This window comes from Streptomyces dioscori (assembly GCF_003024195.1).
GTDB classification, from domain to species: domain Bacteria; phylum Actinomycetota; class Actinomycetes; order Streptomycetales; family Streptomycetaceae; genus Streptomyces; species Streptomyces dioscori.
Window position 1 is genome coordinate 57,672 of the sequence record NZ_KZ679055.1, and the last position, 115,343, is coordinate 173,014.

Consider the following 115,343-nt stretch of genomic DNA (forward strand, 5'->3'; position numbering starts at 1 on the left):
AGAGCTGGTTCTCCGGGCCTCGGTAGCGGGCGTCCGGCTTGACCAGGCAGGGGTCCTCGTCGGCGTGTCCGGGGCGTTCGGCTCGGGCGGCCAGGCGGGACGAGGAGACGGCCCTCGCCCTGGCCCAGCGGGTGAAGGCCTCGCGGACCGTGTCCTTCGACGGTTCGGCGGCCTCGATGTCCAGGTCGGCGAGCGCCAGGGGCAGGACCTGCCAGACCACCTTGGCGCGGGCGGCGGTGTCCGGCATCGCCGCGCCGAGCGCCACCTCGCGCAGTGCCGGGTCCTCGGCCGCGGTGACCGCGCGCTCCCAGACCTGGAGGTAGGCGACGAAGGGCGCCTGGGCGGGCGAGGGCAGCCGGTCTCCGGGCTTCTCCGGGTCGCGGAAGCCGTCCGGCTGGTCCCAGTACGTCCAGTGCGGACTCGGGGTCGGCTGTGCCGTGTCCTGCCCTTCGGTGTCCTTGCCGTTCTTGCTGTCCTGGCCGCCCTTGTCGTCTTCGTCGTCCTCGTCCGGTACGGGGACTCCCGTGGCCGGGCGGTCCGCGTCGCACAGGATGCCGTCGACGTAGTAGCGGCCACCGTGGATGTGGAGGGTGTCGATGTCGTGCTTGCCGCCGACGTACTCGATCCGGAAGCCTGCCGCGTCGCGCGGTCCGCCGTGCGGGCCGATCAGGTCGGTGGCGAGCGCGCGGGCCTGATGGAGCTGGATCGCGGTCTGTTCGTTGGCGTCGGCGTCGAGCTGGACGCGGCCCTGCTGGACCAGCACCGCCGAGTAGTGCCGCTCCGGCCGGAAGGTGGAGCGGGAGAGGTCTGCGTGCATGAAGGGTGTCCCCCTGGTCGGGAAGGTGCGAGGTCGGAGAGTTGTGGGGCGGGCGGGCCGCCTCGGGCGCGGGCTACGTCACGAAGAAGATCCCGGCGTCCGTTCCCGCGGGCGTGTACTCCGCGAGCCGGGCCCGCAGGTTGTCCTCGCGCTGGGGCCGGTACAGGTCGTGGAAGGCGCCCAGTTCGGCCCCGTCCTCCGCGCCGCGCCGGATCTCCTCCGCGACCCGGTCGGCCAACAGGCCGTACCAGGGCGTCCCGTAGCGCGTGGACGTGAAGCGCGGCCGTACGCGGGAGGCCCGGTCGGGGCCCGCCTCACCTGCCAGGTCCGGAAGGCAGCGGTACCTGGGGGGTGTACGGGAGCCGGTGGGCACGTACGAGAAGCGCAGGCAGCCGATGCCCCGGCGGGCCACGTGGAGGCGGCCGGTGAAGAGCGAGTTCTCGGCGATGCGGACCGCGTGCGTGTGGATCTCGCCGATCACGGTGGTGCGGTGCAGGTGCAGGACGGCGTGGGCGTGCCGGCAGTCGGGGGCGGAGAGTGCCTCGCGGTCGTCGGCGGTGGCGTCCAGGACGCTGTCGCGCAGGTGGATGTCGAGGGGTTCCTCGGAGACCTCGTCGCCGATGACCTCGATGGTGCCGAGGATGCTGTGCTCGATCTGGAGGCACGCGGTGGTGCGTTCCAGGACGATGCTCGGTTCCTCCGGGGAGTGCGGGTCGCACTCCGGCTCCAGGGACCAGCCGGGCACGAGCGTGCAGTGGCGTACGACCACGGCGCCCATCGGGCCGGTGACGTTGATGCCGCGGCCGGTGACGAGGAGCCCGTCGAGCACGATCCGGGGCCGCTCGCCGGGCGCGCAGTCGTCGGAGACGGCACGGATGTTGAGGGCGTCGGGGCGGTTGCTGTACCAGTCGAGCAGCCGGATCACCGGGCGGGTGCCCTCGGCGGCCCGCAGTTCGAGCCGGTCGCCCGGGTCGAGGTCGAAGTCCAATTGCTCCTGGTAGGCGCCGCTGTGCGTGATCTCGATGATGCCCTCGGGGCCGCAGCGGCCCGCCCGGCGGTCGTGCTGCCAGGCCCGGTAGGCGTCCATGATCTGCCGGTGGGCCTGGCCGGGGCCGACCCGGAACACGGTGGCGTCCGGGCGCGGCTCGCGGTCGCGTACGTACTCGCCGCCGCCCAGGTCGGCGCCGGACGCGTGGTGGTAGTCGACCCAGACGCCCTTACGGGGCGCGGTCCGTGCGCCGAAGGCGATCCGGCCCAGCTCCGGGTCGACCGCGACCTGGCCGCGCTTCGGGCGGTAGCGCCAGTCCGACAGGTCCGCGACCACGAGGTCGGACGGCGGTACGGGCCGGTCCTCGCCGTCGCGCCGGATGACGAAGCTCTTGCCGGGCCCGTAGAGGTCGGCGAGCCGGTCGTGGAGTCGGCGGCGGCGGATGAAGGCGGGGACGTTGTCGATCTCCGCGATGTGGTGGGGCGAGGGCTCCGGGACGGGCTTGGTGACGAGTGGGGTGTCGTTGCCGAGGATGGAGAAGGTGTAGAGGTTGCGGGCGCGGTCGACGCAGTACGCGGGTGACGAGGTCAGCGAGTGCGCCTTGAGTCGCCAGACGTACAGTCCGACGCCCGCCGGGGTCCAACCCCCTTGCCGGTGGCGGGAGTCGGCCCTGCGGACATCGGCCGAACGGGCCACCTCACCGAAGGGGCCGCCCGCCAGGTCGAGCGCGGAGCCGTTCCGGAGGTCGGCGAGCCGTCCGCGTGTGCCGCGCCCCGCCGCATCGGTTCCCCCGGCTTCTCCGGTTCCGTACAGCTTCACGGGCTGCTGGTGGGAGAGGTGGCGGGAGAGTTCGACGGCGCGTGCGGGCCAGCCCGCCACGTTCGCGGAGAGTTCTTCGAGGAGGTGGAGGGTGCCCTTGCGGCGGCGGTTCGCGACCGTGGCGGCGACGTCGGCGCGGGGCGCGACGGCCTCGGTGAGCGCGGCCGAACTCCCGCCGCGCAGCCCGGTGGTGAGGACCCGCTCATATCCCGGCAGCGTGCGGTAGCCGACGAGGTCGCCGAGGTACGGCAGCACCCAGGGGGCCGCCGTCTCGACGAACAGGTCCTCGTAACCCTGCTCGACCCCTTCGCGTACGAGGTCGAGCTGTTCGGCCATGACGGCGAGCAGCGCGCGCAGGGGTTCGCCCTCCTGGGCGTCGCGCAGCCGGTGCCACTGGGGAAGCAGCTCGGCGAGTCCGTCCGGTTCCCTGGACATCAGTTGACCTCCGTCAGAATCAGGGTGTCCGCGGCCCTCGGTGACAGCAGGGCGAGCTGCGCGGGGCGGATGCCGCGGAAGACGTACACCGAGCGGCCCTTCGCCAGGTGGCGGGTGTCGGTGATGTCGGGGTTGAGGCGCAGGAGTCCGGCGAGCGGGACGCCGTACCGGGCGCAGATCTCCGACAGCGTCTCGCCGTCCTTCCTGCGGACGGTGTGGGTCTTCTCGTCGTATGTGGCTCCGCGCGCCGGGACCGACGACTTCGGCAGGCCGGGGTCGGCGAGGAGCCGCGTGAGTTCACCGGCGGTCGTGGAGGCCGCGACCCCCGTGAAGACGTCGACGTCCACGTAGTCGACGCCGGGGACCCGGTGGGCCGTGGCCAGGATGTCGGAGAGGCGGGCCGGCTGCCCCAACTCGCGCCCCTCGAAGCCGAGTTCGCGCAGAAGTGCCTGGCGCAGACGGGGTTCGACGAGCTGCCAGGAGTGGTCCGGTGACACCTTCACCTTCGCGGACACGAGGAGCGCGACGAGTTCGCGGGCGTCCACGCGGACCGGGAGGTTCGGGTCGCCGTACTCGGTGAGGGCGGCGCGCAGGGACCTCAGGAGCGGTGAGTCGCTGCCGTCGCCCGATCCGGCTCCGGCTCCGGCTCCGGCTCCGGCTCCGGGTCCTGCGATCGGCACGTCGTCCGTGCCGGCGACCGTCACGTGCAGCACGCGCCGCCGTCCGTCGAAGAGTTCACGTGCGGCGGCCCGGCCGACGCCGGCCCGGGAGCGGGCGAAGTCCTCGTAGTCGGCCTCCGACACCAGACGGTCGAGGGCCGAGACGGCGAGCGGGATCGTGCGGCGCGTCAGGGCGGGCCCGTCCGCGTCCGCCCCGCCGGTGGCCGGGCGTGGGTTGGTGACCGCGGAGACGCCCAGCGGCCGGGTGAGGGCCTGGGTGACGCGGCCCGCGGCGACGTTGGCGGCCCGGCCCGTGCCGAAGCGGTAACGGGCGTGGATGTTCTCGTGACCGCCGGGCAGCCGGGCGCCGTGCACGCCGTCGCCGAAGGTCACGGTGGTCCGGCCGTCGGCGGTGCTGCCGGTGATGTACACGCGGTCGCGCGGGCCGCGCCCCGCGAGGCTGTCGACCTCGTGCCAGAGCACGCCGTCGGCTCTGATCTCCAGGACGGGCGTGGCGCCGAGCGGGTTGTCGTCGGCGAGCCAGGTGAGGGGCGACTGCCAGAGCGCGAACGTCTGGTTGGCGCGGTCCGGGTCGCCGCTGCCGATCGCCTCGTCGCGGGACTCGCCGTGCGTCGCCTCGACCACGTTGCCGAGGACGCGCACAGTGTCCCGCCGGTAGCGGTACGCGAGGTCCGTGGTGAACGTCAGCTCGGTGTGGACGTGGTCGCCGGGCAGCCGCGGGTCGATCGCCGGTTCGGCGGCGGCGACGGTGACGACCTCGGTGGCCCGTACGGCGGTGGCGCCCGGCAGGTCGCTGCGCTCCCCGTCGACGATCAGGGTGCGACCGGGCCGCAACCCGTCGTACAGCTCGGCGAGTTCGATCTCGTTGCCGTGCACGTCCTCGCCGAGCGGTTCGTCGGCGAGGCGCAGCGGTTCGCCCTGCGCGTGCACGGTGGTGTCGCGGATGTGCGAGAGCAGGACGTCGAACTCGTCCAGCCACGGGTCGGCCAGCACGAGTTCGGTGCCCCGGCCGGTGATCCCGTAGTTGGTGTACGCGGCCGTCCGCGCCGACACGACCTTCGTGGTGACGTACGCGAGGGCCGGGTCGCCCGGGATGCCGCCCTCGGCCCCCTTGGTGGGGCGCTGGACCGCCACCCAGCTGCCGACCGTGATGCCGTCGCGCACCGAGTCCAGCTGGAGCAGACGACGGTTGGCGGGCGCGGGTTTCGAGGCGACGACCACCTCGACGTTCGGGGCGGCACTGCCCACGGTGTACGTGAGGCTCACCTCGTACTCGCCGTGCGTGAACTGCTCCGGGACGCCGGGCCTGAGGGTGACCTCTTCGGTGGTGCCGTTGTGGATGCCCACGCGGACCACGCCGTCGGCGTCGGGGCGCGACACGAACAGGGTGCGTTCGGGCAGGCCCGCGCGCAGGACCGCGGTGACGCCGGGCTCCTGGGAGTCGGTGGGCCGCCCGGTGGGCCGGTTCGGCTCCCGGTCCTGGCCCGCGGTGGTGGACAGGCCCACCTCGCCCGTGCCGAGGCGGAAGGTGACCGGCACGGCGAGGGGGAGGTTCTCCGCGCGCTGGTCGGAGCTGCTGCCCTCGACGTACTGGAACTCCGCCCGCACCGGGGCCTTGCCCGCCGTGTCGAACACGACGCGCATGCTGACCAGCGAGGCGCCGGTGAGGGGCCAGTCCGCGGTGCGGATGACCCGGCCCCGGTCGTCCTGGACGGGCTTGAGCGGGGCCATGGCACCGAAGGGCGCGGTGGTGAGGCGCAGGGCGAGCAGTTCGCGCAGGAGCGGTGGGGTGCCGGGGGCGGCGGCCGTGCGCCAGGCCGGGTAGAGGCCGGTCAGCCCCGGGTCGAGGACCGAGAGCAGGCGGGCGGTGTCCGCGCCGGGACGACGGGGGCGGGTCGCTCGCGCGGTGGGCGCCGGTGCCTTGCCTCGGAGCGCGGGCAGGACGGCGCCGAGGGCTTGGAGGGCGGCCTCGTGACGGCCCGCCGCCGACGCGGACGTCCGCGCGCTCAGGTTCACCGGCGCACTCCGGGCCGCCGACGCGCTCCGCGTCACTGCCGCCGTGGCGCCCTCCGGCTCGCCCTCCCCCGGAGGTACCGGCTGGGCGGGCGCCAACTCCATTGCCCGCTCGGCCAGTTCGGCGAGAACCGCTTCCAGCTGCTCGAACCAGGCCGCCACGTCCTCGTACGGGGTCGCGAGGACCTGGGCCTCGCCGAGGCGCGCGACGGGCTCGGCGAGGCGGGCCGCGAGGCTCTCCGGTGTGCCGATGCCGTCCAGGTCCGCGCGCAGCGGGGTGAGAACCTGGTCGTCGAGGTCGTCGATCAGCCGACTGACCGGGCGCGGGTTGGGCACCTCGGGTGTGGGCGGTTCGTCGCCGGGCTCACCGGGGGCCGCGGGCTCGGTGGTCCAGCGCCGTACCTCGTCGACGAGTTCCCGGAAGGTGGGCGGGGCCGAGACGGGCAGCCCGATCGCGGTGATCTCGTCGTCCCGGTCGACACGAACGCTCGCCACGGGCAGCAACAGCCTTTGCGCTCCCGCCTGTTCGCCGAAGACGAAGAGCAACGGGTCGCCGACGGCGAGGGAGTTTGCCGTGCCCTCGACGAACAGCGTGGAGCGGCGTTCCAGGTCCTCGGGGGTGACGAGGGAGGGTCGGCGGCGCCTGACCTTCAGCTCGTTCCAGTCCCAGCGGGCCGTCAGGTCGCGGCTCGTCTCGAAGGTCTGCGACTGTTCGTCGGCGGACGCGGGCACGCTGTGGCTGCGCGCGCCCCGCGGGATGACGACGGGCAGGGTCTCGGCGCGCGGGTCCCGTTCGAGGGTGTACGCGAGATGGGTGGCGGCGGCGACGCCCGGACGCGGCCGGTGGCCGACGAGGCGGCCGAGCAGCACCAGGGAACGGTGTTCGCCGGCGGTGCGCAGATAGGCCTCGTCGGCGATCCGCTCGGAGTGGAAGGTGAGCAGGTCGCCCAGGACGGCGGTGGCGTCGAGCAGGCCGATCGCCGGGTCGTCCGGGGTACGGACCGTCAGCCCCCGCAGCGCCGGATACGCGGGTGAGGCGAGCCGGTCGAGCAGGGCGGCCAGGAAGGAGCCGTGGTCGCCGACGCGGTAGGCGAGGGCGGTACGCCCGGGAGGGTTGTGGAGCGGGGCGGGGGCGAGGCGTTCGTCGTGGCCTGCGCAGGCGCCCCCGGCGCCGGACCCGGGTCCACCGCCGCACGCACCGCCGCAGGTGCAGTCGTCGTCGCTCATCGGGCACCTCCGAGGGATATCGTCAGCCGGCCGTTCTCCGGCCGGTCGGGGTCGTTGTCGCAGGTGGCGATCTCCAGCGGGCCGAGCCGCAGCACGCCGTCCTCCCTCTCTCCCCGGTCCTCGTGGAACTGCCTTCGCAGCCGGGTGACCTGGACGCTCTCCACGCCCGGCACCGCCGCCGCGACGGCGACCAGGCGGCTGAGCCGGACCGGTTCGCCGAAGGTGAGCGCGTCCGGGTGGAAGAAGCCGAGCCGCCCGCCGGGCAGACGGCCCCGGCCGAGTACGCGGTACAGCTCGGCCAGGATCTGCCCGTGCTGGTGGCCCGGGACGGCGCAGACCCGCAGCGCGATGTCGAGCGGCACGGGCCGGGCGGCGCCGACGACGAGGTCGTGGCCGATACGGCGGTACGCCTCCAGGGCCTGGGTCACCTCGGCGAGCAGCCTCGGTGAGGGGTCCCCGGTGCCGTACGCGTCCACGGCGATGTGGGCCTCCTGGCCGCTGCCGGTCCAGCGCAGCGTGGCGGCGGCCCGCTGGACGCCGGGGAGCGCGGCGGCGAGGGCCGCGTAGTCGTCCGCGGTGACGGCGCGCAGCCTGGTGCGGCGCAGGTCGAGCGGGGCCGACTGGCGTACCTGCTCGACGGGTTCGGGTTCCGTGCCGCCGGCGGCGGGCAGCGGGTTGCGTACGCCGGCCACGGGCGGGCGCTCGCAGTCGGCGGTGAGCACGAGGTGGTTGATGGCCTCGGCGCCCACGTTGCCGGCGGTGCCGCCGCCGAGCCGGTAGCGGAGTTCGAGGCGGGTGCCGGGGGTGGGCCGCGCGGCGTGCCGGCCGTCGCCGAAGCGGAGGGCGAGGCGTCCGTCGTCCTGCAACTCGCCGACGAAGTGGCGGTCGCGGGGGGTGCTGTCGAGGAGGTCGCGGCGGGGTTCCCAGATCACTTCGCCGTGGTGGCCGTCGTGGCCGTGGTCGCCGTCGTGGCCGGGATGGCCGGGATGGCCGTGATGGAAGTGATGGGCCTCGTGGAGTCGGACGGCGGGCAGGGCATGGCGTGGGTCGTGCCGGAGTGCCGCCGCGGCGGGGCCGCGCAGGGCCTGTTCACCCGGGTGCAGGCCCTCTGCATACGCGGGGCCCCAACTGTGCGCGATCTCCCAGGCGATGTGTTCGTCGAGGACCGTGCCCGCGCGGGCCCGCGCCGTGAGCACCTCGACGCGCCGGAGCTTGGCGTGGAGCAACCGGTCGCTGCGGAACAGGAGTTCACGCAGGGCGCGGACCGGGTGGCGGCGCAGTTCGAGGCGCTCCAGGACCTTCAGGCCGTAGAGCACGGTGAGTTCGGCGATCTCCTGTTCGCCGAGCCCGTCGCGGTCGCGCGCGCTGCGCCACAGCTCGGTGAGCCGCTGCTCGACACGTGCCGGGATGGCGGCGATCCGTTCGGCCTGGCCGCCGGCGACGGCCCCGGGGTCCGGGAACGGCACGGCCTGGGTCACGGGTGAGCGGCCGAGCACGGGCCGGAAGCGGGGTGCGATGCCCGGGTACACGGACTGGGCGAGCAGCGTCCGCAGCGCCGCGGCCTGGGCGTACGCCGTGCCAGGCACGACCCGCCCCTCGCTGCCCGTCCCCTTGCGGCCGGGGCGCCGCCCGGTGAGTTCCAGGCCGAGTCCGGCGCGTACGGTCGCGTCCTCGCCCACCACGGCGAACAGCTCGTGGAGGTCGGCGGCGGTCAGCGGCTCGCCGCGCTCCCCCTTGTCGGTGAGGGAGTTGACGAGCCGGGCGGGGGCGTTGCCCTCGTCGCGGTCGGCGCAGCCGAAGGCCGGTGTGCCGCAGGAGCCGACGACGGCGGGCCCCGGCGGTACGGTCACCGTCTCCGGGAGGCCTTCGCCGCGCGGGTTCAGCGAGCGGCCGTGGTCGACGAGGACGACGTTGCCGCGGGCGATCGTCACGTCCTCGACGGTCCCCCAGCCTCCGGCCGGGGGTACCCACGTCTCGCTTCGCTCGCAGCCTCGTCCGGCGTGTGTGGTGAGGCACAGCGGGAAGCGCAGCGCGTCCTCGGCGGACCAGGTGACCTCCAGGACCGGCTGGTCCTCGATCCGGTCGACGGCCGGGGTGACGGAGGTCAGCCGGACCACCTGCCGGTGGGTGGGGTCGGCGTCGCCGGGGGTGCCGGTGCGCGGCCCCTTCACCTCCTCCAGGACCAGCAAGTCCCCTGCCCGCAGCGCGAGTCGGCGTTCCTCGCAGGTCTCCGTGTCGCGCCACTCGTCGCGCAGGGTCGCGGCCGTGGCGCCCCTGGGGAGGGAGCGCACCTCACCGCCCCAGGTCCACAGCCGGATCGTGTTGTGGGCGGACCGCAGCTCCAGCGGGTCGGCGGCCACGACCGGTTCGAAGACCTCCACGGACCCGCGCTCGTCGAGGTCGGCGAGGTCCCCGTCACCGATGACCGTGCCGGGTGCCGGACGGTCGTGCGGGTCGAGGGAGCGTACGTCGACGGAGGCGAAGCGGTACGTGCCCGGCGGCAGCGTGTGGTCGCCGGCGCTCTGCACGGTGACGTGGGCGCGGGCGTTGCAGCCGTCGTGCATCGCGTAGTCGATGAGCCGCACGTGCCGGCGGACCGAGACGCGGCGGCGCGCGGTGTCGAGGTAGGCCTCCGTGGCGACCGCGTCCTGGTGATGGCTGATCTGGTCGCCGGTGTAAGCGAGCATCTCGACCAGCGTCGTACCGAGGTCGGCGGGGTTGCGCTCGATCCAGTCGGGCGTGGTGAGGGTGAGCCGGTCGAGGAGCAGCTTGCGGATGGTGTCGTAGTCGCGGGCGGTGTAGTCGACGACGGGCGCTTCGGGGAACGCCTGGATCGCCGCAGAAGGCTCGTACCCGTGCCCGTGCTCGTGATTGCAGTCGAAGGGGGTCGGGCGGTCGGGCCGGAAGGTGAAGGTGGCGCTGTGGTAGCGCTGGTCGAAGCCGCGGTACGGCTCGGTGCCGGGGCGCCCGTACGGGTCGGTCTCCACCAGGGAGAGCCGGTAGCGGGAGGAGTCGCCGGCCCGGTCGAGGGTGACGTACAGCCGGTCGTCGAGTTCGGGGTCCTCCTCGCGCTCGACGCCGATGTCGACGACGGTGATACCGGTGAGGCCGTCGACGCGCCGGCCGCCCTCGATGCGTACGTTCTCGGCGCACAGGCCGTGCGGGGCCTTGCCGAGGAAGGTGACGGTGAGGGTGAGCCCGTCGTCGCTCACCTCGACCGCGTCGACCCCGTTGAGCTGGGCGGCCCTCGCCTTCGCCCGCCGGGAGGTGGTCGTGCCGCGGGTCGTGCCGGAGGCCGTCATGCCGCGGCCCTCCCTTCGAAGACGTCGTCGCGGCGCGTCCCGGTGGAGCGCACGGCGTAGGAGAGGTGGACCCGGATCGTGTCGTCCTCGCCCACCACGTCCAGGGCCTCGATCTCGACGAGGTCGCCGAGCCAGCGCTGCAGGGAGGCCTGCACGGACAGTTCGAGGGTGCTGGTGAGTTCGGGGCTGCTGGGCGCGAACACCAGGTCGAGCAGTCCGCAGCCGAAGTCGGGGCGCATCACCCGTTCGCCGGGGCTGGTGAACAGCACCTGTTCGATCAGGTCGCGGACGTGCTCGTCGTGGCGCGCGTGCGCGGTACGGCCCCGGCGGTCGGCCCTGAAGGGGAACGCGATGTCGCTGCGGGAGCGGGTGCGTGGACTCATCGGACGGTCACCTTTCGCCGGTCGGCCTGGACGACGGGCGGCCCCTGCGGGACGAACGCGGCCGTGAAGCACTCGGCAGCGGAGATGTCGAGCAGGACGGGCGAGCCGCCGGCCGTGACCCCGGTGCTCCCGGCCGTCCAGCCGACGGAGACACACGGCTCGGGCACGCCGTCGACGGTGTGCGGGCAGCCGGTGACGACGTACGCGTGGGCGGCCGTGGCGACGGGTTGCCCGTCCATCAGCACGGTGGAGCCGGATGTGGTGGTGGTGGCGCGCCCGCCGTGCGGGCAGCTGATCAGGGCGCCTGCGCCGAGCAGGCCCCCGGACGCCCCTGTCGCTCTGGACACGTGATGGTTCCCCCGTCTTCCTATCGCTTCGAGAGCACGGTCAGCTGGCCCTCGTTGATCGTCACTTCCTTGCCGCGCAGAACGACCTCGGCGCCCGCGCCGGTCGCGATGACCACGGCGTCCTGGGTGATACGGATGTACGCGCCGCCCTGGGCCTGGAGCAGAATCCCCTGCTCGGCACCGGCGGTGTCGCTCATCACGAGCTTGTGCGCGAGAGGTGTCTGCACGACCACGGGCTTGTTCGGCGAGTTGGCCTGCAGCTCGCGGCGCGCGTCGGGCGGCAGTTCCTCGGCGGTCCCGTACCAGCACCCCGTCCAGATGGGGAAGCTGGGATCGCCCTGCTCGAACTCCACCCAGACGCCGGCGTCGGGCGGCGGCACCGTGAACTGTCCCGACTCAGGCCCGGTGAAGGGCAGGCAGGGCAGCGCCCAGGTCGACGGCTCGTCGCCCAGGACGTCAGGGACCTCGGCCCTGACGCGCCCGATCCGCAACGGGTCGTCGTTGTCCACCACCCGGCCGCGGAACTTGCCGAGGTAGCGATTGCCGGTTGCCGCCATGCTGAACTGCTCCTGCTCTGTCGGGTGTCGCGGGTCGCCTCGCGGTGGGTCAGGGCCTGACGTAGGCGCTGCGCGCCTCAAGCCCCTCCCGCGAGACGGTGAAGTTCTGCTGGTACGAGCCCGGTCGCAGGGTGTGCGTGACGGACTTGACGTAGTAGTCGCCGTCGTACGCCCGTCCCGCGCCGCGCACGCCGACCAGCTGACGGGGCTGGAGGATGTAGCCGTGCCGGTTGACGTCGAGCGACCCTGAGCCCGAGATGACGTCGGCGGACACGGCGGCCCTGGCGAGCAGTTCGGCCTCGGCCTGTTCGCGCTGCTGCTTGGCGGTGCCGGAGAGCGTTCTGCGTTTGAGGGCGGGGGTGGGGCGTTTGCCGAGCGGCGGGCGCAGGGGGCTGATGGGCGGCTGCGGCAGCAGGGTGGACACCCTGGTCCCCGGGTCCTGCCAGCGGGCCTGCGGCTCCTCGCGCGCGGTCCCGTCGTACGCGAACGTCAGCTGGTCGACGGTGGAGTTGTTGTCCATGTTGACGTTGAGGGCGTGCTGGCGGACGCCGAGGCGGATCTCGGGGCCCCAGCGGGCGGACGACTGCCCGGGGGTGGGGCCGGGTTCCAGGTAGAAGGTGTAGCCGTTGGCGCGGGCCAGCTCGGTGACGTACTGGAGGTCGGTGCCGGTCTGGTAGTGGACGCGCAGGTCCTGGTGCGGGGGCTGGCTCACCTTCTCCTTGTAGACGTCGGGCCGGATGCCGTAGTCGGAGTAGCGGCGCAGGATCGCGAGGACGCGGTCGGAGGGCGGGAGGTTGGGGTAGCGGTCGGTCCGTTCCTCCAGGTCCATCAGCAGCGACAGGTCCTCGCCGGTGACGGTGAGCGTGGAGTGGCCCGGCTGGTTGCTGGCGCCGACCTCCTGGCGCACGATCAGGCCGTCGAGGAGCACGTCGGAGGTGCCCTTGACGGTGACCGTGACGATGATCCGGGTCTTCGGGTCGAAGAAGCCCTCCGGGAGCAGGGCGCGGTTGATGATCCCGTTCTTGGTGAGGTCGAAGGCGAGCTGGAAGCCGCCGCGTTCGCCCGCGGTGGCGGTGATCTGCGCGGACAGCAGTGCTTCGGTGACCTCGGCGGGGACGGGGCGGGTGAGTTTCGGTCCCATGCGGAGGGTGATGTGTACGGGGCCCTGGCCCACGGGGACGTCAAACACGCCGCGCTCCCCCGCCGCCGGGGCCGCCGGGGAGCGGTATCCCGATGACCTTGCCTGCCTCGTCGGTCAGCTCCCGCGGGTCGAGCACCGGGTTGGCGTCGGCGATCCGCCACCACTGGGCGGGGTCGCCGAAGTAGCGCTGCCCGAGGAGGTCGGGGCGGTCGCCGCTGCCGACGGTGTGGTGCCGGCCCTCGTCGCCGGGCGGGTCGAGCTGATCGGCCTGGTCGAGCGGGGGCAGCAACCGGCGCTTGGTGTAACGGACTTCGGTGCCGTCGGGTCGGCGGTGGATGCCGATCTCGGCGTCGTGGTAGCGGCTGGAGCGGGGGTAGGGGTGGGCGCCGGGGATGGCGTCCAGGGCGTTCTCGTAGGGCTCGATGTCTGCCATGGCCGCTGCCTCAGCCCCTTCCGGTCAGGGTGACGCCGGTGCCGGTGCCGGTGCCGGTACCTGTGCCTGCGCCGGTGCTTGCACCCGTGGCGGCGCTCGTGAAGCCGAGTCCGCCGAGGCTGCCGAGTCCGCCCAGGTTGCCGCGGCGGGCTGCCGCGGCGAGGCGTTCCTTCTGGGCGAGGTGGGCCATGTAGAGGTCGGCGCCCTTGTGTCCGGCGGGCAGGTCGCTGACGGTGAGGACCTTCAGTCCGATGCTGAGCGAGGCGCGGATCGGGTTGAGGTTCACGTCGAACGCCGACTCGTTGATGGACAGTTCGGTGATCCGCACGGGCATGATGCGTTTGCTGCCCCAGGTGAAAAGGGTCAACGGCATTTCGATCGGGCTGATTTCGATGGCCCCCTTCTGCGAGAGGCGGGTCGCGTCGCGTATCTGCTGGGTCGTGGGCTGCACGAGCATTTCGAGCGTGGCGAGCTGGGGGTGGATGCCGTCGGGGGCGGCGACCTCGAACTGATCGGTCGCGTCGATCTCTGCGGTGAACTTCCAGGTCTCCTGGGCGGGCCCTTTGAGCCGCAGCGCCTCGTTCCGGTCCCCGGACCCGCTCCCCCCGCCGCCCGAGTCCCCACTGCCTCCGGCCGACTGGGGACTGAGGCTGCGCTCCAGGGTGTCGGGGTTGAACTGGAGCACGATGACGCGCTGGGGGGTGCCGCGGTCGGGGTCGAGGACGACTATTCCGGACCGGATGGGTTTGGGGATGTCGGCGTAGCGGGTCACAGGCGCTCCTGGAGTCGGGCCCGCAGGTCCGTGTAGTCGTGGTCGGGGAAGAGCGCGGGGAACGTCTCCAGCATTTCCTGGAGCCCCTTCACGAGAGGTACGAAGCCCATACCGCAGAGTTCCGGCCGGCAGTACAGGTACTGCCAGCCGATCACTCCCTTGGTGATGAGCAGCGTGTCCAGATATCCCGGGTAGTCCAGTTCCATCCGCATGACGCCGTCGCGCAGGTCGTAGAAGTAGATCTCCGGGTCCGTCGCGCCGGGTACCGCACGCAGGGCGGCCATACGGCCCGTTCCTGTGCGGGGTGTGTCGTCGAAGACCCGCAACTCGCCGTAGAGCGCACGCTGTGAGGCGTCGTCGCCGTCCCAGACGTCATCCATGTGGTTCTGTGTCACCGCGCGCATCACATGACACAACCTGAATTCGCCTACGATCTCGGAGTTCTCGTCCCGAGGGCGCCAGGAAGCCCAGATCTCCTTGTACCGAAAGTAGCGTTTCTGAAATTCTTCACCCAACGGCAGACCGTGGTTCTCGGCAAGCGTATCGAATATCGGACCCGGGTCCTGCATCAGCTTGGAGAGGCGACCGAACTCCGCTTTTCCCACATGGAGCCCTTCGGCTCCTTTCAGCTCCTGGAACACCGCGGCACAACGCTGCTCGTAGGGGAAGATGAATTCTGCATCCTGCTGAGTCATTCTAGAACTCCCAGGTCCAATTGATTTCTTCATGTTTGCTTCTGAGGCCGGCCAGCAGGGTATCGAGACCTGTGAGTCGCAGTGTTGGATGACTCAGCTTGTAGTTGCGCATCATCAATTCGACATCACCTACGTCGGAGAGGCTCTCCTCGCTCTTGTGCAGCTCGTTGCGCGCATCGACGAAGTGCCGTGCGAGCGCCTCATGAGAACCTCCGATGAGGCGCTTGTTGATGGACGGGCTGCCGGCACCGTTGATGGACAGTCCGATCCTGCCGTTCGGGTCCAGAGGGAGTGGAGAACGGTCGACCGTCATCCTCGGCGCCTCGTCCTCCTCCCAGTCCTTCGGGTCCTTCCCGGTTCCGCCGACCTTCTTGTAACCGCCGTACTCCGCGTAGATGTAGCTCGCGACATGGGAAGGGCCCCCGTGGAACGTGGCCCTCGTCCGGTACCAGATGATCGGCTCGGGCTCCGGAACGGCGTGATACGCCGGACCCTCCAGCTGGCGGTAGAAATCCTTGTTCGTCTCTCTGCGCGCCGGGACCAGGTTGTTCCCCTTCGCCTTGCCCCCGAGGCTTTCCGGAAGCAGGTGCATACGCACCCAGGCTCCCTTGGCACTGAACCCTCGATCCGAGATGTCATCCCACCCGGGAGGCTGGCCGTCCGCAGCTTTCCGGGCGTCCTGCCCGCCGCCGCCGAACAGCGTTTTGCTGGGATTGCCGATGAACTTGGACTTGTGCTCCTCGCTGCCGCGCGTGTCCTCATCGCCGACCGGGGAGACGTCGGCGAAGTCCTGCAGCTCCTCATGGGGAATGTCGAAGTAGACGCGATGGCGTGCCTCGTCGGCAAACCGCATCATCGCCCTCTTGAGGTCCCTTTCCTTGTCTCTTTTCTCCTTCGCCCGCTTTTCCTTGTCTGTTTCCTTCAGCGGACGGGCCTGCTCCGCCAGGACCTTCGTGAACTTGACGTGCGCCTGCTTGAGGAAGCCTTCCTGTTCCGACTTGTGCGGCTTGGCTTCCGGTCTGCCGAGGTCCTGCTTCCAACTGTCGAGGTACGCCGGGATCTCGGCCGGTGTGCTGTGGACGTACAGCGGTGCCCTGGCGCCCCGGCCATGGAAGGCGAGGGTGTGCTGCTCCCCGTCGTCGGCGTCGGCGTACCGCACCGTGGGCATGGTGATGTCGGAGGTGTCGCGCCTGCTTCGCTCCGACCGCTCCCTGTGACTCCTGCGGGATCGGGCGTCCCTCGTGCGGTCCCGGTTGCGGCGCCAGCGGTCCCGCAGTCGGCGCAGCCGGTCGTTCAGGCGGCTGCCGAGCTTGCGGCGGGCCTTGCCGTGGAGCCTGCGGGCGGCCCGACGCGCCCTGCCGGCCGCCGACTTGACGGTCTGGCGCGCACGACGGGCCCGACGGGGACGGTCCCCGGGACGACGCTTCCCGTCCCTGTCCGGGTCGGGACGCCGGTCGTCCTTTCGGTCGGGCTCCGTGCGGCGGTCGTCGGGGCGCCGCTCGCCGGGACGCGTGCTTGCGGGGTCGCGGCCGTCCGCACTGTCCGTGCCGGGGCGGCGGCGGTCGGGGCGGAGTGTGTCCCGGGCGGGGCCACGGCGTCCGGGGCCCGCGGTACGAGCGTCCCGCTCCTCGTCGCGTGTCCTCTTCTCCGCGTCCTTGGCTTTGCGCCTCGCCGCGTTGACGTCGCGTCCCTCCTCGCGGCGTTCGTCGTCGTCGCGACGCTTCTTCGGCCTGGTGGTGTGCGAGGGGCGCGGCTTCTTCTCCGGGGAGGACCGCTTCCCGGGGCGGGGGCCGGGCCGGGGCCGTGACGTCCTGTCCGGGGACGGCTTGCGCGGCGTCGGCCGGTCGGCGTCCTTGTCCGTTCCGGACGGCGCCTCGTCCTTCGGCTTCTCGTCCTTCGGCCTGCTGGGCGCGGCCGGCTGGTCGGGGGCGTCCGGCCCGCCCGGCTTGTCCTTCTTCCTCCGGAGGTTCTTCAGCATGTCGCCGAGCTTGTCGGCCACCTTGCCCATGAACCGGCCGACGCCCTCGATGAGGAAGGTGTAGACGAGCTCAAGCAGCGCGACGACACCGGCGGCGACCGCTTTCGCGAACGGCAGCGCGCCGTTTCCGCTCTTGACCGACTTCAGGAAGTCCATGAAGAGTCCGAACGCGGCGAGGATCTCGCTGAGCGCGCCCCAGGCGGTCTGCAGGGCGTCGATGACGGCCATGACCCAGCCGGCGCCGGGGATGAGTTTGGCGACGACCTTTTCGAGGACCAGCACACCGATGATGACGGGCAGTTGCGGCAGGGCCTCGTCCCAGGCCATCCGGCCCATCTGCTCCGCGGTGACCCCGCCGTCGAGCAGTTCCTGGAAGTCCTCCATCGGGATCCCGATGATTTCCTGGACCTTCTGGTTGAACCAGGCCTTGACCGCCGTCTTGATCTCGTCGAAGAGGTGGTCCCTGGCGCCCGTCTCGGCGGCGGCCCCGGCCTTGCTGATCCAGTCGCCGGGGTCGGACACGATGTCGTTGAAGATGGCCGCCCATTCACCGAGCCCCTGGACGACGGCCGCACCGAACTCCAGGGCGCCGACCGTGACGGTCTCGGCGATGTCGACGGCCGCGAGCAGACCGCCCTCCAGGAGGTCGAGCCCCGCCAGCAGCGCCCCGCACAGGCCGTCGAGCAGTTTGCCGGCGACCTCCTTGAGTGCGTCGGCGAACTCGTTGACCTTCTGCACGGCCCAGTCACGCGCACCGTCGATGGTGTTGCGCCACTTGTCACGCATCGCCGGGTAGTCGGCGAGGAGCTCGTCGCCGAGGGCGATCAGGGCGTCCGCGAAGGTGTTGATCTGTTCGACGACCCAGTTGCGGGCGTCGTCGATGAGCTTGAAGACCTGCTGCTTGAACGTGTCGATGAGATCGGTGACGACCTGACGGGCTTTCTCGAAGACGCTCTTGATGGCGTTCTTGAGGGTCTCGAAGAAGTCCTTCAGCTTCTCGATGGCCTCTTCGAGCCAGTTGTCGGCGTCGTCCTTGCCCTCGTTCTGCTTCCTCTCCGCCTCCTGCTCGGCGGTGGTCTGCTCCGTCTCGATCTTCTTGTTGTCGTCCTCGGTGCGCTTGTCGACGTCCTTGTCGGTGTCCTCCTCCTTCTTCTTGATGTCCTTGCGGACCGTGTCGTACTTCTTGCCCTTCTTGTCGTCGATCTCCGAGACCTTGTCGTCCTGCTCCTTGCGCCACCGGTCGCGGGAGTCGGCGATGTCGGAGCGACCCTTGTCACGGGCGTCGGCCTGCTTCTTGCCGCTGGCGTCCACCTCGCGTCCGAGGTCGTCGTCGTGCTGCTTGCGGTCGTCCGTCGCCTTCTTGTCCTTGTTCCGGCGTTCCTGGCCCATCTTCTGCCGGCCCTCGGAGAAGCCGGCCCGGATCTGCGGTCCCCGGTCGTGCTCGGCCACCGCGGACGCGGACTCGATGGGCACGCCCCCGGACACCGACCGTGGCCCGCTCGACTTCGCCCCGCCCTTCCCACCGGCCGCCTTGGCGGTCAGGGTCTCCTTGGGGACGTCCGGGTAGAGCTGGTCCTCGCCCATCGGCAGGGCGGCGTCCGCCCGGCCCGACCGGTGCAGCTCGGTCTTCCGCTCGTCGAGCTTGCCGCTCTGCTCGTCGGTGCGCCCCGGGTCGGAATCGTCCTCAAGCGGCAGTCGGGGGGCGTCGCCCACCCGGGCGTTCCGCATGCCCTCGTCATGGGTCGGGAGTCCCAGGATGGAGTCGATCAGGTCGTCGAGCGGGAGGATCTCCTTCAGCAGTTTGCCGAACAGCTGGGCGCCGATGGTGAGCGCGATGTCCCACCAGCTCGGCTCCGGCACGTCCGCGCCCGGCACCTCGCCCTGCGGCTTCTGCTCGCCGGTGATCTCGGCCGTCCTGCCCGCGGCGGCCTCCGTGCGGGCGACCTTGGCACCGGTGTAGGTGCCGGGGGCCGCGGGTGTCGGGCCGCCCGGGACCGTGCGCGGCGAGCCGGACGGCCGTCGCATGGTCGGCGGCGCCTTCCGCAGAGCCGAGCGTTCCTTGTCGACGGAGCGGCCCACGGCGCCGTCGACGCCCTTCAGGGTCTCCAGCGCCTGGTGCGGTTCGAGGGACCCGGCCGTCGCCAGGCCCGACTCGGGTGTGGCGTTGGAGACATCCGGAGCCGGCGCCTCCTTCTTGGGCTTCGATCCGCCGGCCGTGGCGGTACGACCGCCGCCGCCCCGGCCACCGGCCCGTACGGGCGCGGGCGCGGAAGCCGAACGGCCACCGCCCCCGCCGCTTCTGCGAGCGCTCTTCGCGGCCTGACGTGCCGCCTGCTTCCTGCTGCCCGTCGGCCGGGCACGCGAGCCCGCCGATCCGCCTGCCGAGCGTGCGGGTCCCGGTGCCTCGGTGACCTTGGGGGTGTTGTTCCCCGCCTGCGGTCCGGCGGACATGGGCGAGGGGCCGTTGCCCGGGGCGAGTTGCGGAGCGTCGACGGGCCCCGGGGTGGAGACCTTGTCGGGGCCTGTCACGGGGCCGGGAGACGTGGCGTCGCCCTTGCCCTCCGTCACGTCCTGCCCGCCGGGGCCGGGCGTGGCCGGTGCGGGTTCCGTACCGCCCTCGCCCTCACTCGTGCCACCGCCGTCCCGGTCCGCGACGCTCCCGGCCTGGTCGGTACCGCCGCCGGCCTGCCGGTCGGGCTCCTTTCCGGTGTCCGGGCCGGCCTCCGTGCCGTTCCGGTCCGCGGCGCCCGCCGCGCCTTGTCGGCCTGCCGCCGCACCGCCGGACCCGCCGTCCGACGCGCCCTGGGTTCCCGAGGGCGAGCCGGCGGACCGGGTACGGGCCTCTTCGTCCGCCTTGGCCAACCGGTCGGGCCCGGCCGCCTCACCGGAGGAAGGCACGACATCCCGTCCGGCACCGTCGGCGGCGCGTGCCTCCTCGTCGCGCCGGGCGGCCTCGGCGTCCTCCTGGCGTTCTGCCGCCCGCTCGTTGTCCGCGTCCTTACCCGTGACCGATATGGACGTCGCCGCCGCTCCGCCACCCGTCGACGCGGCGGACGTGCTGCCCGCGTCCGCCGTGGAGTCGTCGTCCGTGGTCAGGCCGTCCATCAGTTCCTGGACGGCCCGGTCCTCGGTGTCGTCCTCCTCGGTGTGCACCGCGGTGTCCCCGCCGCCTTCGGCCCCCGTCACGTCCTGGACCGCGTCCGCGGCCGGCGGTCCGTCGGAGAGCGAAAGGGCCGGCGCGCGGGGCGCTCCCCGCTTGCGTCGCTCGAACAGCCGCGGGTCGGTCACCGTGTCCCCGCCCGACGCGGTGTCGGCGGCGGGCGTGCCACGGCCCGCGTCGTCGTCGGCGTCCGGTTCGACATCGCCCTCGGCGGACTCCGCCTCCAGTCCCAACGGCTCGTCGTCGGCGTCCTGCTGATTGTCGGGATCGCCCATGGTGCGGGCCGCACGGATGTCGTCGCCGGTGCGCGACCTCTCACCGGGCTCAGCCCCGCTCCGGTCCACCGCCGCAGGAGCGGTCACCTGCCGGCCGGCGGCCTCGGCGACCGGGTCCTGCGACTGCCCCGGATCCTGTTCGCCCGCCTGCCGCTCAGGTTCCTGCGCGGCCTCGTCCTGCGCGCCCTGCTCCTCGTCCCGGGAGTCGCGTCGGTCCTGCTCCTTCTGCTCCTCCTGGGTGTTCCGCGCGTCCTTGTGTTCGTCCGAGGCGTCTCTCCGCGCGTCCTGTCCGGAGGACTGCCGGTCGTCCTGCCGCTCCTGGGACCGTTCCTGCTGCCGCCCGGCCGACTCCTCACCGTCCCTGGACCCGGTCCGCCCGCCGGACGCGCCGTCCTGCTGATCCTCGGAGTCGGGGGCACGCCCGTCCTGTCCGTCGCCCGGCGCGGACGGCCCGTCGTCCTCCTGCCGGTCCTCCCCCTCCCTGGGTGCCGCCGCGCTCTCTTCCTCCGCCCGCCGCTCCTCGGTGGAGGCCCGCTCACGTTCTTCCGCGATCTCCTCCGCCGCACCGGGCACAGCCGTCGGAGCCGTGGCGGCCCTCGGTGGCAGCGGCCAGGTCCGTTCCGCCTCCTCCACGGCCTCCAGCAGCCGGTCCAGGACCGGTGTGGGCAGTCTCTGTTCCAGGCGGTCGAGCACGGTCTCCTGCACCGTCGGTGCCATACGCGCCAATTGCAGCCGCACCCGGCCCGACCTGTCCTCCGGGTCGCCGCGCAGGGACCTCAGGACACCGTTCGCCAGGCGGTCGATCAGGGTCGCGGGGTCCAGCGCCTCCGTGCGACGCCGGTCGGCGTCCACCGTGGCGTACCGCAGCCACCCCGGCGTCGCCTGCCCCGGTGCCACCGCCGAGGCGGCCCCCTCCACGGCCTCCGCGGACTGCGCCGACTGTGCGGACTGTTCGGACTCTTCGGCGGTCGGGCGTACGAGGTTCTGGGCGGCCGATTCCGCCTCCCGCTCGATCGCCTGCTGCGGGAGGCTCACCGCGCCGAGGTCGCGGCCGGCCCGCAGGGCGCCGAGGCCGTGCGGGTTCTGCACGGTGTGCAGCAGCTCGTGGGCGAGCAGCCGCCTGCCGTCGGCCGTTCCGGGACGGTAGGCGCCCTCGCGGAAGAAGACGTCCTGGCCGACGGCGACGGCGTCCGCGCCGAGCAGTTCGGTCAGCTGTCCGGCGTCCCGCCCGGTGTGCAGCCGTACGCGGCCGAGGTCGTGCCCGAGCTGTTCCTCAAGCTCCCGCCGTACGCCGGCGTCGAGCGGCTGCCCGGCACCGCTGACGATGTCCTTCGGCTCGGGTGCGCGGGCCTTGGCCGCACGCTCCTTGCGCCTGCGGCGCCGCTGTTCGGCGGCCTGCTCCGAACCGGCGTCCTGGGTGGGTGAGCTGCCGCTCATGGGGCCTGCACCTCCCCCTGGCCGGAGAGTCCCGCGTGCACGGCCCGTGCCAGCTCCTGGCCGAGCCGTCGCGCGGACAGCCCGGCGGGCAGCGGCGGCAGTCCGGACAGCGCGTCCAGGGTCACCGCGCCCCGCCCGGTGGCCAGCGGCACGCCGTGTTCCCGTACCAGCCGGGTCAGTTCGTGTGAGAACGCGGTGGACACCCGGTCGGGGTCCACCGTGAAGCCGTCGAGGACGAGTTCGCCGATGTTCACCCGGATCGCGTCCGGCCGCCCGCCCGCGCCCTCGTTTACGCCGTTCACGCCGTTCAGACCCATCCGCGGACCTCCCCCGGTGTGAGCGAGCGCTCCAGCTTGAGGTACTCGGTGCGGGCCGCCGCGAGCATGTGCCGCATCTGCAGGCGGTCGCCCTCCTCGGCGGCGAGGAAGGCACCGGACAGGGCGATGTTGCGGATCGAGCCGCCCGCGACGGTCAGCTGGGCCAGCAGCTCCGGTTCGATGCCCTTCACCGGGGTCTGCGGCGGCAGCACGCGGCGCCAGATCTCGGCGCGCTCGTGCTCGGCCGGGAACGGGAAGTCGACGACGAACCGGATCCGCCGCAGGAACGCCGTGTCGAGGGCCTTCTTCATGTTGGTGGTGAGGATCGCGAGGCCGCGGTAGGCCTCCATGCGCATGAGCAGATAGCTGACTTCGAGGTTGGCGTACCGGTCGTGGCTGTCCTTGACCTCGCTGCGCTTGCCGAAGAGGGCGTCGGCCTCGTCGAACAGGAGGAGCGCGCCCCCGCGTTCGGCGGCGTCGAAGACACGGCGCAGGTTCTTCTCGGTCTCGCCGATGTACTTGCTGACCACCTGGGACAGGTCGATGACGAAGAGGTCCAGGCCCAGTTCCTTGGCCATCACCTCGGCCGCGAGGGTCTTGCCGGTGCCCGAGCCGCCCGCGAAGAGCGCGGTGACGCCGAGGCCCCGGCGCAGGGTCGCGGCGAAGCCCCACTCCTGGTGGACCGTCGCGCGCTGCCGCACATGCGCGACGATCTCCCGCAGCACGCTCGTCTGCCGCTCGTGCAGCACCAGGTCGCCCCAGCCCGCGTCCGGCTCGATACGGCGGCCCAGCTCGTCCATGCCGATCCGGGCCTCGTTCAGCCCGGCCCGCCAGGCGAGCAGCGCGGGCTCCGGCGGCGTGGGGTCCGGCGCGTCCTCGGCCGGCAGCTCACGGCGTACGGCGGCCGCGGCGGTCCGTACGACATGGGGCGGCAGCTGGAACTGCGCCACCAGCGACCGCAGTTCGCTCTCCCCGATGTCGACGACGCCGTCGAACGCGCCTGCCCACAGGGCCAGTTGTTCCTCGTCGTCCAGGCTCGGCACCGTCACCCGTTCGCCGCGCGCCCGGTCGGACCGGCGCGGGTCGGGGCTCGACACCACGACGGGGACGGCCGCCCCGGCGAGGAACGCGTCGGTCGCCGCGTGCTGGTCGCGGTCGAGTTCACCCGCCTCCACGAGCAGGGCGGCGGGCAGCAGGATCGCCTCGCGCTGCCACAGCCGGGCCAGCAGATCGCGGTCGGCGGGGGCGGTCGGGATGTCCTCGGCGTTCATCGCGTACAGGGCGAGCCCGGAGCGGGCCGCCGCGGCGGCGGCGAGGTCGGCCCGGCTGCGCAGGTCGCCGCCGACCACCTCGACGAGCAGCGGCGCGGCAGGCCGGGCAGGCGTGGTCCAGCCCTCGGCGATCCGGTCCGCGGCCGTCTCGTACGACGGCGGAAGCTCCTCCGGGACCGGCGCGCGGCGCAACTGGCCGTGCAGGCGCGCGTCCAGATAGGGCGAGCCGAGAAGAAAGTGCAGGACGCGTTCGTCGAGCCGCAGCCGGGACAGGGTGAGGGCCTGGGACTGCCGTGACTCGTCGGCCGGCTCGACGATCCGCCAGCGCCGCAGGGGCGCGACCGGCGTCAGCGCGCTCCAGTGCGGCTCGGCGAGCGCGGCCAGGGCGAGCGAGAACGTCGGGTACGCGCGCTCCGGGTCCCCACTCGCCGCGGCGCAGCGGGCGGCGGTGCTCGCGTCCAACTCGCAGGCGGCGGTGAGGAGTACGAGATCCCGCTCGAACGGGGTGAGCCCGAAGCAGCCGACCAGCGCGTCGAGGGGACCGGTCCCCGGACCCGCCGCACCGGTGGAACCGTCGGAGTCCGGGCCTGCGGAGGTGCCCTCAGAGGTGCCCGCCGACTCGCTCGTACGGGACGCGCGGGACGCGTGCGCGTCGACGCGGGCGAGTACGCGCCGGATCTCCGAGGTCAGCGTCGCGCCGCCGCCCCCTGTGTCCTCCCCGCCCGGTTCGTGTCCGCCCATGCCCTTGCTGCCTGCCCCCGTCGTCCGCATGCCGCCTCACCGCTCCGTGCGGTCGGGACCGCCGTCGGGGGTCGTGGAGTCCGTCGGGGCCCCGGGCTTCGGGGTCGCGGGCGCCGTGCCCTTGGCCGCGCCGCGCGGGGCCCTGCTCGCCTGGGCCGCCTTGCCGGGCTGCGCACCCTTATTGGTACGGGTACGGGCCGGTGTCTTGGCCGCGGCCTTCACCGGCGCCTTCGCCACCTTCGCGGAGGCCGTAGCGGTCGCCGTCCCGGCCGATGTCCCGGTCGACGCCTTGCCTGACGTCCCGGCCGACGCCATGGCCGACCTCCCGGCCGGTTCCTGCGCGGCGGCGGTTGCGACGGGCGCGCTGCCGTTCGGCGCCCCGAACGGCAGCGCCCGTACCGTCGACCGCTCCACCGGCTTGGCCGCCACCGGTGTCTCGCGGCCCTCGATCAGGACGAGCGCGGCCTGATAGACCACCGAGAGGGTGTACGGGGTCTGGTGGAGCATCCCCCACAGCTTCGAGGTCTCGTCGATGTCCATCACCGTGGGCGTGAACCGCACCCGCTGCGCCGCCCCGGCGAGGTCGCTGTCGGCCAAGTACGGCTTCTCCCCCGCCAGTTCGATGATGTCGAGCGGCAGGACGGGGATCTCGTGCAGCGTGCGCACGACGGAGCCGATCAGCCGCTGGCCGACCAGTTCCGTCTCGTCGCCGTACGCGCTGATGAGGAAGTGCAGGTCCAGTGCCGCCGCGGGGCGCTTCAGCAGCGTGCCGTCGGAGGCGCGGGTGGGCAGGTCTGCGCCGCGTTGCGAGGTGTTGGGGGTGACCTGGTAGAGGAAGACCGTGATCGTGGGGTCGGCGGGCGGGTCGGCCGACGGCTTGCGCGGCTCGACCTTGACGGCCATGTCGATGTCGGGCTGCAGGTTGGCCTCGATCAGCAGGGCGAGGGCCTGGGTGACGTGGGCGATGACAAGTGCGTTGCTCATGACGTCGGTTCCTCGGTCCGTCGTGCGCCGATCGGTCGGCAGCGGGCTTTCGGGTGTCTCACTCGCGCCCCCTCGCCAGGTAGTCCGCCAGACTCACGGTCGCCGCCGGTCGCCCGGGGGCGGCGGGCCGACGGCCGTCCCCGGCCGGGGCGGCGCCCGCCGCCGTCACTTCGAGGCGCCCGATCTGTACCTGGACCACCTGTTCGCCGCCGCGCCCCGACCGTCGGCCGGTGGCCTGCCGTGCGGCGTCGCGGGCCGCCGCCGTGTCCGCGGCACCGGGTCGCGGCGCGGCGGAGACGGCGGCGGGGGAAGCGACGCCCGCGCCCGAGGGGAGGGGCACGGACACCGCGCTCGGGGAGGAGGCCCGCTCCGGCTCGCCCCGCCCGGCGGAACGCCGCACGGAGTCGGGAACCGGCCGCAACGCCGGTAGGACGTCGGCGGCGGGCCGCAGCAACGGCACCTGGGGCAGCTCCCGCGGCACGGGCCGGGGCGCCGACTCGTCGGACACCGGCCGCCCGGCCTGTACCACGGTCCGCTCGCGCTCGGTACGGAGCTGGACCTCGCGCACGGTCGGCCCCGGCAAGTCCGTTGCCTGCAAGCCCTGTTGGGGTGCGGTCGGCCACAGAGGGCCCGCCGTGTCAGGCTCGGGCGCGGTGGCCCGTACCGCCTCGGCCCGTTCGAAGGGGCCGGCCAGTCGCGGTCGGAGCCGCACCACGTCCGCGGGCGGCAGGGCGGCCGGGGTGTGCCGGGCGAGCAGCCGGTCGAAGAAGTCGGGCGCCCGTGACGCCCGCTCCTGCTCGGGGCGTCCGCCCAGGGGGTCAGACATCGGCACACAGCTCCAGGTAGTAGCGGCGCCGCAGCGGGCTCAGCGCCAGGATCTCCGGCTCGCTCCATCCGTAGGCGGTGGCGAGCAGATGGACGTCGAGGAGCACGTCGCGCGCCCAGGCGTCCAGTTCGGTCCACAGATAGGAGGCGATGTCGAGTTCGGCGCGGGTGGCCGCTCCGCACTCGGGGCAGTTGACGTTGAGCGTGAGGTCGGCGCCCGGGTCGGCCTCCTGCGCCGCCTCGGCGAGCCGGCGCCGCACCGCTTCCGGCAGCGCGTCGGCGGGGACGTCCGCGCCATGGCGTACGGCCGAGACGACGCACCGTTCCAGCAGGGCCAGGCGAGGTTCCGGGTGCCGGGCCGCCGCCGTCAGGTCGGCGGCACTCGGCACCCGGAGTTCGATCTCCCAGCCGTCCTCGGCGACCCGCACCGAGGGCGGGGCGGGAGTACCCGTCGATTGGGCCAACTCCGCGGCGTCCAGGTCGAATTCCATGTCCTCGCCGCAGGCGGAGCAGCCGAGGCGGACCTGCATGCGCTCGCCGAACAGGGTCCGGCGCAACGCAAAGAGGTCCGCCTCCCGCTCGCCCACCGGCAGCGCGGACAGCGTCTCGGCCCCGGTGTCCGGGCGGGCCGCGCGGTGGAGCAGCAGGGCACGTCCGGACGGGGCCTGGACAAGCCCGGTCTCCCAGGTGGTGAGTAGTTCGGCCGCCCGAGTGATCGTCATGCCCTGCCCCCCGTTCCGTACCGGCCGTCTTGGCCGCCTTGGCGGTACTGGCCGTACTGGCCCCCGCTGGCCCCGCTGCCCCCGCAGCCCTTGCTGTCCCAGCCGTCCCAGCTGAGGTAGCTGTCTCAGCTGTCGTAGCTGTCCTGCGACCCCGTGCCGGTCAGGCGGGGTTCAGGAACGAGGGCTCCTCCGGCTCGGGCACCTCGTAGTCCCGCTCCCAGCCCTCGCATTCGAGCTTCAGCGACTGGATGGCCACCGCGTTGGCGTTGGCGTCCAGCTCACCGAGCACCTGGTACTCGCTCGGCCAGGTCCGGTAGAGCTTGTGCGAGACGGCCACCTGCCCGGCCTCGTTGAGGACCTGGATCACGATGTCCTTGCGGAAATCCGCTAGGGACACCTCGGAGCCGAGGCCCGCGCCGACCTGCCAGACCTTGTTGGCCCAGCGGTCGAACTCGGGATCGTGGGTGACCCCGCGCTCCAGCGTGATGCCCTCGAACTCGGAGCGCCCGGGCGACTTGCGCGGCGAGCTGGGATCGCCGCCGTGCCGGTGCTTGACGACCTCGGTGGTCCGCTTCAGCGGACTGATCTTGCTGATGCCCGCGACCGTACGACCGTCCCACAGCACAAGGAACTTGAAGTTCTTGTAGGGGTCGAAACGCTGGGCGTTGACAGTGAACTCAGCCATCGTTTTCCTTCACGTTCTCCCTCACCGGTACGTCGGTTCTAGAGCTCGAACTGCCCGGACGTCTGCTGGATCCTGACCACGACGAACTCGGCCGGCCTGACCGGTGCGATGCCGACCAGGACGTTGACGACACCGTTCGCGATGTCCTCGTCCGTCGTCGTGTCGCGGTCGCACTTGACGAAGTACGCCTCCCGCGGAGTGCCGCCCTTGAAGGCGCCCTGGCGGAACAGCGTGTGCAGGTACGAGGAGGCGCCGAGGCGGATCTGCTGCCACAGGTTCTCGTCGTTGGGCTCGAACACGACCCACTGCAGGCCGCGTTGCAGGCTCTCCTCGACATGCAGGGCGAGCCGTCGCACGGGCACGTACTTCCACTCGCTGTCGAGCGCGTCGGAGCCCTCCAGGGTGCGCGCGCCCCAGACGAGCGGGCCCACCAGTGGCAGGGTGCGCAGGCAGTTGACGCCCAGCGGGTTGAGCAGGCCGCTCTCGCGGTCGGTGAGGTCGACGGTCAGCGAGTGGACTCCCGCGAGCCGTGCCTCGGTGCCGGCCGGCGCCTTCCACACCCCGCGCTCGGAGTCGGTGCGCGCGATGACCCCCGCGACCGCGCCCGAGGGCGGGAAGGACCGCAGCCGTCCGGTGAGCGGGTCGGTGAGCTGCAGATGCGGGAAGTACAGGCCGGCGTGGTTGCCGCGGACGGCGTCGAAGGCGGCGAGTCCGGCGCGGGCGGTGTCCACGCTGCCCCAGGTGCCGGGCGCGTCGACGAGCAGGAAGATCCGCCGCTCCTCGCAGAGCCGCTGGGCCGCGGAGATGACGGTGAGCGCGTCGTCGGTCGACTCGTACGCCGCGAGTTCCGGCAGGACGAGCAGGTTGACGTCCGCGACCCCGCGCAGCGCCTGGAGGCCGGTCTTGCCCGCCTCGCTGCCGATGAGGTCGCGCGGGCCGGGGGCCTCGCCGTCCTCGCCGCCCTCCAGCGGGAAGACGGGCGGGTTGACGGAGGCCTCAAGGCCCAGGTCGTTGGCGCACTCGCCGACGAAGCGGACGACGTCCTCGGGGTCGGTGGAGCCCGCGACGACCTGGAGGCGCCGGCCGAAGGCGGTGACCTCGGCGCCCGCGAAGGCGTGCCGTCCCGGCGCGTCGGGCAGCGCCCGCAGCTTGCCTTCGAGCAGCAGGGCCAACTCGGCCACACCGGACGGGGATTCGCCGTCGCAGTCGGGGTCGTACAGCGTGAACTCGCGCTCGACGTCACCGATCTTGACGGTCAGGTCGACGGCGAGGTTCGGCAGGTCGTGCCCGAACGGCTTGGAGACGGTGCCGGACGGGTCGGGCCGGCCCTCGCCGACGGCCTCGACGCGGACGAGCCGCGACCCGGCGTTGATCACGGTCGGCGCGTACCGGCCGTGCGAGGCGTCCATGGACAGCCCGGTGAAGCTCTCCCGGGCCCGGCCCCTGGCGTCGTACACCCGCAGGTTGAAGGTCTCGTCGGGGCGGGGCGTGTCGTGGTCGACGGCGACGCGCAGGCCGTTGCCCCAGACGCCGAATTCCTTGGCGTGCACGTCGAGGACCGCGCTCCCGCTGTGGCCCTCGGTGGACTCCAGGGTGACGCGGGCGGCCTTCCCGCTGTTCGCTTTGGCGACGCGGACGATCACGGCGACCGTGCCGCCGTTGCCGAAGAACTGGTGCACCGCGTAGCCGACGGCGCTGCGTGAACTCAGGCCCCCGAAGCGGCGCTCGAACTCGGTGAAGCTCGTGACGCGCACCGGCTCGTTCAGCGGGCCGCGCCTGGTGTGCCCCACGAAGGCGGTCACCGAGGTGGTGACGGACGAGACGGTCCGTGCGCTGCTGGGAAGTTCTTCGACGTATACGCCGGGATACGTGGGCCTGGCAGTGTTCACCGCGTTCATCGGCATTCCCCCTCCTCATCGGATCTCGGGCACCGGATGACATGCACCAAGAGGCGGCAGAGGGGGTGGTTCGCATCCGGCGCACGCGGAGGTCTCCGGACGTGCGGAAGGCACGCCGGTCCACGACACCGCATCAGCTTCCCCCGTCAGTGCCCCGGCCGGACGGCCGTCCGGGGTCAAGCAGCACGCTTGTGACTCCTGATGCTCAAGTGCTCAATCCACCCTGTTGGCTGGGTAGTTGCGTATGCAAGGCGTGTTCACGCCACCCCGCAAGGAGATTCGATGGAGGGCACCACGCACAGCTCGCACACGATGTACTCGTGTCGCGGCGCCTGATTCACGGATCCGCCACAGGCCGTGGTGCAGCAGAATGGAGCGCATGTCCCGACGCACCCCGCGGTCCCGCAACCAGCGCCGTTCAGCTCCCGCGCACAACCCCCCATGTCCTTGCGGTCTTGCGGAGACGTACGAGGCGTGCTGTGGCCGGTTTCACCGGGGTGAGGGCGCGGCACCGACCGCCGAGGCACTGATGCGCTCGCGCTACTGCGCGTTCGTCAAGCGCGACGAGGCATACCTGCTGCGCACCTGGCATCCGCGCACCCGCCCGGCCCGCCTGGACCTGGACCCGTCGACACGCTGGACGGGCCTGGAGATCCTCGCCACAACGGAGGGCACGCCCTTCCACACGACAGGCACGGTGACATTCCGCGCGTCCTACACGGGCGGCTCACTCCACGAACGAAGCCGCTTCGAGCGGGAGAACGGCGCATGGGTATACGTGGACGGAGACGTGTCGTAGGCCCGCGCCCACACGCCCGGGGGCGCGGGGAACGGCGCAATCTTTGACCTTCCGACACACAGGAGGCGCACCCCCACCCACCCAGGGGCGCGGGGAACTGCGCAGTCTTTTGTCTTTGAAGGGGCGCAGCCCCCGAAGGGGCGCGGGGAACGGCGCGCCCAGCCACGACGCGCCGTCAGCCGACAGCAGGCAGCGGACCGGGACCTGTCACCCCTCCGGGCTGAGAATGTCCAACTCCTGCAGCGCACCAAGCACAACCTCCCGGGTCAACGCCTCCGCCCGCACGGCGTCACCCGCCCGCACCGCCTCGGCGACCTGCACATGCAACGTCACCGCCGCCGGATCGGGATCCTCGAACATCACCTGATGGTGCGTACGCCCCGCCAGCACCTCGGCCACCACATCCCCGAGCCGCGCGAACATCTCGTTGCCGGAGGCGTTCAGCACGATCCGGTGGAAGGCGATGTCATGGACGAGGTACCCCTCCAGCTTGTGGCCGCGTGAGTGCGCGACCATGCCGAGCGCGCACTCGGTCAGCTCGGCGCACTGCTCGGCCGTGGCGTGCTTCGCGGCCAGCCCCGCCGCGACCGGCTCGACGGCGCAGCGCAGCACGGTCAGCGAGCGCAGCTGGCGCGACCGGTCGGCGCCCGCCAGCCGCCACCGGATGACCTGGGGGTCGTAGACGTTCCACTCGTTCGCGGGACGGACGGTCACGCCGACCCGGCGGCGGGACTCCACGAGGTGCATGGACTCCAGGACGCGGACCGCTTCGCGCATCACCGAGCGTGACACCTCGAAACGCTGCGCCAGTTCGTCCGTGCGCAGAACGCTTCCCGGGGGGTACTCGCCCGCGGTGATCGAAGGACCGAGGCGTTCCAGTACATGGCCGTGCAGCCCCCGGCCCGGTGTGCTCATGGGTTCAGGGTACGAGGAACAGAGCGCGAACAAAAAGTCAGACTTATACGTCACAGACTCTTGAATTCATCTGACCTATGGGTTTCAGTGTCGTGACGGATGCGGCACCCGACATTCATCCGGCATCCGATGTCGAAGAAGACAGCGAGGCAGCTATGACTACCCCCCACGTCGTCGTGGTGATGGGCGTGGCAGGCACGGGCAAGACGACGATCGGGCCCCTGCTTGCGGACCGGCTCGGCGTTCCCTACGCCGAGGCCGACGACTTCCACCCCGAGGCCAACATCGCCAAGATGTCGGCCGGTACGCCGCTCACCGACGAGGACCGCCGGCCCTGGCTGGACGCCATCGGCGCCTGGGCCCACGGGCGGGCCGGACTCGGCGGCGTGGTCAGCTGCTCCGCGCTGAAGCGCGCCTACCGGGACCGGCTCAGGGCCGCCGCCCCGGACGTCGTCTTCGTGCACCTCACGGGTGACCGCGAGCTGATCGAGGACCGGATGGCGCACCGCCAGGGCCATTTCATGCCCACGGCGCTCCTCGACTCCCAGTTCGCCACCCTCCAGCCGCTCCAGGCGGACGAGACGGGTGTCGGGGTGGACGTCACCGGCAGCCCCGACGAGATCACCGACCGGGCCGTGACCGCGCTGGACGGCCTCGCCCGCTAAGCCCCCCCCGCCCCCTGCTCCCCCTGCGGGGCGCCCCTCCCCTCTCCCCTCCCATGCAAGGAAACGCACCGTGACCAGACTCAGCGTCGAGATACTGGCAGCGGATCCCGTCGAGCCGATCACCTCGGCGGGCCACGCTCAGCTGGGTATCGCCGTACTGGCGGGCATCGCCGTCATCGTCCTGCTCATCACCAAGTTCAAGCTCCACGCCTTCCTGGCGCTGACCATCGGTTCGCTGGCGCTGGGCGCCTTCGCCGGTGCGCCGCTCGACAAGGCGATCACCAGCTTCTCGGCCGGTCTCGGCTCGACCGTGGCCGGCGTGGGCGTGCTGATCGCGCTCGGGGCGATCCTCGGCAAGCTGCTCGCGGACTCGGGCGGCGCCGACCAGATCGTCGACACGATCCTCGCCAAGGCGGGCGGCCGCTCGATGCCCTGGGCGATGGTGCTGATCGCCTCGGTGATCGGGCTGCCGCTCTTCTTCGAGGTCGGCATCGTGCTGCTGATCCCGGTCGTCCTGATGGTGGCCAAGCGCGGCAACTACTCGCTGATGCGCATCGGCATCCCGGCGCTCGCCGGCCTGTCCGTGATGCACGGGCTGATCCCGCCGCACCCCGGTCCGCTGGTCGCGATCGACGCGGTCGGGGCGAACCTCGGTGTCACCCTCGCCCTCGGCATCCTCGTCGCCGTCCCGACCGTGATCATCGCGGGGCCGGTGTTCTCGAAGTACGCGGCCCGCTGGGTGGACGTCCCGGCGCCGGAGAAGATGATCCCCCAGCGTGCCTCCGAGGACCTGGAGAAGCGCCCCGGTTTCGGCGCCACCATCGCCACCGTCATGCTGCCGGTCGTGCTGATGCTGGCCAAGGCGCTGGTGGACATCGTCGTCGACGACCCGACGCACATGGTGCAGCGCGTCTTCGACGTGATCGGCTCCCCGCTGATCGCGCTGCTCGCGGCCGTGCTCGTCGCCATGTTCACGCTGGGCCGGGCGGCCGGGTTCACCAAGGGCCGGATGTCCTCGACCGTCGAGAAGTCGCTCGCCCCCATCGCGGGCATCCTGCTGATCGTCGGCGCGGGCGGCGGCTTCAAGCAGACGCTGATCGACTGCGGGGTGGGCCAGATGATCCTGGACATCTCCAAGGACTGGTCGATCCCCGCGCTGCTGCTGGCCTGGCTGATCGCGGTGGCGATCCGGCTCGCGACCGGCTCCGCGACCGTCGCCACCATCTCGGCGGCCGGCCTGGTGGCCCCGCTGGCGGCCGACATGTCGACGACGCACGCCGCGCTGCTCGTCCTGGCGATCGGCGCCGGTTCGCTGTTCTTCAGCCATGTGAACGACGCCGGGTTCTGGCTGGTCAAGGAGTACTTCGGCCTGAGTGTCGGCCAGACCATCAAGACCTGGTCGGTCATGGAGACCATCATCTCGGTGGTCGCCGGAGGCCTGGTGCTGCTGCTGTCGCTGGTGATCTAGCGATCCAGCTCGCAGGTACTCCACAAGTACCCCAGAAAGGTACGGCGATGACCCACCCCCTCTTCGACATCGGAGGCCGTACGGCGCTGGTCACCGGGTCCAGCCGGGGCATCGGCCTCGCGCTGGCCCGGGGTCTCGCGGAGGCCGGCTGCACGGTCGTGCTGAACGGCCGCGATCCGGACCGGCTCGCCGAGGCCGCGGCACGGCTGCCCGGCAAGGCGGTCCACACGGCCGCCTTCGACGTGACCGACGGCCCGTCGGTGGCCGCCGGGATCGCGGACGTCGAGGAGCGGGTGGGCCCGCTGGACATCCTCGTCAACAACGCCGGGATGCAACTGCGGTCCCCGCTCCTGGAGTTCACCGACTCCGACTGGCACCGCATCCTCGACACCAACCTGACCAGCGCGTTCCTGGTGGGCCGCGAGGCCGCCCGGGGCATGACCGCACGCGGCCACGGCAAGATCGTCAACATCTGCTCCCTGCAGAGCGAGGTGGCACGGCCCGGCATCGCCCCGTACGCGGCCACCAAGGGCGCGCTGAAGATGCTCACCAAGGGCATGTGTGCCGACTGGGGCCCGCACGGGGTGCAGGTGAACGGGCTCGGCCCCGGCTACATCGAGACAGAACTCACCCAACCCCTCGTGGACGAACCGGAGTTCAGCGCCTGGGTCCGCCGCCGGACCCCGGCAGGACGCTGGGGGCGTACGGAGGACCTGGTCGGCGGCGTGCTGTTCCTCGCCTCCCCGGCGGCGGACTTCGTCAGCGGTCAGATCCTCTACGTCGACGGCGGCATGACCAGCGTCCTCTGAGAGCCGCAAGAAGGGACCGCCCCCATGCTCGGTTGCGTGATCCACGGCCAGGGCGACCTGCGCGTGGACGAACTTCCCGCCCCCTCCCCCGGCCCCGGCGAGGCACTCGTCGCCGTGCGCTACGGCGGGGTGTGCGGATCCGATCTCCACTACTGGCGGCACGGCGGGGTGGGCGACTTCCGCCTCCGCGAGCCGATGGTCCTCGGGCACGAGATCGTGGGCACGGTCCTCGCGTACGGAGCCGGCGCCGACGCGGCCTTCGCCCCGGGTGCGGCCGTCGCGGTGCACCCCGCCACCCCGTGCGGGGTGTGCCCGGAGTGCACGGCCGGCCGCCGGAACGTGTGCCGGGACACCCGCTACCTCGGCAGCGCGGCCCGCACCCCGCACGTACAGGGCGGATTCGCGGCTCAAGTCGCCGTTCCCGCCGCCCAGTTGAGGTCACTGCCGCCGGATCTCCCGCTGCGCCGGGCAGCCCTGGCCGAACCCCTGTCGGTCGCCCTGCACGCGGTGCGCCGGGCCGGCGACGTGCGCGGGAAGCACGTCCTGGTGACCGGGGCCGGCCCCATCGGCTGCCTGGTCGTCGCGGCGGCGAAGGCGGCGGGGGCCGCGCACGTGACGGCGACCGACCTGCTGCCACGGGCACTGGAGTACGCGGTGGCCGCGGGCGCCGACTCCACCGTACGCGCGGACGAACCGGCCTCTGCCGCATGGCCGCCCGAGGTGGACGCGGCGGTCGAGGCGTCCGGGGTCGCGGCCGGCCTGGACACCTGCCTGCGCCTGGTGCGACGCGGCGGGGTCGTGGTCCAGCTCGGCATGCTCCCGCCGGGCCGGAGCGACTTCCCCGGCAACCTGCTGGTCAGCCGCGAGATCGACCTGCGGGGAGCGTTCCGCTTCGACGAGGAGTTCGACGACGCACTCACACTCCTGGCGAGGGAGCCACGCTTCGACGACTTGATCAGCGCGACGATCCCCCTGACCGAAGCAACATCAGCCTTCACCCTGGCAGCAGACAGAACAGAATCCTGCAAGGTCCTGCTGGACTTCAGCCCGTTCTAGGGGCGCGGGGAACGGCGCAATCTGTTGCCTTTCCCCCTTCCGGGCCACAGGGAACGACACAGCCCCCAGGGGCGCGGGGAACGGCGCAGTCTTGCCGCTTTTCAGGGGCGCGGGGAACTGCGCGACCAGCCACCCACAACGCGCCACTTCCCCACCCCCCAGGAACCACACGAGCCCCCCAGAAGTCTCCCTTCACGCAAGTGATCACGTCCGCAGCGGAAGAGAGAGCCACCTTGAACAGCTCACCCCTCCACCCCACCCGCCGAACCGCGCTGACCCTGAGCGCCGCCGTCGGCGCCGGCGCCGCGCTGGTCACGGGCGCGGCCCCGTCGGCCCACGCGGCAGCGAAGCCGACGCCGAAGCCGAACACGGCGGACCACGACACCGTCAGGGCGCTCGCAGAGCTGGAGCGCACCCACAACGCCCGCCTCGGCGTCTACGCCCACAACACCGCCACAGGCAAGACCGTGCGGTACCGCGCGGACGAGACCTTCCCGATGTGTTCGGTCTTCAAGACCCTCACCGCCGCGGCCGTCCTGCGGGACCTGGACCGGCGCGGCGAGTTCCTGGACCTGCTGATCCGGTACACCGAGCAGGACCTCAAGGACGCCGGCGGCTCCCCCGTGACGGGCCGCCCGGACAACCTCGCAGGCGGCATGACCGTCGCCGCCCTGTGCCACGCGGCCATGGCCCACAGCGACAACGCCGCGGCGAACCTGCTGCTGCGCGAACTGGGCGGCCCGACCGCGATCACCCGCTTCTGCCGCTCGATCGGGGACCCCACGACCCGCCTCGACCGCTGGGAGCCCGCGCTGAACTCGGCCGAGCCGTGGCGGACGACGGACATCACCAGCCCCGCCGCCGCCGGGCGGACGTACGCGAAGCTCGCCCTCGGGGACGCGCTCGTGCCCCGGGACAGGCGGCAGCTGACCGAGTGGCTGCTGGCCAACACCACCAGCACGAATCGTTTCCGCAAGGGCCTGCCCGCGGACTGGGCGCTCGGCGACAAGACGGGCACGGGCAAGTACGGCACGACCAACGACGTGGGCATCGCCTGGACGCCGGCCGGGGCACCGGTCGTGCTGTCGGTCCTGTCCACCAAGCCCGACCCGGACGCCCTGATGGACGAACCACTCGTCGCCAGGGCGGCCGAACTCCTGGCAGCGGCGCTGGGCTAGGAAGCCCACCCGCTGATCACGGCCGCCAGAGCGGATGTTCCCGCTCGGCCCACTCCCGGCTGACCGAGCCCGTCCGCAGTCCCCGCCGGGACTCCGGGCGGGCGAGGGCCATTCCGATGTGTCCCGCGAGAACGAGCCCGATGGTCAGCGCGAGCCAGTCGTGGACGAATGTCGCACTCGTGCGCCAGACCAGCGGCGCGAGGTGCGTGAACCACATCAGCAGCCCCGTGCCGACCATGACGAGCACGGCTCCGGCGATCCAGGCCGCGTACGTCTTCTGCCCGGCGTTGAACTTCCCGGCCGGCCGGGACTCCGGCCGGGCGTCGCGGCGCAGGGCGGAGCGCAGCCAGACCTTGTCGTGCGGCCCGAAGCGGTTGAGAAGCCGCAGGTCCGCCCGGAAGGCGCGCGAGACGAGCCCGGCGAGGACGGGCACGGGGAGCAGCAGCCCGGACCACTCGTGCAGCCGCACGACCAGCTCGCGGCGGCCGACGAGTTCGGCGAGCTGGGGCAGGTAGAGGCAGCCCGCGGTCAGTACGCACACTCCCATCAGGAGTGCTGTCGTGCGGTGCACCCAGCGTTCGGCGGGCGTGAAGCGGCGCACGCGCAGCGCCCCCGCGAGGCGTTCCCCGTCCTCCGACGCGGCGGCCGGTGCGACCGGTGCGACTGTGGGCGCCGCGTCCGGTGCCTTCGAGGCGTCGGTCCCGGGGGTCTCAGGTGGTCTCATCGTCACGTCCGTTCGACCGGCCGACCCACGCGTCCACGTCGTAACCCCGCTCTTCCCAGTAGCCGGGGCGGACGTCCGAGGTGACGGTGATGCCGGAGAGCCACTTCGCCGACTTGTAGAAGTACATGGGGGCCACGTAGAGGCGGACGGGGCCGCCGTGGGCGTGGTTGATGTCCTTGTCCTGCATGCGCAGGGCGACGAGCACGTCGGCGCGGCGGGCCTGGTCCAGCGTCAGGCTCTCCGAGTACGCCCCGTCGAAGCAGGTGAAGCGCACCGCCCCGGCCGAGGAGCGCACCCCCGCGGCGTCCAGCAGCCGGGACAGGCGTACCCCTTCGAAGGGGGTGTCGGGCACCCGCCAGCCGGTGACGCACTGGACGTCACGGACCATCCGCGTCTGCGGCAGGGCACGCAGGTCGGACAGGGTGTACGTGCCGGGGTGGTCGACCAGGCCGTCGATCTTCAGGCGGTACGAGTCCTCGTCCTTGTGCGGGACGGAGGACGTGACGGAGTAGTAGCGGAAGCCGCCGCCGTTGGGGAGCAGGCCGGTCAGACCGGTGGGGTCCTTGTCTGCGGCGCTGCCGAGGAAGGATTCCAGGCCACGCTGGAGGGTGGGCGCGGTGGCCACGCCGAGGGCGCCGAGTCCGAGCATCCCGAGCATGAGCCGGCGCCCCACCGGGGTGCCGCCCTCTTCGGGGCCGTCCGTGGCCGCTGACGAAAGTTCCGGGTTCACACATGGATTCGAGCACCCCCGGCCGCCAGAAGCCAGCGGTCGGGGGTGCCCGTCAGAGACACGTAATGACTTCTTATACGTTTCTCAGGGGCCGTGTCCGTCAGGCGCCGTGTCCGTCAGGGGCCGTGTCCGTCAGGAACGGGCGGTCGGGAGCGGGCGATCGGGAGCGGCGGTCACGCGTCGGACCCCGCCGCCTTGTCCAGCTGGAACGCCTCGTTGCCGAGCCCGATACCGGCGTACGCCTCGGGTTTGCGGGCGCGCAGGAACAGGCCCTGGGCGACGCCCGCGGCGGCGGCCAGCACGATGACGCCGGGCAGCAGCCGGCTCAGTGCGGAGCCGGGTCCCGCGCCCACCAGGACGTCGAAGTCCTTGACCGTGTAGACGGCGATGACGAGGAGCGCGAGGCCCGCGATCACCGAGCAGGCCAGCCGCCAGGCCTGGGCGCGCCCGGCGCCCCGGCGGACGAAGAAGACGACGACGGAGAGCGAGGCGGCGGCCATCAGCACGATGACGCCGAGCGCGCCGACGTTGCCCATCCAGGTGAAGAGGTGCAGTACGGGCGCGGTCGGGTCGCCGGCCGGCTTGTCGTCGGCGAGGGCGAACGCCACGACGGCCACCACGGCGACGGCGGACTGGAGCAGCGAGCCCGTGCCGGGGGCGCCGCTCGCGCCCGTGGTCCGGCCGAAGGCGGCGGGCAGCAGTCCTTCGCGGCCCATGGCGAAGGCGTACCGGGCGACGACGTTGTGGAAGCTGAGCATCGCGGCGAACATGCCGGTCACGAACAGCACGTGGAGCACGTCGGTGAACGTGTCGCCGAGCCGTGACTCGGTGAGGTGGAACAGCAGTCCGGCGCTCTGCTTCCGGGAGGCGCCCACGATCCCGGAGGGGCCCGCGGCGACGGTCAGTGCCCAGGAGCTGAGCGCGAAGAACACGGCGACGAAGCCGATCGCGAGGAACATCACGCGCGGGACCAGGATGTGCGGGCGGCTGGTCTCCTCCGCGTACACGGGGGCCTGTTCGAAGCCCAGGAACGCGGCGATGCAGAAGCACAGCGCGGTGCCGAGGCCCGCACCGCTCAGGGTGTCCGGGTTGAAGGCGTGCAGCGACAGGCCTTCCCTGGCGGGGTCGGCGACGGCCGCGATGTCGAAGATGACGACGAGGGCGACCTCGATGAGCAGCAGCACGCCGAGCACGCGCGCGTTCACGTCGATCTTCAGCCAGCCGAGGGCGCCGACGAGGACGGCGGCCAGCAACGCCGGTATCCACCAGGCGAGTTCGATGTCGAGGTAGGTGGCGAACAGGCCGGACACCTCGAAGCCGAAGATGCCGTAGATGCCGACCTGGAGCGCGTTGTAGGCGACGAGCGCGACCGCCGCGGCGCCCGAGCCGGCCAGGCCGCCGAGTCCTCGGGAGATGTACGCGTAGAAGGCGCCCGCGTTGTGGACGTGGCGGCTCATCTCGGCGTAGCCGACGCTGAAGAGGACGAGTACGACGCCGAGCAGGACGAAGAGCAGCGGCTGCCCGACGATGCCCATCACCGCGAATGTAGTGGGCATGACACCCGCGACCACCATGAGAGGGGCGGTCGCCGCGAGGACGGAGAGCAGCAGGCCCCCCGTACCCAGCCGGTCGGAACGCAGGGCCCGGTCCTGGCCCTTGAAGGTGCTGATGCCTTTGTCGGTGGCGGCCGGTCTGCTCGTGCCCGTCGTCATGGCGGGATCGTCCTTTCGACTGACAGGCTGCTGCCTGACTGGATGACTGGATGGCTGGCTGACTGGCTGGGCGGGCGGGCGGATTGCTGGATGGCTGGCCGGGGGTCGTTCAGACCGTGCCGAGCACGCTCTCGCGGGCGGCGCGGAAGGCCTGGTGCGGGTCCCGGCCGGGGTACGACCAGGGCACCGCGGTCGCGTGCGGTCCGATGCGGTGGAACAGGGCGGCGGCCTCGGCGCCCCGGCCCTCGCAGTACTTGGCGTGGACGAGGAAGTTGAGGTCGAGCCGGCTGCGCGGATGGTCGTCGCGCTCCCACTCCAGCCACCAGTCGAAGGCCGACTTCATCACCTGGCGCGCCCGGCGCCCGACCCAGTGTCCGGAGGCCACCGGGTCGGGCGATTCGCTGCCTGCCGCGGCCAGGACGCGATAGCGCTCGGCGTGCGCGACGACGGGCAGGATCGCGAGCGGCGAGTCGGCGGGCGCCTGTTCGGCGGACCAGGTCGCGAAGTCGTAGACCTCGTGCAGCGGGTCCTGCCCGGACTCGGGGCGCCGCTCGGCGAGCCGGGCCACCATCAGATGGTGGGCGTGGTGGTGGTCGGGGTAGCGGTGGCGGACCTCGTCGAAGAGCTGCACCACGTCCTGGTCGGCGCCGAGGACCCGCTCCAGCATCAGCAGGCCGAGCCAGGGCGTGGGGTCGGCGGGCAGCGCCTCGGCCGCCGTACGGCACGCCTCACGCGCCCTGGTCGGCTTCTCCTTGCCGTTCAGGGCGCGTTGGACGGTGGCGACGGCGAGCAACACGGCGGCGTCGGCCGACTCGGGTTCGGCGAGCTGCCAGTCGCGGGCCCAGGCGAGCGTGCCGCTCTCCTGGGCCAGGGTCGTGACGCGATGGCCCCGGCGGTCCCAGTCGTCACCGGTCGCGGCCAGCAGGGCGCGTACGGCGGTCCACCGCCCCTGGGCCAACGCGGCGCGGGCGGCGACGAGTTCGGTGTCGTCGAGTGCGGCGTCGAAGGGCTGGACCGCGCGCTTGCGGGCGCGGCCGAGGGGCGGCGGAGGTGGGGACACCGCGGAACTCCCTCGCACGACGCGGATATTCAGGTCTGGTGTGCAGGACCGGTGTGTGGCCGGTCGACCTTCACCGCTGACTGGTTCTGTCAGCGCGCGGTCACGCACAGCCAACCCCTCGTTACGGGTTCACGTCAAGGCCCACCCGATCGCTGACACGCGTCAACCCGGGCCCACACGACGTGAGTTGGGCCTCACCGTCAGTCCACGGCCTGCGCCGCGGCCCGCCCCGCCGTGCGCCCGGAGAACAGGCAGCCGCCCAGGAACGTCCCTTCGAGGGCCCGGTAGCCATGTACTCCCCCGCCCCCGAAACCGGCCGCCTCCCCTGCCGCGTACACCCCGGACAGCGGGTCGCCGCCCTCGGTCAGCACCTGCGAGGAGAGGTCGGTCTCCAGGCCGCCGAGTGTCTTGCGGGTGAGGATGTTGAGGCGGACGGCGACCAGCGGGCCGGCCTTGGGGTCGAGGATGCGGTGCGGGGTCGCCGTGCGGGTCAGCCGGTCGCCGAGGTAGGCGCGGGAGCCGCGGACGGCCGTCACCTGGAGGTCCTTGGTGAAGGGGTTGGCGATCTCGCGGTCGCGCGAGGTGATCACGCGGCGCAGCTCGGCCTCGTCGATGAGCGGCTCCTTGGTGAGCGCGTTCATGCCGCGGACGAGTGCGGCGAGGTCCTTCTCGACGACGAAGTCGACGCCCTTGTCCATGAACGCCTGCACCGGCCCCGGCACATCGGCGCGCGCCCGCTGGAAGACGCCCTTGACGGACTTGCCGGTGAAGTCGGGGTTCTGCTCGGAGCCGGAGAGCGCGAACTCCTTACCGATGATCTTCTGGTCGAGCACGAACCACGTGTAGTCGTAACCCGTTGTCATGATGTGTTCGAGCGTGCCCAGCGTGTCGAAGCCCGGGAACAGCGGTACGGGCAGCCGGTTGCCGCGGGCGTCCAGCCAGAGCGAGGACGGGCCGGGGAGGATACGGATGCCGTGCTTGTCCCAGATGGGATTCCAGTTCTGGATGCCCTCGGTGTAGTGCCACATGCGGTCGCGGTTGATGAAGTGCGCGCCCGCGTCCTCCGCGACCCCGAGCATCCGGCCGTCCACGTGCGCGGGCACCCCGGAGATCATCCGCTCGGGCGGGGCGCCGAGGCGCTCGGGCCAGTTGGCGCGTACGAGCTCGTGGTTGCCGCCGATGCCGCCCGAGGTGACGATCACCGCCTGGGCCCGCAGTTCGAAGGCGCCGGCGACCGTGCGGCCGCTGGCCCGGCCGCGCTCGACGTCCGACGGCTCCAGGATCTCGCCGCTCACCGTGTCGACCGCGCCCGCGCTGCGCGACAGACCCGTCACGCGGTGGCGGAACCTCAGCTGTACGAGGCCGCGCGCCACGCCCTCGCGGACCCGGCGCTCGAAGGGGGCGACGACACCGGGGCCCGTACCCCAGGTGATGTGGAAACGCGGCACGGAGTTGCCGTGGCCGTTCGCGTCGTAGCCGCCGCGCTCCGCCCAGCTGACCACCGGGAACCAGCGCACGCCCTGCTTGTGCAGCCAGCTGCGCTTCTCGCCGGCCGCGAAGTCGACGTACGCCTCGGCCCACTTGCGGGGCCAGTGGTCCTCCGGACGGTCGAAGGCCGCGGTGCCCATCCAGTCCTGGAGCGCCAGCGCGCGGCTGTCCTTGATCCGCATCCGGCGCTGTTCGGGCGAGTCCACGAAGAACAGGCCGCCGAACGACCAGTGCGCCTGACCGCCGATCGACTGCTCCGGCTCCTGGTCGAGGAGGATCACCTTGCGCCCCGCGTCGACGAGTTCCGCGGTCGCCGCGAGCCCGGCGAGCCCCGCTCCGATCACGATCACATCTGCGTCGTACGCCATGGGCGGGTCCTCCTGAGGCTTGTTACCGACCGGTCGTTACCGATCGGTCAGATCCTTGGGCACCGGAGTGACCCAGTCAACTGCCGGGTCGCGGGTACTCGGGCTACAGTCGATCGCAACCACACCCCGCCCCGTCACCGTCCGAAGTCTTGAGGTACGCAGCGTGTCGGTTCTGGTTCTCGTCCTCGCCGTCGGCGCGGCCTGCTGCCTGGGCGTCGGTTTCGTCCTCCAGCAGAACGCGGCGTCGCACGCACCCCTGGGCGACTTCCTCTCCCCCCGGCTGCTCCTCGACCTCGTGAAGGTGCCGCGCTGGCTGGGCGGCATCGCCTTCATGGTGGTCGGCATGGCGCTCGGCGCGATCGCGCTCGCGCACGGCGAGGTGTCCCTCGTCGAGCCGCTCCTCGCCACGAATCTGCTCTTCGCCCTCGTCCTCTCCCGGCGCCAGACGCGCCAGCCGCTCGGCCGGCAGGGCTGGGGCGGGCTCCTGCTGCTCGCAGGCGGCGTGACGGCCTTCATCGTGGCCGGGCAGCCGCGGGGCGGCGACGCGATCTCCGACCCGGTACGGCACTGGCTGATCATCGGCGTGATGGTGGGCCTCGCCCTGCTGCTCACCGCGTACGCCAAACGGTCCCGGCTCAGCTCCGGTCCCGCGCTCGGGGTGGCGGCGGGGCTGCTGTACGGGGTCCAGGACGCGCTCACACGGGTGAGCGGGACCCGCTTCTCCGACGGCGGCTGGGTCGCGCTCGCCACGAGCTGGCAGTCGTACGCGGTCGTCGCCCTCGGGATCACGGGGCTCGTGCTCGTCCAGAGCGCCTTCGAGACCGCGCCGCTGCGGATGTCACTGCCCGCGCTCACCGCCGCGCAGCCGATCGCCGGGATCGTGTGCGGGGTGGGTTTCCTCGGGGACCGGCTGCGGGCCGACACCGGGGCGCTGGCCTGGGAGGCCGCGGGACTCGCCGGGATCGTGGCGGGCGTCGTCCTGCTGGGACTGCACCCCGCGATGCCGAACGGGGTGGCGCTCAAGGAGCGGCTGCGGGACCTGCAGCCCCGCTGACCTCGCACCGGCCGGTTCGGCCCGCCGTGGGCCGCCGTGGGCCGCCGTGGGTCGCCGTGGGTCGCCGTGGGTCGCCGTGGGTCGCCGTGGGTCGCCGTGGGTCGCCGTGGGTCGCCGTGGGTCGCCGACAGGCTGCTTTGATGGGCGGATGAGTTCCGCTGACGAGATTCTCGACGTCGTCGACGAGCACGACGAGGTGGTGGGCCGGGCCCGGCGCGGGGACGTGTACGCGCGCGGGATGCGGCATCGATGCGCGTTCATCCAGGTCACCGATGCGCAGGGACGCCTGTTCGTGCACCGGCGCACGTCGACCAAGCTGGTGTTCCCCTCCCTGTACGACATGTTCGTCGGCGGAGTGGTGGGTGCGGGCGAGAGCTACGACGAGGCGGCTTTGCGGGAGGCCGAGGAGGAGCTGGGGGTGTCCGGGCTGGCCCGGCCGACCTTCCTGTTCAAGTTCCTGTACGAGGACGGGGCCGGGAAGAGCTGGTGGTCGGCCGTGTACGAGGTGCGGTGCGAGGTGGCGGTCTCTCCGCAGGTGGAGGAGGTGGCCTGGCATGCGTTCCTCTCCGAGGGGGAGGTGGAGGAGCGGCTGGGGGTGTGGGAGTTCGTGCCGGACGGGCTTGCGGCGTACTCGCGGCTGCGGGCGTTTCGGGAGGGGGCGGCGGGGGCGGGCTGAGGTGCGTTCAGCTGTGCGGGCCGGTGGGGGCTGGGCGCGCCGTTCCCCGCGCCCCTTAAAGACAAAAGACTGCGCCGTTCCCCGCGCCCCTCAAGGACATAAAGACTGCGCCGTTCCCCGCGCCCCTTGGAAGCGCGGGCCTGCGGCGCCATGACCGGGGGCCGGTAGGGTCGCTGGTGTGATCGAGTTTGTGCGGAACGTCCGGTTGTGGTTCGCGCCTGCGCGGATCGAGGAAGAAGGGGTCACCCCCGACTACCGGTTCTCGCTGGCGAACGAGCGGACGTTCCTGGCGTGGCTGCGGACCTCGCTCGCCCTGATCGGCGGCGGCTTCGCCGTGGACCAGTTCCTGCCGGATCTGCGCTGGGAGTGGCGGGCCGGACTGGCCCTCGGACTGCTGGCCGCGGGAGTCCTGTGCGCGCTGCGGTCGGTGAACCACTGGGTCCGCTGCGAACGCGCGATGCGCAGGGGCGAGGACCTGCCGGTGTCCCGCTTCCCTGCCCTGCTGAGCATCGGTGTAGCCCTGGTGGCCATCGCGATGGTGGTGGTCGTACTGGCGGGGTGGGAGTAGTGACGGCGGGCGCCGGCGGGCCCGGAGGCCGGGACCCGGGACTCCAGCCGGAACGCACCCGGCTGGCCTGGCGGCGGACGACCCTCGCGGCGACCGTGGCCGCCGTACTCGCCGGGAAGTCGGCACTGCGCGACGGACCGGGCGTGACCGCGCTGCTGGTGTGCGCGCTGTGCTGCGCGCTGTGGCTGGGCTTCCTCGCCGTGGCGCACCGGCGGATCCGCGCCCTGTCCGGGGGCGTGCCCCCGGAGGCGTTCGCCCCGAGGCACGCGAGCACCGCCGCCCTGTGCACGATCGCGCTGGCCGTCTGCGCGGCGGCGCTGGTGTTCTAGGGCCTGTCTGACAATTCCCGTCGTCGCCCGGCAGACGGGAATTGTCAGACAGGCCCTAGCTCCCACGCCGGGCACGGCCATGAGCACGGCAACGGCTGCGGACACCCGGCCGCGCACACCCGGCGGTGCCGCACGGCGGCCACGTCGACTACGTTCATGACGGTCACCATGACCCGTCACCGCCACGCCCGTCACGCCCGTCACGAGGGGTGCGGGGACGACCGCCGGCGCACCGGGCGGCCCCGAGACGCCGGTCACGTTTCGTTTGCCCACTGGACGGCATACCGACCGGTCGGCATCATGTGGGGGAGCCCTGATCCCCGCCTACGGAGGAAACACGATGAGTCCAGACCACCCGCCAGGTCTCGATCTCGACCGGCTGCGCGGACTGCTCGACAGCGAGCGGCCCGGACTGGTCGACGGCCCGCTGACCGGCCGGCTGATCGAGGGCGGACGGTCGAACCTCACGTACGCGGTCACGGACGGCACCTCCAAGTGGGTCGTGCGCCGGCCGCCGCTCGGGCACGTCCTGGCCACCGCGCACGACATGAAGCGCGAGCACCGGGTGATCAGCGCGCTGCACTCCACCGCCGTACCCGTGCCGCGGACGCTGCTGCTGTGCGAGGACACCGAGGTGCTGGGCGCGCCGTTCTACGTCATGGACTTCGTGGAGGGCACGCCCTACCGGACCGCCGAGCAGCTCGCCCCCCTCGGCCCGGAGCGCACGCGCGGCGCGGTGCTCGGCCTCGTCGACACCCTGGTCGAGCTGCACGCCGTGGACCCCGCCGAGGTGGGCCTCGCCGACTTCGGCCGGCCCGAGGGCTTCCTCGACCGGCAACTGCGCCGCTGGGGCAAGCAGTTGGACGCCTCACGCAACCGCGAACTGGCCGGGATCGACGAACTGCACGCCGCCCTCGGACGCGAGCTGCCGCACTCCCCCACCGCCACCGTCGTGCACGGCGACTACCGGCTCGACAACGTGCTGATCGGCGAGGACGACCGGATCAGGGCGATCCTCGACTGGGAGATGTCCACGCTGGGCGACCCGCTCACCGACCTGGGCCTGCTGGTCATGTACAGCATGCCGCTGGGGCTGGCCGACTCCCCCGTCTCCACGACCGCGACGGCCGCCGGACACCCGTCGCCGGCCGAGCTGATCGAGCGGTACGCCGCGCGCTCGGGGCGCGACGTGTCCGCCGTCGCCTGGTACACGGCGTTCGCGTGGTTCAAGCTCGCCGTGATCCTGGAGGGCATCCACTACCGCTACACGCTCGGCCAGACCGTCGGCGCGGGCTTCGACCGTATCGGCGACCTGGTGCCCGTGTTCATCGAGCACGGCCTGACCACCCTTCAGGAAGGCTGACCGCATCATGGACTTCGCGTTCGACGCACGCACCGAGGAACTGCGTGCCAAGCTGCTCGCCTTCATGGACGAGTACGTCTACCCGGCCGAGGAAGTCGCCCACGAGCAGCGCCAGTTGCTTGCCTCGCCGTGGGACACTCCGGCCGTGGTCGAGGAGTTGAAGGCCGAGGCCCGCCGTCAGGGCCTGTGGAACCTCTTCCTGCCGGACTCCGAGTACGGGGCCGGGCTGACGAACCTCCAGTACGCGCCGCTCGCCGAGATCACCGGCCGTTCCCCGCAGTTGGCGCCCACCGCGCTGAACTGCGCGGCGCCCGACACCGGCAACATGGAGGTGCTCAGCCAGTTCGGCGACGAGCAGCAGCGCAAGCAGTGGCTGGAGCCGTTGCTCGCCGGTGAGATCCGGTCGGCGTTCGCGATGACCGAGCCGGAGGTGGCCTCCTCGGACGCCACCAACATCACCACGCTGATCGAGCGGACCTCCGGTGGCGGCGCGGACGGCGGCGACGAGTACGTCGTCACCGGCCGCAAGTGGTACATCTCCGGGGCCATGAACCCCGACTGCAAGATCTTCATCGTGATGGGCAAGACGGACCCCCAAGGCTCCGACATCCGCCGTCAGCAGTCGATGATCCTGGTGCCGCGCGACACCCCGGGCGTCGAGGTGAAGCGCGCGATGCAGGTGTACGGCTACGAGGACCACTCCCACGGCGGTCACGCCGAGGTCGTCTTCCACGGGGCGCGCGTCCCGGTCGCGAACCTCATCGGCGAGGAGGGCGGCGGCTTCGCCATCGCGCAGGCGCGGCTCGGGCCCGGCCGCATCCACCACTGCATGCGGCTGATCGGCATGGCCGAGCGGGCGATCGAGCTGATGTGCCGGCGGGCGGTGTCCCGTGAGGCGTTCGGCAAGTCGCTGGCCCAGCAGGGGGTCGTGCACAACTGGATCGCGGACGCGCGGGTCGCCGTCGAGCAGCTTCGGCTGCTGGTGCTGAAGACCGCGTGGATGATGGACACGGTGGGCAACAAGGGGGCGCACACGGAGATCCAGGCGATCAAGATCGCCACGCCTCGGACGGTGGTCGACATCATCGACAAGGCGATTCAGTTGCACGGTGCGGGGGGTGTGAGTCAGGACTTCCCGCTGGCCGAGCTGTGGGCCGGGGCCCGTACCTTGAAGTTGGCGGACGGGCCGGACGAGGTGCATCAGCGGTCGCTGGCGCGGCATGAGCTGAAGAAGTACGTCTGATCCTCTGGCGAGGTGGCGGGGTGGCTGGGGCGGGATTTTCGCCCCCGCCGCCCCTACCCGTTCCCGTCACCGACGCGGGGGCTCCGCCCCCGCACCCCCCGTTGCGCAGTTCCCCGCGCCCCTAGGTACCTAGGGGCGCGGGGAACTGCGCAGTCTTTGGCGTCCGCCCCCGCCGGCCCGCGGAGAGCCGACTACGGGCGGAGCGCCCTCAGGAGGAGGTCCGCGAGGTGGTCCGCCACCTCTTGTTGGGTGAGGGGGCCGTCAGGGCGGTACCACGTGGACAGGTGGTGGACCGAGCCGAAGTGGTAGTCGACCACCAGGTCCGCCGGGGTCTTCTTCGAGAAGACCCCCGCCTCCTGGCCCTCCTCGATCAGCGCGCGGAACCGCTCGTGGTAGCGCCGCCGCTCGGCCCGTACCTGCTTGTTCTTCTCCGGGCTCAGGTGGTGCATCGAGCGGAAGAAGATCGACGCGTCGTCGAGGTTGTCGATCGTCGTGACGACGACGTCGGCTGCGGCGCCCCGCAGCCGTTCCTCCACCGGCGCGTCGGCGTCCGCGAAGGAGTCGAGCCGCTCCTGCTGCACCCGCAGCACGCGCGCGTACACCTCGTGGAGCAGATCGTCCTTGGAGCCGAAGTAGTGGTAGAGCGCACCCTTGGTGACACCGGCCGCCTCGACGATCTCCTGGACCGACGTGCGGTCGTAGCCGCGCTCGGCGAAGAGCCGGGTGGCGGCGGCCAGCAGCCGCCTCGGAACGGGCGTGCCGTCCCCGTCCGTCGTCCTGGGCACTGCCGCCACCTGCCTTCCAGTGTTCTTTGTGTTGTTCACGTTGTAGAGGCCGTACGAGGCGTTCCGGTTGCGCCCCGCCTTGTACGTCCGCGTTTGTCTACGCGCCGTCGTGCGGACGGGCGCGCAGTTCCCTCCGGAGGATCTTCCCACTGGCCGTCTTCGGCAGGTCGGGCAGGATCTCCACCTGCCGCGGGTACTTGTAGGCGGCCAGTCTCTCCTTGCAGTACGCGGCGAGTACGGCCGGGTCCTCCTCCGCCCCCGGCCGCAGGCTGATGTACGCCTTGACGGTCTCCCCGCGATACCCGTCGGGCACCCCGACGACGGCCGCCTCGCGCACGGCCGGGTGGGTGTAGAGGACGTCCTCCACCTCGCGCGGCCACACCTTGAAGCCGGACGCGTTGATCATGTCCTTCTTGCGGTCGACGACATAGAGCCAGCCGTCCGTGTCGATGAAACCGATGTCGCCGGTGCGCAGTTCCCCGTCGGGGAAGGTCTCCGCGGTGGCCTCGGGGCGCCGCCAGTAGCCGGGCACGACCTGCGGGCCGCGTACGAGGATCTCGCCCTGCTCCCCGAACGGCACCTCCTGGCCGTGGTCGTCGACGATGCGTACGACCGTGTCCGGGCCCGGCAGGCCGACGGCGAGCGTCCCGGAGGCGGGGTCGACGGGCGCCTCCAGGTGGGGCGGCACGGAGGCGCAGGGGGCGGTGCACTCGGTGAGTCCGTAGCCGTTGCGGATGTACGGGCCGAAGCCCGCCCGGAACTTCTCGACGAGCGCGGGCGGCAGCGGCGCGCCGCCGGACGAGATGTTCACGAAGGAGGAGAAGTGGTCCGGCGTCACGGAGGGGTGCGCGGCCAGCGCCATGAAGGCCGTCGAGGGGCCGACCGTGTAGTGCGGCCGGTGCTCGGCGAACGCGTCGAGGACGACGCCCGACTCGAAGCGGTACGCGAGGACGAGCGTGCCCCCGCTGTTGAGGCACGCGAGGAACTGGCAGACCATCCCGGTGATGTGGAACAGCGGCGCCATCGCGAAGTACACGGGCGCCTCGGGCAGGGCGAGGCCCGTGCGCTGGCGCTCGGCGTTGTACATGACGTTGCCGTGCGTGTTGGTGGCTCCCTTGGGAGCGCCGCTCGTGCCCGAGGTGTAGCTGATCAGCGCGATGTCCGCCGGGCCCTGGTCGCGGTCGGCCGGCGCCTTGTGGCCGGCCTTCGCGACGGTCGTCAGGTCGTCGGCGTCCGGGGCCTGCGGCAGCCGCTCGAAGGTCAGCACGCGCGCGTCGTCCCGCGTCTGGAAGTCCAGTTCGCAGCCGGTCAGCACGATGCGTACGGGCGAGTCGGCGGCCGTGTCGCGCAGATACGACTCCCAGGCCCGGTCGGCGCAGATCAGCGCGGCGACCTCGCCGTCCCGCAGGACGTGGGTCACCTCGCCCGACTTGTACATGGGGTTGACGGGCAGGACGGTCGCGCCGGCCTTCCAGGCGCCGAGGACGGCGAGCACGAAGAGCGGGCTGTTCTGCAGCAGGACGGCCACCCGGTCGCCGCGCTCCAGACCGCGTCCGGCGAGGTGTCCGGCGACCGAGTCGCTCAGCTCGTCCACCTCGCGGTAGGTGAGCCGTCCGTCGAAGTAGGTGAGGAAGGTGCGGTCGGGCGTCTCGGCGACGGCCCGGCGCAGGGCGTGCACGGGCGAGTCGTCGGGGCTGACGGGTCCGCGCTGGGCCTCGTTCAGGAGGGCGACCCACGGCCGGCCCGCGTACAGGGAGGTGGTGGTCATCGGCCGTCGGCCTCCCACTTCTGCTGGATGTGGTTCATGTTCGTCAGCCAGCGCTCGGGGTCGCCGGCGCGCGCCCGGTAGTACTCGGCGACCTCGGGGTGCGGGAGGATCAGGAAGCGGTCCTCCTCGATCCCGGCGAAGAGGGCGTCCGCGACGGCCTCGGGCTCGATGGCGGTGGGCAGCAGGACGAGGTCCCCTGCGCTGCCGGTGCCCGCGAGCATGTCGGTGCGCACGCCCTGCGGACAGATCGCGTGCACCTTGAGACCGCGGTGGCGGTACGTGAGGGAGAGCCACTCGGCGAAGGCGTACGCGCCGTGCTTGGTGACGCTGTACGGGGCCGCGCCGATCATGGTGAGCAGTCCGGCCGCCGAGACGGTGGAGACGAAACGGCCGCTGCCGCGCTCCAGCCAGGCCGGGAGCAGTTCCTCGGCCGCACGGACGTGCGCCATCACGTTCACGTCCCAGGCGAGCTCCCAGACCCGTGCGGGGGCCGCCTCGGAGCCGCCCGAGGGCAGTCCGGCGTTGGCGCAGTAGACGTCGACGGTGCCGCCGAGGGCTTCCCGGGCGTCGGCCACGATGGTGGACGCGTCGCCGGGGACCGCGATCCCGCCGATCTCCTCGGCGACGGCCGCGGCCTTCACGGCGTCCAGGTCGTTGACCACGACCCGGGCCCCCGCGGCGGCGAACCGCCGGGCCAGCGCGGCCCCGATCCCTCCGCCGGCCCCGGTGACGACGACTCCGGCATCCTGCATGGCTTCCACCATCGGTCTCCTTCGACACGACGACATCAATGCTCCGCTCCCACCAGACTAACCGGTCGGTATGCGACCCGTAAGGGGCGCGGGGAACGGCGCAGTCTTTTGCTTTTCGGGGGCACAGCCCCAGAGGGGGCGCGGGGAACGGCGCAGTCTTTTGTCTTTCAGGGGGCGCAGCCCCCAAGGGGCGCGGGGAACTGCGCGACCGGCCACGACGGACCGGCGGCTTACGAACAACCGGCGGAAGCCATACCGTGCACATGCCAGTGCAACCCCCTTCCGCCCCCACGGAGGCCCCATGCACCGCCTGTCCAGACGAAGTCTCCTCGCCGCCACCACGACCGCGGCGGCGATCTCCACGGGAACGCCGGCCACGGCCGCACCCGGGGCGGCCCCCACCGGGGAAACGGCCCCCCGCCGTTTCCGAACCGGCTTCGACCGCCTCGCCGCAAGCGGCTACTCCCTCCTGGACGGCGACCGCGTAGGCATCGTCACCAACCCGACGGGCGTCACCAAGGACGCCCGCCACATCGTGGACGTCATGCACGCCGACGACCACGTGAACCTCGTCGCCGTCTTCGGCCCGGAACACGGCTTCCGCGGCACCGCGCAGGCCGGCGGCTCCGAGGGCCGCTACGACGACCCGGCGACCGGCCTCCCGGTCTACGACACGTATCTCAAGAGCGGGCAGCCCCTGGCCGACGTCTTCACCGCCTCCGCCGTGGACACGGTCGTCTTCGACATCCAGGACGCGGGCGCCCGCTTCTACACGTACATCTGGACGCTGTACGACTGCATGGACGCGGCCAGGATCGCCGGCAAGCGTTTCGTGGTGCTGGACCGGCCGAACCCGGTGACGGGCCGCGGCGCGTACGGGCCCGTGCTGCACAAGGAGTTCGCGACGTTCGTCGGCCGGGAGCCGATCTCGCAGGCGCACGGGATGACGGTCGCGGAGCTGGCGCGGCTGTTCAACGCGGAGTTCCTCGCGGAGCCGGTGCCCCTGGAGACGGTCCTGATGTCGGGCTGGCGGCGGTCGGACTTCTACGACGCCTCGGGGCTGCCGTGGGTGCCGCCGAGCCCGAACATGCCGACGCCCGACACCGCTCTCGTGTACGCGGGCACCTGTCTCTTCGAGGGGACGAACCTGTCGGAGGGGCGCGGTACGACCCGCCCCTTCGAGCTGCTCGGCGCGGAGGGCATCGACCGGCGGTGGGCCGCCGAGGCGGAACAGCTCGGGTTGGCAGGGGTGCACTTCAGGGAGGCGTACTTCGCGCCCACGTTCTCGAAGTTCCAGGGCAAGACCGTCGGCGGTGTGCAGCTCCACGTCCACGACCGCGCCGCGTACGACCCCGTACGCACCGGGATCGCGCTGCTGGTGACCGCCAAACAGGTGTGGAGCGGGTTCGCCTGGCGGCCGGACAACTGGATCGACAAGCTGACGGGCTCCACGCTGGTCCGCACGATGATCGACGCGGGCGCGACGGCCGACGAGGTCGTGGCGGGCTGGCGGGACGAACTGGCGGCGTTCCGACGCGTACGCAAGGAATACCTCCTGTACCGCTGAGGCCCCCCGGATCGTCCGTGGCGTCGGCCGTGGCACCCCACCCGCATCGGATCCCCTATCCTGGACCATCCGTTCTGGATCATCCGCTGAGACATGAGTTCGGGCTGGTCAGACTGGACGTGGCCCCTGGCCAACTCCCCCGGTCGGCGGGACGATTACGTGCACATCGCACGGGTTGCGGAGGCCGAAGGGGGCTTGTCATGGCGGATCCTGAAGTGGGCGTGACTCCCTACTGGGAGCTGACGTTCGACGCGGACGGCGATGTGGACGCGCGGCAGCGCGACCGGCTGCTCCGGGAGGTGGTGGACCGGGGTGTCAAGGACCTGATCGTGTTCGCGCACGGCTGGAACAACGACCATGCGATGGCGACCCGGCTCTACAGCCGCTTCTTCGCACACGTTCCCGCCCTCGCGCCCAACGCCCGCCTCGGATACGTGGGCGTGCTGTGGCCGTCGATGCGGTTCACCGACGAGCCGATCCCCGACTTCGCGCGGAGCCTCGCCGCGGTGCCCGTGGGCCCGGCGCTGGACAAGGGCACGCGCGGCGCCCTGCTGACGGCCTTCCCCGGCCGGGCCACCCTGATCGACCAGATCGCCCGGATGCTCGACCAACAGCCGGAGGGTGACGCCGCGTTGGAGGAGTACGGGCGGCTGGTACGGCTGCTGGTCGAGCTGCGGCCGGAGGCGCCGGGCGCCGCGTTCGCCGCGGACACCCTGGCGGATTCGGGGTCCCCGGCCGACTCTCCGCCCGGATCGTCTGCCGAAGCTCCGAACGAGCCGCGGATGTTCCTCGGCGACACCGCGCGGACCTGCCGTGAGTTCGCGCGGGCACTGGCGGAGGAGGCCGGCGCCGAACCCGCCGCGGAGAGGGCGCAGGCCGCGCCCCGCCTCGCCCGCGCCTGGGACGGAGCACACGAACTGCTGCGCCAGGCAACGTACTTCGCGATGAAGCGCCGTGCGGGCACGGTCGGCGAGCGCGGTCTCGGGCGGCTGGTCGGGCGGCTCGCACAGACGGCTCCCGGGGTGCGGGTGCATCTCGTGGGGCACAGCTTCGGCGGGCGCCTGGTGTCCTTCGCGCTGCGCGGGCTGCCCAAGGGGGTGCGGACCGTGAAGTCCGTGACGCTGCTCCAGGCGGCCTTCTCGCACTACGCGTTCTCGGGACGGCTCCCGCACGACGTACGGGACAGCGGTGTGCTGCACGGCCAACAGGACCGTATCGACGGCCCGTTGGTCTGCTGCTTCTCCCGTTTCGACTCGGCGCTCGGCACGGTCTATCCACTGGCCTCGCGGACGGCGGGCGACGACCGGGCGGCCGTCGACCTCGCTTTTCCCCGCCTTCTCGGACCCAGGTGGGGGGCGTTGGGCCATGACGGGGTGCAGGCGGTGTCCGGCACGAAGGCGTTCACGCTCGCCGAGGCGCTGCGGGCGAAGCTGCCCGCTTCGGGATGTGTGAACGTCGACGCCTCCGCGGTGGTGCGGCGCGGCGGCGCCCCGGCGGGCGCCCACAGCGACATCTGCCACCGGGAACTGGCCCAGGTGGTCCTGGCGGCGGGCCGCATCCGCTGACCCGCCACCAGTACGTACGTACCGCTGCGCCTCCCCTACCTCACCGGTGCGAGGTGAACTCCACGACCTGCTGGTAGGTCGGCCGGTTCTGCCAGCTGATCTTCCCGTGCTTGATGCCGCCCAGCGTCCGCTGGTTGACCGAGTCGGCGCACCACTGGTCGCCCGCCGAGCAGAGGTCGTCGCCCGGGTAGACCTGGGCGGCGGTTCGGCCGGCCGCCGTCCTGAGCGTGCCGATCAGGATGTCCCGGCAGGCGCTGAGGCTGCCGCCGCCGCAGTACGGCTTGGCGAGGCCGCCCTGGACGGACTCGCCGAGCACCGCCCTGAGGTCCTTGTGGACATAGCTCCACCAGCCGTACTGGAAGGAGCTGCCGGCGTGCGATCCGGTGGGCCCGTGTCCCGCCGAAGGGGCCTCGTCCACCGGGAGGTTGGCGGTCATCGCGGTGTAGAGGTCGCTGCCGAGGCCAGGTTCGAACTCGGCCTTCACCAGCGCGGGCCACCAGGCGTCGAGGAGACGGATCGCGTCGGCGTTGGCGTACGCCTTCGAACCGGCGGAGGTCTCCTTGCGCCTGGCGCCCGCCGCCACCCAGTCGGACAGTTTCGTCACGGCCGCCGCGGCCGTCGTGTCGGTGACCGGCGAGCTCCTGATCACCTGCAGCAGCTTCGGCAGGACGTCCTCGGCGCGCAGATCGGCGAGCGCCGCGTCGGCCATCGCCTTGGTGAGCGAGGCCCTGGTCACCCCGCCCGCGGTCACCAGCTTCTTCACCCGGTCCTCCAGGAGGTTGCCGCGGTGGACGGAGCCGTTGCCCCAGGGAGCCGTGGTGTAGTCCTTGGCCTGCTTGTTGTTCCAGGAGATGTAGTAGTCCTGGTCGATGGAGTGGGGGTGCGCGGACGCCGGGGTGTAGTCGGCGGTGTTCGTCGTCGGCGTCCAGTTTCTCCACTCGTACGCCGGCTGCGCCCACACCGGGAACTCGGCGTCTACTCCGGTGGCGCGTACGGGGTTGTCGCCGCTGTTGTAGTAGGCGGTGTGCTCCGAGTCGGCGTAGAACCAGTTGAAGGTGTAGTTGATGTGCTGCACCGCCGCCTGGAAGGTCTGCGGGCTCTTCACGTAGTCCGGGTCGTTGAGCATCTGGAAGCCGATGATCGAGTCGGCTTCGTGCAGGAAGGAGGAGCGCAGCGTGGTGTACGCGACCTTCTTGCCGTCGACCGTGGCCCGGTGCGTGACCGGGCCGTACTTGGTGCGCCAGACCTGCATGCGGTAGGAGCCCGCGGGGGTGCTGTCGGCGGTGGTGGGCTTCCAGGCGTTGGTCTGCTCGACCTTCTCCATGGCCGTGCAGGTGCCGCGGTACAGGTAGTGGGTGTCGTCCTGGCACAGCTCGACCGCGTAGGTGTCGATGATGTCCTGGCCGGAGGTCGTGGCGCTCCACGCGTAGTCCTGGCCGCGGCCGAGTTCGACGTACATGCTCAGGCCCGCGAAGGAGGCGCCGCGGGCGCTGAGTCCTGGGCCCTGGATCTCCTGGAGCATGAGCAGCTGTGGCGCGAAGTAGCCGGTCTGCGGTCCGAAGACGGCGATCGGGTGGCCGCTCGCGGTGGACCTGCCGCTCACCACGAGGGCGTTGGACATACCGCGTCGCGCGGAACTGAGGGCGCTCGCCGTCGCCGAGGCCGTCGTTCCGGTGGCCGTGGCGGTGGCCGCGCTGCCCGTGCGGTCGTAGACCAGCGGCTCCTCGGTCACCGTGCCCGCGGTGGGCAGTGCGGTGCCCTGCGGGGTGGCCGGTTTGGTGGCGTACGGGAAGCTCTCGCCGTTGTGGACGGTGAGGACGGCCTCGGGGTCGTTGCGCTCACGGAAGGACTCCCAGACCTTGGTGCCCTCCTCCACGCCGTACTTGGACTGGGCGGCGAGCAGGGAGACGGCGTTGTTGACCTCGCCGCCGCCCCCGGAGCCGAAGAGCGCGCCGATCACGGAGGCCAGCGCGACCAGGTCGGTCTCCTTGAAGTGTTCGATGGTCCCGGCGTTGGTGATGGAGTCCTTGTGGCCGGTGAGGACGTACTCGCCGGGGAAGTAGCGGCCGCTGTCCGAGGCGTCTATGTAGGAGTTGATGCCGGCGAGGTAGGCCCTGACGTCGGCGAGCGCCTGCTGGCCCCGGGCTCCGTTGTTGGCGACGGCGCTGTCGATCTGCGCCTGCAGATCCGCCTCCGTGTACGGGGCGTGGCGCCAGAACTCCTGTTCCAGGCCCTGGTTGGAGGGGGCGCCGCCCGCGAAGGGGGTCAGTTTGCCGCGCCCGACGTGCCGGAAGACGTCCATCAGCCACAGCCGGTCCTGGGCGGCGGCGTACCCGGCGCCGAACTCGGTTCCGTAGCGGGTGGTGCCCGTGATGTGCGGCACGCCGGTCTTCTTGTCACGGACGATCGTCACGTCGGTGCGCCCCGCGGGCTTCAGGGTGGACTCGACCTGATCGGCGGGGACCCCGAACGAGGCGTCCCTGAAGAAATCATTAATTTTGGCGTCGGTGAGAGCGGAATAACCGGACGCCAGATTGCCGTAGGGCGCCAGCTGATCGTCCGCGTGGGCGGGCTGAGTGCCGAAAGCCTGGTTGAGAAGGATCTCCGCGAGGGTCGCGTTGCCGTTCTGACCTGCGGGGAGAATGTCCGAGCACTGGCTGCCGCAGTAGTCGTTCGCCGCGGCGGCGGGGGTGTCGGCGGCGACCGCCTGGGAAAGCGGTGACAAAAGACCGGCAATGAGAACGCATACCGAAGCGCCCATGAGGAACTTGGGGAATCTGCGGGGAGTTCTCAGTCTGTCGAGGATGGTGCGTGGGATACGCCGGGGCATGGCTGACTCCTCACGACGGGGGTGGGCGGGATGTTACTGCCGGTATCCCCGGGTTAGAAGATGAACATGCGTCACTTTCGGCGCCGGAGGGGCCGACGGAGCCCTGCCGGGGCCACCGACCGCCACCGACGACGGCCGGGAATGACCCGAGAGACGGCCGACAACCGTCTTGCGGATGGCCGATAACCGGCTGATTGGCGGTTTTATGGCGGTCGCCGAAAAACAGATGGAGCCGAATCGCGTGTCGATACGTCTATTCGGCGACGTCCTTACGACGACGCCGAAGTGACCGAAGTACAGGTGCAGGTGTGACGGAGGTGCAGGGCGATGGCGGGATTCCGCAGTCTGGCGAGACAGGTGCGCGACCCGAGGAGCGATCTGGCACTGCGGCGCTATTCACTGCGCAAGTGCCTTGAGAGGTTCGCTCCTTACGGTCACCGGGCGACCTGGGACCATCTGTGCTCCCGGGCCGGGTTCGACCCCGAGGACCGGTCCCCCGATCCGGTGCGGCTCGTGGCCGCACTGGACGAACTGGAGGCGGCCCGCTCCGTCTGGCTCACCTACGAGGCCGGGTTCGCCCAGCGCCGCAAGAAGGAGAAGCACGACGGTCTGCGCAGCCCCGGCAGCGTGGACGACTGGCACCGGCTCACCTGGGGCGGCTTCGGGGTCGCCTGGTGCGACGACCCCGGGATCCACCCCCATGAACCACTGGCCGAGGTGCTGCGCCGGCTGATCGCCGCCCTGGAGCGGGAGCCCGGCGCCGTCTGCCCCGTCTGCTCGGGCGAGCGCCTCGTCTGGAAGTACGACCTGGCCCACGAACCGTCCTCCGGCCCCGTCTGCACGGCCTGCGGAATCGTGGTCCCCCGACCGGTCCTCACCCCCGAGGCGCTCGCGGAATGCCGCCGGGGACGCCTGCTCGTGGCGGTCGCGGGGTAACGAAGGCCGGGGGTGCGCCGGAGGAGCCGCACCCCCGGATACATGCCTACGGGACCTTGACGTCGGTGTGGATGGCCAGCTTGAACTCCGCGCACATCAGCGCTGTGGAGACCTTCGCGTCCCGCGCGCCGCGCACGGACACCTTCAGGCCGAGCGGCGTGCCCGGGTGGACGAACATCTGCCACATGTAGGTCCGGTACTGGCCGCCCCGGGTGGGTGCCGTGTCGGAGGTGGCCGTCGAGTCGTAGCGCGCCGCCGTGAGGTTCAGCGGGTCGCGCACGAAGCGCGCCCGGTACTCAAGGCCGCCGGCGTCCGGCTCCCAGAAGACCAGCGCCGACAGGACACCCCAGCCGTCGTGGCTCGGCCAGATCAGCCCCGAGCGGGCGTCGGGAAACTTCGACGCGCCGGAGCCGCCCTTCGCCGGGTCGTGCATGCTCCAGCGGTCGTACTGCTCCTCGCCCGTGACGTACGGGAAGCGCACGAGGTGGTACCCGTCAGGGTCGTACGTGATCCGCTGGGCCCCCGTGCGCGCGGCTTCCCACTTGAGCGAGCAAATGGCCAGGCTCATCGCCCGTTCCCCTTTCGATCTCCGGTTGTCGGTGCGGCCTGGCACCATCGGGGGCATGGTCCAGGTCTGTGTGAACGGGGGGCGCGGGTCCGGCGACGGAGCACTCGTGCCGTTGTCGCCGAAAGCGATGGCCGGCTCCGCGGCGGAAGCCGTCGCGGCCGGGGCGTCGGACATCCATGTGCATCCCAAGTCCCCCTGTGGAGAAGACACACTGTCGGCGAAGGCGGTTGCGGCGACCCTGGACGAAATCCGGTCACAGGTGGACGTTCCCGTCGGAGTGACCACCGGCGCCTGGGCCGAACCCGACCCCGCCGCCCGCGTCGCGCGCGTCCATGAGTGGAGCGTCCTGCCCGACCACGCCTCGGTCAACTGGCACGAGCCGGGCGCCGAGGAGGTGGCCGCGGCGCTCCTCGCGCGGGGCGTGGGCATCGAGGCGGGCATCTGGTCCGGCACCGACGGGGCCGCGCGGTTCGCGGCGTCACCGCTGGGCCCGCGGGTGCTGCGCGTCCTCGCGGAGGTGACGGACCCGGATCCGGACACGGCCGAGGACACGGCCCGCCGCCTCCTCGCACAGCTCGGCGCCGCACACGGCCGCCCGGTCCTGCTGCACGGCGAGGAGGGCGGCACCTGGCCCGTGCTGGACCTCGCCGCACGCCTCGGCCTGGCGACCCGTATCGGCCTGGAGGACACGCTGACCCTCCCCGACGGCCGACGGGCCACGTCCAACGCCGAGTTGGTGACGGAGGCACTGATCCGGCGCGTGCGCGGCAGGCGGCCGTAGCAGCCCCAAAACCCGTCGCTCCACCCCTTTCCCGTCCGCACAGTGGGAGGCGATGAGACCAGGCTGAGCACCATGCGAGTTCCCGGGGAGCCCCACCATGTCGACGCTGCGCGTCACCGCCGAAGTGCTGACCGTCCACGAGCATCCGAACGCCGACGCGCTCGAACTGGCCCAGGTGGGCCTGTACCGGGCGGTGGTCGCCAAGGGCGCCTACCGCACCGGCGAGAGCGCCGTCTACATCCCGGAGCAGTCCGTGCTCCCGCAGGAGCTGATAGCGGAACTGGGGCTCACCGGGCGCCTCGCGGGCAGCGCCTCGGACCGGGTCAAGGCGGTCCGGCTGCGCGGCGAGCTGTCCCAGGGGATCGTCTGCCGGCCCGCCACCGAGCGCTACAGCCCGGTGACGGGCGGCCGGGCCGTCGCGAAGGCGGTCAGCCCGACGTATCTGACACGCAAGGGCGGCACGGAGTACGAGTGACGGGAGCGCCCGGAGTACCAGGGCCCGGGAGCTGTCTCAGCGGCAGCTTCCGGGCTCCGGCCGCTCCTCGGGCTCACGCTCCACGGGGCGGCGTACGCGCTGCCCGCCGCGCTCCACCATGAGGCGGGAGCCGCTCTGCCGCTCGCCGAAGACGTCGTCGGGGTTGGACAGGACGCAGTTCTCCAGGGAGAGGCAACCACAGCCGATGCAGTCCGTGAGGTGATCCCGCAGGCGTCCCAACTGCTTGATGCGCTCGTCGAGTTCGGAACGCCAGGCCTCCGAGAGACGGGCCCAGTCCTCCCGGGTGGGGGTGCGTTCCTCGGGGAGTTCGGCGAGGGCGTCACGGATCGTGGCCAGCGGGATGCCGACGCGCTGCGCGGCCCGTACGAAGGCGACCCGGCGCAGGGCGTCACGGTGGTAGCGGCGCTGGTTGCCCGCGGTGCGGCGGCTGCTGATCAGGCCCTTGGACTCGTAGAAGTGCAGGGCCGAGACGGCGGCTCCGCTGCGGGCCGACAGCTGGCCGACCGTGAGTTCATGGATCTTCTCGGGAATCTGGGGCACCCCTCGAACCCTACCCAGCCCGTCACCCCTGCGGTCCGTTGACAGGGAACCCCGCTGCGACCATGCTAAGCAGTTGCTTAGGAATATTCTCAGAGACGCACGCACGCAGCGACGGGAAAGGCCAGGGACATGGCAGAGCCGAGGATCTTCGCGTCCGCCGACGAACTGAAGGCGGCGGTGGGTGAGCAGTTGGGGTACAGCGACTGGGTGGAGGTCGACCAGAAGCGGATCGATCTGTTCGCCGAGGCGACGGGTGACCACCAGTGGATCCACGTGGACCCGGAGAAAGCGGCGAGCGGCCCCTTCGGGACAACCATCGCGCACGGCTATCTGACACTGTCGCTGCTGCCGTTGTTCGGGCCTCAGCTGATCGCGGTCGAGGGCGTGAAGATGGGCGTCAACTACGGGACGAACAAGGTCCGGTTCCCGGCGCCGGTGCCGGTGGAGTCGCGGCTTCGCGCCACCGCGAAGATCACGGCGGTCGACGAGGTGACGGGTGGGGTGCAGGTGTCTGTCGGCTTCACGGTGGAACGGGAGGGCGGCGAGAAGCCGGTGTGTGTGGCGGAGTCCGTGTCTCGCTACTACTTCTGACCCGGGGGGCGGCGGCGGACGGGGTGGGTACCTGCGGGTCCGGTGGGGGCTGAGCGCGCAGTTCCCCGCGCCCCTAAAGGCGGACGTTGCCTGCGGGCCCGGTGGGGGCTGAGCGCGCAGTTCCCCGCGCCCCTAAAGACGGACGTTTCCTGCGGGTTCGGTGGGGGCTCGTCGCGCAGTTCCTCGCGCCCCTGAAAGCGGACGTTGCCTGCGGGCCCGGTGGGGGCTGAGCGCGCAGTTCCCCGCGCCCCTAAAGGCGGACGTTGTCTGCGGGTTCGGTGGGGGTTGGGCGCGCGGTTTGCCGCGTCTCTGGGCGCGGGTGCCCCTCCGGCCGGGCGTAGCCCGGCGTTGAGGGGCGCGGGGAACTGCGCGGCCGGCCACGACGGGGCCGCAGACGGCGTCTGGTTCTGGGGGCGCGGGGAACTGCGCGATCAGCCACAGCGGGCCCGCAGACAGCCCGGCGACCGGCGGTAGCCCCTAGGGCCGCGGCGCCCCGACCATGCGCAGGACCAGGTCCGCGTACAGGTCGCCGACCATCTCCGGCGTACGGGGACCGTTCACGTTGAACCACCGGGCCACGTCGATGCACAGGGACAGCACGGCAAGCGTGGTACCCGGCACGTCCGGCACGTCGAAGTCCCCCGCAGCCACCCCGTCCTCGATGATCGCGCGCACCTCGGCGTCGACCTGCCGCCGCAGACCGATGATCTCCGCGCGGGCATCGGCACCGAGCGAGTCCAGTTCGTACTGCACGACCCGCGCCGTGGTACGCCCCCCGGCGTGCCAGCGCACGAACGAGCTCACCGCGTCGGCGAGCCGCTCGGCCGGGCTCCCCTCACGCGCGCCCGCGGTCCGCAGGATGTCGAGGGCCTTCTCGTGCCCGATCCTGCTGATCCGGTGGAGCAGTTCTTCTTTGGTCTTGTAGTGGATGTAGAGCGCGGCCGGACTCATCCCCGCCCGGCCGGCGATGTCACGGGTCGTCGTCGCGTGGTACCCGCGCTCGGCGAAGGCCTCCACCGCGGCGACGAGCAGCCGCCTGGCCGCGTCAGGGGTGACCTCGGCCCACGGCTGCAGTTCGCCGCCGGCCGTCTCCTCCGCCGTACTCATCGCTCGTTCGCCCCTTCCAGTGACAGAACGAACACCATACCCCCGATACTGAGCGAGCGCTTAGAGTGCCCGCTCAGAGGCGCACGCCCTCACAGCTTGTCGAAGGGGTCGTGTTCGGCCAGGAGCTTCTCCAGGCGGGCCTGGTCGACGCGGCTGACGATCTGCCCAGCCTCCTGCCGGTCCCGGATCACCTTGGCGAGGGTGAACGCCGAGGTCACGAGGTACAGCACGGCGATCCCGAGGAAGGCGCGCACCCAGGTGTCGGCCTCCAGTTTGAAGATGCCGATGGCGGTGGCGATGATGGCGACGGCGAACGAAAGCACCGCCTGCCCGTAGAACGCGGCGGTGGACTGCTGCTTGACCTGTGTCTCACTCATGCGACCAGAATCGGCGCGGGTGGCCGGAACCACATCCGCGCACGTACTCACGTCAGGTACTCAGAAGGGTGCAGCGGGCCTCAGAAGGCCGAAACCCCGGTCAGCGCGCGGCCGATGACCAGCTTCTGTATCTGGCTGGTGCCTTCGTAGAGCGTCATGACCCGCGCGTCGCGCAGCAGCTTCCCGACGGGGTACTCGTCGATGTAGCCGTAGCCGCCGAAGACCTGGAGCGCGTTGTTCGCGGCGCGCACCGCGGCCTCCGAGGCGAAGAGCTTGGCCTTCGAGGACTCGGTGGCGAACGGCTCCCCGCGGTCGACGAGATCCGCGACCCGCCAGGTGAGCAGCCGGGCCGCGTCGACGTCCACGGCGATGTCGCTGAGGAGTTCCTGGACGAGCTGGTGGCGGGCGATGACCTTGCCGAACTGCTCGCGCTCGGTCGCGTACGTCACGGCGGCGTCCAGTGCGGCCTGGGCGATGCCCACGCAGCCGGCGGCGACCGACATCCGCCCCTTGGCCAGCGCGGACATGGCGACGGAGAAGCCCTTGCCCTCGGGCCCGAGCATCGCCGAGGCAGGTACGCGGACGTCCTCCAGGGTCAGTTCCGCGGTGGCCTGGCCACGCAGTCCGAGCTTGCCGTGGATGGTGCGGCGGGTCAGACCGGGGGTGTCGGTCGGTACGAGGAAGGCCGAGACGCCCTTGTGGCCGGGTGCGTCGGTCGAGCGGGCGAAGAGCAGGACGACGTCCGCCCAGGTGCCGTTGGTGATGAAGGTCTTGCCGCCGTTGATGACATACGCGTCACCGTCGCGCACCGCCTTCGTGGACAGGTTGCCCGCGTCGGAGCCGGTGCCCGGTTCGGTGAGGCCGAAGCAGCCGACGTACCCGCCGGAGGTGAGGCCCGGCAGCCACCGGCGCTTCTGCTCCTCGGTCCCCCAGGACGCGATGGTCTTGGCGACGAGCCCGAGCGAGACCGAGACGATGCCGCGGACCGACGAGTCGCCGCGGCCCAGTTCCTCCGTCACCAGGCAGTACGCGAGGTGGTCACCGCCGGAGCCGCCGTACTCCTCGCCGATGGTGAGGCCGAGGAAGCCGACCTCGCCGAGTTTCTTGACGATCGAGCGGTCGACGTCCTCCGCCCGGTCCCAGGCGATCACGTTCGGGGTGATCTCGCGCGCGACGAAGTCCCTGGCCAGCCGTCGGACGGCGGTCTGCTCCTCGCTGAGTTCCAGGTTCACTGTGATCAACCCCTGCTTTAAATTAGCACTGCTAGTTTCTGGTCCGCAGCCCTACTATGTGGGCCATGGCCCGACCGCGCAAGCCCCTCCTCAGCACCGACCGCATCGTCGCGGCGGCCCGGACCCTGGTGGACGCGGAGGGGCTGGCCGCGGTCTCCACGCGGCGGCTGGCGGCCGAGCTCGGGGTGAGCGGGCCGTCGCTCTACAACCACTTCCGTACGAAGGACCAGATCCTGGAGGCCGTCGCGGACTCCGTGAGCGCACAGGTCGACCTGTCGATGTTCGAGGACGGGCGGGACTGGCGGACCGCGCTGCACGACTGGGCGGTCTCCTACCGGGCCGCTCTGCGCGACCACCCCAACATCGTTCCCGTGCTGGCGCGGGGGCCCGGACGGCGGCCGGCCGGACTGCGGCTCGCGGACGCGGTGTTCGGGGCGATGGTCGCCGCGGGATGGCCCGCGGCGCAGGCGACGTCCATCGGGGCGGTGATGCGGTACTTCGTGATGGGGTCCGCGTTGTCGTCGTTCGCCGGGGGGTTCGTGGACGACGAGACGGCGTACGATCCCGCCGACTATCCGCATCTCGGGCAGGCGCATCTGCTTGCCGAGCAGCAGGAGAAAATCGATGAGCGGGCGTTCGAGACGGGGCTCAGCGCGTTGCTGGAAGGGTTGGCCTCGCAGTATGCGGGGTTGCGAGAGTAGGTGGATCCACGGCTGCGGGCCGGTGGGGGCTGGTCGCGCAGTTCCCCGCGCCCCTAAAGGCTCCCCGCGCCCCTGAAAGCTTCGGCGGTGGCCGAAGTGTGGGGCGCTCATGCTGGGCGTATGACCTCCTCACGCAGCGGGGCGCGTACCGGGGCCGCCGGACTCGCCGCTCTTGCCTCACTCGTCGCCGATGAGACGCGGGCCGGGTTTCTGCTGGCGCTGCTCGACGGGCGGGCCTGGACCGCCGGGGAGCTGGCACGGCATGCCGGGGTTGCCCCTTCGACCACCAGCGAGCACCTGGGCAAGCTGGTCGCGGGCGGGCTGCTCGCCGAGGACCGGCAGGGCCGGCACCGGTACGTACGGCTGGCCGACGCCCGGGTCGCCCAGCTCGTCGAGGACCTGGCCGCCCAGGTCTCACCGGCGGCGACCATGAAACCCCGCACGCTGCGCGAGGCCGGCGCAGGCAGCGCGATGGCCCGGGGCCGCACCTGCTACGACCATCTGGCCGGCCGCCTCGGCATCGCGGTCACCGACGCGCTGACCGGTCTCGGGCTGCTCCGCCAGGACACCGGTTTCGCGCTCACGGACGAGGGCGTGGGCTGGTTCGAGGAGACCGGCATCCCGCTCATACGCACCGGTCGGCGCCCGCTCGCCCGCGCCTGCCTCGACTGGACGGAACGCCGCCCCCACCTGGCGGGCATCGCGGGCGCCGCGCTCTGCCACCACGCCCTGACCGCCAACTGGTGCGTACGCATCGGCTCGGAACGAGCGGTAAAGGTGACGGAGACCGGCGAACAAGCCCTCTCACGACTACTGGGAATCCAGTCAGAAACCCTGCGCTGACCCACCTGCCTCAAGGGACGCGCTGAAGACAGGGGCGCAGCCCCGTCCTTCAGGGGCGCGGGGAACTGCGCGGCCGGCCCCCACCGGCCCGCGGACATCCAACGACGCCACCCCGCATCCCGCAAAGCGCCCCGTCCGAAACCCGCGAGCCCTTTCCCCCCACCCCACCTAACCTCTGGACCGTGATGACATCCCCCGCCGGCCGCAGGCCAGACCCCCTCGCCACCACAGCGGCCGGCGCAACCGTGCTGCTGTGGGCCTCCGCCTTCGTCTCCATCCGCAGCGCCGGCGAGGCCTACTCCCCCGGCGCGCTTGCGCTGGGCCGGCTGCTCGCCGGAGCGCTGGTCCTCGGAGCGATCTGCCTGGTACGCCGGGAAGGACTCCCCGCACGGGCCGCGTGGCCCGGGATCGTGGTGTCCGGGCTGCTCTGGTTCGGCCTGTACATGGTGGTCCTCAACTGGGGCGAGCAGAAGGTCGACGCGGGCACCGCCGCCCTCGTCGTGAACATCGGACCGCTGATCATGGCCCTGCTCGCCGGCTGGCTGCTCAAGGAGGGCCTGCCGTCGCGGCTGCTCGCCGGGATGGCCGTCTCGTTCGTCGGCGCGGCGGTCGTCGGACTGTCCATGTCGGGCGAGGGCGGCGCGTCCGTGCTCGGCGTACTGCTCTGTCTGCTCGCCGCGGTCGCGTACGCGGGCGGTGTGGTCGCCCAGAAACCGGCCCTGCGGCACGGTTCCGCGCTCCAGGTGACGACGTACGGGTGTGTGATCGGCGCGGTGGCCTGTCTGCCGTTCGCCGGGCAGCTGGTCTCCGACGCCCGGGACGCCCCGGTGTCCGCGACCCTCAACATGCTGTATCTGGGCGTCTTCCCGACCGCGCTCGCCTTCACCACGTGGGCGTTCGCATTGGCGCGTACGACGGCGGGGCGGATGGGCGCCACGACGTACGCGGTGCCCGCGCTGGTGGTGCTGATGTCCTGGGTGGCGCTCGACGAGGTGCCGGGCTGGATCACGCTCGTCGGGGGCCTCGTGTGTCTGGCGGGGGTGGCGGTGTCGCGGTCCGGGCCCCGGCCCGGGGCGACCGCGACGACCGCTCCCGGCACGGAAGCTGCCGCCACGGCTGTCGCCGCCGCTCCCGAGCCACGGTCCGACAAGGCCCAGTAAGTACCAGTAAGTACCAATAAGCAAGTGGCCGAGTCTCCGTCTCCCTAGAACATCACCAGCGCCCGTCCGCCCTTGCCCGCCAGCATGTTCTCGAACGCCGACGGGATGCCGTCCAGGGCGATCCGTTCCGTGACGAGGGCGCTCAGGTCCAGTCGTCCCGCCCGCACGTGTTCGGCGAGGATCGGCAGGTCGCGGGCGGGGTCGGAGTTCCCGTACACGCAGCCGGCGAGGGTGCGGCCCCAGTGGAAGATCTCCAGGGCGTTGAAGGTGACCTGCTGGTCCTTGCCGCCGATGCCGACGACCGTCGTACGTCCGCCGCGTCGGGTGGACTCCCACGCGGTACGGATCGTGACGGCGCGGCCCGCGCACTCCACGGCCACGTCCACGCCCTGCTTGCCGGTGAGCCCCCGGATCTCGCGGGCGGTGGTGTCCGAGGCGATCACGTACTCGGTGGCTCCGGCCGCGCGGGCCAGGGACTCCTTCTCCGACGACACGTCCACCGCCACGACGGTGGAGGCACCGGCGATGCGTGCGGCCTGGATCGCCGCGAGTCCCACGCCGCCGACGCCGAAGACCGCGACCGTCTCACCGGGGCGGACCTGGGCGGAGTAGTGCACCGCTCCGTAGCCGGTGAGGACGGCGCAGCCGAGCAGGGCCGCGTCCGCCAGGGGGATACCGGCCGGCGCCGGGAGTACGCAGTCGGCGGCCACCACCGTCTCCTCGGCGAACGCGGCGACGTTCAGGCCGGGGTGGAGATCCGTACCGTCGGAGGAACGGTGGGCGTAGACGTTCGCGGCCCCGGCCAGCGCGTTGGCGCACAGCCACACCTCACCCAGCGTGCAGGCGTGGCAACTCCCGCAGGAGGGGGCCCAGTTGAGGACCACCTCGTCGCCAGGTGCGACGTGGCCGACCCCGGGGCCGACGGAGACGACGGTCCCCGCCCCCTCGTGGCCGAGCACGGCGGGTACGGGCAGCCGCATGGTGCCGTTGGTCAGTGAGAGGTCGGAGTGGCAGACCCCGGCGGCGGCGAGACGGATCCGTACCTGCCCCGGGCCGGGCTCGGGCAGGTCGATCTCAGTGATCTCCAGCGGGGCCCCGACGGCGGGCAGCACAGCGGCGCGGGTCATGAGTACAACGCTCCTAGGACTCTGATCTCTCGAATCTCTGGATCCCTGAATCTCTGAATCTTCAGAACTGGAGGGACTTGGTCTGGAGGTACTCGGACAGTCCGTGCGAGCCGAGTTCGCGGCCGACGCCCGACTGCTTGTAACCGCCGAAGGGCGCCTGGGGGTTGAAGCGTCCGCCGTTGATGTCGACCTGCCCGGTGTCCAGGCGTCGCGCGAAGGCCACGGCCTCCGACTCCTCCCCCGCCCAGACAGCGCCCGCGAGCCCGTACACCGTGCCGTTGGCGATGCGGAGCGCGTCCGCCTCGTCCTCGTACCGGATGATCGACAGGACCGGGCCGAAGATCTCCTCCTGCGCGATCGCCATCTCGGGGGTGACGTCCGCGAAGACGGTCGGGCGGACGAAGTAGCCCTGCTCCTGAGGGGATTCGGGGCCGCCCGCGACCAGTCGGGCGCCGTCGCCGATGCCCTTCTCGATGTAACCCACCACGCGGTCGCGCTGCTTGGCGTTGACGACCGGGCCGATGCGCTCACCGTACTTCGCGGCGGCGTCGGCAGCCAGGGTCACGGCCTCGTCGTACTGGGAGTCGTGGACCAGCATGCGGGTCCAGGCACTGCACGTCTGGCCGGAGTTGGACATCACGTTGGCGACACCGACGTTGACCGCCTTGGCGAGGTCCGCGCTCGGCAGGATGACGTTGGCGGACTTGCCGCCCAGTTCGAGGGCGACGCGCTTGACGGCCGCGCCCGCCGTCGCGCCGATCTGCCGGCCGACGGCCGTGGAGCCCGTGAAGGAGACCAGGTCCACGCCCTCGTGCTCGGCGAGCGCCTGGCCGGCGACCGGGCCCAGGCCGGTGACGAGGTTGAAGACACCGGCCGGGACGCCCGCCTCGTGGACCGCCTCCGCGAAGAGCTGAGCCGTCAGCGGGGTGTCCTCGGCGGGCTTGAGCACGACCGTGCAGCCGGCCGCGAGGGCGGGGGCGACCTTGGCGACGATCTGGTGCAGGGGGTAGTTCCAGGGCGTGATGGCGCCTACGACGCCTACGGGTTCGAGGTAGACGGTGGAGTTTCCGACCTTCTCCTCGAAGGGGTGGGAGGCGGCGAGGTCGGCGTACGAGCCTGCTACCGCGATGGGGGCGCCGACGTGCACGGCCTGGGAGAACTTCAGCGGTGAGCCGAGTTCGGCGGTGACCGTCTCGGCGATCTCGTCCTTGCGGGCGACGAGGACGTCCCTGAGGGCGCCGATGCGGGCGGCCCGCTCGGCGGGCGGGGTGGCGGCCCAGGCCGGGAAGGCTTTGCGGGCGGCGCGGACGGCTGCGTCCACGTCCTCGATCGTGCCGGCCGGGACGTGGGCGATGAGCTGCTCGTCGACCGGGTTCACGACGGCGATCGTGTCCGGGGCCGCTGCGGGGCGCCAGGCGCCGTCGATGTACATGCCGTCGTGTGCCTTCATGGGGTCCTCCCGCGGGTGAGGGTGTCGTCGTCCACGGCCCAACCTAGCGGTCACCTCCGCCACAAACTAGCGGTGTTAGTTTTTAACCACCATGGGCATACGCCGACCGCGCAGTTCCCCGCGCCCCTTGAGGGGTGGGCGCGTGTGCGTCGGGTGCGGGCCCGTCGTGGTTGCCCGCGCCGTTCCCCGCGCCCCTGAGGGGGTGGGGGCCGGTGTGCGTCGTCGAGTGCGGGTGCGTCGGGGTTGCCCGCGCCGTTCCCCGCGCCCCTTGAGGGGTGGGGGTCAGCTTGAGTGGTTGCTCGCGCCTTTAGGGGCGCGGGGAACTGCGCGGCCAGCCACAACGGGGCCGCACTCGACAACGCACGTCAACCCCCACCCACCCCAGGGGCGCGGGGAACGGCGCGACCAGCCACGACGGGCCGGGGGTCTCGCGGTTCAAGCCTCCAGGTCGGGGAGTCGGGACGGCGCCGGGGACACGCGTACGCCGTCATGGTCGAAGACGAACAGGTGCGCGAGATCCACGAGCAGCGGCACCTGCATGCCGGGACGCAACGCATGGTCCGGCGTCGTACGCACGATGAGATCCCCCGGCAGCCGCGCCTCACCCACCGGCGGTCCGGGCTCCGCGTCAGCGGGATGCTCCAGCACCACGACAGGCCCCGCCCGCAACCCTCCGGCCGCCCGCCCCCGCAACCGCAGCCGGTCGAGGACCCCGCCTTCCCGGCGCCGCCGCCCACCCACCCGCTTCACCGGACGCGGCGCCTCCAGATCCGGTACGAGCGCGGGCTGCGAACCGGTGTCCAGGTGCACCAGCACCTCGTGCCCCTGGAACTCCACATGCTCGACCAGCCCGCTGATCGCCACTTCCCCGGGACGCGCCCGCGTCGGCCGCGCCAGGCGTACCGCCTCGGAGCGCAGCCCCACGATGACCTCCCGCCCTTGCTGCACCCGGAGCAGGCGATGGTCCGGGGACAGGGGTTCGGGCAGGACGAGGGCCTGGCGGCCGAGGCCGATCGACATCGCCCCGTCGAGCGGGGCGAGGACGACACCGCGCAGGAGATTGATCCTCGGGGTGCCGATGAACGCGGCGACGAAGACGTTCTCCGGCAGCGCGTAGACCGTACGCGGTGTCCCGAGCTGCTGGAGCACACCACCGCGCAGGACGGCCACCCGGTCCCCGAGCGACATCGCCTCCGCCTGGTCGTGGGTGACGTACAGCGTCGTGACGTCCAGGTCCCGGGTGAGCCGGGCGATCTCGGCCCGCAGATGGCTGCGGAGTTTGGCGTCCAGGTTGGCCAGCGGCTCGTCCATCAGGAAGGCGGAGGGGTGCCGGGCGATCGCGCGGCCCATGGCCACGCGCTGGCGTTCCCCGCCGGAGAGCTGGTGGGGGAAGCGGTCCAGGAGGTCCTCGATGCCGAGCATCCTGGCGGTGGCCTCCACACGCGGACGAGGGTCCCGGCCCGGGTCCTCGATGCGCAGGGGGAAGCCGATGTTCGCGCCGCTGTTCATGGTCGGGTAGAGCGCGTAGTTCTGGAAGACCATCGCCATGTGCCGCTCGGCGGGCGCGAGATGGTTGGCGTACTCCCCGTCGAGCCGCACCTCCCCCTCGGTGGGCTCCTCAAGTCCGGCGATCATCCGCAGTACGGTCGACTTTCCGCAGCCGGAGGGCCCGAGGAGCACCAGGAACTCGCCGGGCTCGATGTCCAGCGACAGCCGCTGCACCACACGGACACCCGGCGTGTAGGACTTGCTGACCTGGTGAAGAGAGACGGCACGTGGCATGAGACGTGACCCCCGGGGGCCCTTGGGGCATCGATGTTCACGATGCTCCGCGGCCGGACGGTTCGGACGGCTCGTACTGGTACGTACGAGACCTGTGAGTCACGGAAGCTAACGGACCGCGCGGGCCCCGGGGAACCCTTTGAACACCTCGAATCGCCGCAACTCAGGCGCCGCCGCGGCCCGTTCGGCGTTTCTCCAGTTCAGGGGAGGGAGTGCTCGCGGCGCGGCCCGCATCCGTTGCGGCCCCGCCCTCGACGGCCCCGGCGTCAACGGCCCCGGGCGCGGTACGGCCCTGTCGCAACCCCAGCCCGGAGGCGATCAGCAGCAGTCCGCCGAGCATCACGAACGGCGCGGCCACGCCCGCGACTCCCGCGATCAGGCCCGCGGTGGCGGGCGCGGCGACCTGCCCGAGCCGGTTGCCGGTCAGCCGCAGGGCCAGGGCGGTGGAGCGGGCCCCGTCCGGAGCGGCCTGGACGACCGTGGTCATCGACAGGGGCTGGCCGACGCCCAGGCAGAAGCCGAGCGCGGCGAGGATCACGGCTAGCGCCCAGACCGGCACGGGCAGGGCGATCCCGGCGCACAGCAGGGCCGCGAGCAGACAGGTCGTGGTGAGCAGCGCGGCCCGGCCGAGCAGCCGCAGCATGGGCGTCATCACCAGCCGGCAGGCGATGGTCGCCGCCGCGCGCAGGCTGAGCAGCAGGCCGATCACGGAGGGCGCGATGCCCCGGTGCTCGCCGACCACCGGCAGGTACGCGGTGAGGATGTCCGTCGCGGAGAGCACGGCGAGGCTGATGAAGATGCCCGCGGGTACGCCCCGGGTCCGCAGGATGCGGTGCACGGGCACGCGTCCACCCGGTCCCGTACGGGACATGGACGGCGTACGGTCCTCGATGCGCCACAGGGAGACGAACGAGAACGCGGCGACGCCGCCCGCGACCAGCAGGGCGAGGGCGCTGGTGCCCGCCATGTCGGGGCCGCCGATCAGGGCGCCGGCGGCGATCGGTCCGACGAGCTGGCCGAGCGAGGCGCCGATGGTGAAGTGGCCGAAGTTGCGGTCCTGTTCGTGCGGCGCGGACTGGCGGGCCACGAGCGACTGGGCGCCGATCACGAAGGAGAGGTGCCCGAGGCCCATCACTCCGCTCCAGGCCGCCATCGCGGTGAGGGAGTCCGCCGTACCGCTGAGGGCGCAGCCGCCTGCGATGAGGACCACGCCCACGGGCAGCAGCGGGGCGCACCGGCCGTGGTCGGTCCTGCGGCCGAGCGGTACGGCGGCGAAGAGCGGCAGCAGCGCGTACACCCCGGCGATCACACCGATCGCGCGCTCGTCGGCGCCCAGCGCGAGGGCCCGGTAGGAGACGGCGGGCCGTGCCATGGACACCGCCCCCTGCGCGAAGCTGAAGGCGATGACCAGGCGGAGCAGCCAGCCGCGGTTCGCACCGGGCCTCACAGTGACGTTCTTCATCGGACAGCCATGGCTCAGATGATGCCGAACAGGATTCCGGACCCGAGCACTACGAGTGAGGTGAGGGCGGCCCACTTGACCACGAACTTGGTGTGGTCGCCGAAGTCGACCTTGGCCATGCCCACCAGCACGTACACGGCCGGGACCAGCGGGCTCGACATGTGCAGCGGCTGGCCCACGAGGGAGGCGCGGGCGATCTCCAGCGACGAGACGCCGTGCGCGTTACCGGCCTCGGCGAGGACCGGCAGGACGCCGAAGTAGAAGCCGTCGTTCGACATGAAGTAGGTGAGCGGCAGGCTCAGGGCGCCGGTGACGACGGCCATGTGCGGGCCCATGCCGTCGGGGATGCCGTCGACGAGCCACTTGGCCATGGAGTCGACCATGCCGGTGCCCTGGAGGACGCCGGTGAAGACGGCGGCGGCGAAGACCATGCCGGAGACGTTGAGGACGTTGTCGGCGTGCGCGGCGAGCCGTTCGCGCTGGTCCGGGATGTTCGGGAAGTTGACGGTCAGGGCGAGTGCCGCGGCGAGCAGGAACAGGACCGGGATCGGCAGCAGTTCCATGATCATGGCGGTGAGCAGGACGGCCGTGAGCAGCGCGTTGAACCAGTACAGCTTGGGACGCAGGGTCGCGCGGTTGGGGTCGAGACCCTGGAGACGTACGTCGTCCACGTCGTCCACGTCGTCCTCCCCGGCTCCGCCGCCGGAGCCGGCCGAGGCGTCCGCGTCGGTACCGGAGCCGGTGCCGGTGCCGGTGCCGGTGCCCGATCCGCCCGTGGTCTTGGCGAAGCGCACCTTGCCGTCACCAGAGGCACCAGAGGCACTGGAGCCATCGGAGGCACCGGAGGCACCTGCGGCACCCGCACCGACGAGCACCGTCTCGGTCTCCCGCAGCTCCTCCTCCTCCTGCGCCTCGCCCTTCTCCTTCTCCTTCTCCAGGACGTCGGCCAGGCTCAGCACACCGAGGCGCTTGCGCTCGCGCAGGCCGAGGACGTACGCGAGGCCGATGACGGCGACCAGGCCGACGGCGAGCGCCGGGATCATCGGGACGAAGATGTCGCCGGCGTCGAGCTTGAGCGCGGTGGCGGCGCGGGCGGTCGGGCCGCCCCAGGGCAGGGTGTTCATCACGCCGTTGGCGGTGGCGGCGACACCGGTCATCACCACGAGGCTCATCTTGAGGCGCTTGTACAGCGGGTACATCGCCGAGACCGTGATCATGAAGGTGGTCGAGCCGTCCCCGTCCAGGGAGACGATCGCGGCGAGCAGGGCCGTACCGACGACGATGCGCATCGGGTCGGCCTTGCAGAACTTGAGGATGCCCCGGACGACCGGATCGAAGAGGCCGACGTCGATCATGACGCCGAAGTACACGATGGCGAACATCAGCATCGCGGCGGTGGGCGCGAGGGTGCCCACCCCTTCGATGACGTAGTCGCCGAGGTGGGCGCCTTTTCCGACGAACACACAGAAGAGTGCCGGGATCAGCACCAGCGCCGCGATCGGCGACATCTTCTTCATCATGATCAGGACCAGGAAGGTCGCGATCATGGTGAAGCCGAGGATGGTCAGCATGAGTGGATACCTAACGTTCGCCCTTGAACTCCCACCAGGGACGGCGGTTCGAGTGACGTTAGGTCGGGCCGACAAGCCTTAACAAGATGTTGACACGAGAGCAATAAGCGCAAAACTCCTGGTCACGGCGTTGTGCCTGTGGGCGCTACGTCGATGGGTACGCCATTGAGCACGGCCGTGCCGGACAACGGGTCGAGCAGACTGCCGTCCAGGAGCTGGTTGACGTTGACGCCGGGGTCCGCGGTGGCGTGCCGCAGCCGGGTGCCGGGCCTGTCGTGTCCCCAGCCGTGCGGCAGGCTCACGACGCCGCGTCGTACGGAGTCGTTGACCTCTGCGGGGGCGACGACCTCTCCTCCGGCGCCCTTCACGCGCACGGGTGCCCCGTCGGTGACGCCGAGGCGTCCGGCGTCGTCGGGGTGGATGTGCAGCGTGCAGCGGTTGGTGCCACCGGTGAGGGCGGGGATGTTGTGCATCCAGCTGTTGTTGGAGCGCAGATGGCGGCGGCCGACCAGCACGAGGCCATCGGGACGCTGCCGCAGGGCGTCCCTGAGCCGCGGGAGGTCGTCGGCGAGGGGCTGAGGAAGCAGTTCGACGAGTCCGCTGCGGGTCTTGAGGGGGCCGGGGAGGCGCGACCGGAGCGGCCCGAGGTCGATGCCGTGCGGCGAGGCCAGCAGCTTCTTCAGGCTCAGGCCGTCGGGGCGGGCGCCGAATCCGTCGCCGTACGGGCCCAGGCGCAGCATCAGGTCGAGGCGGCGCTCGGGGCCGGTGTCACCGGTGAGGGCGGCGGCGAGTTCGCGGGGGTCACGGCCGTGCACCGGGGAGTGTGCTTCCTTGACCGCCTTGGCGAGGGTCTGGTCGATGACCAGGGTGTCGACGGCGGAGGGGTCGGCGCCGTGCATGCCGGTCGCGGCGAGGACGAGCCGGGCGAGGATCTCCGTCTCGGCCATCCTGCCGGGTTCCAGGGGGACGGCGGCCCGGGTGTAACGGACCTGGTTGCGTACGGCGAGGGTGTTGAAGGCGAAGTCGTGGTGCGGGCTCTGCGAGGGCGGGGGCGGCGGCAGCACGACGTGGGCGTGGCGCGAGGTCTCGTTCAGGTACGGGTCGACGCTGACCATGAAGTCGAGCGAGTCGAGGGCCTTGTCGAGGCGGTCGCCGTCGGGGGCGGAGAGCACCGGGTTGGCGGCGATGACGACGAGGGCGCGGATCGGCTCGCCCTCGGTCGTCGCGGTGTCGATCTCCTCGGCGAGCGCGGCGAGCGGCAGTTCGCCCTTGGCCTCCGGGTGACGGCTGACGCGGCTGTGCCAGCGGCCGAGCGCGAAGCCGCGGCCAGGTCCCGCGGGGCGGGGTGTGCGGTCGGTGGCGGCCTGCGGGAAGAGGGCGCCGCCGGGCCGGTCGAGGTTGCCGGTGAGGATGTTGAGGACGTCGACCAGCCAGCTGGCGAGGGTGCCGTGCGGGACGGTGCAGCTGCCGATGCGGCCGTACACGGCGGCGGTGGGCGCGGCGGCGAGTTCACGGGCGAGCGCACGGATGGTGTCGGCGTCGACGTCGCAGGCCCCGGCGGCGGCCTCGGGCGTGAAGTCGCTTACGGCGTCGCGCAGTTCGTCGTATCCCTGGACCAGCTCGCTCAACTCACCGAGGTCGGTGAGCCGCTCGTCGAAGAGGACATGTGCCATGGCCGCGAGCAGCAGGGCGTCGGTGCCGGGGCGGACGGCCACGTGCCGGTCGGCGAGTTTGGCGGTGCGGGTGCGGCGGGGGTCGATGACCGTGAGGGTGCCGCCGCGCGCCTTGAGGGCCTTGAGTTTGCCGGGGAAGTCGGGTGCGGTGCACAGACTTCCGTTGGACTCCAGGGGGTTGGCGCCGATCAGCAGCAGGTGGTCGGTGTGGTCGAGGTCGGGTACGGGGATCGCGTTGGCGTCGCCGTAGAGGAGACCGCTGGAGACGTGCTTGGGCATCTGGTCGACGGTGGACGCGGTGAACACGCTGTGCGTGCCGAGTCCGGAGAGCAGGACGGCCGGGTAGAGGGCGCCTGCCATGGTGTGCACGTTCGGGTTGCCGAGGACGGCTCCGACGGAGTGCGGCCCGTACCGCTCGACGACCGGTCGCAGTCCGGCGGCGACCGCGTCGAAGGCCTCCTCCCAGGTGGCTTCGCGCAGTTCGCCGTCCTCGCGTACGAGGGGGGTGCGCAGGCGGTCCGGGTCACCGTCGGCGGCCCCGAACGACGCTCCCTTCGGGCAGATGAACCCCTGGCTGAACACATCGTCGCGGTCCCCGCGCGCGCTGGTCACCCGGGTCCCCTCGATGGTGAGCGTCAGCCCGCAGGTGGCCTCGCAGAGCGGGCAGATACGCAGGGCCGTACGGGAGTGGGAGCCGGCGGTGGTGGACACGGGTCCTCCGAGGAGATGGCGACATCGATGGCGCACTGACTCTGACCTGACCGGGCCGAGCATACCGACCGGTATGGACGGTGGGGAGGGGGTGCGGGACGCGGATGTCGGCGCATCCCGGAACCGGCGGCAGGGCGGGCTTCCGTCGCCGCCGCACGGTCGGTCAGTCGAGCGAGCGCGAGAGATACGCCCGGAGCAGTTCCCGTGTCTCGTCGATGACCCGTTCGTCGCCCGCCGGGTCGAGGCGGAAGGCGAGCTGGACGAGGGTGTCGGCGGCCTCGACGGCGATGAGGAAGATACGCCGGAGGTCGTCGTCGGGGGCGCGGTCGAGATACCCGGAGAGCATGTCGGTCAGCCGGTCGGCGACGCGGGTGTTGGGCTCGGCGTCACGGGTGCCGACGGGTATCTGGTTGCCGAAGTCGACGAGGGAGAAGCCGGGCGCGGTGCGCTTCATGGCGAGGTACTCGTCGAGGACCGCGTCCATGGCCACCCGCCAGCCCGCTCCGCCGCCGGTCCTCCGGAGGCTCTGGGTGACACGGTCGGTGTAGATGTCGAGGTTGCGCTGGGCGAGCGCGTCGACCATGGCCCGCTTGTTGCCGAAGAACCGGTAGACGGACCCGATGGGCACTCCGGCGCGCAGGGCGACCGCGCGGGTGCTCAGGGCGTCGTAGCCGACCTCGTCCAGGAGGTCGGCGCAGGCGTCGAGGATACGGGTGAGTCGTTCGGCGCTACGGCGCTGGACGGGCGCACGGCGCAGCGAGGTCGCAGGGGGCACGGGCTTCATGATGCCTTTCCGCCGGGTTCCGGTGAACCTTGCCCTTGGGTACGAAGTGGGTGCCCGTACCACTCATCCACCGCCGCACGCGGCCGGCCTCGGGCGCACGGCCGGCCGCGGGCGCGCTGCGGTGGGGGCGCGCGGGGGACGGCGCCGGTCGCGGGGAGTGCGGCGCGTGCGGCGCGTGCGGCGCCGGCTTCGGGACTCAGCCGTCCGTCGGGGGTGCCGAGAGCTCCGGGCCGTCGGGGGACGGCGTCCGGTGCGAGGTCGGTGTGGGACCCGGGTCCGACACCGTGATGTCCGCAGTGCCGGCGACCGGGTCCCCGTCCACGGCCCAGACCGTGTCGTCGTCGGCGTGCAGGCGCACCGTCACCCGGTGGGTGCCGCGCGGGACGACGTCGGCCGGGAGGTGGTGGGTTGTGCCCCGGAGGAGGGACAGGGGGCGGTCGTCCAGCCGGAGCAGCGCGTAACCGCGGCCCGGTTCGGCCTTCTTCCGTGTGCCGGCCGGCGAGAAACGGAAGTCGTGGACCGTCAGCCGGACGTCCCAGCCGGCGTCGGCGCCGTCCGAGCCTGCGTCCACCGCGGGCTGTATCTCGACCTCGACCTCGGGTGCGCTCTTCTTGTCGATCTCACGGTAGTGCCGCCCCTCCTCGTCCGTGTCCTTCAGCACCCTGCCCACCGGTGACGGTCTGACCTCGTCGTCCTCGCGCGCGCCGTCGGACCCGCAGCCCGTCGCTCCGACGAGCAGAGCACCGAACAGGGCACAGACCGCGAGCGCGGTGAGGAATGCGCGCGTCCACGACATGCCGGGAGGTTAGAGCACCGCTCCGACAGCCGGATCCCCCTGGAGTCGGGTTCTTGGGCCCAGTCGGGGCTTCTTGGGCCCAGTCGGGGCTTCTTGGACCGAGTCGGGTCTTAAAGCGCCGGCTCCTGGCCAAACGCCACCTCCGTGGGTCTGGCGCGAACCCGCCGTCCCGCGCCGGGCCCCGGCCCCTCCCTCTTGCGCACCGATTCACCGAATCCTACGGTGTTGCATAGGAATCAGAACGAGGGAGCGATCACTCATGAGCGGGGACGCGCGCACCAGCGCAACGGCACTGCGGAAGACCGCCGAGGCGCTGACGTATCTCTCGGGGTTCGGCAACGAACACAGTTCGGAGGCGGTCCCGGGCGCCCTCCCGCACGGCCGCAACTCACCGCAGCGGGTCCCGCTCGGGCTGTACGCGGAGCAGCTGAGCGGTTCGGCGTTCACCGAGCCGCGGGCGCACAACCGCCGCTCGTGGCTGTACCGCATCCGCCCGTCGGCCGCGCACCCCGACTTCACCCGCACCGACAACGGCACCCTGCGCTCGGCCCCCTTCACCGAGTCGGTGCCGGACCCGAACAGGCTGCGCTGGAACCCCCTCCCGGAGCCGGCACCGGGCACCGACTTCCTGGCGGGCCTGTGGACCCTCGGCGGCAACGGCGACGCCACCCGGCGCACCGGCATGGCCGTGCACCTGTATCACGCCAACTCCTCCATGCGGCGGGTCTTCAGCGACGCCGACGGCGAGCTGCTGATCGTGCCCGAGCACGGCGGGCTGCTCCTGCGCACCGAGTTCGGGCTGCTGCATGTGGAGCCAGGACATGTGGCGCTGATTCCCCGTGGGGTCCGCTTCCGTGTGGAGCTGCTGGGTGACGCCTCCGACGACGACGGGCGGACCACACACCCGACCGCCCGGGGTTATGTGTGTGAGAACTATGGGGCGCCCTTCCAGCTCCCCGATCTCGGTCCGATCGGCGCCAACGGTCTCGCCAACCCCCGGGACTTCCGCGCACCGGTCGCCGCGTACGAGGACGAGGAGGGCGACGGGCACGGAGGGAACACAGCGGCGGGGCCCGTGGAAGTGGTCAACAAGTTCTGCGGCAACCTCTGGACCGCGATGTACGACCACTCGCCGCTGGATGTCGTCGCCTGGCACGGCAACCATGTGCCGTACACCTACGATCTGCGCCTTTTCAATGTGCTCGGCACCATCAGCTACGACCATCCCGACCCGTCCATCTTCACCGTGCTGACGTCACCGTCCGACACCCCGGGCCTCGCGGGAGTGGACTTCGTGGTCTTCGCGCCGCGCTGGCTGGTGGGAGAGGACACCTTCCGGCCGCCCTACTTCCACCGGAACGTGATGAGCGAGTACATGGGGCTCATCGAGGGCGCGTACGACGCGAAGGCGGAGGGTTTCGTGCCGGGCGGCGGTTCGCTGCACAACATGATGTCCGCGCACGGCCCCGACCGGGAGACCTTCGAGCGGGCCAGCGCCGCCGAACTGCGTCCGCAGAAGATCGACGACGGTCTCGCCTTCATGTTCGAGACACGCTGGCCGGTCACCGCCACCGCGCAGGCCGCCCACGCCGAGCACCTGCAGGCCTCGTACGACGACGTGTGGCAGGGCCTTGAGCGGCACTTCCGGGCGGGCGGGCGGCCGTGACGGCACACGGCTCACGCGGGCCCTGCCCGACCGCCGCTCGTGGCCGCCGTGGCCGCCCGTCGTGAACGCCCGTTGCAACCGACGCCCGCGACCGGTACGGATACCCTCGTGACCTCCTTCGCGCCGGACTCCATCGTCCTGAACCGCAAGCTGCCGCTCTGGTATCAGGTGTCGCAGTCCCTGCGCGCCTCGATACTCGGGCGGTCCGCGCAGGACCCACTGCGCCTGCCCACCGAGGAACGGCTGGCGGAGCACTACGGGGTGAGTGTGCTGACCATGCGGCAGGCGCTCAAGGAGCTGGAGGACGAGGGGCTCATCACCCGGCACCGCAGACGCGGCACGTTCATCGAGCCGAGCGCCCTGCGGGGAGCGCCGGTCCGCCTCCTCGGCTCGGTGGACGCCATCGTGGCCCAGCAGTCCGGCATGACCACGGAACTGCTCGACCACGGCAGCGAGCCCGTGTCCGGCGAACTCTCCGCGTACTTCCCGGATCTGGCGGAGGTGGCCACGTACCACCGGCTGCGCAGCGACGAGAAGACCGGTGAACCGACCAACCACGCGCGCAACTACGTGCGGCCGGAGCTGGCGGCCCTGTTCGATCCGGAGGATCTGGTCCGCTGGCCCATGACCAAGGTCCTGCGGGATGTCGCGGGGGCGCGGATCGGCCAGATCACCGACACCGTCGAGGCGCGGCTCGCCGACCCGGAGACCGCTCGGCTGCTCCAGGTCCCGCTGCTGAGCCCGATCCTGCACTACACGGGCGTCGTGCACGGCGCGGACGGCCGGGCGCTGGACGTGGTCCGCATCCACTACCGGGGCGACCGTTTCTCGTTCACCGTCACCCTCGACGCCCACTGACCGTGCGGGACCCGGCCGCCGCCGACGGGCCACGTCGTACGATGCCGAGCGTGACGCACGACGACGCTCCGCTGCTCGCGGACCTCATGCCGTGGTCCGTCGCACCTCCCCGGCTGGGCCGGGCGTGGCCGGCGGCGCCCGACCCGGCGTCCCTGAAAGCACGGTGGGACGCCCTGGTGAAGGCCGAGGGGCCCGACCGGGAGGCGCTGTTCGGCGCCACCCGCGCGCGGACCCTGCACTCGGCCGTGGGGCAGCTGCCCGGCCAGGCCTCCGGTACGGGCCGGCTGGCGCGCGCCTCGGGCCCGTGCGCGGAGCCGGTCCGGATCCAGACCGGCCCGTTCGACGAGCAGTGGCTGATCCCCGACCACCGGCTGATCGACGCGGCGCGCCCCGAGCTGTGGCGGGTGGCCGACGAGCACCAGGTGTTCGCGGTCGAACAGCCGCCCTCGCCCGACGGACCGGCACTCCTGGTCGCGTCGGTGCTGCCGATGGTCCCGCCGCAGCCGAAGTCCCCCGGGGCGAAGGCGGCCGCCGTCGCCCGCCCCGGCCGCGTGCGTCCCCTGTACCGGCGCCCCGGTGGCCTCGAACCGAACCTGACCCCGGGCCTGCCGGACCTCCTGGCCGACCGCCTCGGCCACTCACCCGCCCCGCTCGACATCCTCGCCTGGACGGTCGCGGTCGCCCGCCGGGGCCCGCGCGGGGTGACCGTCCCGCTCACCACGGACCCCGAACTGTGGTCAGTGGGTACGGATTTGGGTCACCGCATGCTGCGGCTGATGCGCCGCGACGGGGAACGCCCCAAACTCCCCGGCGGCCGACGCCCCTACGTACGGGCCCCGCTGCCGCCCTTCCCGGCCGAACCGCGCTACGACCGCGAGGAGGAGACCCTCCACCTCGACGAGGGCCGCATCTCCCCCGTCCCGCCCGCGGCCTGGGACTTCGAGGTCGGCGGCGTCCGCGTCCTGGACCAGTGGTTCGGCAGCCGGATCACCCACCCCGAGCCCGGCACGCTGGAGGCCGTCCGCCCCCCGACCTGGCCCCAGCCCTGGACCACCGACCTCCTGGAACTGGTGACAGTCCTCACCCTGCTGTCCGAACTGCGTACACAGCAGCAGGAGTTGCCGATCAAGTCCCTCATCACCACGGCGGACCTGCACAAGGCGGGCATCCTCCCACCCCCCACCCCCGCGCAGGCTCCAGCCTCGGTGCTGACCCACGAGGAGGAGGGCCCGGAGGGCCAGTTCACCCTGCTGTAACCCCTTGGCCCCAAAGGGGCGCGGGGAACGGCGCGGTCTTTCGCCTTCAGGGCCGCGGGGAACTGCGCGACCAGCCACGACGCACCCGCAGCCGACAAACCCACCCGCCGCCCCCACCCCCGGGGCGCAGCCCCGCCTCGGAGGGGCGCGGGGAACTGCGCGACCGGCCCCCACGGGCCTGCAGCCGTCCAACCGACCGCCGCCCCGCCCCTCGGCCCCTGCATGACAAAGCCCTGGCCCGCAGGCCATGATCCCCGCATGGAGTCGCAGCCCCTGCCCCTGGAGGGCATCACCGTCGTCGCCGTCGAGCAGGCCGTCGCCGCGCCCTTCGCCACCCGGCAGCTCGCCGATCTGGGGGCGCGGGTCATCAAGGTCGAGCGCCTGGACGGCGGCGACTTCGCGCGCGGCTACGACACCGCGGCGAGCGGGCTCGCCTCGCACTTCGTGTGGTGCAACCGCGGCAAGGAATCCGTCGCCCTCGACCTGAAGGACCCGCGCGGACTCGACGTGGTGCGCCGCCTGATCGCCGACGCCGACGTCTTCGTACAGAACCTCGCCCACGGCGCCGCCGCGCGGCTCGGTCTCGACGCGGCGACCCTGTGCGCCGCGCACCCGCGGCTGATCGCCGTGGACATCTCGGGTTACGGGCCCTCGGGTCCGTACGCCGACAAGCGGGCGTACGACATGCTCGTGCAGTGCGAGGCGGGGCTCGTGTCCGTGACCGGGACGGCCGGGCAGCCGGTCAAGGCGGGCATTCCGGCGGCCGACATCGCCGCGGCGATGTACGCGTTCTCGGGGGTGCTCGCGGCGCTGGTGCGGCGTGGGACGACGGGCCGCGGCGGACCGGTGGAGGTGGCGATGCTGGACGCGCTGGCCGAGTGGATGGGGCATCCGCTGCACCATGCGATGCACGGAGGAACTCCCCCGGCGCGCACCGGGCTCGCGCACGCCGTCATCGCCCCGTACGACGGCTATCGGACGGGTGACGGTGGGCGGGTGCTGTTGTCGGTGCAGAACGACCGGGAGTGGTGCCGCCTCGCCGAACACGTGCTGGAGCGGCCGGAGCTGGCCCACGATCCGGCGTACGCGACGAACGCGGCCCGGGTCGAGAACCGGGACCGTACCGATGGACTGGTCGTCACGGCACTCGCGGGGCTCACCGCGGAGGAGGCGGTGGCGCGGCTTGAGGCGGCCGGGATCGCCTGCGCGCTGCTGAGGGACGTGTCGGACGTGGCGGAGCATCCGCAGCTGGCGGCCAGGGACCGGTGGCGGGACGTCCGGTCGCCGGTCGGGCCGCTGCGGGCTCTGCTGCCGCCGATCACTCTGCCGGGCGGGGAGGCGGCGAGGATGGGGCCCGTACCCGCACTCGGGGAACACACCGAGGCGGTGCTGCGTGCCGTGGGGATGACGGGCGATGAGATCGCAGCACTGCGCCGGGACGGTGTGTCCGCCTGAGCGCGGGTCGGAATTCTTCTGGTCCTGCTGATTCTTCTGGTGCAGCTGGTGCTACTGATGCTGCTGATTCCGCTGGTCCTGCTCGGTTTCGGCCGCCGTTCAACGACCGGGGTCGCCTGTCAGCGGCCGCCGAACAGGGAACGGCGCAGCCGGCGCAGCGGTGCGAAGAGCGAGACCCGCCTCACTCGCGCACTCCTGCCGGTGCGGTCGTGCGCGGTGTCACGTGCGGTCAGCTCGCGCATCAGAGACGTCGCCTCGGCCGCCTCACGCTGAGGGATGGCAGGGCCACCCATCACCGAAAGATGGCGGTCGAGGCGCGAACTGGTCGCGCTGCTCCCACACGTGATCGCAGGGACTCGCGCCCTGCCACGCACTGTTATCTGTTCCATGTCACTCCCCACCCGTACGAGGGCACCCGGCCCGGGCAGGTTAACCCTATCGCTCCCTCATCACACTCGTGTATCCCGGGCACGGGATTCACCTACCCGCAAAGGGGGTTGACGATTACTCTCCGAATCCGAGCGATTTCAGGGCGAGTTGGACAACCGGTGCGGTGGTGGGCTGCGGCGAGCCGCCGTCGGGCTCGACGGTGACAGCGAGTGAGATCGCGTCCGAGTTCAGTCCGGTGGCAATCAAGGGCGTGTCGCCGTCGAGGAGTCCCAGGGAGCGCGGTTTCTCCTCCGGTCGCATGAGCCACAGCTGGTGGACCCTTTCGTTCGAAGGCGTACCGAGCCCGGCCGAGGTGACGACGGCGGTCTTCTGCGAGGCGGACGCGACGACGCCGATGCCCTGACCGTTCGCGTCACGTCCGGCGGCGGCCCGTGCGTCGGGCGCCGCGAGAACGTGGGCGATCTCACGTGCCTGTGCCCGCTGTTCGGCCAGCTGGTCCTGCGTCCGGGACGCCTGCATGCCGAAGAGCGCGGCGACGACGAGAGCGGCGGCGGCCGTGGTGGAGGCCAGCGGGATGAGGAAGACCGAGAAGGGTGAGCGGCGGGCGCGGGAGGGCGGCCGTTCCGTACGCGTGCGGGCCGCGGGTTCCGCCCGTGCCGGGAGTTCCGCGGGGGCCGGCTCCTGAGGGGTCGTCCGGATGGCCGTCAGGACCCGGTCGCGCATCGCGGCGGGGGCCGGGGCGGCCGTGGACCAGGCGAGGCGGACCGCGTCCTCGCGCAGGGCGCGCACTTCGGCGGCGCAGCTGTCGCAGCGCTTCAGGTGCTTCTCGAATCGCTTGTGCTCATGGGGTTCCAGGGCGTCGAGGGCGTACGGGGCGGCCAGCGAGTGCAGTTCGCCGCGGCGGAGGATGCTCATGCGACACCTCCGAGGCAGTCGCGCAGCCGGGTGAGTCCGTCGCGCATGCGGGTCTTGACCGTGCCGAGCGGCAGGGAGAGCCGTTCGGCGACTTCACGGTAGGTGTAGCCGTCGTAGTAGGCGAGGGTGACGGACTGTCGTTGCAGGGCGGTGAGCCGGTCCAGGCAGCGGCGTACCCATTCCCGTTCGAGGCCGGCCTCGACCTCCTCGGCGACATGGTCGAAGGCGGGGCCGTTCGCCCGCCTGGCCATGCGCAGTTCGCGTTCCGTGGCGGAGCGGGCGCTGCGGACCCGGTCGACGGCCCTGCGGTGCGCGAGGGTCAGGACCCAGGCGAGTGCGCTGCCGCGGCCTGGGTCGTAGCGCGCGGCGGAGCGCCAGAGTTCGAGAAGCACCTCCTGCGCCACTTCCTCGGACTGGGCCGGATCGCGCACCACGCGGCGTACCAGCCCGAAGACCGGCCCGGACACCAGGGCGTACAGATCCTCGAAGGCCTTCTGGTCGCCTCCGGCCACGAGCACCAGAAGTTCGTCCGCCTCCACCCGTTTCCCCCTTCGCCGGTCTGAACGGCTCGTCCCGTCCTCACGTATTCGGCGCAGGAACGCCGTCGGATGGGGTTACGGATCAGCCGCTCGAAAACGCGGGTGAATTTCGAACCAATCCTTATTCCCCCCGGCTCCGAATGGCGTGCATCAGGCATCACCCACCGACGCGGTACGAGCGTGGGGGCGAACCACTCGACAGGTCGCTCCCGCCACATCACCGCCGGAACACAGCTTTGGGACAGAGGACGGACGGCATGACACCTTTCACCAGCGGGTTCGTGGGACGCAGGAGCCTCGCGACCCTTGTCTGCGGTGCGCTGGCCACCGGCGGGCTCGCGGCCGTCGGCGTGAGTGCGCTCGAACCGGGGGCGGCGAGCGCCTCCAGTCACCGGGAGGCTCCGCTCATCTCGGGGCAGCCGCAGTACGACAACACGGACGTGTACGCGTTCGCGAGCCCCGACAAACCGGATACGACGACCATCATCGCCAACTGGATCCCGTTCGAGGAGCCGGCCGGCGGACCGAACTTCTTCCCGTTCGCGGAGGACGCCCAGTACGACCTGCACATCGACAACAACGGTGACGCGCAGGGCGAACTGGTCTTCCGGTACACGTTCGAGACGCATGTCAAGAACGACAAGACGTTCCTGTACAACACCGGCCCGGTCGAGAGCCTCGACGACCCGGACCTCAACATCACGCAGACGTACGACATAGACCTGCTGCAGCTCAAGGACCAGCACCTGGTCAAGAAGACGAAGTACGCGGACGACGTGGCGGTCGCGCCGTCCAACGTCGGCAAGGCGTCCATGCCTGACTACGCCAAGCTCCGTTCCCAGGCCGTGCACGAACTGCCGGGCGGGGCCACCACGTTCGCCGGCCAGGCGGACGACCCGTTCTTCCTCGACCTGCGCGTCTTCGACCTGCTGTACGGCGGGAACCTGTCCGAGGTCGGCAACGACACCCTCAAGGGCTACAACGTCAACTCCGTCGCCCTCCAGCTCCCCAACGACGTGATCCAGGAGTCGGCCGACCAGCCGATCGTGGGCATCTGGTCGACGACGCAGCGCAAGAACGCGAGCGGCCACTACCGCCAGGTCTCGCGCCTCGGTATGCCGCTGGTGAACGAGGTCGTCAACCCGATCAAGGACAAGGACAAGTTCAACGCGTCCGCGCCCTGGAACGACGGTGACTTCCTGAAGAACGTCACGGAGCCCGAGCTGCCGAAGCTCATCGAGGCGATCTACAAGATCGAGGCGCCCGACGAGCCCCGCAACGACCTCGTCGACGTGTTCCTGAAGGGCGTGGAAGGCCTCAACCAGCCCCCGAACGTGCGTCCCTCGGAAATGCTGCGTCTCAACACCTCCACCAAGCCGGCCGCCGAGGAGAAGCGTCTCGGTGTGCTGGACGGCGACAACGCGGGCTTCCCGAACGGCCGCCGCCTCGGCGACGACGTGCTGGACATCGCGCTGCAGGTCGTCGAGGGCGAACTGGTCGGCTCCAAGAACGACCTCGGTGACGCCGTCGACAAGAACGACGTGAAGTTCGAGAAGGCGTTCCCGTACGTCGGTCAGCCGACCTCGGGTTCGCGCGGGCCGCTGGCCAAGGGCACGACCGGTACCAACGACGTCCGCAACCAGCTCGGTGACGCGCTGCAGCCCGCCGGTACGACCGGCACGGGCGGTATGGACGACACCACGCTGATCGCCGTCTCGGCGGCCTCGGGCGCGGCCGGGTTCCTGCTCGTCGGCACGGGTCTGCTCTGGTGGCGCAGCCGCCGCCGGTCGTACTGACCGCGGCCGGCCTGCATCCCTGACTGCTGACCGGCATCCCTGACTGGCGCGGTCCGTGCGTAACCGTCCCCCACGGCGCACGGGCCGCGCCACCCACCGCGGCGAACACAACCATCACGTGAACCACCTTTTCCAGCATGGCGATTGAGGAGAGCGCAATGTCCCCGCGTAGCAACGACGACGCGCAGGAGAGGGACCTCGTCGACGAGGCCGCCGACCCGGCCGGGACGGCTGAGACACCTGCCGACCCGGCCGGGACGGCCACCACGGCCACGACGGCAGGTTCGGCCGAGGCGCCCGAGGCGGCAGGGACGGTCGAACCGGCAGGGGCGGCCGGGACGGCGGGGACAGCCGGGACCGACGGTCAGCTTCGGCCGACGCCCGGGGAGCGCCGGGGATCCGGGCGGTCCCGGGCGCTGCAGCTCGCGGCCTGCGCCGTCGCTCTCGCCGTCGCGATGACCGCGGGGGCCGTGGTGCTGGGCAACAGGGACGGCGACCGCACCGGCACGGTGTCGTCGGCGCCCGGCCTCAATCCCGAACTGCTCGCGGGCGGCAGCCTGGCCTCGGGCATCTCCGCACTGCAGTCCCATCTCAAGGCGCAGCCCAAGGACTCGGGCGGCTGGGCCACGCTGGGCATGGCGTATGTCGAACAGGCCCGCACCAACGGCGACCCGTCCCGCTATCCGCAGGCGCAGCGCGCGCTGGAGCGGTCGCTGAAGCTGAGCCCCGACAACGATCCGGCGCTGGCGGGCCGGGCGGCGCTGGCCGCGGCCCGGCACGAGTTCCCCGACGCGCTGGCCTTCTCGGAGAAGGCACTCGACGAGAACGCCTTCAACGAGCGCGCGCTGTCGGTCCGCGTCGACGCCCTGGTCGAACTGGGCCGCTACAAGGAGGCGGCCAAGGCCGCCGACGAGGCCGACTCCCGCCGCCCGGGCGTCCCGGTCTTCACCCGGTACGCCTATGTGCGTGAGCTGCGGGGCGACATCGGAACGGCACGCCGTGTCCTGAAGCAGGCGCTGGCCGGTGCCACCGCGCCCGGCGACATCGCGTACGTGGCGGGTTCGCTGGGCCAGCTCTCCTGGCGCGAGGGCGACTACGGGACCGCGCTGACGTACTACGAGCGGGCGCTGCGGGCCGACAGGACCTATCTGCCGGCGCTGGAGGGCCGCGCCCGCGCACAGGCCGCGAACGGCGACCGGGCGGCAGCCATCCGCGGGATGGAGGAGGTCGTGGCGCGCTTCCCGCTGCCGGGCCCGCTGGTCGTGCTCGGCGAACTGTACGAGGCGCGCGACGACGAGGGGGACCCGGCGAAGGCCCGCGACCAGTACGCGCTGGTCGACGCCTGGACCTCACTGGCCCGCGCCAACGGCGTCAACGCCGATCTCGACACCGCCCTCGCGGCGGCGGACCACGGCGACCGCGAGGCCGCCCTGCGCGCCGCCCGCGCGGAGTGGGAGCGCCGGCACACCGTGCACACCGCGGACGCGCTCGCCTGGGCCCTGCACGTCAACGACCGAGACGACGAGGCCCTGCCCTACGCCCGGCGCGCCACGGCGACCGGCTACCGCGACGCCACGTTCCTCTACCACCGCGGCATGATCGAACGCGCCACGGGCCACGAGAAGGAGGCCCGCGGCAGCCTGTCGTCGGCTCTCGAACTCAACCCCGGCTTCTCCCCGGTGGGCGCGAAGCAGGCCGAGAAGGCCCTGACCGCCCTGGGCGGTGCGCGGTGAGCGCCGCCGTACTGCGCGGGCTCCGCTCCCGCCTCACCGGCAACCGTGGGTCGTCCGTGCGCCGCCGCGCGTACGGGTCCTGCGCCGCCGTGCTCATGGCCGCCTGCGCGCTCGTGCTGATCCCCTCCGGGACGGCCTCGGCGCACCCGCTGGGAAACTTCACCGTCAACCGGTACGACGGTCTCGTCGTCGCACCCGGAGAGCTCCGGGTCCTGCATGTGGAGGACCTCGCGGAGATCCCGGCGACCCAGGCGCAGCCCGCCATCGACAAGGCGGGCATGGGGAGTTGGGCGCGGGAGCGGTGCGAGACGGCGGCCGGGAGGAGCCGGGTGACCGTGGGCGGGAAGCCCGCCGCGCTGACCGTCGGCGAGAGCCGCGCCCAGGTGCGTCCCGGGCAGGCAGGGCTCAAGACACTGCGGGTGGAGTGCCGTTGGACGGCGGCGCTGCCCGACGGAAACCCGGCGCTGCGCTTCCGTGCCTCCGTGGACGACGGACCGGGCTGGCGCGAGGTCACGGCACGCGGCGACCGGATGACGCTCACGTCGTCCGACGTACCCGAGAAGTCCATATCGGGTGAACTGACCCAGTACCCGGCGGAGTTGCTGTCGTCCCCGGCGGACACCGCGTCCGCCTCACTGCGCGTACGCCCCGGCGGCCCCGCGCTCGTCGAGGAGAACACCGACGCGCCAGCCTCGTCCGTGCTGCCGCGCGGCGCCGACCGTTTCACGCGGGCGCTGGACGACTTGGTCTCCCGCCAGGACCTGACCTTCGGTTTCGCCCTGCTGGCCCTGGCGCTCGCGGTCCTCCTCGGCGCGCTGCACGCGCTCGCGCCGGGGCACGGCAAGACGCTGATGGCCGCGACGGCCGCGGCCCGCGGCGGCCGGGCGAGTATGCGCGACGTCCTGCCCCTGGCTGCGTCGGTGACCATCACCCACACTCTCGGCGTCGCGGCGCTGGGCCTCCTGGTCACCGCCGGCTCGGCGGCGGCGCCCTCCGTGGTGACCTGGCTGGGCGTGGCGAGCGGCGCCCTCGTGATGGCGGCCGGCCTCACCCTCGTACGACGGGCCTGGCGGAACCGAGCCCCTGCCCACGCGCACGCTCCGGCACACGAGCACACACACGAAGGCGGGCACGCGCACACGCACGAGGCTGGGCACGCGCACGAGCACGAGCATGGTCAGGGGCATGAGCACGGTACCGGGCACACCCACCAGCACGACAACGCCCTGGCCGGCGTCCACGAGCGTCGGCCCGTACTCGCGCACTCCCACGCCGGCGGTGCGGCCCGGACCTCGGGGCACGGCACCGCCGCCGCCCTCCTGGAACCGCCCCCGCACAGCCGTTCCGAGAAGGACGGCCACTCCCACGACCACGGTGACGGCCGTTCCCGCACCCACACCCACACCCATGGCGGCTTCACCCACAGCCACGAGATCGCGCCGACCCTGCGCGGCACGATCCTGCTCGGCTTCGCCGGCGGGCTGGTGCCGAGTCCGTCGGCCGTCGTCGTCCTGGTGGGCGCCGCCGCCCTCGGCAAGGCCTGGTTCGGGCTGCTGCTCGTCCTCGCGTTCGGCGTCGGACTCGCCCTGACCCTCACGGCGGCCGGGGTCGCCGTGGTCAAGCTGGGCAGTGGGGTGAGCCACGTGCTGGCGACCCGCTCACGCTGGGCCGACGGGCCGGTGGTCGCGCTGGTACGCAGGACCGTGCCCCTGGGGTCCGCGTTCGTCGTCGTGGCCCTCGGGGTCGGACTGGTGCTCAAGGGGGCGGCAACCGCACTCGGTTGAGCTACTTTTGTTCAGAATCGTGCGGATGCGAATGGGGGACGCCCGTGTCCGAAGAACCGGGCAGTGAACGCGTGATCGCCGGCCGATACCGCCTGCTCTCGCCGCTGGGCGAGGGCGGGATGGGGACGGTGTGGCGGGCCCGCGACGAGGTGCTGCACCGCGAGGTCGCCGTCAAGGAGGTACGGGCCCCGGGCGGGCTGCCGGGCCCCGACGTCGAGCGGATGTACGCCCGCCTGGAGCGTGAGGCGTGGGCCGCGGCCCGGGTCTCGAACCGCAATGTGGTGACGGTCTACGACGTGGCGACGGAGGACGGCCGCCCGTGGATCGTGATGGAGCTGATCCGCGGGATCGCACTGTCCGACGCGCTGGACGCGGAGGGCCCGATGCCTCCTCAGCGCGCCGCCCACATCGGCGCGGAGGTGCTCGCCGCGCTGCGGGCCGCGCACGAGGCGGGGGTCCTGCACCGGGACGTGAAGCCGGGCAACGTCCTGCTGTCGAACGACGGCCGCATCGTGCTCACCGACTTCGGCATCGCCACCGTCGAGGGCAGTTCGGCGCTCACCATGACCGGCGAGGTGATCGGCTCGCCGGAGTTCCTCGCCCCGGAGCGGGCGCTGGGGCGTACGCCGGGGCCCGAGTCGGACCTGTGGTCGCTCGGTGTGCTCCTGTACGCGGCCGTCGAGGGGAACTCGCCGTTCCGGCAGAACACCCCGCTCAGCACCCTGCGCGCGGTCGTCGACGAGGAGTTGCCGCCGCCGCTGCGGGCGGGCCCGCTCGCTCCGGTCATCGAAGGGCTGCTGCGCAAGGACCCGGCGGAACGCATGTCCGCCGAGGACGCCGAGCGGGATCTGCGGCTCGTCTCGGCCGGCGGTACGCCCCGTACGGGGCCCCTCCCCTACTCTCCGACGGTCGCCGCGTTCCCGCAGGCGGACCAGCGGGACGCGACCCGACCGTCCCCGGTGCCGGCGTACTCGCCCGCCTCCCCCGGCCCGCAGAGTCCGACCGCCACGACGACGGCCGCGCAGCCCGACCGTCCCCGGCGCGCCATGATCGTGATGATCGCGGGGCTGGCCGCTCTCGCCCTGGCCATCGCGGGCCTGAGCTACGCGCTGATCAACCGCGGCGACGGGGGCGACGGCGGGAACGGGGCCAAGAGCTCGAACGGCGGGACCACGAGCGGCGGCTCGACCGGCGGGAACGACAGCGGCGCGAGCAACGGGAGCGACGGGGGCGGCACCGACGGCGGCTCGACGACGGAGAACTCCGGTACGAGCGGGTCGGACGGCGGCTCGACCACGGGCGGCGGGAGTACGACGCCCGCGCCCACCCAGTCCGTGAAGGTGACGGTCTCGGGCTCGCACACCGACTACACCGGCGCCTGCCCGCCGCCCGAGGCGGAGGCTCCGACCTTCACGGCGACGTTCACCGTGGGCGTCGTACCGGTCGATGTGCAGTACCGCTGGGTGACGGAGACCGGCGAGGTGTCCGACCCCGGCTGGAAGACGCTCTCGTTCCCGCAGGGCGGCGGGAAGACCAAGCAGAACACGGTCGTCCTGACGACGTACGACACGTCCGGGACGCTCACGAACAAGATCGGTGTGGAGGTCCGCAGCCCGCAGCGGACGGAGTCGAACCAGGTGCCGTTCTCGGTGACGTGCGAGACGGAGGCCCCGACGGGCGGGACCTCCGGCTCCGGTTCTCCGCAGGCACTGGCTCCGAACGGGGCGGTCAGGCCGCGGACGTGAAGACGGGCAGGTAGCCGCCCGACTGACCGGCGGCGGTCGGGTGGTAGGACTCGCCGATGTTCAACCAGTTGACGCTGTGCAGCCAGGCGCTGCCGGAGCAGATCTCGTGGTTGGTGAAGGTGGGGCGTACGTCACCGAACGTGAAGCCGTGGTCGGCGGCGCGCTTGGCGATGGCGCTGTCCAGGTGGTCGGCGGCGCCGTTGATGGCGGCCCGTTCCGTCTCGGTGAGACCGGTCAGGCAGCTGCCGCTCAGCTTGTAGAAGCGGGGGTAGCCCAGCACGACCACCTGGGCCGCCGGGGCCTTGGCGCTGATCGCCGAGTAGACCGAGTCGAGCCTGCCGGGGAGTGTCGAGTCGACGTACGCCTTCGCCGTGTTGACGCGGGCGACGCAGGTGCTCTCGGACTGCAGGACACAGGTCGTCATGACGTCGGCGAAACCGGCGTCGTTGCCGCCGACGGAGATCGAGACGAGGCCGGTGCCGGAGTTGAGCGGGCCCAGCTGGTTCGCCAGAACATCACTCGTACGAGCGCCCGAGCAAGCGGTGAAGTCGAAGGACGAGGGTGAGTTCGCGGCCGCCCACAGGTAGGGATAGGCCTTCGTGCTGCGCTTGCAGTCGCCGCTTGAGCTGATGTAGCTGCCCGCGCCGACGCCGGAGGAGTAGGAGTCGCCGAGGGCCACATAGCCCGTGGCGGCGGCCTGTTCGGATGCCTGGGCCGTCGCTGCCCCGGTGAGGGCGAAGGCGGCGGCGAGGAGAAGTGAGGTCACGTATGCCGTAAGTCGGGAACGTCTCATGGAACCTCCCTTTAGCAGGATCTCTGCCGTGACTTTGGTACCAGCCGCACGTGTCGCCAGGAAGTGTTCATGCCAAGACTTTTCTGGACAGGCAGGTAGTTCTTCCTGGCGTTCACCACACGTTCGATTGCGTGCTCATGACAGACATGTGACATACCCTCAACTCCCTTGAGCTACGCCCGTAGATCGATCACGCTGATGTCTCAACCGGTAGCGGAACGCGACGCTCCTGGCTGTGCGCGCAATCACGTGCGCACCCCCCACAGACGCGCGCCCCATCCCAGGCGCGCGCCGCCTATGAGGAGGAATCCCTCGTAATGGCACAGCTGCGTAGCAAGAAGATCCGGATCGCCGCGGCGACCTCCGTGGTGACCGCCGCCCTGCTCGGCGCCGTCACCGCCCTCCCCGCCCAGGCCGCACCGGCCGAGGGCCGGGTCCTGGCGACGGACTCCCCCACCGCCGTCAAGGACAGCTACATCGTCACGCTCAAGAAGGGCGCCGGCTTCAAGGCCTCGTCGGCCCAGGGCAAGAGCCTCATCAAGGGATACGGCGGCACCGTCGCGAAGACGTTCGGCGCCGCGCTGAACGGCTACTCGGCGAACCTCTCCGCGGCCGAGGCCCGCAGACTCGCCGCCGACCCGTCGGTGGCCACGGTCGAGCAGAACCAGATCGTGCGGGCGAGCGACACCACCCAGTCCAACGCGCCCTGGGGTCTCGACCGGTCCGACCAGGCGTCACTGCCGCTCTCCGGCACGTACACCTACCCGGACTCGGCGGGCAGCGGAGTGACGGCGTACGTCATCGACACCGGCGTACGCATCACGCACTCGCAGATCAGCGGGCGGGCCAGCTACGGCTACGACGCCGTGGACGGCGACACCGTCGCCTCCGACGGCAACGGTCACGGCACGCACGTCGCCACGACCATCGCGGGCTCGACCTACGGCATCGCCAAGAAGGCGAACATCGTGGCGGTCCGCGTGCTCGACAACGCCGGGTCCGGCACCACCGCGGGCGTCATCGCCGGCATCAACTGGGTGACCGCGAACCACAGCGGTCCCTCGGTGGCCAACCTGTCGCTCGGCGGGGGCGCGTCCTCCACGCTGGACGCCGCGGTGTCCAACTCCATCGCGAGCGGGGTGACCTACGCGGTGGCGGCGGGCAACAGCAGCGCCAACGCCTCGTCGTACTCGCCGGCCCGGGTCGCCGCGGCGATCACTGTCGGGGCGACCACCAGCACGGACGCGAAGGCCAGCTACTCGAACTTCGGGTCGGTGCTGGACATCTTCGCGCCCGGGTCGTCGATCACAGCGGGCTGGAACACGAGCGACACGGCTACGAGCACGATCTCCGGTACGTCGATGGCGACGCCGCATGTCGCGGGCGCGGCGGCGGTGTATCTGGCCGGTCACACCTCGGCGACTCCTGCCCAGGTCGCCACGGCCCTGGTGAACGGCGCCACCACCGGCAAGGTCACGTCCCCCGGCACGGGCTCCCCCAACCGCCTCCTGAAGATAGTCCCGTAACCAACCCGCACCCCAAAGACCGCGCCGTTCCCCGCACCCCTTCAGGGGCGCGGGGAACGGCGCGGCCCGCCCCCACCGGCCCGCGGGCGAAAGACAACCCCCCTTCACGCGCCGGCAGCCGCCACAGGGCTTGACTGCCCCCGGACAGCTGCGCGACATTGAAGCCCGGCATCCGGCGCTTCAGGGGGCAAGTCGCCCATGCAGACCATAGGTATCAAGTCATCATCATCACACCCGCCCGACCCGGACGGCGAAGAGCGGTTACGACAGGCGCGAACCCCGGCAAGGGACCTGCTCCCCCTGCTCGCGGGAGCGGCCACCACGATCGCCGGCGTAGGCGCCGTACTGGCCCTCGCCGACATCGACTCCCCCCTGCGTGCCCCGTTCACGCTCTTCTTCCTGCTCGCCGCCCCCGCCGCCACCGTGGCGATCGCCCTGCGGAACCTGGAACCGGTCGGCCGCGTCCTGGCGTCCCTGTCGGCAGCGGTAGCTGTCAATCTTCTGGTCGCCCAGGGCATGCTCGCCGTGCACCGGTGGTCGGTCCCGGGCGGCATCGCGGCCGTGGCCGCACTCAGTTCCCTCATTCTCCTGCTGGTCCTGGTACGGCGCCTGCGCGGCCGTACGGCGAGAAGACGGGTCTCCTGACGTGGACGACGTGAACGACGTGGCCATCAGCGTGTACCGCCCCGGCGAACTGACCTCCGCCGACCGGTCGGCATGGACGGCCTTCCAGTCGAAGGCCCATCTGCACGACACACCGGAACTCGCGAACCCGTTCCTGTCCCCGGAGTTCACGCTGGCCGTGGGCCGCTGCCGGCGCGGCGTACGGATCGCGGTCATCAGGGAGAACGGCGAGCCCGCCGCGTTCTTCCCCTTCCACACCACCGCCGCGGGCGTCGGCCGCGCGATCGGCCTGGGCATCTCGGACTGCCAGGGGCTGGTCCACCGCCCCGGTTTCACCTGGGACGCCCGGGAGCTGCTGCGGGCCTGTGGGCTCTCCGTGTGGGAGTTCGACCACCTGGCGGAAGGCCAGACGCCGTTCGAGGCCGGAGCCTCCGGCACCTTCCCGTCCCCCGTCATCGACGTGGACCGCGGCTACGAGGCGTTTCTGACCCAACTGCGCGCCCGGTCGCCGAAGTTCACCCGGACCACGCTCGCCAAGGAGCGCAAGCTGGGCCGTGACCACGCGGACGTGCGGTACGTGCACGACGAGCGCGACCCCGAGGTGCTGAGCACGCTGATGCGCTGGAAGTCGGCGCAGTACCGCAGGACCGGGCGCAGCGACCGCTTCGCGCACGACTGGATCACCCGGCTGGCACAGCAGCTCTTCCACAGCCGTTCCGAGTCGTTCGCCGGGCTCCTGTCGGTGCTCTACGCCGACGGCCGGCCGATCGCCGCGCACTTCGGACTGCGCTCCGAGCGGGTCCTGGCGTGCTGGTTCCCCGCCTACGACCCGGAGTTCTCGAAATACTCCCCGGGATTGATCCTGCATCTGCGCATGGCCGAGGCGGCCGCCGCCGACGGCATTGCCTATCTGGATCTCGGCCGGGGTCAGAAGGAATACAAGGACTCCCTGAAGACACGGGAACTCACCGTGTCCGAAGGGTGGGTTGCGCGCCGCCATCCCGTGGCGTTCGGACACCGGGCGCGGCGCGCCCCCGTCCGCGCTCTGCGCAATGCGGTGCTGGGGAGGCCGGAGTTGTTCGAGCCGGCCGACAAGATGCTCAAACGGATGGGGAAGATCCGTTCGGGCGGTTGAGTAACGGCCAAAACAACAAAAACGTGAGGCCATGTTCCAGGTCTTGCCATAGCGTCTCAATCATCAATACCGTCGTACATCTCACCCGCATCGGTCCATCAGTGCATATGCGATCTAGGGGAGGGCTCAAGATCGCGACGAGGGCCCGGCGCGGGGCGCGGTAGGGGGGTGCCGTGCTCGGTGACCGCAACTGTGCCGAGCCGTGCCGCGAGACCGACCCAGACAGTCGGCCAGTTATGCCAGCTCACCCGGCGTGGACGGAGATCTATTTCGGCATGCCGTGAGTGAGAAACCCCCCTTTCGAACCGGACAAAGAACCGGACCGCCCAGGGGCGGGCGGTCCACCGGACGAGAGGGACCGGACTCAATGACTTCTTTTCTGCGCCCGGCGGATTCGGGACAAGATCAGATCAAGGACCAGCTCAGGAATGAGTTTCAAGGTCAGATTCAGGATCAGATCACTGCCAGCACGTACCGGCCCATATCAACTCACCTGGCCATAGCGCCGCCGGTGAGCATCGTGATTCCCGCCATGAACGAGGCGGAGAATCTCCCGTTCGTCTTCAAGACACTTCCGCAGTGGATTCACGAAGTGGTGCTCGTCGATGGGAATTCCACCGACGACACCGTGGCCGTCGCCCGCGAGCTGTGGCCCGACGTCAAGGTCATCGAGCAGCGCGGCAAGGGCAAGGGCGACGCACTGATCACCGGTTTCGAGGCGTGCACCGGCGACATCATCGTGATGGTCGACGCGGACGGCTCGGCCGACGGTCACGAGATCGTCAGTTACGTCTCCGCGCTGGTCTCCGGGGCCGACTTCGCGAAGGGTTCGCGGTTCGCCAACGGCGGCGGCACGGACGACATGACACCGATCCGCAAGCTCGGCAACTGGGCGCTGTGCACGGTCGTCAACCGCAAGTTCGGCGCGCGCTACACCGATCTCTGCTACGGATACAACGCGTTCTGGCGGCACTGCCTGGACAAGATCGACCTCGACTGCACGGGCTTCGAGGTGGAGACCCTGATGAACATCAGGGTGGTCAAGGCGGGGCTGAAGGTCCAGGAGATACCGAGCCACGAGTACGTCCGCATCCACGGCGCGAGCAATCTGCGGGCCGTGCGTGACGGACTGCGGGTGCTCAAGGTGATCCTCAAGGAGCGCTCCAACCGGCGCTCGCTGCGCCGCCGCCCGCGTGCGCTCACGCTCGGCTCCGGTACGGGAGAAGCGTCTTGAGCGCTCCGGACATCTCAGTGGTGATCTGTGTCTACACCGAGGACCGCTGGGAGGACATTCTCGCGGCGGTCGCCTCGGTGCGGGCGCAGTCCCGGCCCGCAAGGGAGACCCTGCTGGTCGTCGATCACAACCAGACACTCCTGGACCGGCTGGCGAAGGAGTACAAGGAGTACAACGAACGCGAGGAGCACGAGGGAGCCGGGGAGGTGCGGGTGCTCGCCAACGCGGGCCCCCGTGGCCTGTCCGCGGGCCGCAACACCGGTATCGCCGCCTCCCGCGGCGACGTCATCGCCTTCCTCGACGACGACGCGGTGGCCGAGCGCGACTGGCTCCGCCACTTCGCCGAGGGGTACGAGGATCCGCTGGTGATGGCGGTCGGCGGCCGGACCATGCCTATCTGGGCGTCGGGCCGCCGGCCCGTCTGGTTCCCCGCGGAGTTCGACTGGGTGGTGGGCTGCACGTACAAGGGGCTGCCGCCCGGCCGGGTCCGGGTACGCAACGTACTCGGCGGCAACGCCTCGTTCCGCCGTACGGCCTTCGACGCGGCGGGCGGTTTCGCGACCGGCATCGGGCGCGACGGCGACAGACGTCCGCTGGGCTGCGAGGAGACGGAGCTGTGCATCCGGCTCACCCGGGCCCGGCCGGACGCCGTCCTGCTGATCGACGACCGGGCGGTGATCCACCACCGGGTGCCGGAGACACGCGAGCACTTCGCGTACTTCCGCACCCGTACGTACGCCGAAGGTCTGTCCAAGGCCCTGGTCGCCCGGAGCGTCGGGGCCGGCAAGGGACTTGAGTCGGAGCGCCGCTACACCACGCGTGTGCTGCCCGCCGGAGTCGCGCGCGGGCTGCGCGACGCGCTGCTCGCCCGCCCCGGCGGCGCGGGCCGGGCCGCCGCCATCGTCACCGGAGTCGTGACGGCGGCGGGCGGCTACGCACTCGGGAGCGTCCGGGCGCGCAGGGGCGGAACCACGTTCGCGGCGCTCCCGATCGAGCGGAACAGCCGGACCGGGGGGACCGACGCGATCGAGCGGACCGAGGGGGCCGAACCATGAGTGGATCACCCGAGCCGCGCGTGCCGATCCTCATGTACCACTCGGTGGCGAAGGCGCCGAACGACGCCACCCGCACGCTGTCCGTGACACCCGAGGCGTTCGCCGAACAGATGGCACTGCTGCGCGGCTCGGGCTTCACCCCGGTCGACACCGCCCTGCTCGCCGGGAGTTGGCGCGAGTCGGCACCCCTGCCGGAACGCCCCGTACTGATCACCTTCGACGACGGCTACGAGGGCGTGCACCGGCACGCCCTGCCCGTGCTCACCCGGCACGGCTTCGCGGCCACGCTGTTCGTGTCGACGGGCTGGCTGCGCGGGGAGTACGACACCGGGGGCGGCCTCGACGTCATGCTCGACTGGGACCAGGTGCGCGAACTGGGCTCCTCCGGTGTCGAGATCGGCGGCCACAGCCATACGCATCCGCAGCTGGACCAGCTGCCCGACGACGCCCTGCGCTACGAACTGCGGCACTGCCGGGAGATCATCGCCGCCGAACTGGGCGTGCTCCCGGCGTCGTTCGCGTACCCGTACGGCTACTCCAGCCGCCGGGTGCGCCGGGCCGTGCGCGAGGCGGGCTTCACCCAGTCGCTCGCCGTGGGCAACGCCCTCGCGCGGCGCCGCCAGGGACCGTACGCGCTGCGGCGGGTCACCGTGCGCCGCAGCACCGGGATCGAGGAGTTCGAGCGGCTCGTCGAGGGCCGCGCGATCGCCCGTATCTTCGCCAGGGACCGTGCCCTCACCAAGGGGTACTCCATGGTCCGCAGAGCACGACAGGTTCGCCGGAAGGCCATCCGTTCCCGTGTCTGACACGACCACGGCCGAAGCCGACACCCCCGCGCCCGATCCACCCGAACGGTCCGGGCGGCGCCTGCGCCTGCCCCGGCTCGGGCCGTCGTCCGGAGGCAGCCAGCTGTTCCGGAACGCCTACGCCCTGATGCTGAACACCGGTATCTCGGCCGTCCTCGGGCTCGGCTTCTGGCTGGCCGCCGCCCGGTACTACTCCGAGTCGGCGGTCGGGCAGGGCTCCGCCGCGATCGCCGCGATGAAACTCCTCGCGGGCCTCACCGCGGTGACGCTGACGGGCGCCCTGGCCCGGTTCATCCCGGTGGCGGGACGCGGCACCGGCCGGCTCATCCTCCGTACCTACCTGGGCAGTTCGGTGGTCGTGGCGCTCGCCGCCGGCGTCTTCCTGCTCACGCTGGGGCTCTGGGGATCCTCGTACCGCTTCCTGCACGACCCGCTCATCGGCATCTGCTTCGTCCTGTCGGTCGTCGCCTGGTCGGTGCTGACCCTCCAGGACGGCGTACTGACCGGGCTGCGCAGCGCGCTGTGGGTGCCCGTCGGCAACACCGTGTTCTCGGCGGTCAAGCTGGCGCTGCTCGTGGCGTTCGCGTCGGCGATCCCGACCATGGGTGTCTTCGTGTCCTGGGTCGCGGCCATCGCGGTGTCCGTGCTGCCGCTGGGCTGGCTGGTGTTCCGGCGGCTGGTCCCCCGGCACGTCGAGGCGACAGCGGAGGGCGCCGAAACGCCCACCATGCGGGAGATCGGACGGTTCCTGGCCGGCGACTACACGGGCTCGCTGTTCTCTCTCGCCGTCGTCTACCTCGTCCCGGTGATCGTCGCCTCGCAGGTCAGCTCCGCCGACAACGCGTACTTCTACATCACCACCACCATCGGCGGCACGGTCAACCTGCTCGCCATCAACATGGGCGCCTCGCTGACCGTCGAGGGCTCGCACGACCCGGCACGGCTCGCCGCGAACACCCGGGCGGCACTGCGCCGGATGGCACGGATCATGCTGCCGGTGGCCGGGGTGCTGTTCTTCGGGGCCCCCTGGATCCTCGGCGTGTTCGGCCAGGGGTACGCGGACGCGGCGACGCCACTGCTGCGCTGGTTCGCGGTCGGAGCGGTACTGCGGGTCGTCATGGAGACGTACTTCGCGGTGCTGCGCGCCCAGAGCCGCACCGGCGGACTCGCCTGGCTGCAGGGCCTGTTGTGCGTACTGGTCCTCGGCCTGACGGTGATCCTGCTGCCCCGCATGGGACTGACCGGCGCGGGCGTAGCGGAGATCTCCAGTCTCGCGGTGATCGTGCTGCTCGCCGCCCCGCGCCTCTACCGGATCGTCATGACCGCGCCGCCCGAGGAAGCCTCCGGGGACGCGGCGCCCGACGGTGACCTGGCGGACCTGGGCACCCGCGAGGTGCCGGGACCGAAACAGGACGGGCCGGCGAAGGACGGGGCGAGGAAGGACGGGCCACGGAAGGGGCGCGGTCCGGCCTGGGCGCAGCGCCTGGACACGGACACGCTGGCGCTCGGTGTCCAGCTCGACTTCGACCACCTGGAGCGGCGGCCGGACGTACGGCCCGGTCCGGGGACACCCCCGGCGGGCATACCCGCGGTCGACCGACCGGGCCGCCCGCCGAGCCGTACGCCGGTCCCTCGGCCCGGCTCTCGGCCGGATGACCGCTCGGACCACCGCACGGACCACCGGCCGGACCACCGGCCGACCTGGGCGCTGAAGGCACCCCGGGCTCCAGAGCAACACCCCTCCTCCCGGTTGGAGTTGGGCCTTCCCGTCGAGCGGCGGGAACCGGGTTCGGAGACCTCCCTCAGCCCGTCCGAGATCGAGGTGGACGCCCCCTTCGACCCACCGGTCGGCGGCATCGCCGAGGAACCGGAGGGCGTACGCGCGGCAGGCGCGTCCGGCACGGGCGGCGCGTCCGGAGCCGTACGGGAGGCGGACGGGCCCGGACCGTCACAGCCGCCGGCCGCCGGGTGGCAGCGGTTGCGGCCGACCCGCCTCGGGGTGCTGCTCGGCTGTCTGCTGACGGCCGCGCTCGTCCTGTACTGGGTACCGGCGTCCGAGCTCGGGGAACGCGATCTCGACCGGATGGGCGGGCTCGGCCTGATCTCCGTCCTGCCCACACCGACCCTGGTCGGCGCCGGGTTGCTGGTCCTGGTGTTCGCCTCGCTGCTCTGGCTGGGGCGCGAGCACAAGGCCCTGCTCATGGTCACCCTGCTGGCCACCGTGGTGTCGCTGCACGCGCTGCCCGCCGTGATCGAGACCGAGCCGCGGTTCGCGACGGCCTGGCAGCACCTGGGGTTCATCGACTACATCGACCGCACCGGCTCGGCCGTCCCCGACCTGGACGCCCGCTGGAGCTGGCCCGGCTTCTTCGCGGCGGCGGCGTTCCTCTCGAAGGCCTGCGGGGTCGACGACCTCACCGAGGTCATCCGCTGGTGGCCGACGGCCATGCAACTCCTTTACCTGGCACCGCTGTTCCTGCTCGTACGCCATATGCGGGCGAGCTGGCGCGCTCAGTGGACCGGCATCTGGATCTTCGTGCTCAGCGGCTGGGTGGGCCAGGACTACTTCTCCCCGCAGGGCTTCACCTATCTCCTCTACCTGGTCTTCGTGGCGATCCTCCTGGTGTGGTTCCGGGCGCCACGGGTGCTGTGGACGAGGATGCGGCCCGGCGAACTGGAGGTCGAACCGACCGGCCGACGCGAACGGGCCGTACTGCTCATGGTGCTGATCGGCCTGTTCATGGCGACCGTGCCGGCCCACCAGCTCACGCCGTTCGTGATGCTGGGCGTCCTCGCGGCCCTCGTCCTGGCCGGCCGCTCCGAACTGCGGGGGCTGCCGATCCTGTTCGCCGTCGTGGTCAGCGTGTGGATCGGCTTCCTCGCCGAGCCGTACTGGTCGGGCCACTTCGGCGAACTGTTCGGCGGCGTCGGCGGGGTCGGCGACAACGTCTCGTCCTCGGTCTCCGGCCGTATCGGCGAGGGCAGTTCGTCCCACACACTCGTCCTCTACGCCCGCGTGGCACTGGCCGGCGGCGTGCTCGCGCTGGCCTGCTGGGGCTGGTGGCGCCGACGCGACCACAAGTACCGCGAACGGTCGCTGCTCGTCCTCACCTTCGTCCCGTTCCTCGGCTTCGGCATGCAGTCGTACGGCGGCGAGATGGCACTCCGCGTCTTCATGTTCGCCCTGCCGGGCGCGGCCCTGCTCGCCGGCCTCGCGCTCTTCCCGCGTACCGGCGTCACCGCGGACGAACGCGACAAGGACCGGGTGAGCCTCGCACCGCTCGCCGCACTGCTGGTGGGCCTCGTCCTGGTGGGCGGCTTCCTGGTGGCCCGCTGGGGCAACGAGCCGTTCGAGCGGATCAGGCCGGGCGAGGTCGCCGCGATGGAGTACGTGTACGCCCACGACAAGCCCACCACGCGGGTGCTGTGGCTGAGCAACGACACGGTCAACAACGTGACCCCGGCGATGCCGTGGGGCGAGCGGGACATGGAGAAGGTGAACTACGTACCGACGCTCGCGCCCGCCGATCCCGTGCTGGTGTCGAGCCTGGTCAAGGCGCTCAAGGACGCGGGCCCGAACTCGTACCTCATGATCAACCGCAGCCAGGTGACGTACCTGCAGCTGGACATCGGCTACTCGAAGACGTACGAGTACCGGCTCATCCGCAACCTCGACGCACGGCAGGAACTGCGCAAGGTCTTCGTGAACGAGGACGTGTCCCTGTACGCCCTGCGGCAGCAGCCGAGCGGCAAGGTCGCCAAGGCCGACCCCGGCCCGATCGGTCCGCAGGTGACCTGGACGCCCTGGTCGGTGGTGGGGGCGCTCGCGGCGGTCGCGCTGATCGCGCTGCTCGCGACGCGGGAGGTCGTACGGGTGGCCGTACGCCCGAGCGTGCGCCAGCACCTGTGGCTGCAGTCGACTTTCTGGTTCTCGCTGCCCCTACTGGCTCTGCTGCTGGCGTCCCTGATCCAGAGATTCCTGACGATGGCTTGAGCCAAGGCGAAAAGATTGCGCCGTTCCCCGCGCCCCCGATCGGGGGCGCGGGGAACTGCGCAATCTTTTGGGCTTTCGCCCTTGGGGGCGCGGGGAACTGCGCGACAAGCCCCCACCGGCCCGCAGCCGACACACGACCCGCCCCGCCCCGCCCCCTACCGACCTACCGGCCTACCGGCGAACCCACTTCACTTCATACGCGCCCATGGCGAACCGCTTCCCATCAACCTCCGCACTGATCGTGCGCCCCAGCGTGTTCACCACAAGAACAACCCGGTCCGACGCAAGAACCCGCACATTGGCCCGATCGTCCGCCGCGACAGCCACCGACTCGTACCGCGTCCCGGGAGGGAACTCCGCCCCGAACCGGGAGAGAAGGCCGAGCATCGGCAACGGCTCACCCCCCGAGGAACGATCCGTGGGCGTCCACAGACACCCCGCGCACCCGCCCCCCTTCTCCGTCTCCGGATTCCAGTAGAAACCGGAGGTGGCCCCGCCCCGCGCCATGGCGATCAACGCGGCCGCGTGCACGGCGACCCGGTGCGACTCGGACCACCCGTCCCGTACGTCGTCGCGGTCCGCGGGCTCCACGTAGTACTCGGCCCACCACAGCGGTAGATCACCGGTCCGCGACCGGACCCACCGGCTCACGGCCGTGAACTTCCCGGTCGCCGCGAACTCGTCGGGCAGCAGCTCGTCGTCCCTGGTGTAACTGGACCCGTCGACGACGACGAAATCCGCGCCCGCCTTGTGCTTGTTCCAGTAGTCGAAGGCGTCGAGAACGCGTTGGTCCAGCGCGCCCCAACTGCCCCGCACCGTGGGCGAGGCGTCCTCCTTCTGGCGGGGGTCGACGCTGTCCATGACCAGATAGGGCCCGCCGACCTCGATGTCCTTGTCGACCTTCTTGAGCGCCTTGTAGACGAGGTTGTACAACTCCGTGTAGCCCTCGTAGTCCCAGCGGGCGGCGGAGTCGTTCCAGAAACCCTTGAACTCGTTCCACACGATGAGGTGGCGCACGTCCGGGTAACGCCTGGCGACAGTCGCGGCGAGAGCCGCGTAGTCCTTGTAGTGGGCGCGGTCCGGAGCCGTCTCCAGCGCCGCCTGGCTCCAGTCGGTGCGGTCGGAGCCGGGCTTGCCGCCCTTCATCCAGTCCGGCGCGCAGCACAGCGTGACGACCGGCGTGCCGCCCGTCGCACGGACGAAGTCGATCCGGCGGTCCATCGCCTCGAAGTCGTAACGCCCCTTCACCGGCTCGGGGTTGTCGGCGCCCCAGCCCATGATGTGCTGGATCTGCGGCGGGGACTGCTCACCGAGGCGCCGCTCCACCCGCTTCGTGGCCGCCGCGCTGCCCTCGTCGGCGCTGTACTGGGTGTGGGTGAACCCCCAGCCCACTTCCGGTTCCGGCGCCGGGGGGACGGACGGTGTGCCGTGCACCTTGTCGCCGTCGCGGGTCGTGCCCGCCTCACTCCCCGCGCTTCCCGGCAGGGTGTGGATCAGGGTCAGGACCAGGGCCAGAGCGGCCACACCCACGCCGAGCAGAGCGGTGAAGCGCCACCGCCGAGCCCCCGAATTCCACCCATGACGTGCCATCAAGGACAACAGTAACCGCGCGCGTCAGCGGCGGAACAGCTTCCGGAACACCACAGCCGTGTAACAGGACAGCGTCCGGACCCACTCGCGGACGCCCGTGGACGCAACGCGGAAACCGGATGCACGGGGCGTCCGTGTGACGGATCATGTCGGCATGTCTGCCAACCCGCACGACGCGCTGCCGATCCGGCTCAACGTCGACGACAGCGACTCACCGTCGGACGTCGTCGACGCGCTGTTCCTCGGCCGCTTCGCGACGGGCGAGCAGCCGCACTCGCACTCGGCGAACATCGACCGCGTACGGTCCGGGGTCTCCCTTCTCCCGCCGGGCGCCCGGGTGTTGCGGTCCGCCCGCGACGACGACCGCAGCGCGACACTCGCGGAGGGCGACGGCTGGACGCTGCTCGTGTCGCGCTGGAACCGCGGCGCCGACGTGACGGTCACCGCGACCAGCGAGGAGCTGGCCGAGAAGGTCCTCGGCCAGGCCACGGACGGCGCGGCCGACGAGCCGGAACCGCAGCCGGAGAACGTGACGATGGGGTTCTGGTACGTGTCCCCGCGGCGCGGCCCGCACCGCACGACCCGGCAGATCTCGGCGGGTACGTGGGAAGAGGTGCGCGGCAACTACACGGCGCCGGTGGCGGACGCCATGGACGGGCTGATGAAGACCACGCCCGAGGACATCGCGGGCCGGCTGTTGTTGCTGCACGGTCCGCCGGGCACGGGCAAGACGTCGGCGCTGCGTACGCTGGCGCGCTCGTGGCGGGACTGGTGCCAGGTGGACTGCGTCCTGGACCCGGAGCGCCTGTTCTCCGACGTCGGCTACCTCATGGACATCGCCATCGGCGAGGAGGACGGCTCGGGGAAGGGACGCTGGCGGCTGCTCCTCCTTGAGGACTGCGACGAACTGATCCGCGGCGAGGCCAAGCACACGGCGGGTCAGGCGCTCTCGCGGCTGCTCAACCTCACGGACGGCTTGCTGGGCCAGGGCCGCAACGTCCTGGTGGGCGTCACCACCAACGAGGACCTGGAGCGCCTGCACCCCGCGGTGGTCCGCCCGGGCCGCTGTCTCGCCCGCATCGAGGTCGGCCCGCTGACCCGCCGGGAGTCCACGGCCTGGCTGGGCACGGAGGAGGGCGTGGGCCGGGACGGCGCGACGCTGGCGGAGCTGTACGCCCTACGCAGAGGCACCACCCCGACATCGGTCCCGGACCAACGGACCGACACGGAGGCAGGCTTGTACCTCTAGCCCCCACCCACTCACCAGCACCGCCGTGGAGTCCCGCCGCAACGGCGAGCAACCACCGCGGCGGATCCCGGCGGTGCCGAATCCACGTCTGCCCGCTCGGTCCGTGCAGGCCACGGCCACCGGCCACCGGCCGCCGCCCGGGACCCGGCCGCGGCGGTCGGCCGGGGTGGCCGGGCAGGGCGGTGGGGCGACGGCCGCGCCCCACCCGTCAGCCGGACTCCCCATAAGCCGCGCGCAGCGCGTCCCGTACCGCGGCGAGCGCGGCGGCCTCCGACAGCCCGAGCCGCCGTACGCGCTCGGCGTAGGCCTGCGCGTCGGACGCGGCCGTACGGTCGGCGGCCGAACCCGCGGCAGCGACCAGCGTGCCGTTGCGCCCCCGCGTCTCGATGACCCCGTCGGCCTCAAGCGCCCGGTACGCCTTGGCGACCGTGTTGGCGGCGAGGCCGAGCTCCTCGGCCAACCCCCTCACGGTGGGCAGCCGGTACCCCACCGGCAGCACCCCGGCCCTCGCCTGCTCGGAGATCTGGGCGCGCACCTGCTCGTAGGGCGCGACCCCCGTACCGTCCTCGATGTCGATCTTCAGCGTCACCCGCCGATTGTCCCGCACCCGCCGGAAAATGAGAGGCGGCCTGCCGCACCCCGCGCGTAGCGTGCGATTCCATGACTGTGATCGTCCGCGACCTCCGCACCGAGGATGCCGAGGACGCCGAAGGCTTCTCGCACATCCGGCGTCTGGCGCTCCCCTACATGCTCTCCACCCCGCAGTCCGTCCTCCACGACGTCACGCACGCCCACCCCGACGCGCATTTCCGGCCGCTGGTCGCCGAGGAGGACGGCGAACTCATCGGCACGGCCCACACGGGCGTCGTGTACGACAGTCCGCAGCCGGGCCAGGCCTATCTGAACGTGTACGTGCACCCGGGGCGCCGGGGCCGCGGCGCCGGCACGCTGCTCGTACGGACCGCGGAGGAGCATCTCGCCGAGGTGTCCGCGACGAAGCTCTTCGCCTGGGTCCTCGACGAACCCGCGAACCGTTCCTTCGCCGAGCGGCGCGGCTACCGCGCGAGCCGCTCCGCGCACTTCCTCCGCCTCGACCTGGCGCACAGCCCCCTGCCCCCGCGCCCGCAGGCACCCGCGGGCGTGGAGTTGCGCACGGCGGCGGACTACGCCGACGACCCGCGCCCCCTCTTCGAACTGGACGCGGAGACGCTCGCGGACGAACCGAGCGACATCGCCCACGAGTTCACCGACTACGAGGCGTGGCTGAAGGAGACCTGGCACCACCCTCTCCTCAGCCAGGAGTTGACCTCCGTCGCGGTCGTGGACGGCCGGCCCGCCGCGTTCAGCGCAGCCCGCACCGACGGCCGCACCCGGTACGGAACGGTGATGACCGGCACGGCCCGCGCCCACCGCGGACGCGGTCTCGCCAAGCTCGCCAAGGCCGACTCCCTGCACCGCGCCCGCGCCGCCGGCTTCACGGAGGCGTTCACGGGCAACGACTCGGGCAACGGCCCGATGCTCGCGATCAACAAGTGGTTCGGTTACGAGATCTGCGCCACGGAGGTACAGCATGTCCGCGAACTCGGCTGATCCCGCACGCCGGAAGGCCGTGGACATCGTCCTGGTCAAGGCCGGCCGTACGAAGATCCGGTACCCGGCCGACCTGCTCCACGACGACGGGACGCACGTCGTCGTCCGCGCGGCCTGGGCGGGAGCCGGCGTCCGCGACTTCGGCTTCGTACGCTTCGAGCCGGGCGACGTCTTCACCGAGCACTACTGGCGCGACCGCTGGTACGCGGTGAAGGAGGTCCGCGACGCCGAGGGCACGCTCAAGGGCTGGTACTGCGACATCACCCGCCCGGCCGAGGTCACCCTGGCAGACGGCACGCCACGCGAGGTGGTCTGCGAGGATCTCGACCTGGACCTGTGGCGCTCCGCCGACGGCGGGACCGTACTGCGCCTCGACGAGGACGAGTTCGCGGCGAGCGGCCTGGAGACCACGGATCCACGGGCCGCGTCCGCCGCCCGGTCCGCCCTGGACGCACTCGAACTCCGCGCCCACGAAGGCGATTTCGAAGCGCTGCTGACCTAGCCGCCGCAGCCTCGCATCCTTGTAGCCCCGCAGCTCCGTAGCCCCGCGGCCCGCCCCTTCACGGCACAGCGATCACCGCATACCGCTCGTCCCCCACCTCCCGGCCCCACAGCAGGGAGTCGTCCGACAGCCGCTCCACGCGCACGTCCTCCGCGAGGGGCGCGAGCAGAGCCGTCAGCCGGTCGGCGGATATGCCGACCGGGCTCACCGTCCCCCACACGCCCTCGACGAGGACGAGCCGTCCGCCGGGGCGCAGCAGCCCGCGCCAGAGCCGCAGGACGCGGCCGGGCTCGGGCAGCGTCCACAGCACATGGCGGACGAGGACGGCATCGAACCGCTGCTCCCCGACGGGCGGGGCCGCCGCGTCACCGACGAGGAACGCGGCGTCGCGCCCGGCCAGTTTGGCGCGGGCCAGGCCGACCATGCGAGGTGAGAGGTCGATGCCGGTGACCCGGTGCCGCGCCTCGGACGCGAGGAGCGACAGGCTGCCCGTGCCGCACCCCAGATCGAGCACATCGGAGGGGCCGCGGGGCAGCCAGCCGCGCAGTCTGGCCGCCCATGCCTCGCGCACGGCGGGATCCCGCAGCCCGTGGTCCGGCTCGTCGTCGAAGGTGTCGGCCGCCACGTCCCAGTCGACGCCGGACCGTTCTCCACCAGTGCTGTTGCCAATGCTGTCACTCGTCATGCACCCAGAGTGGCACCCGCCACTGACAACGGGCCGACGCCCTGTTCGGGCCCCACTCGGACCCATCCTTCGTACAAACCGACAAGATGTCCGACATGTGGACTCATTGATGAAACGTGACACCCGCCACTGACAAGCGGCCACCGATGAGTCACCCTCCCGGAAATGGTCTGACTCCGTGAGAACGCGGTACTCGGCAGACCAGCCGCAGGGAGGCCCCTATGCGCCGCATGACCATGCAGAAGCCCCTGAAGAAGTCGGACTCCCGTCGTGTACGGGAGGAAGCCGACCAGCGCCCGGCGGAGCGCCCGGAGGTCCGGAAGGACATCCATCGCACCTGGTGGCCGGACGGGTGAGCGCCCCGGCACGGAACGCCCCCCGGGCCAGGGCGGACGCGGTCAGATCGCGAGCCGCTTGCGGTAGTGGAGCCGGTCGTAGGGGCCGTCCACGCGACGCTCGACGAGTTCGTACCCGTACCGGGGGTAGAGCCGCCGGTTCTCCCACATCAGCGCGTTCGTGTAGAGCCTGACCTCGGCCAGTCCCAGCGCCCGTGCGTGCGCGTCCACGAAGGTGAGCAGTCGCCGCCCGACGCCCTGACCATGGGCGTCCGGGTGGACGGCGACGCTGTCGAGGAACAGATGGTCCTCGTGCGCCTCGACCACCACGAGCCCGGCCACCGGCTCCCCCGTGACGAACACATGCCCCGCGGCGATCCCGGCCGCGTGGTCCGCCCGCACGGGCTGTGGCACGACCCCGATCCGCTCGACGTACGGGCGGTACGCCGCATCGGTCACGGCCCGCACGGCGGCCGCGTCGGCGAGGACGGCCGGCCGGATCGATCCCCGGACCCCCGACTCGCGCGCACTGTCTGCCATGCCCGTAACGGTACCTACCTGAGCCCAGTCTCAGCACTCCCTTAACGGCACCATAAGGATCGCCTCCACCCGCTCCCAGCAGGCGATTTTGCGGTTTCGAGGGGCTAGCTTGCTGATCGCCCCAGGCATCACAGGCACCCCCGGCACCCCCCAGATCCGTTTCGAGGAGTACCCCCATGCCCGCTCGCCACCAGGCAGCCGCCGCCCGCCTCGCCACCGTCTTCGCGGTCGGCGTCGCCCCGCTCGCCCTGACCGCGCTCGCCGCTGCTCCCGCCGTCGCCCACGGCTCGATGACGGACCCGGTGAGCCGGGTCGCGGGCTGCTTCGCGGAGGGTCCGGAGAACCCGAAGTCCGCCGCCTGCAAGGCGGCGGTCGCGGCCGGCGGCACGCAGGCCCTCTACGACTGGAACGGCGTCAACATCGCCAACGCCGCCGGGAAGTCCAAGCAGATCATCCCCGACGGGAAGCTGTGCAGCGCGGCCAACGACAAGTTCAAGGGGCTCGACCTGGCCCGCGCCGACTGGCCCGCCACGCAGCTGACCTCAGGCAACCGCACCTTCCGTTACAAGGGCACCGCCCCGCACAAGGGGTCGTTCGAGCTGTACGTCACCAAGGACGGGTACGACCCGACGAAGCCGCTGAAGTGGTCGGACCTGGAGTCGAAGCCGTTCCTCAAGGTCACCGACCCGAAGCTGGAGAACGGCGACTACGTCTTCAGCGGGGTCGTCCCGGTCAAGTCGGGCCGCCACCTCATCTACTCGATCTGGCAGCGCTCCGATTCCCCCGAGGCCTTCTACACCTGCTCGGACGTCGTCTTCGGTGAGGGCGGCGCGGGTGCGGAGGCCTCCGCGGCCCCGGCCGCGTCGGCGCCGTCCGACGAGGAGATCGCGGACGGCGCGGACGAGTCGTCCGTGGAACACGGCGGGCACGGCGACGACGACCCGAAGACCCAGGCGTCGGTCACGGCCGCCGCGGGCACGAAGTCGGACTCGGACTCCGGGACCGACGCGGGCGGCGACTCCGGGGCCGAGGCCGAGGAGACGGCCGGAGCGGCCGAGGCCGCCGACGGGTCCGGGGGCGGCGCCGAACCCGCCGGTGCGTCGGCGAACCTCGCCGAGACCGGGGGGTCCGACTCGACCGCGTACCTCGCGGTGGGTGGGGCGGCTGCGCTGGCGGTCGGCGCGGCGGCGATGTTCGCATCCGTCCGCCGCAGGGCCGGCTTCCGCCGGTAGGTAGGGACCGTGGGGGGTTCGGCTGTACGGGAACTGCGGGTCCGGCCGTGGCTGGTCGCGCAGTTCCCCGCGCCCCTTGCGGGGCTCGGGTCAGCTGATTGCTGACAGGCAGGTTGTGGGGGTGGCTCGGGGCGGGTCCAGGGCGTTGGCCACCTCGTGGAAGGCGATGCGGTCGATGAGGCCGATCGCCGCGTGCTCGGAGAGGTCGAGCGCGCACAGGTCCTGGATCAGGATGTTGCGTACGTTCGGGCCGTCGAGGAACTGCGAGCGGTACGGCGTGACGACCTCGTCGTACCGGGTGGCGATGACCGTGTAGCGGACGCCCGGCACGGTGTCGCCGCCCGCGTTGAGCCGGGTGAGGAACGCGGAGCCCGCCACCTGGTCGGCGAGGGCCGGGGTGGCCGCCGAGAGCACCTCGCTCGCGCCGGGGAAGTGCGTGACCAGCTTGGCCAGTCCGTTCAGGGTGGTGCCGTGGTTGTCGGGGGCGATACCGACGAGGGCGTTCACCTTGGCGGCGCCGCCGAGGAACTTCAGGTAGTGGCGAGGCATCATGCCGCCCTGCGAGTGGCCGACGAGGTCCGCCTTCGCCGCCCCGGTCGCGGCCAGCACCTTGTCGACGAAGGTCTTCAGCTGCTCCGCCGACTTGTCGATGGGGCCGAGCCCGTGGACGAGCGGGACGCCGGGGAGCTGCCCGTAGTCGAGGGCGTAGACGCAGTAGTCGCGGGCGACCAGGTAGGGCGCGAGGCCCAGCCAGTTGTCGACGGAGTTGGCGAACGTGCCGTGGACGAGGACGACGGGGCGCGGGTGGGCGGCGGACGGCTTGCAGGAGTAGTCGTTCCAGCCCCTGCTGGTCGCGGTCGCGGCCCGGTCGGTGGCGGCGGCGGTGGCCGTGGTGGCGGGGACGATCGTGACCACTGCGGTCAGCAGCAGCGCCGACAGGGGTCTGAGCAGGTGCTTCCAGGGCAGCATCGGGTGATCTCCTTGCGGCTCAAGGGAGTGACGAGGCCATACGCCCTGTGATCCGGATCACGAGGATGCTGTTCTTTTTTCAAGTTACGAGCGAGTAGTAAATGTGTGAAGTTACGCGTCAGTAAAAACTTCCAGTGGTAGCCGGGAACACTGACACGTGCCGTTGAACCGTCACCAGGCGGGCCTGATGGGACCGTAGGACGCAATGCGCGGCAAATGCTCACGCAACGCCCGGATTTCACCCTCCCCGGTTAGTTCGACCCACGCCCGAACGGCCCTGAGGCACCGACCGGGGCCGCCCGAAGGGCGCCCCGTCAGGGGCGCGGGGAACTGCGCGGCCCACCCCCACAGACCCGCACCCGACACACGCCCTCTCCCGCGGAGCACAGCGCGGCTACGCCGCCAGCGCACCCGGCACCACCGCCCCCGCCCCGAACTTCGCCCGCACCCGGTCCGCCACCTCCTCAAGACGGCGCACCTTCTCGTCCACCGGGTCGAACGTGAGCTGGTGGGAGGCCTGTTCGGCGGGGTCGAGCCCCTCGGCCCGCAGCGCCACGCCACGGACCCGGGCCCGTTGCAGACCGAGCGCCTCGTACATGCGGTACGCGGCATCGGTGAGCGCGGAGGAGTGGGCGGTCGGCTCGGGGAGCGTACGGCTGCGGGTCGTCGACGAGCGGTCGGCGTAGCGGACGGTGAGGGTGAGCGTGCGGCACACCTTCTCCAGGGCGCGCAGCCGCGAGCCCAGCTCCCCGGCGGCGGAGAGCAGCGCGCGCCGATGCTGCGCGGGGTCCAACTCGTCGCGGGGGAAAGGCCGTTCGGCGGCGAGCGACCGGGAGATGGAGTTGGGCACGACCCTGCCGCGGTCGATGCCCTGCGCCATCTCGTGCAGTGCGCGGCCGGTACGGGCACCGGTGAGCCGTTGCAGGGTGGACAGCGGCGCGGCGGCCACCTTGCCGATGCTGTCGAGGCCGTACTCGCACAGGGTGCGGGCGGTGGCCGTACCGACTCCGGGCAGCGCCCGCACGGGCCGCTCCGCCAGGAACTCCGTGAGGGCGCGGGGGCCTTCCGGGACCACCCGGATCTCCCCGGGGGCGGCTTCCCGCAGGGCCATCCGCGCGAACATCGGGCCCGGCCCGGCCCCGATCGCGCAGTCGACGCCGTGCCAGGCGAGCGCCCGTACCCGGATCAGCGAGGCCAGTTCCACGACGTCCCGCCGGAAGTACCGCTCGGCGCCCCGCAGATCGGCCAGCGCCCCGTCGGGTGGCAGCGCCTCGACGACGGGGGTGAACTCCTCCACCGTGCCGAGCAGCCCGGGCAGGGCGGCCTCGTACATCGGCGGCAGCTGGAAACGTACGCAGAGGATGGTCATCCCGCACTCCCCGGGCTCTGGTGCCACAGTTTCTTTCCGCTCGCGGACCCCTCGCCCGCCGGGCGCAGATCCGCCCACGGATGCATTTCGTATCCCGTGGGCAACTGGATTCGACGGCCGCCCGTCGAATCCCCCGAACCCCGGGAACCGGCCCCGGCCCCGACCCCGGCCTCTTCAGCCCCTCCCCGGGGCCCTCCCTCGGACCCTCCCCCCAGCTCTCCCTGCGGCTCGGCCAGTCTCATCGCCACTCCGTCCAGCCCTTCCTCGTGCCGCAGTTCCGCCAGGTCGGCGAGGTTCCAGGCGGCGGCCCCGACGATGCTGAGGCTGCGTGGGCCGCGCCGCTGCACCACGCCGCGTACGAGCAGGAGCCAGGAGTGGAAGACGGTGTGCGCGCACGTGTCGTGGGAGTCGTCGAAGAAGGCGAGGTCGAGCAGGCCCGTACCGTCGTCCAGGGTGGTGAAGATGACCCGCTTGCCGGAGCGGATCGGCGGTGTCTGGGTGGCCGCCTTGGCGCCCGCGACCAGCACCGTCTCGCCGTGCTCGGCCGCCCGCAGCCGGCGTGCCGTGACGACGCCCAGTTCGTCCAGGAACTTTCGGTGATCGTCCATCAGATTGCGTGAGGCGTCCATGGAGAGCACGCCCAGTTCGGCGCTGAGCCGTTCCGCCGAGGAGAGGTCCGGCAGCCCGGCCGACGCGGTCTCCTGCCCTCCGGTCAGCGGGAGTTGGGAACCCCCGGCACCGCCGACGCCGCGTGCGCCCCGGTGCAGCTCGGTCAAGTGCAGTTGCAGATCACGGCGGTTGGCGCCGAAGGTGTCCAACGCGCCCACCTGCGCGAGCCGTCCGGCCAGCGGGCGGCTCGGCCGGGCCCGTTCCCAGAAGTCGAGCAGCGAGGCGTACGGCTGCCCCTGCTCGATCCGGACCGCCTCGGCCTCGCTGATCCCGTGCACGTCGGAGAGCGCGAGCCGCACCCCCCAGGTTCCCCCCGAGCCCCGCGATCCTTCGGGTGGTCCAGACACCGGTCCGGACGCTGATCCAGACACCGGCCCGGACACCGATCCGGACACCAGTTCGATACTGTGTGCGACCGACGACCGGTTCACGTCCAGCGGCAGGATCGGCACCCCCCGCCGTCGCGCGTCCGCGAGCAGCAGCCGCTTCGGGTACATCCCGGGATCGTGGGTGAGCAGCCCGGCGTAGAAGGCGGCCGGGTGGTGCGCCTTCAGCCACGCCGACTGATAGGTCGGCACGGCGAACGCGACCGCGTGCGCCTTGCAGAAGCCGTACGCCCCGAAGGCCTCGACGATCTCCCAGGTACGGGCGATCGTCTGCGCGTCGTACCCCCGCGAGGCCGCGTGCTGCGCGAACCAGAAGCGGATCCGCCCCTGCGACTCGGGGTCGGAGAGCCCGCGCCGCACCCGGTCCGCCTCGCCCCGTCCGCAGCCGGTCATGATGTCGACGATGTCGATGACCTGCTCATGGAAGACCACGACCCCGTACGTGCCCTTCAGTGGCTTCTCCAGATCGGGGTGCGGGTAGCGGACCGGCGCCCGGCCGTGCCGTGCCTCGATGAACGGGCGCACCATGTCGGCCGCGACCGGTCCGGGGCGGAAGAGGGAGATGTCGACGACGAGGTCGTGGAAGGTCGAGGGCTGGAGCCTGCCGACCAGGTCCCGCTGACCCGGCGACTCGATCTGGAAGCAGCCCAGCGTCTCCGTCGACCGGATGAGCCGGTACGTCTCCGGGTCGCCCTCCTCGACGGCGACGGCGTCCAGGTCGACCTGGTCGCCCGTCGCCCGCTCCACCTCGGCCACGGCGTGCGCCATCGCGGACTGCATCCGCACCCCCAGCACATCGAGTTTGAGCAGCCCGAGGTCCTCGACGTCCTCCTTGTCGAACTGCGACATGGGGAGCCCTTCGCCACTGGTCGGCACGACCGGCGTACGGGCGAGGAGCGAGGCGTCGGACAGGAGGACCCCGCACGGGTGCATGGCGACTCCGCGCGGCAGGGCGTCCAGTGACTCCACCAGTTCCCACAACCGCCCGTACTTCGAACCTTTCCGCGCGGACTCCTCGGCCAGGGCACGGAGTTCGGGCAGTTCCGCCAGCGCGGCGCGGGCGTCGCGGGCGCGGATGTGCGGGAAGGACTTGGCGATACGGTCGATGTCGGCCGGGTCCATGGAGAGGGCCGCGCCGACGTCCCGTACCGCGTGGCGCACCCGGTACGTCTCCGGCATCGCCACCGTCGCGACCCGCTCGGTGCCGAACCGGCCGATGATCGCGCGGTAGACCTCGATACGGCGCGCGGACTCCACGTCGATGTCGATGTCGGGCAGGACCGCGCGGCGCTTGGACAGGAAGCGTTCCATCAGCAGTCCGTGTTCGACGGGGTCGGCGTGCGCGATGCCGATGAGGTGGTTGACGAGCGAGCCCGCCCCGGAGCCGCGCGCGGCGACCCGGATGCCCATCCCCTTCACGTCGTCCACCACCTGAGAGACCGTCAGGAAGTAGGAGGCGAAGTGGTGGTGGGCGATGATGTCCAGCTCTCGGTGCATCCGGTCCCAGTACTCACGCGCCTTGGAGGAGCGGTCGTACCCGAGGCGCATCATCCCCGCCGCCGCCCGGGAGGCCAGTACGCGCTGCGCGCTGCGGCGCCCGGCGCCGACGAGGTGCGCCTCCGGGAAGTGCACGGCGCCGATCCCGAGATCGTCCTCCGGGTCGACCCGGCACTCGTCGGCGGCGGCCCGGGTCTGTTCGAGCAGCCGGTAGGCGGTGTCGCGGCGGTAGCCGGCGGCCTCGACGACCCGTTCGGCGGCGGCGAGCATGGCCCCCTCGCCCTTGAGCCAGGCCTCTCCGCTGTCCAGTTCCTTGCGGGGGTCGACGGGGACCAGCCGGCGGGCGGCGTCCAGTACGTCGGCG

Annotated in this window: 92 protein-coding genes and 2 pseudogenes (2 of these 94 cut by a window edge); 41 read left to right on the forward strand and 53 right to left on the reverse strand. The window is 71.7% G+C overall.

Features of this window, described 5'->3' with window-relative positions; translation table 11 throughout:
- From C6Y14_RS35840 to C6Y14_RS35930, 19 genes are all read right to left on the reverse strand, one after another.
- On the reverse strand, positions 1–817 hold the 5' portion of the coding sequence (locus C6Y14_RS35840) for a DUF6519 domain-containing protein (RefSeq protein ID WP_107021067.1). 761 nt of this gene lie to the left of the window's left edge; 817 of the gene's 1,578 nt are visible here — the first part of the coding sequence; the start codon lies at positions 815–817; its stop codon lies off the left edge, out of view.
- Between the two features lie 73 nt (positions 818–890).
- Positions 891–3,059 carry a hypothetical protein gene (locus C6Y14_RS35845; protein WP_107021068.1) on the reverse strand — a complete coding sequence of 723 codons (2,169 nt, stop codon included), beginning with the start codon at positions 3,057–3,059 and terminating at the stop codon, positions 891–893.
- On the reverse strand, positions 3,059–6,979 hold the full coding sequence (locus C6Y14_RS35850) for a putative baseplate assembly protein (RefSeq protein ID WP_107021069.1): 3,921 nt from the start codon (positions 6,977–6,979) through the stop codon (positions 3,059–3,061). The genes C6Y14_RS35845 and C6Y14_RS35850 overlap by 1 nt, the downstream gene beginning before the upstream one ends.
- Positions 6,976–10,281, reverse strand: coding sequence for a putative baseplate assembly protein (locus tag C6Y14_RS35855; RefSeq protein WP_107021070.1), 3,306 nt, complete (start codon positions 10,279–10,281; stop codon positions 6,976–6,978). Before C6Y14_RS35855 ends, C6Y14_RS35850 begins: the two co-directional genes overlap by 4 nt.
- On the reverse strand, positions 10,278–10,664 hold the full coding sequence (locus C6Y14_RS35860; RefSeq protein WP_107021071.1) for a GPW/gp25 family protein: 387 nt from the start codon (positions 10,662–10,664) through the stop codon (positions 10,278–10,280). Before C6Y14_RS35860 ends, C6Y14_RS35855 begins: the two co-directional genes overlap by 4 nt.
- Positions 10,661–11,011, reverse strand: a complete 351-nt coding sequence (locus C6Y14_RS35865) for a hypothetical protein (protein WP_107021072.1) — start codon at positions 11,009–11,011, stop codon at positions 10,661–10,663. Before C6Y14_RS35865 ends, C6Y14_RS35860 begins: the two co-directional genes overlap by 4 nt.
- A 20-nt stretch (positions 11,012–11,031) precedes the next feature.
- On the reverse strand, positions 11,032–11,568 hold the full coding sequence (locus C6Y14_RS35870) for a phage baseplate assembly protein V (RefSeq protein ID WP_107021073.1): 537 nt from the start codon (positions 11,566–11,568) through the stop codon (positions 11,032–11,034).
- Positions 11,569–11,617: 49 nt separating this feature from the next.
- Positions 11,618–12,757, reverse strand: coding sequence for a hypothetical protein (locus C6Y14_RS35875; protein ID WP_107021074.1), 1,140 nt, complete (start codon positions 12,755–12,757; stop codon positions 11,618–11,620).
- The gene (locus tag C6Y14_RS35880; protein ID WP_107021075.1) at positions 12,750–13,142 is read right to left on the reverse strand and encodes a hypothetical protein; all 393 of its coding nucleotides are present in this window, start codon (positions 13,140–13,142) and stop codon (positions 12,750–12,752) included. The genes C6Y14_RS35875 and C6Y14_RS35880 overlap by 8 nt, the downstream gene beginning before the upstream one ends.
- A 10-nt stretch (positions 13,143–13,152) precedes the next feature.
- The gene (locus C6Y14_RS35885) at positions 13,153–13,914 is read right to left on the reverse strand and encodes a hypothetical protein (protein WP_225891451.1); all 762 of its coding nucleotides are present in this window, start codon (positions 13,912–13,914) and stop codon (positions 13,153–13,155) included.
- On the reverse strand, positions 13,911–14,309 hold the full coding sequence (locus tag C6Y14_RS44335; protein WP_213084360.1) for a hypothetical protein: 399 nt from the start codon (positions 14,307–14,309) through the stop codon (positions 13,911–13,913). The genes C6Y14_RS35885 and C6Y14_RS44335 overlap by 4 nt, the downstream gene beginning before the upstream one ends.
- 301 nt (positions 14,310–14,610) lie before the next feature.
- Complete coding sequence (locus tag C6Y14_RS35895) at positions 14,611–21,459, reverse strand: eCIS core domain-containing protein (RefSeq protein WP_107021077.1); 6,849 nt, start codon at positions 21,457–21,459, stop codon at positions 14,611–14,613.
- Positions 21,456–21,776, reverse strand: a complete 321-nt coding sequence (locus tag C6Y14_RS35900) for a hypothetical protein (RefSeq protein WP_107021078.1) — start codon at positions 21,774–21,776, stop codon at positions 21,456–21,458. Before C6Y14_RS35900 ends, C6Y14_RS35895 begins: the two co-directional genes overlap by 4 nt.
- Positions 21,767–23,818: an ATP-binding protein gene (locus C6Y14_RS35905; RefSeq protein ID WP_404828875.1), complete on the reverse strand. Its 2,052-nt coding sequence runs from the start codon at positions 23,816–23,818 to the stop codon at positions 21,767–21,769. The genes C6Y14_RS35900 and C6Y14_RS35905 overlap by 10 nt, the downstream gene beginning before the upstream one ends.
- Positions 23,819–23,824: 6 nt before the next feature.
- Positions 23,825–24,772, reverse strand: a complete 948-nt coding sequence (locus tag C6Y14_RS35910) for a DUF4255 domain-containing protein (protein ID WP_107021079.1) — start codon at positions 24,770–24,772, stop codon at positions 23,825–23,827.
- A gap of 58 nt (positions 24,773–24,830) precedes the next feature.
- A complete protein-coding gene (locus tag C6Y14_RS35915) occupies positions 24,831–25,598 on the reverse strand; it encodes a hypothetical protein (RefSeq protein ID WP_107021080.1) in 768 nt (255 codons plus the stop codon).
- Entirely contained in the window at positions 25,591–26,319 is a 729-nt protein-coding gene (locus C6Y14_RS35920) for a T4 family baseplate hub assembly chaperone (RefSeq protein WP_107021081.1), read from the reverse strand. The genes C6Y14_RS35915 and C6Y14_RS35920 overlap by 8 nt, the downstream gene beginning before the upstream one ends.
- A 160-nt stretch (positions 26,320–26,479) precedes the next feature.
- Positions 26,480–27,004, reverse strand: a complete 525-nt coding sequence (locus C6Y14_RS35925; protein ID WP_055614510.1) for a phage tail protein — start codon at positions 27,002–27,004, stop codon at positions 26,480–26,482.
- 38 nt (positions 27,005–27,042) lie between these two features.
- Positions 27,043–28,908: a phage tail sheath family protein gene (locus C6Y14_RS35930; protein WP_107021082.1), complete on the reverse strand. Its 1,866-nt coding sequence runs from the start codon at positions 28,906–28,908 to the stop codon at positions 27,043–27,045.
- 373 nt (positions 28,909–29,281) lie between these two features.
- Here C6Y14_RS35930 and C6Y14_RS35935 point away from each other — a divergent pair, with 373 nt between their 5' ends.
- Entirely contained in the window at positions 29,282–29,701 is a 420-nt protein-coding gene (locus C6Y14_RS35935) for a YchJ family protein (RefSeq protein ID WP_107021083.1), read from the forward strand.
- A gap of 207 nt (positions 29,702–29,908) precedes the next feature.
- Here the strand turns inward: C6Y14_RS35935 and C6Y14_RS35940 are convergent, their stop codons facing one another.
- Entirely contained in the window at positions 29,909–30,616 is a 708-nt protein-coding gene (locus C6Y14_RS35940; protein ID WP_107021084.1) for a FadR/GntR family transcriptional regulator, read from the reverse strand.
- Between the two features lie 155 nt (positions 30,617–30,771).
- On the opposite strand from C6Y14_RS35940, the gene C6Y14_RS35945 reads away from it, so the two are divergent.
- The 5 genes from C6Y14_RS35945 (at position 30,772) to bla (ending at position 35,792) form a co-directional block, all read left to right on the forward strand.
- Positions 30,772–31,281: a gluconokinase gene (locus C6Y14_RS35945; RefSeq protein WP_199854982.1), complete on the forward strand. Its 510-nt coding sequence runs from the start codon at positions 30,772–30,774 to the stop codon at positions 31,279–31,281.
- Positions 31,282–31,351: 70 nt separating this feature from the next.
- Positions 31,352–32,749 carry a GntT/GntP/DsdX family permease gene (locus C6Y14_RS35950; protein WP_107021085.1) on the forward strand — a complete coding sequence of 466 codons (1,398 nt, stop codon included), beginning with the start codon at positions 31,352–31,354 and terminating at the stop codon, positions 32,747–32,749.
- Positions 32,750–32,796: 47 nt separating this feature from the next.
- Positions 32,797–33,558, forward strand: a complete 762-nt coding sequence (locus C6Y14_RS35955) for a glucose 1-dehydrogenase (protein ID WP_107021086.1) — start codon at positions 32,797–32,799, stop codon at positions 33,556–33,558.
- A 24-nt stretch (positions 33,559–33,582) separates the two neighbouring features.
- Positions 33,583–34,614: an L-idonate 5-dehydrogenase gene (locus C6Y14_RS35960; RefSeq protein WP_107021087.1), complete on the forward strand. Its 1,032-nt coding sequence runs from the start codon at positions 33,583–33,585 to the stop codon at positions 34,612–34,614.
- 233 nt (positions 34,615–34,847) lie between these two features.
- Positions 34,848–35,792, forward strand: a complete 945-nt coding sequence (gene bla / locus C6Y14_RS35965) for a class A beta-lactamase (RefSeq protein ID WP_107021220.1) — start codon at positions 34,848–34,850, stop codon at positions 35,790–35,792.
- A gap of 16 nt (positions 35,793–35,808) precedes the next feature.
- Here the strand turns inward: bla and C6Y14_RS35970 are convergent, their stop codons facing one another.
- From C6Y14_RS35970 to C6Y14_RS35990, 5 genes and pseudogenes are all read right to left on the reverse strand, one after another.
- Complete coding sequence (locus C6Y14_RS35970) at positions 35,809–36,516, reverse strand: cytochrome b/b6 domain-containing protein (protein WP_107021088.1); 708 nt, start codon at positions 36,514–36,516, stop codon at positions 35,809–35,811.
- Positions 36,503–37,174, reverse strand: coding sequence for a molybdopterin-dependent oxidoreductase (locus C6Y14_RS35975; protein WP_107021221.1), 672 nt, complete (start codon positions 37,172–37,174; stop codon positions 36,503–36,505). Before C6Y14_RS35975 ends, C6Y14_RS35970 begins: the two co-directional genes overlap by 14 nt.
- A 245-nt stretch (positions 37,175–37,419) precedes the next feature.
- Positions 37,420–38,984 (reverse strand): annotated as a pseudogene (locus C6Y14_RS35980) (APC family permease).
- Between the two features lie 83 nt (positions 38,985–39,067).
- Positions 39,068–40,018: a hypothetical protein gene (locus C6Y14_RS35985; RefSeq protein ID WP_107021090.1), complete on the reverse strand. Its 951-nt coding sequence runs from the start codon at positions 40,016–40,018 to the stop codon at positions 39,068–39,070.
- Between the two features lie 200 nt (positions 40,019–40,218).
- Positions 40,219–41,874 (reverse strand): FAD-binding dehydrogenase, encoded by a 1,656-nt coding sequence (locus C6Y14_RS35990; protein WP_107021091.1) that lies wholly within the window; start codon positions 41,872–41,874, stop codon positions 40,219–40,221.
- A gap of 163 nt (positions 41,875–42,037) precedes the next feature.
- On the opposite strand from C6Y14_RS35990, the gene C6Y14_RS35995 reads away from it, so the two are divergent.
- The 6 genes from C6Y14_RS35995 (at position 42,038) to C6Y14_RS36025 (ending at position 47,107) form a co-directional block, all read left to right on the forward strand.
- Entirely contained in the window at positions 42,038–42,928 is an 891-nt protein-coding gene (locus C6Y14_RS35995; protein WP_107021092.1) for a DMT family transporter, read from the forward strand.
- Between the two features lie 148 nt (positions 42,929–43,076).
- Entirely contained in the window at positions 43,077–43,604 is a 528-nt protein-coding gene (locus C6Y14_RS36000; RefSeq protein ID WP_107021093.1) for an NUDIX domain-containing protein, read from the forward strand.
- 178 nt (positions 43,605–43,782) lie between these two features.
- Complete coding sequence (locus C6Y14_RS36005) at positions 43,783–44,172, forward strand: YidH family protein (protein ID WP_107021094.1); 390 nt, start codon at positions 43,783–43,785, stop codon at positions 44,170–44,172.
- Positions 44,172–44,501 (forward strand): DUF202 domain-containing protein, encoded by a 330-nt coding sequence (locus tag C6Y14_RS36010; protein ID WP_107021095.1) that lies wholly within the window; start codon positions 44,172–44,174, stop codon positions 44,499–44,501. The genes C6Y14_RS36005 and C6Y14_RS36010 overlap by 1 nt, the downstream gene beginning before the upstream one ends.
- 340 nt (positions 44,502–44,841) lie before the next feature.
- Complete coding sequence (locus tag C6Y14_RS36020; protein ID WP_107021097.1) at positions 44,842–45,864, forward strand: phosphotransferase family protein; 1,023 nt, start codon at positions 44,842–44,844, stop codon at positions 45,862–45,864.
- A gap of 7 nt (positions 45,865–45,871) precedes the next feature.
- Complete coding sequence (locus C6Y14_RS36025) at positions 45,872–47,107, forward strand: acyl-CoA dehydrogenase family protein (RefSeq protein ID WP_107021098.1); 1,236 nt, start codon at positions 45,872–45,874, stop codon at positions 47,105–47,107.
- Positions 47,108–47,298: 191 nt separating this feature from the next.
- Here C6Y14_RS36025 and C6Y14_RS36030 read toward each other — a convergent pair whose 3' ends face one another.
- The 3 genes from C6Y14_RS36030 to C6Y14_RS36040 all read right to left on the reverse strand — a co-directional run bounded on the left by C6Y14_RS36030 (position 47,299) and on the right by C6Y14_RS36040 (position 50,424).
- Positions 47,299–47,892 carry a TetR/AcrR family transcriptional regulator gene (locus C6Y14_RS36030; protein ID WP_107021099.1) on the reverse strand — a complete coding sequence of 198 codons (594 nt, stop codon included), beginning with the start codon at positions 47,890–47,892 and terminating at the stop codon, positions 47,299–47,301.
- Positions 47,893–47,989: 97 nt separating this feature from the next.
- Positions 47,990–49,660, reverse strand: a complete 1,671-nt coding sequence (locus tag C6Y14_RS36035; protein WP_107021100.1) for a class I adenylate-forming enzyme family protein — start codon at positions 49,658–49,660, stop codon at positions 47,990–47,992.
- The gene (locus tag C6Y14_RS36040; protein WP_107021101.1) at positions 49,657–50,424 is read right to left on the reverse strand and encodes an SDR family NAD(P)-dependent oxidoreductase; all 768 of its coding nucleotides are present in this window, start codon (positions 50,422–50,424) and stop codon (positions 49,657–49,659) included. The genes C6Y14_RS36035 and C6Y14_RS36040 overlap by 4 nt, the downstream gene beginning before the upstream one ends.
- A 289-nt stretch (positions 50,425–50,713) precedes the next feature.
- Here C6Y14_RS36040 and C6Y14_RS36045 point away from each other — a divergent pair, with 289 nt between their 5' ends.
- Positions 50,714–51,979: an exo-beta-N-acetylmuramidase NamZ family protein gene (locus C6Y14_RS36045; RefSeq protein WP_107021102.1), complete on the forward strand. Its 1,266-nt coding sequence runs from the start codon at positions 50,714–50,716 to the stop codon at positions 51,977–51,979.
- Positions 51,980–52,179: 200 nt separating this feature from the next.
- Positions 52,180–53,544 carry a serine-threonine protein kinase gene (locus tag C6Y14_RS36050; RefSeq protein ID WP_107021103.1) on the forward strand — a complete coding sequence of 455 codons (1,365 nt, stop codon included), beginning with the start codon at positions 52,180–52,182 and terminating at the stop codon, positions 53,542–53,544.
- Positions 53,545–53,584: 40 nt separating this feature from the next.
- On the opposite strand, the gene C6Y14_RS36055 is transcribed toward C6Y14_RS36050, so the two are convergent.
- Entirely contained in the window at positions 53,585–56,374 is a 2,790-nt protein-coding gene (locus C6Y14_RS36055) for a penicillin acylase family protein (RefSeq protein WP_107021104.1), read from the reverse strand.
- Between the two features lie 327 nt (positions 56,375–56,701).
- Between C6Y14_RS36055 and C6Y14_RS36060 the strand changes: the two genes are divergently transcribed.
- Entirely contained in the window at positions 56,702–57,310 is a 609-nt protein-coding gene (locus tag C6Y14_RS36060) for a hypothetical protein (protein WP_107021105.1), read from the forward strand.
- A gap of 46 nt (positions 57,311–57,356) precedes the next feature.
- Here the strand turns inward: C6Y14_RS36060 and C6Y14_RS36065 are convergent, their stop codons facing one another.
- Positions 57,357–57,878, reverse strand: coding sequence for a hypothetical protein (locus C6Y14_RS36065; RefSeq protein WP_107021106.1), 522 nt, complete (start codon positions 57,876–57,878; stop codon positions 57,357–57,359).
- Positions 57,879–57,933: 55 nt separating this feature from the next.
- Between C6Y14_RS36065 and C6Y14_RS36070 the strand changes: the two genes are divergently transcribed.
- The gene (locus C6Y14_RS36070) at positions 57,934–58,659 is read left to right on the forward strand and encodes a 3-keto-5-aminohexanoate cleavage protein (protein WP_107021107.1); all 726 of its coding nucleotides are present in this window, start codon (positions 57,934–57,936) and stop codon (positions 58,657–58,659) included.
- Between the two features lie 97 nt (positions 58,660–58,756).
- Positions 58,757–59,035: pseudogene (locus tag C6Y14_RS36075) on the forward strand (RNA ligase (ATP)); the annotation flags it as partial.
- Between the two features lie 135 nt (positions 59,036–59,170).
- Here C6Y14_RS36075 and soxR read toward each other — a convergent pair.
- On the reverse strand, positions 59,171–59,695 hold the full coding sequence (gene soxR, locus C6Y14_RS36080) for a redox-sensitive transcriptional activator SoxR (protein ID WP_107021108.1): 525 nt from the start codon (positions 59,693–59,695) through the stop codon (positions 59,171–59,173).
- 129 nt (positions 59,696–59,824) lie between these two features.
- Here soxR and C6Y14_RS36085 point away from each other — a divergent pair, with 129 nt between their 5' ends.
- On the forward strand, positions 59,825–60,286 hold the full coding sequence (locus C6Y14_RS36085; protein ID WP_107021109.1) for a MaoC family dehydratase: 462 nt from the start codon (positions 59,825–59,827) through the stop codon (positions 60,284–60,286).
- A 477-nt stretch (positions 60,287–60,763) separates the two neighbouring features.
- Here the strand turns inward: C6Y14_RS36085 and C6Y14_RS36090 are convergent, their stop codons facing one another.
- The 3 genes from C6Y14_RS36090 to C6Y14_RS36100 all read right to left on the reverse strand — a co-directional run bounded on the left by C6Y14_RS36090 (position 60,764) and on the right by C6Y14_RS36100 (position 63,002).
- Positions 60,764–61,393, reverse strand: a complete 630-nt coding sequence (locus C6Y14_RS36090; RefSeq protein ID WP_107021110.1) for a TetR/AcrR family transcriptional regulator — start codon at positions 61,391–61,393, stop codon at positions 60,764–60,766.
- 89 nt (positions 61,394–61,482) lie between these two features.
- Positions 61,483–61,770, reverse strand: a complete 288-nt coding sequence (locus C6Y14_RS36095; protein WP_107021111.1) for a YiaA/YiaB family inner membrane protein — start codon at positions 61,768–61,770, stop codon at positions 61,483–61,485.
- Positions 61,771–61,850: 80 nt separating this feature from the next.
- Complete coding sequence (locus C6Y14_RS36100; RefSeq protein ID WP_107021112.1) at positions 61,851–63,002, reverse strand: acyl-CoA dehydrogenase family protein; 1,152 nt, start codon at positions 63,000–63,002, stop codon at positions 61,851–61,853.
- Positions 63,003–63,067: 65 nt separating this feature from the next.
- Between C6Y14_RS36100 and C6Y14_RS36105 the strand changes: the two genes are divergently transcribed.
- From C6Y14_RS36105 to C6Y14_RS36115, 3 genes are all read left to right on the forward strand, one after another.
- Entirely contained in the window at positions 63,068–63,703 is a 636-nt protein-coding gene (locus C6Y14_RS36105) for a TetR/AcrR family transcriptional regulator (RefSeq protein ID WP_107021113.1), read from the forward strand.
- 120 nt (positions 63,704–63,823) lie between these two features.
- The gene (locus C6Y14_RS36110; RefSeq protein ID WP_107021114.1) at positions 63,824–64,546 is read left to right on the forward strand and encodes an ArsR/SmtB family transcription factor; all 723 of its coding nucleotides are present in this window, start codon (positions 63,824–63,826) and stop codon (positions 64,544–64,546) included.
- A 185-nt stretch (positions 64,547–64,731) separates the two neighbouring features.
- Positions 64,732–65,706, forward strand: a complete 975-nt coding sequence (locus C6Y14_RS36115; protein WP_107021115.1) for a DMT family transporter — start codon at positions 64,732–64,734, stop codon at positions 65,704–65,706.
- 44 nt (positions 65,707–65,750) lie between these two features.
- Here C6Y14_RS36115 and C6Y14_RS36120 read toward each other — a convergent pair whose 3' ends face one another.
- The 8 genes from C6Y14_RS36120 to C6Y14_RS36155 form a co-directional block, all read right to left on the reverse strand.
- Complete coding sequence (locus tag C6Y14_RS36120; protein WP_107021116.1) at positions 65,751–66,833, reverse strand: Zn-dependent alcohol dehydrogenase; 1,083 nt, start codon at positions 66,831–66,833, stop codon at positions 65,751–65,753.
- A 61-nt stretch (positions 66,834–66,894) separates the two neighbouring features.
- Positions 66,895–68,283 carry an aldehyde dehydrogenase family protein gene (locus C6Y14_RS36125; protein ID WP_107021117.1) on the reverse strand — a complete coding sequence of 463 codons (1,389 nt, stop codon included), beginning with the start codon at positions 68,281–68,283 and terminating at the stop codon, positions 66,895–66,897.
- A gap of 435 nt (positions 68,284–68,718) precedes the next feature.
- A complete protein-coding gene (locus C6Y14_RS36130) occupies positions 68,719–70,065 on the reverse strand; it encodes an ABC transporter ATP-binding protein (RefSeq protein ID WP_107021118.1) in 1,347 nt (448 codons plus the stop codon).
- 163 nt (positions 70,066–70,228) lie between these two features.
- Complete coding sequence (locus tag C6Y14_RS36135; protein ID WP_107021222.1) at positions 70,229–71,512, reverse strand: MFS transporter; 1,284 nt, start codon at positions 71,510–71,512, stop codon at positions 70,229–70,231.
- Between the two features lie 29 nt (positions 71,513–71,541).
- Positions 71,542–73,098 carry a CitMHS family transporter gene (locus C6Y14_RS36140; RefSeq protein ID WP_107021119.1) on the reverse strand — a complete coding sequence of 519 codons (1,557 nt, stop codon included), beginning with the start codon at positions 73,096–73,098 and terminating at the stop codon, positions 71,542–71,544.
- A gap of 122 nt (positions 73,099–73,220) precedes the next feature.
- The gene (locus tag C6Y14_RS36145) at positions 73,221–75,482 is read right to left on the reverse strand and encodes a molybdopterin oxidoreductase family protein (RefSeq protein ID WP_225891452.1); all 2,262 of its coding nucleotides are present in this window, start codon (positions 75,480–75,482) and stop codon (positions 73,221–73,223) included.
- Between the two features lie 163 nt (positions 75,483–75,645).
- Positions 75,646–76,266 (reverse strand): TetR/AcrR family transcriptional regulator, encoded by a 621-nt coding sequence (locus tag C6Y14_RS36150; RefSeq protein WP_107021121.1) that lies wholly within the window; start codon positions 76,264–76,266, stop codon positions 75,646–75,648.
- A 196-nt stretch (positions 76,267–76,462) separates the two neighbouring features.
- Positions 76,463–77,062 carry a hypothetical protein gene (locus tag C6Y14_RS36155; RefSeq protein ID WP_225891453.1) on the reverse strand — a complete coding sequence of 200 codons (600 nt, stop codon included), beginning with the start codon at positions 77,060–77,062 and terminating at the stop codon, positions 76,463–76,465.
- A gap of 259 nt (positions 77,063–77,321) precedes the next feature.
- Between C6Y14_RS36155 and hmgA the strand changes: the two genes are divergently transcribed.
- From hmgA to C6Y14_RS36175, 4 genes are all read left to right on the forward strand, one after another.
- Complete coding sequence (hmgA, locus tag C6Y14_RS36160; protein ID WP_107021122.1) at positions 77,322–78,728, forward strand: homogentisate 1,2-dioxygenase; 1,407 nt, start codon at positions 77,322–77,324, stop codon at positions 78,726–78,728.
- Positions 78,729–78,836: 108 nt separating this feature from the next.
- Positions 78,837–79,586: a GntR family transcriptional regulator gene (locus C6Y14_RS36165; RefSeq protein WP_107021123.1), complete on the forward strand. Its 750-nt coding sequence runs from the start codon at positions 78,837–78,839 to the stop codon at positions 79,584–79,586.
- Positions 79,587–79,627: 41 nt separating this feature from the next.
- Positions 79,628–80,842 (forward strand): type ISP restriction/modification enzyme, encoded by a 1,215-nt coding sequence (locus tag C6Y14_RS36170; protein WP_107021124.1) that lies wholly within the window; start codon positions 79,628–79,630, stop codon positions 80,840–80,842.
- A 258-nt stretch (positions 80,843–81,100) separates the two neighbouring features.
- The gene (locus tag C6Y14_RS36175) at positions 81,101–82,297 is read left to right on the forward strand and encodes a CaiB/BaiF CoA transferase family protein (RefSeq protein WP_107021125.1); all 1,197 of its coding nucleotides are present in this window, start codon (positions 81,101–81,103) and stop codon (positions 82,295–82,297) included.
- A gap of 119 nt (positions 82,298–82,416) precedes the next feature.
- Here the strand turns inward: C6Y14_RS36175 and C6Y14_RS36180 are convergent, their stop codons facing one another.
- From C6Y14_RS36180 to C6Y14_RS36190, 3 genes are all read right to left on the reverse strand, one after another.
- On the reverse strand, positions 82,417–82,686 hold the full coding sequence (locus C6Y14_RS36180) for a hypothetical protein (RefSeq protein ID WP_107021126.1): 270 nt from the start codon (positions 82,684–82,686) through the stop codon (positions 82,417–82,419).
- A 115-nt stretch (positions 82,687–82,801) separates the two neighbouring features.
- Positions 82,802–83,602, reverse strand: a complete 801-nt coding sequence (locus tag C6Y14_RS36185; RefSeq protein ID WP_107021127.1) for an anti-sigma factor — start codon at positions 83,600–83,602, stop codon at positions 82,802–82,804.
- Positions 83,599–84,189: a sigma-70 family RNA polymerase sigma factor gene (locus tag C6Y14_RS36190; RefSeq protein WP_107021128.1), complete on the reverse strand. Its 591-nt coding sequence runs from the start codon at positions 84,187–84,189 to the stop codon at positions 83,599–83,601. The genes C6Y14_RS36185 and C6Y14_RS36190 overlap by 4 nt, the downstream gene beginning before the upstream one ends.
- 209 nt (positions 84,190–84,398) lie before the next feature.
- Between C6Y14_RS36190 and C6Y14_RS36195 the strand changes: the two genes are divergently transcribed.
- The 4 genes from C6Y14_RS36195 to C6Y14_RS36210 all read left to right on the forward strand — a co-directional run bounded on the left by C6Y14_RS36195 (position 84,399) and on the right by C6Y14_RS36210 (position 91,199).
- The gene (locus C6Y14_RS36195) at positions 84,399–85,937 is read left to right on the forward strand and encodes a DUF4331 domain-containing protein (protein ID WP_107021129.1); all 1,539 of its coding nucleotides are present in this window, start codon (positions 84,399–84,401) and stop codon (positions 85,935–85,937) included.
- Positions 85,938–86,095: 158 nt separating this feature from the next.
- Positions 86,096–87,670: a tetratricopeptide repeat protein gene (locus C6Y14_RS36200; RefSeq protein WP_107021130.1), complete on the forward strand. Its 1,575-nt coding sequence runs from the start codon at positions 86,096–86,098 to the stop codon at positions 87,668–87,670.
- A 95-nt stretch (positions 87,671–87,765) separates the two neighbouring features.
- Complete coding sequence (locus C6Y14_RS36205) at positions 87,766–89,454, forward strand: urease accessory protein UreH domain-containing protein (protein ID WP_107021223.1); 1,689 nt, start codon at positions 87,766–87,768, stop codon at positions 89,452–89,454.
- 44 nt (positions 89,455–89,498) lie between these two features.
- Positions 89,499–91,199 (forward strand): serine/threonine-protein kinase, encoded by a 1,701-nt coding sequence (locus C6Y14_RS36210; RefSeq protein WP_107021131.1) that lies wholly within the window; start codon positions 89,499–89,501, stop codon positions 91,197–91,199.
- On the opposite strand, the gene C6Y14_RS36215 is transcribed toward C6Y14_RS36210, so the two are convergent.
- The gene (locus C6Y14_RS36215) at positions 91,183–91,992 is read right to left on the reverse strand and encodes an SGNH/GDSL hydrolase family protein (RefSeq protein WP_107021132.1); all 810 of its coding nucleotides are present in this window, start codon (positions 91,990–91,992) and stop codon (positions 91,183–91,185) included. The genes C6Y14_RS36210 and C6Y14_RS36215 overlap by 17 nt on opposite strands.
- 317 nt (positions 91,993–92,309) lie before the next feature.
- Here C6Y14_RS36215 and C6Y14_RS36220 point away from each other — a divergent pair, with 317 nt between their 5' ends.
- The 7 genes from C6Y14_RS36220 (at position 92,310) to C6Y14_RS36250 (ending at position 102,366) form a co-directional block, all read left to right on the forward strand.
- Positions 92,310–93,518: a S8 family peptidase gene (locus tag C6Y14_RS36220; protein WP_107021133.1), complete on the forward strand. Its 1,209-nt coding sequence runs from the start codon at positions 92,310–92,312 to the stop codon at positions 93,516–93,518.
- A gap of 198 nt (positions 93,519–93,716) precedes the next feature.
- Positions 93,717–94,163, forward strand: coding sequence for a hypothetical protein (locus C6Y14_RS36225; RefSeq protein WP_225891454.1), 447 nt, complete (start codon positions 93,717–93,719; stop codon positions 94,161–94,163).
- A gap of 19 nt (positions 94,164–94,182) precedes the next feature.
- Complete coding sequence (locus C6Y14_RS36230) at positions 94,183–95,277, forward strand: GNAT family N-acetyltransferase (RefSeq protein WP_107021225.1); 1,095 nt, start codon at positions 94,183–94,185, stop codon at positions 95,275–95,277.
- 367 nt (positions 95,278–95,644) lie between these two features.
- Positions 95,645–96,511 (forward strand): glycosyltransferase family 2 protein, encoded by an 867-nt coding sequence (locus tag C6Y14_RS36235; RefSeq protein ID WP_225891455.1) that lies wholly within the window; start codon positions 95,645–95,647, stop codon positions 96,509–96,511.
- Entirely contained in the window at positions 96,508–97,566 is a 1,059-nt protein-coding gene (locus C6Y14_RS36240; protein ID WP_107021134.1) for a glycosyltransferase family 2 protein, read from the forward strand. Before C6Y14_RS36235 ends, C6Y14_RS36240 begins: the two co-directional genes overlap by 4 nt.
- Positions 97,563–98,372, forward strand: coding sequence for a polysaccharide deacetylase family protein (locus tag C6Y14_RS36245; RefSeq protein ID WP_199854983.1), 810 nt, complete (start codon positions 97,563–97,565; stop codon positions 98,370–98,372). The genes C6Y14_RS36240 and C6Y14_RS36245 overlap by 4 nt, the downstream gene beginning before the upstream one ends.
- Positions 98,365–102,366 (forward strand): lipopolysaccharide biosynthesis protein, encoded by a 4,002-nt coding sequence (locus C6Y14_RS36250; protein WP_107021136.1) that lies wholly within the window; start codon positions 98,365–98,367, stop codon positions 102,364–102,366. The genes C6Y14_RS36245 and C6Y14_RS36250 overlap by 8 nt, the downstream gene beginning before the upstream one ends.
- 171 nt (positions 102,367–102,537) lie before the next feature.
- On the opposite strand, the gene C6Y14_RS36255 is transcribed toward C6Y14_RS36250, so the two are convergent.
- Entirely contained in the window at positions 102,538–103,956 is a 1,419-nt protein-coding gene (locus C6Y14_RS36255; protein ID WP_107021137.1) for a GH39 family glycosyl hydrolase, read from the reverse strand.
- A 154-nt stretch (positions 103,957–104,110) separates the two neighbouring features.
- Here C6Y14_RS36255 and C6Y14_RS36260 point away from each other — a divergent pair, with 154 nt between their 5' ends.
- Positions 104,111–105,205 carry a DUF5925 domain-containing protein gene (locus tag C6Y14_RS36260; protein ID WP_107021138.1) on the forward strand — a complete coding sequence of 365 codons (1,095 nt, stop codon included), beginning with the start codon at positions 104,111–104,113 and terminating at the stop codon, positions 105,203–105,205.
- Positions 105,206–105,413: 208 nt separating this feature from the next.
- On the opposite strand, the gene C6Y14_RS36265 is transcribed toward C6Y14_RS36260, so the two are convergent.
- Complete coding sequence (locus C6Y14_RS36265; RefSeq protein WP_199854984.1) at positions 105,414–105,794, reverse strand: GntR family transcriptional regulator; 381 nt, start codon at positions 105,792–105,794, stop codon at positions 105,414–105,416.
- A gap of 71 nt (positions 105,795–105,865) precedes the next feature.
- Between C6Y14_RS36265 and C6Y14_RS36270 the strand changes: the two genes are divergently transcribed.
- Both C6Y14_RS36270 and C6Y14_RS36275 read left to right on the forward strand, forming a co-directional pair.
- Entirely contained in the window at positions 105,866–106,795 is a 930-nt protein-coding gene (locus C6Y14_RS36270) for a GNAT family N-acetyltransferase (protein WP_107021140.1), read from the forward strand.
- Positions 106,776–107,297 carry a DUF402 domain-containing protein gene (locus C6Y14_RS36275; protein WP_107021141.1) on the forward strand — a complete coding sequence of 174 codons (522 nt, stop codon included), beginning with the start codon at positions 106,776–106,778 and terminating at the stop codon, positions 107,295–107,297. The genes C6Y14_RS36270 and C6Y14_RS36275 overlap by 20 nt, the downstream gene beginning before the upstream one ends.
- A 58-nt stretch (positions 107,298–107,355) precedes the next feature.
- Here C6Y14_RS36275 and C6Y14_RS36280 read toward each other — a convergent pair whose 3' ends face one another.
- Positions 107,356–107,982, reverse strand: coding sequence for a class I SAM-dependent methyltransferase (locus tag C6Y14_RS36280; protein ID WP_107021142.1), 627 nt, complete (start codon positions 107,980–107,982; stop codon positions 107,356–107,358).
- A 221-nt stretch (positions 107,983–108,203) separates the two neighbouring features.
- Here C6Y14_RS36280 and C6Y14_RS45610 point away from each other — a divergent pair, with 221 nt between their 5' ends.
- The gene (locus C6Y14_RS45610) at positions 108,204–108,338 is read left to right on the forward strand and encodes a hypothetical protein (RefSeq protein WP_107021143.1); all 135 of its coding nucleotides are present in this window, start codon (positions 108,204–108,206) and stop codon (positions 108,336–108,338) included.
- Between the two features lie 42 nt (positions 108,339–108,380).
- Here C6Y14_RS45610 and C6Y14_RS36290 read toward each other — a convergent pair whose 3' ends face one another.
- Positions 108,381–108,857 (reverse strand): GNAT family N-acetyltransferase, encoded by a 477-nt coding sequence (locus tag C6Y14_RS36290; RefSeq protein WP_107021144.1) that lies wholly within the window; start codon positions 108,855–108,857, stop codon positions 108,381–108,383.
- 176 nt (positions 108,858–109,033) lie between these two features.
- Between C6Y14_RS36290 and C6Y14_RS36295 the strand changes: the two genes are divergently transcribed.
- The gene (locus C6Y14_RS36295) at positions 109,034–110,089 is read left to right on the forward strand and encodes a lytic polysaccharide monooxygenase auxiliary activity family 9 protein (RefSeq protein WP_107021145.1); all 1,056 of its coding nucleotides are present in this window, start codon (positions 109,034–109,036) and stop codon (positions 110,087–110,089) included.
- Positions 110,090–110,179: 90 nt separating this feature from the next.
- Here C6Y14_RS36295 and C6Y14_RS36300 read toward each other — a convergent pair whose 3' ends face one another.
- The 3 genes from C6Y14_RS36300 to C6Y14_RS36315 form a co-directional block, all read right to left on the reverse strand.
- On the reverse strand, positions 110,180–111,058 hold the full coding sequence (locus C6Y14_RS36300; protein WP_107021146.1) for an esterase/lipase family protein: 879 nt from the start codon (positions 111,056–111,058) through the stop codon (positions 110,180–110,182).
- A gap of 394 nt (positions 111,059–111,452) precedes the next feature.
- Positions 111,453–112,427: a DNA polymerase Y family protein gene (locus C6Y14_RS36310; protein ID WP_107021147.1), complete on the reverse strand. Its 975-nt coding sequence runs from the start codon at positions 112,425–112,427 to the stop codon at positions 111,453–111,455.
- Positions 112,424–115,343, reverse strand: partial view of a DNA polymerase III subunit alpha gene (locus C6Y14_RS36315; RefSeq protein ID WP_107021227.1) — the 3' portion only. 722 nt of this gene lie beyond the right edge of the window; 2,920 of the gene's 3,642 nt are visible here — the last part of the coding sequence; its start codon lies beyond the right edge, outside the window — the gene reads right to left on this strand; the stop codon is at positions 112,424–112,426. Before C6Y14_RS36315 ends, C6Y14_RS36310 begins: the two co-directional genes overlap by 4 nt.

Excerpts from the sequence above, each read along its gene's own strand:
- C6Y14_RS36000 (WP_107021093.1), top strand. The coding sequence starts at position 43,077 with ATGAGTTCCGCTGACGAGATTCTCGACGTCGTCGACGAGCACGACGAG.
- C6Y14_RS36085 (WP_107021109.1), top strand. The coding sequence starts at position 59,825 with ATGGCAGAGCCGAGGATCTTCGCGTCCGCCGACGAACTGAAGGCGGCG.
- C6Y14_RS36170 (WP_107021124.1), top strand. The coding sequence starts at position 79,628 with ATGCCGAGCGTGACGCACGACGACGCTCCGCTGCTCGCGGACCTCATG.
- C6Y14_RS36090 (WP_107021110.1), bottom strand. The coding sequence starts at position 61,393 with ATGAGTACGGCGGAGGAGACGGCCGGCGGCGAACTGCAGCCGTGGGCC.
- C6Y14_RS45610 (WP_107021143.1), top strand. The coding sequence starts at position 108,204 with ATGCGCCGCATGACCATGCAGAAGCCCCTGAAGAAGTCGGACTCCCGT.
- C6Y14_RS36140 (WP_107021119.1), bottom strand. The coding sequence starts at position 73,098 with ATGCTGACCATCCTCGGCTTCACCATGATCGCGACCTTCCTGGTCCTG.
- C6Y14_RS35920 (WP_107021081.1), bottom strand. The coding sequence starts at position 26,319 with ATGACGATCACTCGGGCGGCCGAACTACTCACCACCTGGGAGACCGGG.
- C6Y14_RS36070 (WP_107021107.1), top strand. The coding sequence starts at position 57,934 with ATGGTCCAGGTCTGTGTGAACGGGGGGCGCGGGTCCGGCGACGGAGCA.
- C6Y14_RS35925 (WP_055614510.1), bottom strand. The coding sequence starts at position 27,004 with ATGGCTGAGTTCACTGTCAACGCCCAGCGTTTCGACCCCTACAAGAAC.
- C6Y14_RS36065 (WP_107021106.1), bottom strand. The coding sequence starts at position 57,878 with ATGAGCCTGGCCATTTGCTCGCTCAAGTGGGAAGCCGCGCGCACGGGG.
- C6Y14_RS36310 (WP_107021147.1), bottom strand. The coding sequence starts at position 112,427 with ATGACCATCCTCTGCGTACGTTTCCAGCTGCCGCCGATGTACGAGGCC.
- C6Y14_RS36150 (WP_107021121.1), bottom strand. The coding sequence starts at position 76,266 with ATGAAGCCCGTGCCCCCTGCGACCTCGCTGCGCCGTGCGCCCGTCCAG.
- C6Y14_RS36185 (WP_107021127.1), bottom strand. The coding sequence starts at position 83,602 with ATGAGCATCCTCCGCCGCGGCGAACTGCACTCGCTGGCCGCCCCGTAC.
- C6Y14_RS36060 (WP_107021105.1), top strand. The coding sequence starts at position 56,702 with ATGGCGGGATTCCGCAGTCTGGCGAGACAGGTGCGCGACCCGAGGAGC.
- C6Y14_RS36255 (WP_107021137.1), bottom strand. The coding sequence starts at position 103,956 with ATGGCACGTCATGGGTGGAATTCGGGGGCTCGGCGGTGGCGCTTCACC.
- C6Y14_RS35870 (WP_107021073.1), bottom strand. The coding sequence starts at position 11,568 with ATGGCGGCAACCGGCAATCGCTACCTCGGCAAGTTCCGCGGCCGGGTG.
- C6Y14_RS35960 (WP_107021087.1), top strand. The coding sequence starts at position 33,583 with ATGCTCGGTTGCGTGATCCACGGCCAGGGCGACCTGCGCGTGGACGAA.
- C6Y14_RS36295 (WP_107021145.1), top strand. The coding sequence starts at position 109,034 with ATGCCCGCTCGCCACCAGGCAGCCGCCGCCCGCCTCGCCACCGTCTTC.
- C6Y14_RS36200 (WP_107021130.1), top strand. The coding sequence starts at position 86,096 with ATGTCCCCGCGTAGCAACGACGACGCGCAGGAGAGGGACCTCGTCGAC.
- C6Y14_RS35880 (WP_107021075.1), bottom strand. The coding sequence starts at position 13,142 with ATGGCAGACATCGAGCCCTACGAGAACGCCCTGGACGCCATCCCCGGC.
- C6Y14_RS35905 (WP_404828875.1), bottom strand. The coding sequence starts at position 23,818 with ATGCGGACGACGGGGGCAGGCAGCAAGGGCATGGGCGGACACGAACCG.
- hmgA (WP_107021122.1), top strand. The coding sequence starts at position 77,322 with ATGAGCGGGGACGCGCGCACCAGCGCAACGGCACTGCGGAAGACCGCC.
- C6Y14_RS36270 (WP_107021140.1), top strand. The coding sequence starts at position 105,866 with ATGACTGTGATCGTCCGCGACCTCCGCACCGAGGATGCCGAGGACGCC.
- C6Y14_RS36020 (WP_107021097.1), top strand. The coding sequence starts at position 44,842 with ATGAGTCCAGACCACCCGCCAGGTCTCGATCTCGACCGGCTGCGCGGA.
- C6Y14_RS36125 (WP_107021117.1), bottom strand. The coding sequence starts at position 68,283 with ATGAAGGCACACGACGGCATGTACATCGACGGCGCCTGGCGCCCCGCA.
- C6Y14_RS36225 (WP_225891454.1), top strand. The coding sequence starts at position 93,717 with ATGCAGACCATAGGTATCAAGTCATCATCATCACACCCGCCCGACCCG.
- C6Y14_RS36290 (WP_107021144.1), bottom strand. The coding sequence starts at position 108,857 with ATGGCAGACAGTGCGCGCGAGTCGGGGGTCCGGGGATCGATCCGGCCG.
- C6Y14_RS36130 (WP_107021118.1), bottom strand. The coding sequence starts at position 70,065 with ATGCCACGTGCCGTCTCTCTTCACCAGGTCAGCAAGTCCTACACGCCG.
- C6Y14_RS36115 (WP_107021115.1), top strand. The coding sequence starts at position 64,732 with ATGACATCCCCCGCCGGCCGCAGGCCAGACCCCCTCGCCACCACAGCG.
- C6Y14_RS35940 (WP_107021084.1), bottom strand. The coding sequence starts at position 30,616 with ATGAGCACACCGGGCCGGGGGCTGCACGGCCATGTACTGGAACGCCTC.
- C6Y14_RS36055 (WP_107021104.1), bottom strand. The coding sequence starts at position 56,374 with ATGCCCCGGCGTATCCCACGCACCATCCTCGACAGACTGAGAACTCCC.
- C6Y14_RS36175 (WP_107021125.1), top strand. The coding sequence starts at position 81,101 with ATGGAGTCGCAGCCCCTGCCCCTGGAGGGCATCACCGTCGTCGCCGTC.
- C6Y14_RS35860 (WP_107021071.1), bottom strand. The coding sequence starts at position 10,664 with ATGAGTCCACGCACCCGCTCCCGCAGCGACATCGCGTTCCCCTTCAGG.
- C6Y14_RS36035 (WP_107021100.1), bottom strand. The coding sequence starts at position 49,660 with ATGACCACCACCTCCCTGTACGCGGGCCGGCCGTGGGTCGCCCTCCTG.
- C6Y14_RS36275 (WP_107021141.1), top strand. The coding sequence starts at position 106,776 with ATGTCCGCGAACTCGGCTGATCCCGCACGCCGGAAGGCCGTGGACATC.
- C6Y14_RS35845 (WP_107021068.1), bottom strand. The coding sequence starts at position 3,059 with ATGTCCAGGGAACCGGACGGACTCGCCGAGCTGCTTCCCCAGTGGCAC.
- C6Y14_RS36245 (WP_199854983.1), top strand. The coding sequence starts at position 97,563 with ATGAGTGGATCACCCGAGCCGCGCGTGCCGATCCTCATGTACCACTCG.
- C6Y14_RS36105 (WP_107021113.1), top strand. The coding sequence starts at position 63,068 with ATGGCCCGACCGCGCAAGCCCCTCCTCAGCACCGACCGCATCGTCGCG.
- C6Y14_RS36235 (WP_225891455.1), top strand. The coding sequence starts at position 95,645 with ATGACTTCTTTTCTGCGCCCGGCGGATTCGGGACAAGATCAGATCAAG.
- C6Y14_RS36155 (WP_225891453.1), bottom strand. The coding sequence starts at position 77,062 with ATGTCGTGGACGCGCGCATTCCTCACCGCGCTCGCGGTCTGTGCCCTG.
- C6Y14_RS36195 (WP_107021129.1), top strand. The coding sequence starts at position 84,399 with ATGACACCTTTCACCAGCGGGTTCGTGGGACGCAGGAGCCTCGCGACC.
- C6Y14_RS36180 (WP_107021126.1), bottom strand. The coding sequence starts at position 82,686 with ATGGAACAGATAACAGTGCGTGGCAGGGCGCGAGTCCCTGCGATCACG.
- C6Y14_RS36280 (WP_107021142.1), bottom strand. The coding sequence starts at position 107,982 with ATGACGAGTGACAGCATTGGCAACAGCACTGGTGGAGAACGGTCCGGC.
- C6Y14_RS35930 (WP_107021082.1), bottom strand. The coding sequence starts at position 28,908 with ATGCCGATGAACGCGGTGAACACTGCCAGGCCCACGTATCCCGGCGTA.
- C6Y14_RS35955 (WP_107021086.1), top strand. The coding sequence starts at position 32,797 with ATGACCCACCCCCTCTTCGACATCGGAGGCCGTACGGCGCTGGTCACC.
- C6Y14_RS36110 (WP_107021114.1), top strand. The coding sequence starts at position 63,824 with ATGACCTCCTCACGCAGCGGGGCGCGTACCGGGGCCGCCGGACTCGCC.
- C6Y14_RS36220 (WP_107021133.1), top strand. The coding sequence starts at position 92,310 with ATGGCACAGCTGCGTAGCAAGAAGATCCGGATCGCCGCGGCGACCTCC.
- C6Y14_RS36215 (WP_107021132.1), bottom strand. The coding sequence starts at position 91,992 with ATGAGACGTTCCCGACTTACGGCATACGTGACCTCACTTCTCCTCGCC.
- C6Y14_RS35935 (WP_107021083.1), top strand. The coding sequence starts at position 29,282 with ATGTCCCGACGCACCCCGCGGTCCCGCAACCAGCGCCGTTCAGCTCCC.
- C6Y14_RS36095 (WP_107021111.1), bottom strand. The coding sequence starts at position 61,770 with ATGAGTGAGACACAGGTCAAGCAGCAGTCCACCGCCGCGTTCTACGGG.
- C6Y14_RS35900 (WP_107021078.1), bottom strand. The coding sequence starts at position 21,776 with ATGGGTCTGAACGGCGTGAACGGCGTAAACGAGGGCGCGGGCGGGCGG.
- C6Y14_RS35855 (WP_107021070.1), bottom strand. The coding sequence starts at position 10,281 with ATGACGGCCTCCGGCACGACCCGCGGCACGACCACCTCCCGGCGGGCG.
- C6Y14_RS35990 (WP_107021091.1), bottom strand. The coding sequence starts at position 41,874 with ATGGCGTACGACGCAGATGTGATCGTGATCGGAGCGGGGCTCGCCGGG.
- C6Y14_RS36050 (WP_107021103.1), top strand. The coding sequence starts at position 52,180 with ATGGCGGATCCTGAAGTGGGCGTGACTCCCTACTGGGAGCTGACGTTC.
- C6Y14_RS35970 (WP_107021088.1), bottom strand. The coding sequence starts at position 36,516 with ATGAGACCACCTGAGACCCCCGGGACCGACGCCTCGAAGGCACCGGAC.
- C6Y14_RS36120 (WP_107021116.1), bottom strand. The coding sequence starts at position 66,833 with ATGACCCGCGCCGCTGTGCTGCCCGCCGTCGGGGCCCCGCTGGAGATC.
- C6Y14_RS35915 (WP_107021080.1), bottom strand. The coding sequence starts at position 25,598 with ATGTCTGACCCCCTGGGCGGACGCCCCGAGCAGGAGCGGGCGTCACGG.
- C6Y14_RS36260 (WP_107021138.1), top strand. The coding sequence starts at position 104,111 with ATGTCTGCCAACCCGCACGACGCGCTGCCGATCCGGCTCAACGTCGAC.
- C6Y14_RS35910 (WP_107021079.1), bottom strand. The coding sequence starts at position 24,772 with ATGAGCAACGCACTTGTCATCGCCCACGTCACCCAGGCCCTCGCCCTG.
- C6Y14_RS35975 (WP_107021221.1), bottom strand. The coding sequence starts at position 37,174 with ATGCTCGGGATGCTCGGACTCGGCGCCCTCGGCGTGGCCACCGCGCCC.
- C6Y14_RS36045 (WP_107021102.1), top strand. The coding sequence starts at position 50,714 with ATGCACCGCCTGTCCAGACGAAGTCTCCTCGCCGCCACCACGACCGCG.
- C6Y14_RS35895 (WP_107021077.1), bottom strand. The coding sequence starts at position 21,459 with ATGAGCGGCAGCTCACCCACCCAGGACGCCGGTTCGGAGCAGGCCGCC.
- C6Y14_RS36205 (WP_107021223.1), top strand. The coding sequence starts at position 87,766 with ATGGCCGCCTGCGCGCTCGTGCTGATCCCCTCCGGGACGGCCTCGGCG.
- C6Y14_RS36040 (WP_107021101.1), bottom strand. The coding sequence starts at position 50,424 with ATGGTGGAAGCCATGCAGGATGCCGGAGTCGTCGTCACCGGGGCCGGC.
- C6Y14_RS35850 (WP_107021069.1), bottom strand. The coding sequence starts at position 6,979 with ATGAGCGACGACGACTGCACCTGCGGCGGTGCGTGCGGCGGTGGACCC.
- C6Y14_RS35945 (WP_199854982.1), top strand. The coding sequence starts at position 30,772 with ATGACTACCCCCCACGTCGTCGTGGTGATGGGCGTGGCAGGCACGGGC.
- C6Y14_RS36300 (WP_107021146.1), bottom strand. The coding sequence starts at position 111,058 with ATGCTGCCCTGGAAGCACCTGCTCAGACCCCTGTCGGCGCTGCTGCTG.
- C6Y14_RS36025 (WP_107021098.1), top strand. The coding sequence starts at position 45,872 with ATGGACTTCGCGTTCGACGCACGCACCGAGGAACTGCGTGCCAAGCTG.